Annotated in this window: 106 protein-coding genes, 1 pseudogene and 1 riboswitch (1 of these 108 only partly in view); of the genes and pseudogenes, 39 read left to right on the forward strand and 68 right to left on the reverse strand. The window is 73.1% G+C overall.

All coding sequences use genetic code 11. The features are described 5' to 3' along the window. On the forward strand, positions 1-810 hold the 3' portion of the coding sequence (locus EV374_RS20725; protein ID WP_132237851.1) for an LPXTG cell wall anchor domain-containing protein. The gene continues 54 nt to the left of window position 1, outside the view; the window shows 810 of its 864 coding nt (coding positions 55-864); its start codon lies beyond the left edge, outside the window; it ends in the stop codon at positions 808-810. A 55-nt stretch (positions 811-865) separates the two neighbouring features. Here EV374_RS20725 and EV374_RS20730 read toward each other — a convergent pair whose 3' ends face one another. From EV374_RS20730 to metH, 6 genes are all read right to left on the reverse strand, one after another. Beyond that, entirely contained in the window at positions 866-3,322 is a 2,457-nt protein-coding gene (locus EV374_RS20730) for a right-handed parallel beta-helix repeat-containing protein (RefSeq protein ID WP_165947852.1), read from the reverse strand. 158 nt (positions 3,323-3,480) lie between these two features. Then, positions 3,481-4,476: a ribonucleotide-diphosphate reductase subunit beta gene (locus EV374_RS20735; RefSeq protein WP_132237855.1), complete on the reverse strand. Its 996-nt coding sequence runs from the start codon at positions 4,474-4,476 to the stop codon at positions 3,481-3,483. Between the two features lie 35 nt (positions 4,477-4,511). Further along, positions 4,512-6,857, reverse strand: coding sequence for a ribonucleoside-diphosphate reductase subunit alpha (locus EV374_RS20740; protein ID WP_132238102.1), 2,346 nt, complete (start codon positions 6,855-6,857; stop codon positions 4,512-4,514). Between the two features lie 206 nt (positions 6,858-7,063). Next, positions 7,064-7,278: riboswitch (cobalamin riboswitch) on the reverse strand. A gap of 334 nt (positions 7,279-7,612) precedes the next feature. Next, positions 7,613-8,677, reverse strand: coding sequence for a golvesin C-terminal-like domain-containing protein (locus EV374_RS32990; protein WP_207914415.1), 1,065 nt, complete (start codon positions 8,675-8,677; stop codon positions 7,613-7,615). A gap of 455 nt (positions 8,678-9,132) precedes the next feature. Beyond that, positions 9,133-9,636, reverse strand: coding sequence for a hypothetical protein (locus EV374_RS20755; RefSeq protein WP_132237857.1), 504 nt, complete (start codon positions 9,634-9,636; stop codon positions 9,133-9,135). A gap of 674 nt (positions 9,637-10,310) precedes the next feature. Continuing rightward, complete coding sequence (gene metH / locus EV374_RS20760) at positions 10,311-13,826, reverse strand: methionine synthase (protein ID WP_207914417.1); 3,516 nt, start codon at positions 13,824-13,826, stop codon at positions 10,311-10,313. A gap of 261 nt (positions 13,827-14,087) precedes the next feature. On the opposite strand from metH, the gene EV374_RS20765 reads away from it, so the two are divergent. Both EV374_RS20765 and EV374_RS20770 read left to right on the forward strand, forming a co-directional pair. Continuing rightward, the gene (locus EV374_RS20765) at positions 14,088-14,957 is read left to right on the forward strand and encodes a PAC2 family protein (RefSeq protein WP_089000610.1); all 870 of its coding nucleotides are present in this window, start codon (positions 14,088-14,090) and stop codon (positions 14,955-14,957) included. A gap of 125 nt (positions 14,958-15,082) precedes the next feature. Further along, positions 15,083-15,874, forward strand: coding sequence for a GntR family transcriptional regulator (locus tag EV374_RS20770; protein ID WP_132237859.1), 792 nt, complete (start codon positions 15,083-15,085; stop codon positions 15,872-15,874). Positions 15,875-16,068: 194 nt separating this feature from the next. Here EV374_RS20770 and mshC read toward each other — a convergent pair whose 3' ends face one another. From mshC to EV374_RS20790, 4 genes are all read right to left on the reverse strand, one after another. Next, positions 16,069-17,307: a cysteine--1-D-myo-inosityl 2-amino-2-deoxy-alpha-D-glucopyranoside ligase gene (mshC, locus tag EV374_RS20775; RefSeq protein ID WP_132237861.1), complete on the reverse strand. Its 1,239-nt coding sequence runs from the start codon at positions 17,305-17,307 to the stop codon at positions 16,069-16,071. 88 nt (positions 17,308-17,395) lie between these two features. Then, on the reverse strand, positions 17,396-18,214 hold the full coding sequence (locus EV374_RS20780; protein WP_132237863.1) for an SCO1664 family protein: 819 nt from the start codon (positions 18,212-18,214) through the stop codon (positions 17,396-17,398). Continuing rightward, positions 18,211-18,795 (reverse strand): DUF3090 domain-containing protein, encoded by a 585-nt coding sequence (locus EV374_RS20785; RefSeq protein WP_132237865.1) that lies wholly within the window; start codon positions 18,793-18,795, stop codon positions 18,211-18,213. Before EV374_RS20785 ends, EV374_RS20780 begins: the two co-directional genes overlap by 4 nt. A gap of 298 nt (positions 18,796-19,093) precedes the next feature. Then, positions 19,094-19,807, reverse strand: a complete 714-nt coding sequence (locus EV374_RS20790; protein ID WP_132237867.1) for a histidine phosphatase family protein — start codon at positions 19,805-19,807, stop codon at positions 19,094-19,096. Between the two features lie 181 nt (positions 19,808-19,988). Between EV374_RS20790 and EV374_RS20795 the strand changes: the two genes are divergently transcribed. Continuing rightward, positions 19,989-20,726 (forward strand): YoaK family protein, encoded by a 738-nt coding sequence (locus EV374_RS20795; RefSeq protein ID WP_132237869.1) that lies wholly within the window; start codon positions 19,989-19,991, stop codon positions 20,724-20,726. 127 nt (positions 20,727-20,853) lie between these two features. Here the strand turns inward: EV374_RS20795 and amt are convergent, their stop codons facing one another. From amt to EV374_RS20855, 12 genes are all read right to left on the reverse strand, one after another. Then, on the reverse strand, positions 20,854-22,518 hold the full coding sequence (gene amt / locus EV374_RS20800) for an ammonium transporter (RefSeq protein ID WP_486485877.1): 1,665 nt from the start codon (positions 22,516-22,518) through the stop codon (positions 20,854-20,856). Between the two features lie 27 nt (positions 22,519-22,545). Next, positions 22,546-23,571, reverse strand: a complete 1,026-nt coding sequence (yut, locus tag EV374_RS20805; protein WP_132237871.1) for an urea transporter — start codon at positions 23,569-23,571, stop codon at positions 22,546-22,548. A 19-nt stretch (positions 23,572-23,590) separates the two neighbouring features. After that, a complete protein-coding gene (locus EV374_RS20810) occupies positions 23,591-24,508 on the reverse strand; it encodes an urease accessory protein UreD (RefSeq protein ID WP_132237873.1) in 918 nt (305 codons plus the stop codon). Then, positions 24,505-25,134, reverse strand: a complete 630-nt coding sequence (gene ureG / locus EV374_RS20815) for an urease accessory protein UreG (RefSeq protein WP_132237875.1) — start codon at positions 25,132-25,134, stop codon at positions 24,505-24,507. Before ureG ends, EV374_RS20810 begins: the two co-directional genes overlap by 4 nt. A gap of 76 nt (positions 25,135-25,210) precedes the next feature. Beyond that, positions 25,211-25,888: an urease accessory protein UreF gene (locus tag EV374_RS20820; protein WP_132237877.1), complete on the reverse strand. Its 678-nt coding sequence runs from the start codon at positions 25,886-25,888 to the stop codon at positions 25,211-25,213. Positions 25,889-25,908: 20 nt separating this feature from the next. Then, the gene (locus tag EV374_RS20825) at positions 25,909-26,472 is read right to left on the reverse strand and encodes an urease accessory protein UreE (RefSeq protein WP_132237879.1); all 564 of its coding nucleotides are present in this window, start codon (positions 26,470-26,472) and stop codon (positions 25,909-25,911) included. Between the two features lie 63 nt (positions 26,473-26,535). Then, positions 26,536-28,254 (reverse strand): urease subunit alpha, encoded by a 1,719-nt coding sequence (locus tag EV374_RS20830; RefSeq protein ID WP_132237881.1) that lies wholly within the window; start codon positions 28,252-28,254, stop codon positions 26,536-26,538. Between the two features lie 48 nt (positions 28,255-28,302). Beyond that, positions 28,303-28,800, reverse strand: a complete 498-nt coding sequence (locus EV374_RS20835) for an urease subunit beta (protein WP_132237883.1) — start codon at positions 28,798-28,800, stop codon at positions 28,303-28,305. Between the two features lie 37 nt (positions 28,801-28,837). Then, the gene (locus EV374_RS20840) at positions 28,838-29,140 is read right to left on the reverse strand and encodes an urease subunit gamma (protein WP_132237885.1); all 303 of its coding nucleotides are present in this window, start codon (positions 29,138-29,140) and stop codon (positions 28,838-28,840) included. 194 nt (positions 29,141-29,334) lie between these two features. Next, positions 29,335-29,652 (reverse strand): MFS transporter, encoded by a 318-nt coding sequence (locus EV374_RS20845; protein WP_486485878.1) that lies wholly within the window; start codon positions 29,650-29,652, stop codon positions 29,335-29,337. A 57-nt stretch (positions 29,653-29,709) separates the two neighbouring features. Next, a complete protein-coding gene (locus EV374_RS20850) occupies positions 29,710-30,546 on the reverse strand; it encodes an undecaprenyl-diphosphate phosphatase (RefSeq protein WP_132237887.1) in 837 nt (278 codons plus the stop codon). Next, positions 30,543-31,595 carry an LLM class F420-dependent oxidoreductase gene (locus EV374_RS20855; protein ID WP_132238108.1) on the reverse strand — a complete coding sequence of 351 codons (1,053 nt, stop codon included), beginning with the start codon at positions 31,593-31,595 and terminating at the stop codon, positions 30,543-30,545. The genes EV374_RS20850 and EV374_RS20855 overlap by 4 nt, the downstream gene beginning before the upstream one ends. A gap of 177 nt (positions 31,596-31,772) precedes the next feature. Between EV374_RS20855 and EV374_RS20860 the strand changes: the two genes are divergently transcribed. Beyond that, positions 31,773-32,744 (forward strand): aldo/keto reductase, encoded by a 972-nt coding sequence (locus EV374_RS20860; protein WP_132237889.1) that lies wholly within the window; start codon positions 31,773-31,775, stop codon positions 32,742-32,744. 23 nt (positions 32,745-32,767) lie between these two features. On the opposite strand, the gene EV374_RS20865 is transcribed toward EV374_RS20860, so the two are convergent. From EV374_RS20865 to EV374_RS20875, 3 genes are read right to left on the reverse strand one after another with little or no spacing between them, the layout of a single operon-like run. Further along, a complete protein-coding gene (locus tag EV374_RS20865) occupies positions 32,768-33,664 on the reverse strand; it encodes a hypothetical protein (RefSeq protein WP_132237891.1) in 897 nt (298 codons plus the stop codon). Positions 33,665-33,687: 23 nt separating this feature from the next. Beyond that, positions 33,688-34,749 carry a PPE domain-containing protein gene (locus EV374_RS20870; RefSeq protein WP_132237893.1) on the reverse strand — a complete coding sequence of 354 codons (1,062 nt, stop codon included), beginning with the start codon at positions 34,747-34,749 and terminating at the stop codon, positions 33,688-33,690. Then, positions 34,746-35,075, reverse strand: a complete 330-nt coding sequence (locus tag EV374_RS20875; RefSeq protein ID WP_132237895.1) for a hypothetical protein — start codon at positions 35,073-35,075, stop codon at positions 34,746-34,748. The genes EV374_RS20870 and EV374_RS20875 overlap by 4 nt, the downstream gene beginning before the upstream one ends. Before the next feature lie 92 nt (positions 35,076-35,167). Here EV374_RS20875 and EV374_RS20880 point away from each other — a divergent pair, with 92 nt between their 5' ends. Together EV374_RS20880 and EV374_RS20885 are read left to right on the forward strand one after the other, a co-directional pair. Further along, complete coding sequence (locus EV374_RS20880; protein ID WP_132237897.1) at positions 35,168-35,587, forward strand: YbaB/EbfC family nucleoid-associated protein; 420 nt, start codon at positions 35,168-35,170, stop codon at positions 35,585-35,587. Further along, a complete protein-coding gene (locus EV374_RS20885; protein ID WP_132237899.1) occupies positions 35,584-36,600 on the forward strand; it encodes an SseB family protein in 1,017 nt (338 codons plus the stop codon). The genes EV374_RS20880 and EV374_RS20885 overlap by 4 nt, the downstream gene beginning before the upstream one ends. A gap of 21 nt (positions 36,601-36,621) precedes the next feature. Here the strand turns inward: EV374_RS20885 and EV374_RS32680 are convergent, their stop codons facing one another. The 3 genes from EV374_RS32680 to EV374_RS20895 all read right to left on the reverse strand — a co-directional run bounded on the left by EV374_RS32680 (position 36,622) and on the right by EV374_RS20895 (position 37,548). Next, the gene (locus EV374_RS32680) at positions 36,622-36,777 is read right to left on the reverse strand and encodes a hypothetical protein (RefSeq protein ID WP_165947854.1); all 156 of its coding nucleotides are present in this window, start codon (positions 36,775-36,777) and stop codon (positions 36,622-36,624) included. Positions 36,778-36,862: 85 nt separating this feature from the next. Continuing rightward, a complete protein-coding gene (locus EV374_RS20890; protein ID WP_026874506.1) occupies positions 36,863-37,069 on the reverse strand; it encodes a helix-turn-helix domain-containing protein in 207 nt (68 codons plus the stop codon). Further along, entirely contained in the window at positions 37,069-37,548 is a 480-nt protein-coding gene (locus tag EV374_RS20895) for a DUF2975 domain-containing protein (protein ID WP_132237901.1), read from the reverse strand. The genes EV374_RS20890 and EV374_RS20895 overlap by 1 nt, the downstream gene beginning before the upstream one ends. Positions 37,549-37,687: 139 nt before the next feature. On the opposite strand from EV374_RS20895, the gene EV374_RS20900 reads away from it, so the two are divergent. Then, complete coding sequence (locus EV374_RS20900) at positions 37,688-37,879, forward strand: DUF5703 family protein (RefSeq protein ID WP_121399254.1); 192 nt, start codon at positions 37,688-37,690, stop codon at positions 37,877-37,879. 77 nt (positions 37,880-37,956) lie between these two features. Here EV374_RS20900 and EV374_RS20905 read toward each other — a convergent pair whose 3' ends face one another. Beyond that, positions 37,957-38,610, reverse strand: a complete 654-nt coding sequence (locus EV374_RS20905; protein ID WP_132237903.1) for a hypothetical protein — start codon at positions 38,608-38,610, stop codon at positions 37,957-37,959. A gap of 60 nt (positions 38,611-38,670) precedes the next feature. Further along, on the reverse strand, positions 38,671-39,993 hold the full coding sequence (locus EV374_RS20910) for a M20/M25/M40 family metallo-hydrolase (RefSeq protein ID WP_132237905.1): 1,323 nt from the start codon (positions 39,991-39,993) through the stop codon (positions 38,671-38,673). Between the two features lie 169 nt (positions 39,994-40,162). On the opposite strand from EV374_RS20910, the gene EV374_RS20915 reads away from it, so the two are divergent. From EV374_RS20915 to EV374_RS20930, 4 genes are all read left to right on the forward strand, one after another. Further along, complete coding sequence (locus EV374_RS20915; protein WP_207914419.1) at positions 40,163-41,359, forward strand: RNA-guided endonuclease InsQ/TnpB family protein; 1,197 nt, start codon at positions 40,163-40,165, stop codon at positions 41,357-41,359. A gap of 150 nt (positions 41,360-41,509) precedes the next feature. Further along, positions 41,510-42,118: a hemerythrin domain-containing protein gene (locus EV374_RS20920; RefSeq protein WP_132237909.1), complete on the forward strand. Its 609-nt coding sequence runs from the start codon at positions 41,510-41,512 to the stop codon at positions 42,116-42,118. A gap of 110 nt (positions 42,119-42,228) precedes the next feature. Continuing rightward, positions 42,229-43,224 (forward strand): LysR family transcriptional regulator, encoded by a 996-nt coding sequence (locus EV374_RS20925; RefSeq protein ID WP_132237911.1) that lies wholly within the window; start codon positions 42,229-42,231, stop codon positions 43,222-43,224. A gap of 19 nt (positions 43,225-43,243) precedes the next feature. Further along, positions 43,244-43,486 carry a hypothetical protein gene (locus EV374_RS20930; RefSeq protein ID WP_132237913.1) on the forward strand — a complete coding sequence of 81 codons (243 nt, stop codon included), beginning with the start codon at positions 43,244-43,246 and terminating at the stop codon, positions 43,484-43,486. A 47-nt stretch (positions 43,487-43,533) separates the two neighbouring features. Here the strand turns inward: EV374_RS20930 and EV374_RS20935 are convergent, their stop codons facing one another. The 3 genes from EV374_RS20935 to EV374_RS20940 are packed head-to-tail and all read right to left on the reverse strand — an operon-like array spanning position 43,534 to position 46,620. Further along, the gene (locus EV374_RS20935) at positions 43,534-43,884 is read right to left on the reverse strand and encodes a DUF3140 domain-containing protein (protein ID WP_132237915.1); all 351 of its coding nucleotides are present in this window, start codon (positions 43,882-43,884) and stop codon (positions 43,534-43,536) included. Continuing rightward, positions 43,884-44,051: a hypothetical protein gene (locus EV374_RS32685; RefSeq protein WP_165947855.1), complete on the reverse strand. Its 168-nt coding sequence runs from the start codon at positions 44,049-44,051 to the stop codon at positions 43,884-43,886. Before EV374_RS32685 ends, EV374_RS20935 begins: the two co-directional genes overlap by 1 nt. 13 nt (positions 44,052-44,064) lie before the next feature. After that, positions 44,065-46,620, reverse strand: coding sequence for an ATP-dependent Clp protease ATP-binding subunit (locus tag EV374_RS20940; protein WP_132237917.1), 2,556 nt, complete (start codon positions 46,618-46,620; stop codon positions 44,065-44,067). 192 nt (positions 46,621-46,812) lie between these two features. On the opposite strand from EV374_RS20940, the gene EV374_RS20945 reads away from it, so the two are divergent. The 6 genes and pseudogenes from EV374_RS20945 (at position 46,813) to EV374_RS20970 (ending at position 52,894) form a co-directional block, all read left to right on the forward strand. Further along, positions 46,813-47,211 carry a hypothetical protein gene (locus EV374_RS20945; protein ID WP_132237919.1) on the forward strand — a complete coding sequence of 133 codons (399 nt, stop codon included), beginning with the start codon at positions 46,813-46,815 and terminating at the stop codon, positions 47,209-47,211. A gap of 133 nt (positions 47,212-47,344) precedes the next feature. Next, on the forward strand, positions 47,345-47,605 hold the full coding sequence (locus EV374_RS20950; RefSeq protein ID WP_089000636.1) for a hypothetical protein: 261 nt from the start codon (positions 47,345-47,347) through the stop codon (positions 47,603-47,605). Positions 47,606-47,614: 9 nt separating this feature from the next. Next, positions 47,615-48,729 (forward strand): annotated as a pseudogene (locus tag EV374_RS20955) (hypothetical protein); the annotation flags it as partial. Between the two features lie 353 nt (positions 48,730-49,082). Then, the gene (locus tag EV374_RS20960; RefSeq protein WP_132237921.1) at positions 49,083-51,755 is read left to right on the forward strand and encodes an FtsK/SpoIIIE domain-containing protein; all 2,673 of its coding nucleotides are present in this window, start codon (positions 49,083-49,085) and stop codon (positions 51,753-51,755) included. Continuing rightward, the gene (locus EV374_RS20965; RefSeq protein ID WP_132237923.1) at positions 51,752-52,417 is read left to right on the forward strand and encodes a hypothetical protein; all 666 of its coding nucleotides are present in this window, start codon (positions 51,752-51,754) and stop codon (positions 52,415-52,417) included. Before EV374_RS20960 ends, EV374_RS20965 begins: the two co-directional genes overlap by 4 nt. A gap of 120 nt (positions 52,418-52,537) precedes the next feature. Next, entirely contained in the window at positions 52,538-52,894 is a 357-nt protein-coding gene (locus EV374_RS20970; protein ID WP_132237925.1) for a YciI family protein, read from the forward strand. 151 nt (positions 52,895-53,045) lie between these two features. Here the strand turns inward: EV374_RS20970 and EV374_RS20975 are convergent, their stop codons facing one another. Continuing rightward, positions 53,046-54,314: a JmjC domain-containing protein gene (locus tag EV374_RS20975; protein ID WP_132237927.1), complete on the reverse strand. Its 1,269-nt coding sequence runs from the start codon at positions 54,312-54,314 to the stop codon at positions 53,046-53,048. Positions 54,315-54,323: 9 nt separating this feature from the next. After that, a complete protein-coding gene (locus EV374_RS20980; RefSeq protein ID WP_132237929.1) occupies positions 54,324-54,611 on the reverse strand; it encodes a hypothetical protein in 288 nt (95 codons plus the stop codon). A 237-nt stretch (positions 54,612-54,848) separates the two neighbouring features. Here EV374_RS20980 and EV374_RS20985 point away from each other — a divergent pair, with 237 nt between their 5' ends. Both EV374_RS20985 and EV374_RS20990 read left to right on the forward strand, forming a co-directional pair. Further along, complete coding sequence (locus tag EV374_RS20985; RefSeq protein WP_486485879.1) at positions 54,849-55,628, forward strand: PIG-L deacetylase family protein; 780 nt, start codon at positions 54,849-54,851, stop codon at positions 55,626-55,628. 9 nt (positions 55,629-55,637) lie between these two features. Continuing rightward, positions 55,638-56,441 carry a DUF72 domain-containing protein gene (locus tag EV374_RS20990; RefSeq protein WP_132237931.1) on the forward strand — a complete coding sequence of 268 codons (804 nt, stop codon included), beginning with the start codon at positions 55,638-55,640 and terminating at the stop codon, positions 56,439-56,441. Positions 56,442-56,498: 57 nt separating this feature from the next. Here the strand turns inward: EV374_RS20990 and EV374_RS20995 are convergent, their stop codons facing one another. The 9 genes from EV374_RS20995 to EV374_RS21040 all read right to left on the reverse strand — a co-directional run bounded on the left by EV374_RS20995 (position 56,499) and on the right by EV374_RS21040 (position 62,617). Beyond that, the gene (locus tag EV374_RS20995; protein WP_132237933.1) at positions 56,499-56,927 is read right to left on the reverse strand and encodes a DUF2267 domain-containing protein; all 429 of its coding nucleotides are present in this window, start codon (positions 56,925-56,927) and stop codon (positions 56,499-56,501) included. 301 nt (positions 56,928-57,228) lie between these two features. Beyond that, complete coding sequence (locus EV374_RS21005) at positions 57,229-58,101, reverse strand: DUF72 domain-containing protein (RefSeq protein ID WP_132237937.1); 873 nt, start codon at positions 58,099-58,101, stop codon at positions 57,229-57,231. 47 nt (positions 58,102-58,148) lie between these two features. Beyond that, complete coding sequence (locus tag EV374_RS21010) at positions 58,149-58,547, reverse strand: TraR/DksA family transcriptional regulator (protein WP_089000644.1); 399 nt, start codon at positions 58,545-58,547, stop codon at positions 58,149-58,151. Between the two features lie 162 nt (positions 58,548-58,709). Further along, positions 58,710-59,348: a nucleoside/nucleotide kinase family protein gene (locus EV374_RS21015; RefSeq protein ID WP_132237939.1), complete on the reverse strand. Its 639-nt coding sequence runs from the start codon at positions 59,346-59,348 to the stop codon at positions 58,710-58,712. Between the two features lie 146 nt (positions 59,349-59,494). Further along, positions 59,495-60,097, reverse strand: coding sequence for a winged helix-turn-helix domain-containing protein (locus EV374_RS21020; RefSeq protein ID WP_132237941.1), 603 nt, complete (start codon positions 60,095-60,097; stop codon positions 59,495-59,497). A 388-nt stretch (positions 60,098-60,485) separates the two neighbouring features. After that, positions 60,486-61,040: a winged helix-turn-helix domain-containing protein gene (locus EV374_RS21025; RefSeq protein ID WP_132237943.1), complete on the reverse strand. Its 555-nt coding sequence runs from the start codon at positions 61,038-61,040 to the stop codon at positions 60,486-60,488. Between the two features lie 47 nt (positions 61,041-61,087). Continuing rightward, a complete protein-coding gene (locus tag EV374_RS21030) occupies positions 61,088-61,582 on the reverse strand; it encodes a rhodanese-like domain-containing protein (RefSeq protein WP_132237945.1) in 495 nt (164 codons plus the stop codon). A gap of 113 nt (positions 61,583-61,695) precedes the next feature. After that, complete coding sequence (locus EV374_RS21035) at positions 61,696-62,151, reverse strand: cysteine dioxygenase (RefSeq protein WP_132237947.1); 456 nt, start codon at positions 62,149-62,151, stop codon at positions 61,696-61,698. Between the two features lie 88 nt (positions 62,152-62,239). Further along, positions 62,240-62,617: a cupin domain-containing protein gene (locus EV374_RS21040; protein ID WP_132237948.1), complete on the reverse strand. Its 378-nt coding sequence runs from the start codon at positions 62,615-62,617 to the stop codon at positions 62,240-62,242. A 65-nt stretch (positions 62,618-62,682) separates the two neighbouring features. On the opposite strand from EV374_RS21040, the gene EV374_RS21045 reads away from it, so the two are divergent. Together EV374_RS21045 and EV374_RS21050 are read left to right on the forward strand one after the other, a co-directional pair. Beyond that, the gene (locus EV374_RS21045) at positions 62,683-63,081 is read left to right on the forward strand and encodes an ankyrin repeat domain-containing protein (protein ID WP_132237950.1); all 399 of its coding nucleotides are present in this window, start codon (positions 62,683-62,685) and stop codon (positions 63,079-63,081) included. Between the two features lie 45 nt (positions 63,082-63,126). Next, entirely contained in the window at positions 63,127-64,080 is a 954-nt protein-coding gene (locus EV374_RS21050; RefSeq protein WP_207914421.1) for a DUF3500 domain-containing protein, read from the forward strand. Positions 64,081-64,328: 248 nt separating this feature from the next. Here EV374_RS21050 and EV374_RS21055 read toward each other — a convergent pair whose 3' ends face one another. The 6 genes from EV374_RS21055 to EV374_RS21080 all read right to left on the reverse strand — a co-directional run bounded on the left by EV374_RS21055 (position 64,329) and on the right by EV374_RS21080 (position 72,280). Continuing rightward, complete coding sequence (locus tag EV374_RS21055; RefSeq protein WP_132237952.1) at positions 64,329-64,832, reverse strand: DUF2231 domain-containing protein; 504 nt, start codon at positions 64,830-64,832, stop codon at positions 64,329-64,331. 178 nt (positions 64,833-65,010) lie between these two features. Beyond that, on the reverse strand, positions 65,011-65,751 hold the full coding sequence (locus EV374_RS21060; RefSeq protein WP_132237954.1) for a GAF and ANTAR domain-containing protein: 741 nt from the start codon (positions 65,749-65,751) through the stop codon (positions 65,011-65,013). Between the two features lie 185 nt (positions 65,752-65,936). Continuing rightward, positions 65,937-68,228, reverse strand: a complete 2,292-nt coding sequence (gene secA2, locus EV374_RS21065; protein WP_132237956.1) for an accessory Sec system translocase SecA2 — start codon at positions 68,226-68,228, stop codon at positions 65,937-65,939. Positions 68,229-68,325: 97 nt separating this feature from the next. After that, a complete protein-coding gene (locus tag EV374_RS21070; protein ID WP_132237958.1) occupies positions 68,326-70,140 on the reverse strand; it encodes an ABC transporter ATP-binding protein in 1,815 nt (604 codons plus the stop codon). Between the two features lie 51 nt (positions 70,141-70,191). Further along, a complete protein-coding gene (locus tag EV374_RS21075; protein WP_132237960.1) occupies positions 70,192-71,280 on the reverse strand; it encodes a zinc-dependent alcohol dehydrogenase in 1,089 nt (362 codons plus the stop codon). Then, on the reverse strand, positions 71,273-72,280 hold the full coding sequence (locus EV374_RS21080; RefSeq protein WP_132237962.1) for a Gfo/Idh/MocA family protein: 1,008 nt from the start codon (positions 72,278-72,280) through the stop codon (positions 71,273-71,275). The genes EV374_RS21075 and EV374_RS21080 overlap by 8 nt, the downstream gene beginning before the upstream one ends. Positions 72,281-72,489: 209 nt before the next feature. Here EV374_RS21080 and EV374_RS21085 point away from each other — a divergent pair, with 209 nt between their 5' ends. The 5 genes from EV374_RS21085 to ctaD all read left to right on the forward strand — a co-directional run bounded on the left by EV374_RS21085 (position 72,490) and on the right by ctaD (position 78,282). Next, positions 72,490-73,488, forward strand: a complete 999-nt coding sequence (locus EV374_RS21085) for a glucosyl-3-phosphoglycerate synthase (protein WP_207914435.1) — start codon at positions 72,490-72,492, stop codon at positions 73,486-73,488. A 73-nt stretch (positions 73,489-73,561) separates the two neighbouring features. Next, entirely contained in the window at positions 73,562-74,719 is a 1,158-nt protein-coding gene (locus EV374_RS21090; protein WP_132237964.1) for a glycosyltransferase, read from the forward strand. A gap of 172 nt (positions 74,720-74,891) precedes the next feature. After that, positions 74,892-75,344: a DUF4383 domain-containing protein gene (locus EV374_RS21095; protein WP_132238116.1), complete on the forward strand. Its 453-nt coding sequence runs from the start codon at positions 74,892-74,894 to the stop codon at positions 75,342-75,344. Positions 75,345-75,447: 103 nt separating this feature from the next. After that, positions 75,448-76,176, forward strand: coding sequence for an ATP-binding protein (locus EV374_RS21100; protein WP_132237966.1), 729 nt, complete (start codon positions 75,448-75,450; stop codon positions 76,174-76,176). Between the two features lie 105 nt (positions 76,177-76,281). Beyond that, entirely contained in the window at positions 76,282-78,282 is a 2,001-nt protein-coding gene (gene ctaD, locus EV374_RS21105; RefSeq protein WP_132237968.1) for an aa3-type cytochrome oxidase subunit I, read from the forward strand. A gap of 61 nt (positions 78,283-78,343) precedes the next feature. On the opposite strand, the gene EV374_RS21110 is transcribed toward ctaD, so the two are convergent. Beyond that, positions 78,344-79,486 carry a SigB/SigF/SigG family RNA polymerase sigma factor gene (locus tag EV374_RS21110; RefSeq protein WP_132237970.1) on the reverse strand — a complete coding sequence of 381 codons (1,143 nt, stop codon included), beginning with the start codon at positions 79,484-79,486 and terminating at the stop codon, positions 78,344-78,346. 228 nt (positions 79,487-79,714) lie between these two features. Continuing rightward, entirely contained in the window at positions 79,715-81,127 is a 1,413-nt protein-coding gene (locus EV374_RS21115; protein ID WP_132238118.1) for a hypothetical protein, read from the reverse strand. 223 nt (positions 81,128-81,350) lie between these two features. Between EV374_RS21115 and EV374_RS21120 the strand changes: the two genes are divergently transcribed. Further along, positions 81,351-81,581 carry a CDGSH iron-sulfur domain-containing protein gene (locus EV374_RS21120; RefSeq protein WP_132237972.1) on the forward strand — a complete coding sequence of 77 codons (231 nt, stop codon included), beginning with the start codon at positions 81,351-81,353 and terminating at the stop codon, positions 81,579-81,581. Positions 81,582-81,799: 218 nt separating this feature from the next. Here the strand turns inward: EV374_RS21120 and EV374_RS21125 are convergent, their stop codons facing one another. The 3 genes from EV374_RS21125 to EV374_RS21135 are packed head-to-tail and all read right to left on the reverse strand — an operon-like array spanning position 81,800 to position 85,817. Continuing rightward, positions 81,800-82,888 carry an iron-containing redox enzyme family protein gene (locus EV374_RS21125; RefSeq protein WP_132237974.1) on the reverse strand — a complete coding sequence of 363 codons (1,089 nt, stop codon included), beginning with the start codon at positions 82,886-82,888 and terminating at the stop codon, positions 81,800-81,802. 51 nt (positions 82,889-82,939) lie between these two features. Continuing rightward, entirely contained in the window at positions 82,940-84,700 is a 1,761-nt protein-coding gene (locus tag EV374_RS21130; RefSeq protein ID WP_132237976.1) for a thiamine pyrophosphate-binding protein, read from the reverse strand. Next, positions 84,693-85,817: a baeRF2 domain-containing protein gene (locus EV374_RS21135; RefSeq protein WP_132237978.1), complete on the reverse strand. Its 1,125-nt coding sequence runs from the start codon at positions 85,815-85,817 to the stop codon at positions 84,693-84,695. The genes EV374_RS21130 and EV374_RS21135 overlap by 8 nt, the downstream gene beginning before the upstream one ends. Positions 85,818-85,959: 142 nt before the next feature. Between EV374_RS21135 and EV374_RS21140 the strand changes: the two genes are divergently transcribed. Together EV374_RS21140 and EV374_RS21145 are read left to right on the forward strand one after the other, a co-directional pair. Continuing rightward, on the forward strand, positions 85,960-86,508 hold the full coding sequence (locus tag EV374_RS21140; protein ID WP_132238120.1) for a hypothetical protein: 549 nt from the start codon (positions 85,960-85,962) through the stop codon (positions 86,506-86,508). A 47-nt stretch (positions 86,509-86,555) separates the two neighbouring features. Further along, complete coding sequence (locus EV374_RS21145) at positions 86,556-87,416, forward strand: alpha/beta fold hydrolase (RefSeq protein WP_132237980.1); 861 nt, start codon at positions 86,556-86,558, stop codon at positions 87,414-87,416. 43 nt (positions 87,417-87,459) lie between these two features. Here the strand turns inward: EV374_RS21145 and EV374_RS21150 are convergent, their stop codons facing one another. Beyond that, positions 87,460-87,798, reverse strand: coding sequence for a DUF3817 domain-containing protein (locus EV374_RS21150; protein ID WP_132237982.1), 339 nt, complete (start codon positions 87,796-87,798; stop codon positions 87,460-87,462). A 183-nt stretch (positions 87,799-87,981) separates the two neighbouring features. Between EV374_RS21150 and EV374_RS21155 the strand changes: the two genes are divergently transcribed. Further along, complete coding sequence (locus EV374_RS21155; RefSeq protein WP_132238122.1) at positions 87,982-89,460, forward strand: glutamate-cysteine ligase family protein; 1,479 nt, start codon at positions 87,982-87,984, stop codon at positions 89,458-89,460. Between the two features lie 81 nt (positions 89,461-89,541). Here EV374_RS21155 and EV374_RS21160 read toward each other — a convergent pair whose 3' ends face one another. Beyond that, positions 89,542-90,228 (reverse strand): GNAT family N-acetyltransferase, encoded by a 687-nt coding sequence (locus tag EV374_RS21160; RefSeq protein WP_132237984.1) that lies wholly within the window; start codon positions 90,226-90,228, stop codon positions 89,542-89,544. A gap of 360 nt (positions 90,229-90,588) precedes the next feature. On the opposite strand from EV374_RS21160, the gene EV374_RS21165 reads away from it, so the two are divergent. After that, a complete protein-coding gene (locus EV374_RS21165; protein WP_486485880.1) occupies positions 90,589-91,587 on the forward strand; it encodes a hypothetical protein in 999 nt (332 codons plus the stop codon). 72 nt (positions 91,588-91,659) lie between these two features. Here the strand turns inward: EV374_RS21165 and EV374_RS21170 are convergent, their stop codons facing one another. Both EV374_RS21170 and EV374_RS21175 read right to left on the reverse strand, forming a co-directional pair. Then, a complete protein-coding gene (locus EV374_RS21170) occupies positions 91,660-92,832 on the reverse strand; it encodes a zinc-dependent alcohol dehydrogenase (RefSeq protein ID WP_132237986.1) in 1,173 nt (390 codons plus the stop codon). Positions 92,833-92,858: 26 nt separating this feature from the next. Further along, positions 92,859-93,812: an SRPBCC family protein gene (locus EV374_RS21175; RefSeq protein WP_486485881.1), complete on the reverse strand. Its 954-nt coding sequence runs from the start codon at positions 93,810-93,812 to the stop codon at positions 92,859-92,861. 214 nt (positions 93,813-94,026) lie between these two features. Between EV374_RS21175 and EV374_RS32690 the strand changes: the two genes are divergently transcribed. Then, positions 94,027-94,872 carry a CHAP domain-containing protein gene (locus EV374_RS32690; RefSeq protein ID WP_165947856.1) on the forward strand — a complete coding sequence of 282 codons (846 nt, stop codon included), beginning with the start codon at positions 94,027-94,029 and terminating at the stop codon, positions 94,870-94,872. Positions 94,873-94,965: 93 nt separating this feature from the next. Here EV374_RS32690 and EV374_RS21185 read toward each other — a convergent pair whose 3' ends face one another. Beyond that, positions 94,966-95,940 (reverse strand): trypsin-like serine peptidase, encoded by a 975-nt coding sequence (locus EV374_RS21185; protein ID WP_486485883.1) that lies wholly within the window; start codon positions 95,938-95,940, stop codon positions 94,966-94,968. Between the two features lie 341 nt (positions 95,941-96,281). After that, entirely contained in the window at positions 96,282-97,037 is a 756-nt protein-coding gene (locus tag EV374_RS21190) for an AraC family transcriptional regulator (RefSeq protein WP_132237990.1), read from the reverse strand. A 54-nt stretch (positions 97,038-97,091) separates the two neighbouring features. On the opposite strand from EV374_RS21190, the gene EV374_RS21195 reads away from it, so the two are divergent. The 3 genes from EV374_RS21195 (at position 97,092) to EV374_RS21205 (ending at position 99,834) form a co-directional block, all read left to right on the forward strand. Continuing rightward, positions 97,092-98,291: an MFS transporter gene (locus EV374_RS21195; protein WP_132238126.1), complete on the forward strand. Its 1,200-nt coding sequence runs from the start codon at positions 97,092-97,094 to the stop codon at positions 98,289-98,291. 136 nt (positions 98,292-98,427) lie between these two features. Further along, positions 98,428-99,102, forward strand: coding sequence for a cytidylate kinase family protein (locus tag EV374_RS21200; RefSeq protein WP_132237992.1), 675 nt, complete (start codon positions 98,428-98,430; stop codon positions 99,100-99,102). A 249-nt stretch (positions 99,103-99,351) separates the two neighbouring features. Beyond that, a complete protein-coding gene (locus tag EV374_RS21205; protein WP_132237994.1) occupies positions 99,352-99,834 on the forward strand; it encodes a cation:proton antiporter regulatory subunit in 483 nt (160 codons plus the stop codon). 40 nt (positions 99,835-99,874) lie between these two features. Here EV374_RS21205 and EV374_RS21210 read toward each other — a convergent pair whose 3' ends face one another. The 3 genes from EV374_RS21210 to EV374_RS21215 all read right to left on the reverse strand — a co-directional run bounded on the left by EV374_RS21210 (position 99,875) and on the right by EV374_RS21215 (position 102,482). Next, on the reverse strand, positions 99,875-101,017 hold the full coding sequence (locus EV374_RS21210) for a helix-turn-helix domain-containing protein (RefSeq protein WP_132237996.1): 1,143 nt from the start codon (positions 101,015-101,017) through the stop codon (positions 99,875-99,877). Beyond that, positions 101,004-101,171 (reverse strand): hypothetical protein, encoded by a 168-nt coding sequence (locus tag EV374_RS32695; RefSeq protein WP_165947857.1) that lies wholly within the window; start codon positions 101,169-101,171, stop codon positions 101,004-101,006. Before EV374_RS32695 ends, EV374_RS21210 begins: the two co-directional genes overlap by 14 nt. A gap of 120 nt (positions 101,172-101,291) precedes the next feature. Continuing rightward, a complete protein-coding gene (locus tag EV374_RS21215; protein WP_132237998.1) occupies positions 101,292-102,482 on the reverse strand; it encodes a helix-turn-helix domain-containing protein in 1,191 nt (396 codons plus the stop codon). 351 nt (positions 102,483-102,833) lie between these two features. On the opposite strand from EV374_RS21215, the gene EV374_RS21220 reads away from it, so the two are divergent. Together EV374_RS21220 and EV374_RS21225 are read left to right on the forward strand one after the other, a co-directional pair. Continuing rightward, the gene (locus tag EV374_RS21220) at positions 102,834-103,193 is read left to right on the forward strand and encodes an effector-associated constant component EACC1 (RefSeq protein ID WP_132238000.1); all 360 of its coding nucleotides are present in this window, start codon (positions 102,834-102,836) and stop codon (positions 103,191-103,193) included. Position 103,194: 1 nt separating this feature from the next. Next, positions 103,195-104,991 carry a caspase, EACC1-associated type gene (locus tag EV374_RS21225; protein ID WP_132238002.1) on the forward strand — a complete coding sequence of 599 codons (1,797 nt, stop codon included), beginning with the start codon at positions 103,195-103,197 and terminating at the stop codon, positions 104,989-104,991. A gap of 82 nt (positions 104,992-105,073) precedes the next feature. Here EV374_RS21225 and EV374_RS21230 read toward each other — a convergent pair whose 3' ends face one another. Next, positions 105,074-105,625 (reverse strand): YciI family protein, encoded by a 552-nt coding sequence (locus tag EV374_RS21230; RefSeq protein ID WP_132238004.1) that lies wholly within the window; start codon positions 105,623-105,625, stop codon positions 105,074-105,076. A 100-nt stretch (positions 105,626-105,725) separates the two neighbouring features. Between EV374_RS21230 and EV374_RS21235 the strand changes: the two genes are divergently transcribed. Then, positions 105,726-106,601, forward strand: coding sequence for an alpha/beta fold hydrolase (locus EV374_RS21235; RefSeq protein ID WP_486485882.1), 876 nt, complete (start codon positions 105,726-105,728; stop codon positions 106,599-106,601). Positions 106,602-106,680: 79 nt separating this feature from the next. On the opposite strand, the gene treZ is transcribed toward EV374_RS21235, so the two are convergent. Genes treZ through glgX form a run of 3 tightly spaced genes read right to left on the reverse strand, consistent with a single transcriptional unit; the run spans position 106,681 to position 112,851 of the window. Further along, positions 106,681-108,414 carry a malto-oligosyltrehalose trehalohydrolase gene (gene treZ, locus EV374_RS21240; RefSeq protein WP_132238006.1) on the reverse strand — a complete coding sequence of 578 codons (1,734 nt, stop codon included), beginning with the start codon at positions 108,412-108,414 and terminating at the stop codon, positions 106,681-106,683. Next, positions 108,411-110,732, reverse strand: a complete 2,322-nt coding sequence (gene treY / locus EV374_RS21245) for a malto-oligosyltrehalose synthase (protein ID WP_132238008.1) — start codon at positions 110,730-110,732, stop codon at positions 108,411-108,413. The genes treZ and treY overlap by 4 nt, the downstream gene beginning before the upstream one ends. A gap of 1 nt (position 110,733) precedes the next feature. Next, on the reverse strand, positions 110,734-112,851 hold the full coding sequence (gene glgX / locus EV374_RS21250) for a glycogen debranching protein GlgX (protein ID WP_132238010.1): 2,118 nt from the start codon (positions 112,849-112,851) through the stop codon (positions 110,734-110,736). Between the last annotated feature and the right edge of the window lie 269 nt (positions 112,852-113,120).

The following is a 113,120-nucleotide window of genomic DNA, read 5'->3' on the forward strand; positions in this document are numbered from 1 at the left end:
GGCGTCGCCGTCGGGCCGGCCGCCGCCGTCGCCGCGCCTGCGCCCGAGACCGCGAAGCTCGCCGCGGTCACGGAGAAGGACCCGGAGACGGGCAAGAACAAGCGCTACCAGGTCGGCCCGGACGAGGTCGCGCCGGTCGCGCTCGGCGTCACCAACGTGGGCGACACCGCGACCAGGGGCCTCGTCGTCCAGCTGCGCGTCTACAACGACATCGACTTCGCCGCCAGGTACGACAACTGTTGGTACGCCGTCAACAGCAACCAGGACACGGCCTGGTGCGAGTTCGACGACCAGCTCGACGTCGAGGCCACCCTCGCGCTCACCGGCCCGGTCGTCAAGACCGCAGCCGGGGCCCAGGCGGATCGGCTCCCCGCCATCGTGTTCCGCTGGACGAGCAAGGAGTGGGCCGACGGGCACGGCGGCGTGCAGGCCCTGGCCCAGCAGGACGCGGGGCTGGGCACCACGGCGGTGCGGGGCACCGGCGGCACGCTGAGCCTGACGGCGAGGACGCTGCCGATCTCGGCCAACAAGTCTCCGCTCAACTTCGCCTACGTGGGGCTCACCACCGCGCCGTCTCCCGAGCCGACCCCCTCGGCCACCGCCTCGCCGAGTGCCACGCCCTCCGGCGTGCCGACAACTCCCGGCACCAGCCCGGCCGCCCCCGGTGACGGTGACGCTGGCGCGGGCGGCGGGCTGCCGGTGACCGGCGCGGGCACCACCACCCTGGCGGGCATCGGCGTCACGCTGCTGCTCCTGGGCGGCGGTGGCTACCTCGTCGCCCGCCGTCGCCGTACCCGCTTCTCCGCCTGACGCACGCGCGAAGCGCCCCCGATCCGCGCGGGTCGGGGGCGACCGGCGGGCACGCTCACTCGTCGGCGGCGGGGATGTCCTGCGGCAGCAGCGTACGCAGTTGCTCGGCGGTCGGCGCCGCCACGTCCGCGAGCCGTCCCGCCTGCCGTTCGATCATCGCGTTGAACAGCTTCCGCGCGCCCCGGCCGTTGCCGAACACCGGGTCGTGGACGGCCTCGACGAGCCGCTCCAGCAGGGCGTCGCACGTCGGCGCGGTCAGGTCGTAGCCGTGCTGCCCGGCCAGCGCGGAGATGATGGCGAGCAGCTCGTCGGGGGTGTAGTCGACGAACTCGATGGTCTTGGTGAACCGGGACGCGAGGCCGGGGTTGGTGGCCAGGAACTGCACCATCTCCTCGGAGTAGCCGGCGACGATGACGACCGTCTCGTCCCGGTGGTCCTCCATCAGCTTCACCAGCGTGTCGATCGCCTCCAGCCCGAAGTCCGAGTTGGTGCCGAACGTGCGGGCCAGCGCGTACGCCTCGTCGACGAAGAGGACCCCGCCGAGGGCCCGTTCGAAGGCCGCGGCGGTCTTCAGCGAGGTGCTGCCCAGGTACTCGCCCACCAGGTCGACCCGCGCCACCTCGACGACCTGCCCCTTGGTGAGGACGCCGAGCTGCGCGAGCAGCCGCCCGTAGATCCGCGCGACGGTCGTCTTCCCGCTGCCGGGTGACCCGGCGAAGACGAGGTGCCGGCTCACCGGCGGCACCGGCAGGTTTGCCCTGCGGCGCTGTTCGCCGACGCGGATGAGCTGGATCAGCGTCCGCACGTCCCGCTTGACCGCGGCCAGGCCGACCATGCCGTCCAACTCCGCCAGCACGGCGTCGACGTCGACGCCGCCCGACGCCGGACGGGCGGGCACGCCCGCCCCGCCGGCGGAGCCGGCCCGCTCCCCGGGAGCCGGCACGACCGGGGCGGCCGGCTGTTCCGGGGCGGTCACCGACACCCGCGCGAGGTCGGCGCCCCGGACGGACTCGCCGGCCACGTCGACGAACTCGCACCGGTCGACCAGCACCGGGGCGTCGGTCTCCACCTGCACGCCGTCCCCGCCGCAGGCGCGCAGCGTGCTGGCCCGCAGGGTCAGCCGGGACTGCTCCCGCAGCAACATCCCGGAACCGGTGGTCCCGGTGACCGTGCTGCCGGTGAGGTGCAGGGCGGCCTCGCCCGCCCCGGTCACACCGACGGTGCCGCCGGAGAACACCGCGTCGGTGAGGGTGACCGCGATCGCGTCGGTGCCGACCAGCCCCACCGGGGCGTTCTCCACCCGGACGTTCGTACCGGTGAGCCGGCCCGCTCCCCCGGCGGCGATCCCGCTGCCCGTCGCGCCCCGGATGGTGGCGCCGTCGAGGCGGACGTCAGCCTCGACGGTGCCGTCGAGCACCACTCCCGCCTCGCCGCCGTCGACCGTCAGGTCCGTCAGGGTGGGGTCGCCGCCCTGCACGATCACCCCGTAGCGGCCCGGAGCCTCGATCCGCACGCCGGTGTACCGGCCGGCGGCGGCCCGGACCAGCAGCGCGTCCTCCCGCGACCCGCGCAGGACGCCGCCGCGCACCAGCGGCGCCGCCCCGTCGACCACGGCGATCGCGGGCAGCCGGCTGGCCGTCACGTCGCAGTCGGTGAACGTGCCACGCGCACCGCTGACGTAGATGCCGTTGCGGCCGACGCCCTCGATCCGGCAGCGACGCACGTCGGGCTCGGCGCCACCGGAGACCTCGACGCCGCAGCCCTCCAGGTCCGACAGCTCGCACTCCTCGACCAGCCCGCCGGCGGAACCACTGAACACCAGCCCGCTGCCGCGTCCGCCGGAGACCCGGCACCGCCGCACCGTCGGCCGGGAACGGCCGCCCGCCGTGACGGCCCCGACGCGTACGCCCGTGAAGTGGCAGTCCTCGACGGTGCCGCCACCGCCCTCGAAGGCATCGAAGCCCCGGTCGGTGTCCCGCACGTGGCAGTGCCGCACGGTGGGCCGGCTGTCCCGTTTGGACAGCACGGCGTACTCGTCGAGGTCCCACAGCCGGCAGTTCTCGACGACCCCGCTGCCGTCGACGAACGCCACGCCCCGACGCATCCCGCTGACGTCGCACATCCGCACGTGCACGGTGCTCCGCTCGCAGAGCACGGCGTTGAAGGCCTGCCCGGTGACGACGCACGACTCGACCGTCAGGGCGGCGCGGAGCGCCGACACCGTCGCCGGCGCGTCCGCGCTCCACGTCCGCAGCGTCAGCCCCTGGAGCACGACCTGCGCGTCCTCGCCGTACACGACGGGCGCGGCGGCGCCGCTCTCCACCAGCACCGGCGGCCCGCCCGGCACCGCCGCCCGGATCGTGACGGCCTTCGACCGCACGACGATCTGCCCGTCGTAGCGGCCCGGCTCCACGACGACCACCGCGCCGTGCGGTGCCGCCGCCACCGCCGCCCCGATGTCCCGGTAGGCGTTCGCCCTGCCCAGCGAGACCAGCAGCGTCGGTACACCCACGTGACCCGTCCCCCCGCCCAGGCCGCGCCACCGACGGCGGCGAGGCACCAGGAGCATAGATCGGGCCCGCCCCCCGTTCGCGGCCCCGGGGCTCGACCTGAGCGTTCCCGTGCCCGCGCCTGTCCGGTCCCGGCGCGACGGCCGCACGGCCCCCGTGCTCAGAAGTCGTCGTCGAAGGCCACGGTGCCGCTCACCCCTACCTGGTACGCCGACACGCGCCGCTCGAAGAAGTTCGACAGCTCCTGGACGTCCTGCAACTCCATGAACGCGAACGGGTTGGTCGACCCGTAGTGGGCGGGGATGCCCAGCTGCGCGAGCCGCCGGTCGGCGACGTGTTGCAGGTACTCGCGCATGTCGGCCAGGGAGAGCCCGGGCACGCCCTGGCCGAGCAGGTCCTCGGCGAACTGGACCTCGCACTCGACGGCCTCGGCGAGCATCTGCCGCACCTGAGCGGCCAGCTCGTCGTCGAACAGGTCCGGCTCCTCCCCGCGTACCGTCTCCACCACGTCGAAGGCGAAGGCCATGTGCATGGACTCGTCGCGGAACACCCAGTTGGTGCCGGACGCCAGGCCGTGCAGCAGCCCCCGGGAGCGCAGGAAGTAGACGTAGGCGAAGGCGCCGTAGAAGAACAGCCCCTCGATGCAGGCGGCGAAGCAGATCAGGTTGAGCAGGAAGGCGCGCCGGTCCTGTCGGGTACGCAGCTGGCGCAGCTCGCCCAGCGAGTCGATCCAGCGGAAGCAGAACTCGGCCTTGCGCCGGATGGACGGAATGTTCTCGATGGCGGCGAACGCGGCGAAGCGTTCGGCCTCGTCGGGCACGTAGGTGTCGAGCAGGTTGAGGTAGAACTGGACGTGCACGGCCTCCTCGAACAGCTGCCGGGACAGGTAGAGCCGGCCCTCCGGGGAGTTGACGTGCTGGTACAGGTTGAGCACGAGGTTGTTGGCGACGATGGTGTCGCCGGTGGCGAAGAACGCGACGAGGCGGCTGACCAGGTGCCGCTCGGCCGGGGAGAGCCGGTCGAGGTCGGCGAGGTCGGCGTGCAGGTCGACCTCCTCCACCGTCCAGGTGTTGCGGATGGCATCGCGGAAGCGGTCGAAGAAGTGCGGGTAGCGCATCGGGCGCAGGGTGAGATCCATCCCCGGGTCGAGCAGCATGTGTGTGGTCCTCGGTTCGCTGGTGGTCGGGGTGGTCACTGGCAGGCCTCGCACGACTCGGGGTTCTCCAGGGAACAGGCCAACGCCTCGTCCACGGTCGTCACCGGCGCGACGACGCCGGTGGCACGGGCCGGCCCGACGGGCGCGACGGTGGCCTGCTGGATCCGGGTGGCCGGCCGCGAACGCAGGTAGTACGTCGTCTTCAACCCGGCCTTCCAGGCGTACAGGTACATCGAGGAGAGCTTGCCGATCGTCGGCGCGGCCAGAAACAGGTTCAGCGACTGCGACTGGTCGATGTACGGGGCGCGGGCCGCGGCCAGGTCGATCAACGCCCGCTGCGGCAGCTCCCACGCGGTACGGAACAGCTCCCGCACCTCGGCCGGCAGTTCCGCGACGTCCTGCACGGAGCCCTCGGCGCGCTTGATCGCCGAACGGATCCGCTCCGTCCACAGGCCCCGGGCCTTCAGCTCGCGTACGAGGGCGGTGTTGACCTGGAGGAACTCCCCCGACAGGGTCTCGCGCTTGAACAGGTTGGACACCTGCGGCTCGATGCACTCGTAACAGCCGGCGATCGAGGCGATGGTGGCGGTCGGCGCGATCGCCACGAGCAGCGAGTTGCGCAGCCCGTACGCGGCCACGCGCTCCCGCAGCGCGCTCCACCGCGCCGTCTGGGTGCCCGTGACGCCCCACAGGTCGGGTTGCAACTGCCCGCGCGCCGCCCGGGTCTGCCCGTACGCCGGGTGGGCGCCCGAGCGTCGCGCCAGGTCGGCGGAGGTCTCCAGGGCCGTCAGGTACAGCTCCTCGCTGATCCGGGTGGACAGCTCCCGGGCGGCCGGCGAGTCGAACGGCAGCCGCAGCGCGAAGAACACGTCCTGAAGGCCCATCAGGCCGAGCCCGACGGGCCGCCAGCGGGGGTTGCTCGCCGCCGCCTGCGCCGTCGGGTAGTAGTTGATGTCGATGACCCGGTCGAGGTACGTCACGGCGGTGCGGACGGTGGCGCGCAGCCGCTCCCAGTCGATGCCGTCCGCGCCCAGGTGGGCGGCGAGGTTGACCGAGCCGAGGTTGCACACGGCGGTCTCGGCGTCGCTGGAGACCTCGACGATCTCGGTGCACAGGTTGGACAGGTGCACCACGTTGCCCGCCTCGGCGGTCTGGTTGCACAGCCGGTTCGCGGCGTCCTTGAACGTCATCCACCCGTTGCCGGTCTGGGCGAGGGTACGCATCATCCGCCCGTACAGCTCCCGCGCCGGGACCTGCCGCACGTAGCGGCCCTGCTCCTCGGCGGCCCGGTAGGCCGCGTCGAACTCCTCGCCCCACAGGTCCGGCAGTTCCGGCACCACGTCGGGGTCGAACAGCGACCACACCCCGTCGGCCTCCACCCGGCGCATGAACTCGTCCGGGATCCAGTTGGCCAGGTTGAGGTTGTGGGTGCGCCGGGCGTCCTCGCCGGTGTTGTCGCGCAGTTGGAGGAACTCCTCGACGTCCGGGTGCCACGGCTCCAGGTAGACGCAGGCCGCGCCCTTGCGCCGGCCACCCTGGTTGACCGCCGCCACCGAGGCGTCCAGCGTCCGCAGCCACGGCACGATCCCGTTGGACTGCCCGTTGGTGCCCCTGATCAGCGCGCCCCGGGAGCGGACCCGGGAGAACGCGATGCCGATGCCCCCGGCGAACTTCGACAGGTTCGCCACCTGCGCGTACCGCTGGTAGATCGAGTCGAGCTCGTCGCGTGGGGAGTCGACCAGGTAGCAGGAGGACATCTGGGTGTGCCGGGTGCCGGAGTTGAACAGCGTCGGCGAACTCGGCAGGTACGCCAGGCTCGACATCAACCGGTAGAACTCGATCGCCTCGTCCGGTGCCTGCGACAGGCCGCAGGACACGCGCAGCAGCCAGTACTGCGGGGTCTCCAGCACCAGCCGGCTCGTCGGGTGGCGCAGCAGGTACCGGTCGTAGACCGTACGCAGCCCGAAGTACTCGAAGCGCAGGTCGCCGCGCGGGTCGACGGCGGCGTCGAGGACGCCGGCGTGGGCGGCGACGAAGGCCGCGGTGTCGTCGCCGATCAGGCCCTCGGCGTGGCCGTGCCGGATCGCCTCGCTGAAGGAGCCGATGCCCTGCCGGCGGACCTCCTTGTCGACGTAGCCGGCCAGCAGGCGGGCGGCCAGCCGCGAGTACTGCGGCTCCTCACCGATCATCTCCGCGGCGGTCTGGATGGACAGCCGGTCCAGTTCGGCGGTCGTCGCTCCGTCGTACAGGCCGCTGATCGTCCTGGTCGCCACCCGCAGCGGGTCGACGTCGGCGAGGTCGTCGGCCCACCGCTCGACCGCGCGGACGATCCGGTTGACGTCGACCGCCTCGGTGCCGCCGTCGCGCTTGCGGACCCGCATCTGCGGCCGCCGCTGGCCCACCACGGCCGCATCGTCGGCCGGAAAAACCTCGGTGACTGTCACCACGCACTCCTCGCGAGCCTTGATCCCAGACGGATTTCCTGGGCACGCGGGGAGCGGACACCGACGACGACGCGCCGCAGGGCAACGCGTCGGGATGGCGTCGGCCGTCCCACGCGGCCTCGGACCGCCACACACCCGGAAGCGGGCGTACGGCGCACTGGCAGGTCTTCGGACTCGCGGGCGCGACCGGGCTCGCCGGTCTCCTACTGGCCGTCGCTTCCCAGGCCGCTGGCGGCCCAGTGCTGATGACGGCGGTCGTTCCCACTCACCGCTGCGGGGCAGTCCCGGATTCCCACCGGGTTCCCTCTTGCCTCGACCACTCCGGATGAGCGGCCGAACCAGCTGCGCCGACACCATATATAGGGTTGGCTCCGTTGTCACACCCCACATGTCGGTCCCGGGCGTGTCGTCGGCGGCGCGGGGCACGCCCGTCGATCGCCGGCCAGAAGCCCGCGTCGATGCACCGACCCGCGCACCGGCACTCCGCGACGCAGTGCCGCTCTCTGGCTGCGGCGCCCCACAAACGACGATCAGAACGCCATGGACCCCGAAGTCGCCGGGTCACGTCCATGGCGTCCTGATCACGTTCGGGTGGGTCTGTCGGCGCGCTGGTGGCGGTGGAGGAGGGCCGCGAGGCGTGGCGACGCCTGCCGAACGCCCGGCCTCAGCCCGACCGCGGCTCGGCCGTGTTCCTAGACCCGGGTGACCCGGACGGCGTCGGCCACCAGGTAGCCGGTGGTGCTGGTCCAGCGGCTGACCGCGACCAGGTTCCGGTCGCCGGCGGCCAGGCCGAAGGTGCCCAGCGAGCGCCAGACGCCGCCGCTGGAGCGCTGGTCCACGTTGACCGTGCGGTTGCCCGAGGCGGTGACGACGACGTGCGGGGCCGAGCTGTTGTAGCCGGGGTCGGCCGGGTGCCGCACCTCGACGCGGTAGTTGCCGGCCGCCGGGATGTTCACCTTGAACCAGGCGGAGTCGCTGGCCAGCGTGGGGTTGGCGAAGCGGTAGTCGGCCCCGTAGCGCTGGGCGGAGTACGAGGAGGTGCCCCAGTTGGTGCTCGCCGTGAACCGCCCCGCCGTGGTGTTGTCCACGATGGTGCTGAACGTGGGCGGGTTGGGCGCGCTCAGGCCGAGGTAGGCGGCGATGCCCTCGGCGTGGCCACGGGCGGTGGCGGTGATGAAGTCGGCGCGCTTGAGCAGGTTCGAGTCGGCGACGGAGTCGATGAAGAGGTTCTCGGTCAGCACCGCGGGCATGGCCGACTCGCGCAGCATGTGGAAGTTCGCGGTCTTCAGCCCCCGATCGGTGACCCCACCGATCGTCCGCATGCCGCCGATCACCCTCGGGTGCAGGGCGTTGTGCAGGTTGACGGTGGCGGCGTCCGACGTCGGGTACCGGTAGCTCTCGAAGCCGGTGCCACCACCGGAGTTGATGTGCACGCTCACCAGCAGGTTCGCGCCCCACGCGTTGGCGTCGTCGGTGCGGTACGCCAGGCTGCGGGTGATGTCGGTCGTGCGCGACATCCGGACGTCGACGGCCCAGTTGGCCAGCAGGATGCTGCGCAGTTGCAGGGAGATGTCGAGTGTCAGGGCCTTCTCCTGCAGCCCGTTGCCGACCGCGCCGGGGTCGGTGCCGCCGTGGCCCGGGTCGATGTAGACCTTCGGCAGCGCCGCCCACGCGGGGCCGGCGACCATGGGGACGGCCGCGGCACCGGCGACGGCCGCAAGGAGGGTACGCCGCCGCAGCGTCCGGTTGTCGAACATGTGCACCTCGTCATCGGGAGAGATCGACAGTGCCCGCAATATAGCGGCAGGTCGATGCCTGATGAAAGATGTCTACATCCCTTGATCTGAGATTTGAAGGTTTCCTCCTCCGGGCCGCCGTGCCGGCCCCCGTGGCCCCGCCGGTGCGCCCGGGCCTGGCCTGTCGGTGGCACAGAAGTCACTGATCCCTGCGTGCCCACCGTGCAACCCACGCCGCCGCCGGTGCTGTTTCCCTCGTAGCGCCGATGCGCCCGCCTCGGCGCCGAGCTTGCCCACGACGCCCTGGCCGCCCTCGTCGTCCCGCCCATGCCGAGGTCGGTCAGCGCAATCCGTCGGTGGCGGCGAAATGAATGACGACTTCGTGGCGGACGGCGAGTTCGTCGGCAGCATGACGGCGGTTCCGCCTCACATTCCCGTGGCAGAGGCCTGGACACAACTCGTCCTGGCGACACCCGTCAGTCATCCGCCGCCCCCTCGATGGACACTCCCCCGCGCGCACCGCCGAAGCGACCCTGGCCGCGACGTACATCGACGCTCGCGTCACCTGGGCTGACCGCCCCCTCTTCCAGAGCAATCCCATGATCAGCGATCAGACGAGTAATCCCCGGATACCAGGACGCGGACCTCGCATAATGCTGCTGAAGTGCCGGACTGGAAGAGAACGTGTCTACGATGTACGCCCTCCACCCCTCCTCGCCGTTGGCGTTCAAGTCCTTCCGCCGGAACCAGATCCACTCGAAGGTGTCCAGGACCAGTTCTGCCGCAGCTCGGACCCTATGGCGATCCGGGTCATCGACACCAACAGGCTTCCCATCATAGAAGTACGGCCGAATATCGGGATATTCCATGAAGGTCTTGTCCAGCTCCCTGAAGAGACCGATGACGCCGTAGTAGGTGGAGACGTGATGAGCCCGCCGAGACAAACGGTGGCTGTAGATCGCAGAAAGCACCGCAGTCACTATCGCTACAATTGCCAAGATGTCTGATGGTTCCATCCAGAGTCCCGGGATATCCATTCTAGGGATGAGGCCTCAACGGAGAAAGACGACACGAGCCACAAGGCTGGAATCACGCTCGGAGCGAACCCGGCCGTCACCCACCGGGTCCCACCGCCGTCCACTGTCGTCCAGAAGCAGCGCACGTGACCGTCAAGAGCATGGTGACAGCAGGGGCGACTGAACTGCCCGACAACTCCGGCTACGCGTCTCGCGCATTGACTCATACCGACATTGTCCTGATAGCCGCAACCCGACACTCAATGAAGATCAAGTGGTCAGGGCGGCGAAGTCCGCGCGGCGGGCGGTGTAGACGCCCCGGACGGTATGACGCTTGGAGGCAGGCAAGATCTCCTGCTTGCTGAGCCTCGGGTGATGGCGCACCTGTCCGGAACCGGCGAGGATGGGCGCCTCGTTGACGGCGACCCCGATGAGGCCCAAGCCTACTTACCGATGGTCCCAACCCGGCAAGCACAGGGAGGTCCCGGCATTAGATCGACGGTGACGAGGGATGTGGCGCTCGGTGAGGAACCGGCTGCCGAGGATGGCCCGGAAGCCGCTCACGGCCTGGCGACGGCACGATCATGGTTCAGCGACCCTCCGGACGACTGAACCTCAGCTCCCGGCACCTACGCCCGTCATTTGGCGTTGAAGTAGCTCGCCTCCGGGTGGTGCACCACGATCGCGTCGGTCGCCTGCTCCGGCATCAGCTGGAACTCCTCCGACAACTGCACACCGATCCGCTCCGCGCCCAGCAGCTCCACGATCTTCGCCCGGTCCTCCAGGTCCGGGCAGGCCGGGTAGCCGAACGCGTACCGGCAGCCCCGGTAGTCGGTGCGCAGCAGACCCGCCAGGTCCGCCGGGTCGTCGTCGGCCACCGTACGGCCGCCCGGCAGGGTCAGCTCGGCGCGGATCCGCCGGTGCCAGTATTCCGCGAGGGCCTCGGTGAGCTGTACGGACAGCCCGTGCACCTCCAGGTAGTCGCGGTACTCGTTGCGGGCGAACATCTTCGCCGTGTACTCGCTGATCGGCTGCCCCACGGTGACCAGCTGCAACGCCACCACGTCCAGCTCGTCGCCGCGCGGGCGGAAGAAGTCGGCCAGGCAGAGCCGCCGCTCCTGCCGCTGCCGGGGAAAGGAGAACCGCGCCCGCTCGGAGTGCCCGTTCTCGTCCAGCACCACCAGGTCGTTGCCCTCGGCGTACGCCGGGAAGTAGCCGTACACCACGGCCGCCTCCAGCACCTGGTCGGCGATCAGCCGGTCCAGCCAGTAGCGCAGCCGGGGCCGGCCCTCGGTCTCCACCAGCTCCTCGTAGGACGGTCCCTGCCCGCTGCGGGCGCCCCGCAGGCCCCACTGCCCGAGGAAGGTGGCCCGTTCGTCGAGCAGCGCCGCGTAGTCGGCCAGCGGCACGCCCTTGACCACCCGGGTGCCCAGGAACGGCGGGGCGGGCACCTCCACGTCGGTGGCCACGTCGGAGCGGACCGACGCGTCGTCCAGCTCCGGCAACGACTCGCTGACGATCGCGCGCTGCCGCTCGCGGCGCGCCCGCCGGGCCGCCAGCGCCGCCTCCCGCTCCGCGTCGATCACGGGCGCCCCGCCGCGCTTGGCCGTCATCACCCGGTCCATCAGCGACAGTCCCTCGAAGGCGTCCCGGGCGTAGTGCACCTGGCCGGGGAACATCGCCCGCAGGTCGTCCTCGACGTACGCCCGGGTCAGCGCCGCGCCGCCCAACAGCACCGGCCAGCGCTCCGCGACCCCGCGCGACGCCATCTCGGCGAGGTTCTCCTTCATGATCACCGTGCTCTTGACCAGCAGCCCCGACATGCCGATCGCGTCGGCCCGGTGCTGCTCGGCGGCCTCCAGGATCGCGTTGATCGGCTGCTTGATGCCGATGTTGACGACCTCGTAGCCGTTGTTGGACAGGATGATGTCGACCAGGTTCTTGCCGATGTCGTGCACGTCCCCGCGCACGGTGGCGAGCACGATGCGGCCCTTGCCGCCGTCCTCGGCGGTCTCCATGTGCGGCTCCAGGTACGCCACGGCGGTCTTCATCACCTCGGCGGACTGGAGCACGAACGGCAGCTGCATCTGACCGGAGCCGAACAGCTCGCCGACGACCTTCATGCCGTCGAGCAGAATGTCGTTGATGATGGACAGCGGGCTGCGCCCCCGAGTCATCGCCGCGTCCAGGTCGGCCTCCAGGCCGTTGCGCTCGCCGTCGATGATCCGCCGCTTGAGCCGCTCCTCCAGCGGCAGGGCGGCCAACTCCTCCGCCCGCCCGGCCCGCGCCGACGCCGCGTCCACGCCCTCGAAGATCTCGATGAACCTCTGCACCGGGTCGTAGCCCTCGCGGCGGCGGTCGTAGACGAGGTCCAGCGCCGCCTCCCGCTGCTCGTCGGGGATCTTGTTGAACGGCAGGATCTTGCTGGCGTGCACGATGGCGCTGGTCAGCCCGGCCTCGCGGCACTCGTGCAGGAAGACCGAATTGAGCACCTGCCGGGCCGCCGGGTTGAGTCCGAACGAGACGTTGGAGATGCCGAGGGTGAAGTTGACGCCCGGCCAGCGGCGGGCGATCTCGCGGATCGCCTCGATGGTCTCGATGCCGTCGCGCCGGGTCTCCTCCTGGCCGGTGGCGATCGGGAAGGTCAGCGCGTCGATCAGGATGTCCGCGCGGTCCATCCCCCACCGCCCGGTGAGGTCGTCGATCAGCCGACCCGCGACCCGCACCTTCCAGTCGGCGGTACGCGCCTGCCCCTCCTCGTCGATGAGCAGCGCCACCACGGCGGCGCCGTGCTCCCTGACGATGGGCATCACCCGGGCGTAGCGGGACTCCGGCCCGTCGCCGTCCTCGAAGTTGACCGAGTTGACCACGCAACGGCCGCCGAGCATCTCCAGGCCCGCCTCGACCACTGCGGGCTCGGTCGAGTCCAGCATGATCGGCAGGGTGGAGGCGGTGGCGAAGCGGCCGGCGAGTTCCCGCATGTCCTGGGTGCCGTCGCGGCCGACGTAGTCGACGCACAGGTCCAGCAGGTGCGAGCCGTCGCGGGCCTGGCTGCGGGCGATCTCCACGCAGGCCCGCCAGTCGCCGGCGAGCATGGCCTCGCGGAACGCCTTGGAGCCGTTGGCGTTGGTGCGCTCGCCCACCATCAGCAGGGAGGCGTCCTGGGCGAACGGCACCGGGTGGTAGACCGACGAGACGCCGGCCTCGTGCCGCGGCTCGCGCGGTGCCGGGCGCGTGCCGTGCAGGCGCTCCGAGAGGACCCGGATGTGCTCGGGGGTGGTGCCGCAGCAGCCGCCCACCAGCGAGACGCCGTACTCCGTGACGAACCGCTCCAGCGCGTCGGCCAACTCGACGGGGGTCAACGGGAAGTACGCCCCGTCGGCGGTCAGCACCGGCAGGCCCGCGTTCGGCATCACCGACAGCGGGATCCGGGAGTGCCGGGACAGGTAGCGCAGGTGCTCGCCCATCTCGGCCGGCCCCGTCGAGCAGTTCAGCCCGATCAGGTCGACCCCCAACGGCTCGATGGCCGCCAGCGCCGCCCCGATCTCGCTACCCACCAGCATGGTGCCGGTGGTCTCCACGGCGACGTGACAGATGATCGGCACCGTCCGGCCGAGCCGGGCCATGGCCCGCTTCGAGCCGACGACGGCGGCCTTGACCTGGAGCAGGTCCTGGCAGGTCTCCACGATCAGCGCGTCCGACCCGCCCTCGATCAGGCCCTCGGCGTTCTCCTGGTACGCGTCGCGCAGGGTCGCGTAGGCCGCGTGCCCGAGGGTGGGCAGCTTGGTGCCCGGGCCGATCGAGCCCAGCACGAAGCGGGGCCGCTCGGGGGTGGCGTACGCGTCGGCGGCCTCCCGGGCGAGGCGGGCCCCGGCCTCGGAGAGCTCGCGGATGCGGTGCTGGATGTCGTACTCGGCCAGGTTGGCCAGGTTGGCCCCGAAGGTGTTGGTCTCGACGCAGTCCGCGCCGGCGGCCAGGTACGCCTCGTGCACCCCGCGCACGACGTCCGGTCGGGTGGCGTTGAGGACCTCGTTGCAGCCCTCGTAGCCCTCGAAGTCGTCCAGGGTGAGGTCGGCCGCCTGCAGCATCGTGCCCATCGCGCCGTCGGCGATGAGAATCCGGTCTGCCAGTACGTCGAGCAATGAGGTGCGCACAGGATCAGGTTAGTGCCGTCGCCCGCCGATGGATTCCCCCGCACGTGCCTTCCCACATTGTGTCAGCGGGATCACGCTGTCCGGTTCATCGTGGTATGGCCGGCCGGAGCCGGGCTCGACCGGCGCGGCCGACGGGCCGCATCCCGCCCCGACACGTAGGCTGACGGACGTGAAGGACAACAGCGACAGCACCACGCCCGGCGGGCGGACGACCGGGTCCGGTCCCGGCGCCGCCCCCGACGAGCAGGGTGAGGTGACGGCGTGACCGAGTTCGACGGACTGCCGGTGCTGCGGTCCCCCGTGGCGATCGCCGCGTTCGAGGGCTGGAACGACGCCGCCGACGCCTCCACCGCCGCCGTCGAGCACCTGGAGCAGGTGTGGCAGGCCCGGCAGGTCACGGAGCTGGACCCGGAGGACTTCTACGACTTCCAGGTCAGCCGCCCCACGATCACCATGGCCGAGGGCGAGACCCGCCGGGTGGAGTGGCCGACGACGCGCTTCATGGTGGCCAGCCCCGAGGGCACCGAACGGGACGTCGTACTGATCCGGGGCATCGAGCCGAGCATGCGGTGGCGCACCTTCTGCGAGCAGGTGCTGGAGATCTGCCACAGCCTGGAGGTCGAGCGGGTCGTCGTGCTCGGCGCGCTGCTGGCCGACGTGCCGTACACCCGGCCGCTGCCGATCAGCGGCAGCGCCTCCGACGCGGAGGCCGCCCAGCGCTACCAGCTCACCCCCACCCGCTACGACGGGCCGACCGGGATCGTCGGCGTGCTGCACGACGCCTGCAACAAGGCCGAGGTCGACGCCGTCTCGTTCTGGGTGCACGTGCCGCACTACGCCAACAACCCGCCCTGCCCGAAGGCCACCCTCGCCCTGCTGCACCGCGTCGAGGAGGTGCTCGACCTGCCGGTGCCCATGACCGACCTGGCCGAGGAGGCCGCCGAATGGGAGCAGCGGGTGCGCAGCGCCGCCGAGCAGGACGCCGAGCTCGGCGAGTACGTGCGTGAGCTGGAGGAACGCGTCGGCGACGCGGGCATCACCCCGCTGACGGGTGACGAGATCGCCCAGGAGTTCGAGAAGTACCTGCGCCGCCGCGGCGGCTCCGCTGGCCCCACGGCCGGCTCCTGGTAGCACTTTCCCCTGCCTCATCGGCCCCGGACGCGTGTCGTCCGGGGCCGATTTTTCGCGTGTCCGGGGTGGCACCGTCACCACCTCTAAGGCATCCTAGGAACCTAGCTGTCATCGAGGAGGCGGGCATGCAGATCAATCCGGGGGCTGCCGAGTTCCCGCACCGGCAGATCGCCGCGCAGCTCAAGACCCAGATCCGCCGCGGCGACTGGGCACCGGGCGAGCGACTGCCGTCCATCCCGGCCATCGCCGAGATGTTCGGCGTGGCGAAGCAGACCGTGCAGCGCGCCGTCGACCAGCTGCGGGTCGAGGGCATCCTGATCACCAAGCCCGGCTCCGGGACGTACGTCCGAGGCACCCGGCGGCGGCTCAACCGGCTCTCCCGGGGCCGCTATGGCGGGTTCCGCGGCTACCACACCGACCTGGCCGCGCGGTACCGGCAGCAGCTCGTCTCCGTCGGCAGGGCCCCCGCCCCGCCGGAGGTGGCCGACGCGTTCGGGGTCGCCGACGGCACCGACCTGCTCTGCCGCCGCCACCTCGTGCGCACCGAGGACTCCCCCGTCGAGGTGGGTGCCTCGTGGTTCCTGCCCGCCGACACCGCCGGCACCTCGCTCGAGCGCGCCGAGGCGTTCGGCCGGCCGCTCTACCAGGAGGCCGAGGAGGCCACCGGCCGACGGTACGTCTCCGCCACCGACACCATCAGCGCCCGTCAGCCCAGCCGCGAGGAGGCCGAGATCCTCCAGATCCGCCCCGACACCCCGGTGCTGCACCTGCTGCACGTGGCCTACGACGGCCACCGCAAGCCGATCGAGGTCGCCCAGGCCACCTGGCCCGGCCCGGTCACCACGCTGACCGAGGAGTACAAGATCCCCGCCCCGACCCCCGACCCCATCCCGGACCCGGGCCTGGTCCTCGGCTAACCCATCCCGCCCCGGCCCCCTGCCCGCCCCGGCCCGGCCCACCGCGCCCCGCCGATCATGCACTTCTGGTGGGCGACTACCGCCGTTATGCACCTTCTGCGGGGCACCACAACTGCATGATCGACGCCGCGAGGGGCGAGGCCACGGCGACGCCGCGAGGGGCGCGGCCACGGCGGGCCGGGGGCGGGAGCGGGTCAGAGGCGGAGGCCGAGGAGGGCGTCCAGGGTGGTGGCGAAGAGGGTGGGGGCGGCCGGGTCGTCGGCGGTGCCGGCGAGGGTCGCCTCGGCCCATTCGTCGGCCAGCGCCAGGGCGCCCGGCGAGTCCAGGTCGTCGGCGAGGCGGGCGCGTACGCCGGCCAGGAACTCCTCGCCCGACGGGCCAGCGGGCGCGGCGGCGGCCCGCCGCCAGCGGGCCAGCCGCTCCAGCGACGTCGCGAGCAACTCGTCGGTCCAGGCGCGGTCGGTGCGGTAGTGCCCCGAGAGCAGAGCCAGCCGGACCGCCATCGGGTCGACCTGGTCGGCGCGCAGCCGGGAGACGAAGACCAGGTTGCCCCGGGACTTCGACATCTTCTCGCCGTCGAGGCCGATCATGCCGGCGTGCACGTAGTGCTGCGCGAAGGGCGCGGCGCCGGTGAGCCGCTCGGCGTGCGCGGCGGAGCACTCGTGGTGGGGGAAGATCAGGTCGTTGCCGCCGCCCTGCACGTCGATCCGGTCGCCGAGCAGGTTGAGCGCGATGACCGTGCACTCGATGTGCCAGCCGGGGCGGCCGGCGCCCAGCTCGCCGCCCGGCCAGGACGGCTCACCCTCGCGGGCGCCCCGCCACAGCAGCGGGTCGAGCGGGTCGCGCTTGCCGGCCCGGTCCGGGTCGCCCCCGCGCTCGGGGAAGATCTCCAGCATCTGCTCCCGGGTCAGGTTGGACTCGTAGCCGAAGCGGGGGGTGGCGGCGATGTCGAAGTAGACGTCCCCGGTGCCGTCCTCCAGGCGGTAGGCGGCCCCGTCCTTGAGCAGCACGAGGACCTTGTCGGCGATGTCGGGGATCGACTCCACCGCGCCGACGTAGTGCGCTGGCGGGATGATCCGCAGCGCCTCCATGTCCTCGCGGAACAGCGCGGTCTCCCGCATCGCCAGGACCTTCCAGTCCTCGCCGTCCCGCTCGGCCCGCTCCAGCAGCGGATCGTCGATGTCGGTGACGTTCTGCACGTAGTGCACGTCCCGGCCGGCGTCCCGCCACACCCGCTGCACCAGGTCGAACGCGATCATGGTGGCGGCGTGGCCCAGGTGCGTGGCGTCGTACGGGGTGATGCCGCAGACGTACATGGTCGCGGTGCCGGCCGGATCGCTCGGGTGGGCGCCCTGCCGCGCCGAGTCGAACAACGACAGCGGCTGGCCCCTGCCCGGCAGCCGCGGCACCTCATGTCCCGCCCAAGAGTCCATGACCGTCAGCCTAACCAGCCGGCGCGGCGCGGCAGGCCCGGCCCACAGTGATCAACATGACAGCGCCGCGGGGACGGCCCGGGCGCGCTCACATGGGGGGCCAGGGCACCGCCGGCCAGTCCTGCGAGGGCTGCGGGAACAGGCCGGTGTGCCGCAGCCGGTCGACCCGGGCCGCCAGCTCGGCGACCTCCCGGATGGTCAGGTGCTCGGCCAGCTCGGCGCCCAGTGCCTTGGAAAGCTGGCCGGCGAGTGCGTCGAGCATCTCCACGGCGTCCGCCGGCAGTTGCCGCCCGGCCCAGCCCCAGAGCACCGTGCGCAGCTTCTCCTCGACGTGGAAGCTCACCCCGTGGTCGACGCCGTAGATCCGGTCGTCCGGGCCGACCAGCACGTGCCCGCCCTTGCGGTCCGCGTTGTTGATCACCGCGTCGAGCACCGCGAGCCGGGCCAGCCGCGGATCGTCGGCGTGCGCCAGCGCGTACGGTGTGCCGTCGTCGTCGCGGGCGGCCGCGATCGGGAACCACCGGGGCGGCAGCGCGTCGGCCGGCACGAACCCGACCAGGGGCTCGGCCTCCTCCGGCTCGTCGATCCAGAGCTGACACGATCCCGGTCCGAACGGGCCGTCGCGCAGCACGGTCGGCGGCACCAGGTCCCATCCGGTGGCCCGGGAGACCACGTACGCCGAGACCTCCCGGCCGGCCAGCGTGCCGTCCGGGAAGTCCCACAGCGGGCGCTCGCCCCGCACCGGCTTGTAGACGCAGCGGGCCGTCACCCCGTCGAGGGTCAGGATGCCGCGCAGGGTCGTGTTGGAGGCGTCGACGAGCCGCCCCTCCAGGTCGAGGTGGCCGTCACGCAGCAAGCGGAGCGCGGCCTCGCCGTCCTGTCGGGGCTGGAGATCCGACGAGGTCACCGGTGATAACCGTTGTGGCGCGGACAGAGATGACCGGCGGGATCGAGGGGCTGGCCGCAGAGCGGGCAGGGCGGACGACCGGCGTTGACCACCCGCCGGGCCCGCTCGATGAACTGTCGGGTCGCCTCGGGGGTCAGCCGCACCCGGAGCCGGTCGAGGTCCTCGTCCGGTTCCTCGTCCTCGTCCTCGGCGTCCTCGTCGTCGTCGGGCTCACCGAGCTCGACCTCGACCTCCGCCTCGCCCACGGCGATGGCCTCGATCACCACGGTCGCGGTGTCGACGTCGAACGCCAGCCCGAGCGTGCCGACCCGGAACTCCTCGTCGACGGGCGTGTCCAGCGGGTCGTTGTCGCCGACGGCGGCCACCGGCTCGGGCAGCTCCACCCCGAAGCGACGCTGTGCCTCGGAGAGCAGCTCCTCGAGCTTCTCGGCCAGCAATGACACCTGGACCTTCTCCAGCGCGACGCTGACCAGCCGGCCACCGCCGCGCGCCTGGAGGAAGAACGTGCGCTCCCCCGGCGGCCCGACCGTCCCGGCGACGAACCGCTCCGGCGGCTCGAAGGCGTGCACCTGGTGGGTCATACCCACGACCCTATCCGGCGCGCCACAACGCCGCGTACCCCACCGACGCGAATCGCCGTACCCCCGCCGCGCCCGGCACACCGTGCGCCGCACCCGGGCGTGGCGGCCGGCAAGACCCCGGGCCCGCGCCGCGGCGTGGTCGCGGACGGGAAGCTCGGCCCGCACCGGCGCGCGGACTCCTCGTCGGCCGGGGCGGGCGCAACGGGCGCCGCGGACGGGACGGCCGCCACGCCCCGGCACCGGCCCGCCGGACGCGCCGCCTTGCCGCGAGGCCGTGGGTCGGGGCGCCGCCGGCAGGTCACCGGCCCGCCCCCGCGCCGCCGCCGACCGGCGCGTCGGAGTCGGCCGCGCCGGTCGCCCGCGTCGCCCGGCGACGACGCTTGCGCGGCGGCGGCACCAGCCCGGCCAGGTCGCCGCCGGTGTCGTTGAGCCGCATAAGGAACGGCCGCAGCGGCGTGTAGCGGATCGCCGTCACCGACGCCGGGTCGGCCACGATCCGCTGGAACAGATCCAGATGTACGCCGAGCGCGTCGGCCACGATCGCCTTGATCACGTCGCCGTGGCTGCACGCCAGCCAGACCGCCTCCGGGCCGTGCTCGGCGGTGATCCGGGCGTCCCACGTACGCACCGCGGTGACCGCCCGCGCGGCCATCGCGGCCATCGCCTCCCCCTCCGGGAACACCGCGGCGCTCGGATGCTGCTGCACGACCGGCCAGAGCGGCTCCTTCGCCAGCTTCTTCAGCGGCTGCCCCTCCCAGGCGCCGTAGCCGCACTCGATGAGGCCCTCCTCGACGACCGGGGCGGCCCCGGGCAGCGCCAGCTCCAGGGTCTGCCGGCACCGGATCAGCGGACTGGTCACCACCGCCGCGAGCGGCACGGCCCGCAGCCGCTCGCCGACCGCCGTCGCCTGGGCGCGGCCCGTCTCGTCCAACTCGACGGGCTGGCGGCCGGCCAGCCCGCCGTCCGCGTTCGCGGTCGTCCGGCCGTGTCGCAAGAGCAGAAGGGTCGCCACGGGACCACCCTATGACCTGGCCGCGACGGCGGTCGCCCTCCGTGCCGCGACGCCGGTCACCGTACGCGCCGACCGTCCGAATTCGGAGCAATGACCGGATAGCATCCGGGGTGGCCGCTTCGTGTCGGCGGCCGGGCGGACAGGTGGTCCGAGACCTCACCCGGAGGGTGCGTGCGACGCGATGGGCGACTCGGTTTCCCCGCCATCCTCCACGGCCGGCGACCCGCCCGACCCCGACGACGCCCTGCGGGAGTTCCGTCACCCGCTGCTGGTGCTCGCCCTCACCACCGGCATCGCCGGCTTCGTGGACGCCTTCGCCTTCCTGCGCTACGGCGCGTTCGTGGCCAACCAGTCGGGCAACGCCATCTTCCTGGGCCTCAGCACGGCCGGGCGGCACCCCACCTGGCCCGAGTCGGCCGCCTCGCTGGTGGCGTTCGCCGTCGGCACGGGCGTGGTCTCGCAGGCGCGCGCCGCCCGCAGCCGCTGGTCGCCGGCCGCCCGAGGGCTCGCCGCCGCCGTGCTCGCGATGTCGCTGTGGGCGGTGCTCAACGTCCTGCTCCGCCACGGCCAGCAGGGCGGGCTGGCGCGCCTCGCCCTCGCCGCCGTCGGCGGCCTCGCCCTGGGCGCCCTGGCGACGCTGTTCGCCCGTACCGCCGGCATCACCACCGCCATCACCTACCAGTCGGGCACGGTGGCGAAGACCGGCGAACGTGTCGGCCGTTGGCTCGTCGGTCCGGACCCGGGCCGCGGGCGGGCCCGGCAGGGCGTACTCCTCGGACTGCTGGGGTTGACCTGCTACGCCGCCGGCGGCGGCGTCGGCACCCTGGCGCAGGAACGTCCCCTCTGGGTGCCGGCCTGGGCGGCACTGGCCCTGTCGTGCGTGGCGCTCCTGCTCCGCCGGGCCCGCAACCGACCGTGACCCGCCCGAGGGCCGCCCGATCCGCGTACGGCTGGCGAGGCATCCGCCGGCGGTCCCCGGGCTACGTGCCGCCGTCGCGTCCCGCCGGCCACGCCCTGCCCGTTGACCCGCGGCGGACGGAGGCGGGTCAGCGTACGTCCGTCGCGGGCTGGACGTCCTGGACGAAGCTCTCCGACCGGTCCGCGCCGTAGCGGCCCAGCACGTCGAGCACCGCGGGCACCGCCTCCTGCCGCACCACCACCTCGACCCGGGCCCGGTCCAGCAGGTCCTGGTCCTGCCAGTACCCCCGAGGCAGCGCGCGGGGGGCCGGCTCGCCGGTGGCGACGGTCGCATCGGAGACCACGATGGCGGTGGCGCCCGCCCCACGCAGGGCGTCGCGCAGTTCCCGGGTGCTCGGTAGCCGCGTCGGGTCCACCGTCGCGGTCACCAGCCGGGCGGGCCCGGCCGGCCGCGCGGGCCCGGCCGCGGCCCCGTCCCGCCCGGCGGGGTGCTGCCGGCGCCCCGGCGCGCCCGTGCCGCTGAGCCCCGCGACCCCACCGAGGTGGTACGCGGCGGTGCCCTGCTGGGCGTGGTCGAGGTCGTCCTGCGCCTCGGCCGGGGCACGCAGCCCGACGAGCGCCTGCACGGCGGCGGCGATCGCCCAACTGAGGACGAAGGCGAAGGCCACCACGGCCACCACGCCGACGAGTTGGTGCCAGAGCAGGGATCCGCCGCCGCCGAGAAAGAGCCCGTCCTTGCCGAGCGGATTCACGCCACTGTCGCCGAAGAGGCCGAGCAGCAGCGTGCCGAGCATGCCGCCGACGAAGTGCACCGCCAGGACGTCCAGCGCGTCGTCGAGCCGGAGCAGGTACTTCAACCGCAGCGCCGTGTGGCAGACGAGGCCGGCGATCGCGCCGATGACGATGGCGGAGATCGCGTTGACGTATCCGGCGGCCGGGGTGACCGTCGCGAGCCCCGCGACGGCACCGGAGACGCTGCCCACCACGGTGCTGTGGCCGTCCTTGAGCCGCTCGGCGACCAGCCAGACGAGCATGCCGGCCGCGGCGGCGAGGTGGGTGTTGATCAGCGCCTGGGCGGCCACCCCGTTGGCCTGGAGTCCGTCGCCGCCGTTGAAGCCGAACCAACCGAACCAGAGGATGCCCGCGCCCAGGATGGTAAGCGGGATGGAGTTGGGCGGAGCGGCGGTGCGCGGCCAGCCGCGTCGGCGCCCCACCACCAGCAGGGTGCCCAGGACGGCGGCTCCCGCCGAGGCGTGCACCACCAGCCCGCCGGCCCAGTCCTGGGTGCCGAACTTCGCCAACCAGCCGTCGGGGTGCCACAGCCAGTGCGCGATCGGCGCGTAGACCACGACGGACCAGACGGCCAGGAACAGCGCCCAGCCGAGGAACTTCAGCCGGCCGGCGGTCGCCCCGGTGACGAGCGCGGGGGTGATCACCGCGAACATCATCTGGTAGGCGACGAACGCCAGGGTCGGTACGGTCACCTGGCCGGCGACGACGTGCAGGTTGGGCGCGGGCGGGACGCCGAGGTCGGTCAGCCCGAGCAGTTCGAGGTTGCCGAAGAGGCCGGTGCCGGCGTCGTCGCCGAAGGCGATCGTGTAGCCGACCAGCACCCAGGTGAGGCTGACGACGCCCAGCGCGACGATGTTCTGCTGCAGCATCGCGAGCACGTTGCGGGTGCGGACCATCCCGCCGTAGAAGGCCGCCAGGCCGGGGGTCATGAACAGCACCAGGCCGGTGCAGACCAGCACCCAGGCGGTGTCGCCCGAGTCCACCGCTTGCTGAGCGAGCACGGGAGCTCACCTCTCCTCTCGGTACGGTCAGACGGTGCGCTTCACGGCGGAGACGACGGTCTCCTCGACGCGTTCGTGGTTGGGCAACGGCGCGAAGTGCCGCTTGGGCAGCAGCAGCAACCAGGTGGCGATGTTGAACGGCCCCGTCAGCACGGGGATGGCCAGCGGCGTGAGCACGGTCGCCAGGGCCAGTTGGACGACGAGCGTCAACGCGATGCCGAACAGGGTGTAGAGCGTCGCCAGCGCGCCGGGGCGGTGCATCACCGCGCCCACCGCGATGGCCGTCAGCACCGCGTTGAAGCCGTACAGGCCCTTGTCGAGCGAGGCCCCGTCGGCGCCGAACCAGAGCGCCAGCAGGGTCGCCCCGACGCTGCCGACCAGCGCGAAGAGCGCCGAGAAGCGGGAGTTGACCAGCAGCGCGACCACGATGATCAGCCCCGTGACCCAACTGTCGATCAGGAACACCTGGGACACGCCGCGAAGGAACGTCGGCACGAGGTCCCCGTCGAAGCTGCCGCCGGCCGACGGCCCCTGGCCGGGGAACTTCGGTGTCATGTCGGTCGACACGGTGAACCGGTCGAGCTGGTACGCGGCCAGCAGCAGCACCCACGTCGTCAGCACGAACGGGAACGTGAACGCGGTCAGGCCCCACTTCTTGAAGATCGCGTTCAGGGCCAGCGTCACCACGGTCGTGGCCGCCGCGCCGAGCACCAGGTAGAGCCACGTCAGCGGCCGGTCGTCGAGGAACGTCGGTACGGCGAGCCCCGTCAGCAGCGGGCTGAAGCCGAACATCCCCTGTCGCAGCGAGGACCGGTCCACCTGGAGGACGAGGGCCGTCACGGTGCCGACGACGAGACCGAGGACGCCGCCGCCGAAGACCCGCGGCTGCCCGTCCTCGAACGCGCCCCAGGCGAGCGCGACGAGGATCAGCAGGCCGCTGAGCGCGTTGTTCTGGAAGACGACCTGCGCGGGCCCGCGCAGGCAGGCATCGACGAACCCGACCACCGGGTTGCGGCTGCTCAGCCTGTGCCAGCCGTGCGTCACGGCGCTCACGGCGACCTCCTTGGTGGGCTCAACGCCAGCTGAACGCGGGTGGGAAGGTGTGGCCGGTCACCTCTTCGCGGGCGGCCACGCAGAAGGCGCGTACCGCGGCGCGTACCGGTTCCGTCTCCTGGCCCAGGACCTTGAAGACGAGACCCGCGTCGTTGGGCAGCCGGCTGACGGCGCTGGCCAGCGGCGTCCGCTCGTCCCAGACCGGCGTGGAGGTCCGCTCGTAGACCCGGGCGGCCCGCTCGGGGTCGGTGAGCAGCACGACGTTGGCGAAGACGTGGAAGCGGTCCATGACCCCGACCCGGGCCGCCTCGAACGTGGCGGGGGTCGCCACGAACTTCTCCACGAACAACTGCCGGCCGTCGGGCCGCTCGGCCCGCACCGAGCAGGAGTAGAGGTCGTACGCGAAGAGTTCGCCGTCGCGGTAGTGCTTGCGGCCGGGTTGCAGGACCTCGCCGTAGAGCAGTGTGGCGCTCTGCGGCAGCCGCACCCGGGTGTCGGTGACGAACCGGCTGCCCCGGTACGGGATGGTGGGCTCCGGGAGGTACTCCAGGTAGGCGTCCTCGGCGAGGGTGAAGCGCTGGACCTGCGTACCGTAGTTCGCGTCCATCTCCTGGATCTTGGTGGCGGACTGGGTCACGAGGTGCGCCTGGCTGCCGGGCGCCAGGTCCACGTCCACGTGCAGCCGGTCGCCCTGCAACACGCCGCCGGAGGTGGTGAGGATCATGACGCAGGGCAGCTGCGGCATCTCCTCGTCCCAGTAGAGCGCCCGCTGGACCAGCAGCGGCGACTGCCGGTAGAGGTCGTGCAGGATGGTGCGTTCCCCGCGCCGCTCGAACCCGAGGCGCAGCACCCCGACCTTGCCGTTGGCCCCGGCGGGCAGCTGGGCCGGTTGGTCCTGGTACGGCGCCAGCTCCCGCGCACCGTCCAGTGTGATCATGCGACCACTTCGGCGTCGAACAACGCGTTGCGGCGGATCAGCGAGACCAGTTCGTCGACGCCCTCGCCCGTCTTGCAGTTGGTGAACACGACGGGCTTGCCGTTGCGCATCGCGTCCGCGTCGCGCGCCATGACGTCGAGGTCGGCGTCCACGTAGGGCGCCAGGTCCGTCTTGTTGACGACGAGGATGTCGGACTTGGAGATGCCCGGGCCGTTCTTGCGCGGGATCTTGTCGCCGGCCGCCACGTCGATGACGTAGATGAAGTAGTCGACGAGCGCGGGACTGAACGTCAGGGTGAGGTTGTCCCCACCGCTCTCGATCAGCACCACATCGCTGTCCGGGAAGCGGGCCTCCATGTCCTCCACGGCGGCCAGGTTCATGCTCGGGTCCTCGCGTACCGCCGTGTGCGGGCACGCCCCGGTCTCCACCCCGAGGATCCGCTCCTCGACCAGCACCCCGGTCAGCGCGCGTCGGACGTGCTTGGCGTCTTCCGTGGTGACGACGTCGTTGGTGATCACCAGCACCCGCAGTCCGTTCTCCACGAACCGGGGCACCACCGCCTCGATGATCGCGGTCTTGCCGCTGCCCACCGGGCCGCCCACGCCGATACGACTTGCCGACTTCATCTCGTGACCTGTCCTTCTGGGGAGTTGTTCGGATTCGCGAGGGGTGGTTTTCGCGCGGTCGCCCTTCGGGGGCGTCTCAACTCATGAACATCCGCACGTGGGTGTGCTGGTGCGCGGCGGCCAGGACATCGAGGTGGGGGCCGAAGGTCTGCATGTCGTCGAGGTCCGCGGTGCGTACCTCGCGGTAGTCGTCGGCGACCTTCTCGTTGACCGCGAAGAGGATGGACTGCGCGTCGAGGTGGTCGACCCGCATCAACCGCACGGCCGCGCCGAGCACCGTGGAGGCCGTGCCGTACTGGTGGGCCGCGAAGGCGTCCTCCTCGCCGACCCCGAGGTCGGCGAAGACCACCCCGAGGGCGACCGGATAGGTGACCGGCACGCCGGTCGCCGACTCGCCGATCCGCTTCTTCAGCAGCGTCTCCCCGACGATCCGGGTCGCGGCCTCCGCGAGCTTGCGCCCCATGCGTACGGACATGACGCGCATCTCTTCGTTGATCTTGCGCAGGTGCACGGCCTCGTCGGCGCGCCGGATCCGGTCGAGGTCCCCGGCGGCGGCGCCCCGGTGGCCGGCGAGCAGGGCCACGCCGTCTCCGGTGGCGGCCAGCCGGGTGACCGACCGGACGAACTCCTGGAGGGTCGTCCGGTCGTGGACGACTCCGTGCTCGACGGCCATCTCCAGCCCGTTGGAGAAGGAGAACGCGCCCACCGGGAAGACCGAGTCGCCGAACTGCAGCAGCTTCAGGGTCCCGGCCATCGTGCGCACCGCCCGCCCCCTCAGTTCAGGTCGGCGGGCAGGTGCGAGTGCGGCGTCGAGTCGGCCCCGCCGAACAACCGCCGCGACTCGTGCGGCGCGAGGTACGCGATGACCTCGGTGCCGGGAACGAACTCGTGGGTGATCCCGGTGAAGGCGTGGGTACGCATCACCGAGTCCATGACCTTGCGGTCGACGGTGAGCGGGACGTACATCTTCGCGCCCTTGACCACGGCGGGCCAGTGCTGGTTGCCGATGGCGTGCCCGAGTTCGACGGCCGAACGGATCAGCAGATCGGCCGACTCGCCGCGCAGCTTCTCCAGGTCGACCACCATCACGTCGCCAAGCTGCACCCGGGCCACCACCGCCGTGGCGGTCAGGTCGTCCCAGGCCAGGACGTCGCCGTCGCGCAGCCGCACGCCGCGCTCCAGCGAGACCGACAGCTCGGCGCCGGAGGTCGTCATCTTGCGGATGCGGCTCTTCTGGGCGTCCCACTGGTCGAGCACCAGGTCGTCGATGCGCGCCTCCCTCAGCCGGGCCGTCCAGTCCGGCTCGTTCATGTTGCCCAGCACCGTCTCGACGAGCACGGGCCTCTCCTCTCGGTCGGGGGCCGGGGACCGCGCACGTCGGCGGACGGTCCCCGGCGGTGGTCAGCTGAAGAAGTAGAGCTGGCTGAGGGGGAGGTCGCGGGCCGGCGGCACCGTCGCGTGCACGCCGTCCATCTTCACGGCGAAGGTCTCCGGGTCGACCTCGAGCTTCGGCGTACGGTCGTTGCGCACCATGTCCCGCTTGGTCAGTCCCCGGGTCCGGTACACGGGCATGACCTGCCGTTGCAGGCCGAGCTGCTCGGCGATGCCGGCCTCGTACGCGGCCCGGGACACGAAGGTCACGCAGGTCCTGGCGAGCTGGCTGCCGTACGCGGCGAACGAGGGGCGGTAGTAGACCGGCTGCGGCGTCGGCAGCGAGGCGTTCGGGTCACCCATGATCGACCAGGCGATCATGCCGCCCTTGAGGACCAGCTTCGGCTTGGCGCCGAAGAACGCCGGTTCCCAGAGCACGAGGTCGGCCATCTTGCCCGGCGTGACCGATCCCAGCACGTGCGAGATCCCCTGGGTGATGGCCGGGTTGATGGTCATCTTGGCCACGTACCGCAACACCCGGAAGTTGTCGTTGGCGTCCGAGTCCTCGGCGAGCTTGCCGCGGGTGGCCTTCATCTGCCCGGCGAGCTGGATGGTGCGCAGCCAGGTCTCGCCGACGCGCCCCATGGCCTGCGAGTCGCTCTGCATCATCGAGATGACGCCCTCGTCGAGCAGGACGTCCTCGGCCGCGATCGTCTCGGTACGGATGCGGCTCTCGACGAAGGCCACGTCCGAGGGGACCTGTGGGTTGAAGTTGTGGCAGACCATGATCATGTCGTACAGCTCGGACTGGCTGTTGATGCCGTAGGGCACCGTCGGTGTGGTTGAGCTGGGCAGCACGTTCATCTGTCCGGCGATCTTGATGACGTCGGGGGCGTGCCCGCCGCCGGCGCCCTCGGTGTGGAAGGTGTGGATCGTGCGGCCCTCGAACGCGGCGATGGTGTCCTCGAGGTAGCCGCTCTCGTTGAGGGTGTCGGTGTGGATGCTGACCTGCACGTCGAACTCGTCGGCGACGTCCAGGCAGGCCCGGATCACCGCGGGCGGGGCGCCCCAGTCCTCGTGGATCTTGAAGCTCGGCGCGCCGGCCATGATCTGCTCCACCAGGGGCGCCCGGCCGGTGCTGTTGCCCTTCGCCATCAGCCCGATGTTGATGGGGATGGTCTCGAAGGCCCGCATCATCGCCTGGATGTTCCAGGGTCCGGGGGTGATGGTGACGCCGTTGGTGCTGTCGGTCGGTCCGGTGCCGCCGCCCCACAGGGTGGTCACGCCGTTGCTGAGGGCGGCCTGCGCCTGGAACGGCGTCACCAGGTGCACGTGCGTGTCGATGCCCCCCGCCGTGAGGATGAGGTGCTCACCGGAGATCGCCTCGGTGCCCGGCCCGGTGATCAACTCGGGCGTGACCCCGTCCATGACGTTCGGGTTGCCGGCCTTGCCGATGCCGGCGATCTTGCCGTCCTTGACCCCCACGTCGGCCTTGACCACGCCGAGGATCGCGTCGAGGACGGTCACGTTCGTGATGACCAGGTCCAGGCCGCCCTCTGCGTTGGTGTACTGGTTGTGCACCCCCATGCCGTCGCGCAGCGTCTTGCCGCCGCCGTACATCACCTCGTCGCCGAGGACCCGCAGATCCCTCTCGATCTCGATGTAGAGATCCGTGTCGCCAAGCCTGATCTGGTCGCCCGTCGTGGGGCCGTACATTCCGGAATACTCTTGCCGGGAAATCTGGCTCATCTGATCTTCTCTCCTGCCCGAGGCTGGCAGCCCTGCGGGATAGTGGACCTACTTCTTCCTGCCCTCGGGCTTGTCCTGCTGCGCGGGCTTCTTCTGCGGTTCGGGCTTGTCCTGCTGCTCCGGGCCGAACGTGAAGCCCCGGGTCCTGGCGTTGTGGATCGCCGCCGTCCGGTCCGGCCGATAGCTGGGCGTCGCCTCGCTACCGGTCCAGCCCTGCACCAGCCCGTTGAACCCGTAGACGCGCTGCTGCCCGCCGAACGGAATGAGCTGCACGGTCTTCCTGTCACCCGGCTCGAACCGGACGGACGTCGTCGCCGGGATGTTGAGCCGCTTGCCGAAGGCCGCCTCACGGTCGAAGGCGAGCATCCGGTTGACCTCGAAGAAGTGGAAGTGCGAGCCGACCTGGATGGGTCGGTCACCGGTGTTCTGCACGACGACTTCCGTGACCGGCCGGCCCGCGTTCAACTCCAGCGGCTGGTCGCTGAGCACGTAGCCACCGATGGGCCGCACGTGCTTGGAGTTGGGGCCGGGATGCTGCTTGGCCATTTCTGCTCCGCCTTCCTGGAGACGCCTCTGGGCTCGCCTATCGGATCGGTGAGTGCACGGTGACCAGCCGGGAGCCGTCGGTGAAGACCGCCTCGACCTGCACCATCGGCAGCATGTCCGGCACGCCCGGCATCACGTCGTCGGCGCTGAGCGTGCTGCGGGCCTCGTTCATGACCTCTTCGACCGTCTTGCCCTCCCGGGCCCCCTCCAGGGCGGCGGCGCAGATCACCGCGACAGCCTCGGGATGGTTGAGCTTGATCCCTCTGGCCTTGCGGGCGTTGGCGACGACGGCCATCGAGAGGATCGTGAGCTTGTCGAATTCCTTCGGTGTCAGATGCACTGTCCTGGTCCTTCGCGACTGTCGATCGGGAGCCGCCGGCCGGGCCGGACGGACGCGGCTCAGCCTCGACACCGGCAGCGGGCCGAACTTCGACATCGCCTGTCCGCTACGCCGGTTAAGTGCGGCTTCGGGTAGAACCGTACGCTTTGGCGTGACGTCGTGGATCCGAATGGGGCAACTACCCGCGCCACCGGTCAGCCGGACCGGCCGGCGGCGCCGCGGGAGCGCCCGGCGCGACCACCAGCGCTCCACAGCTGCTGGATCTCCTCGAGGGTCCTGCCCTTCTTCTCCGGCAGGTACCGCCAGACGAAGAGGAAGCCGATCACACAGGTGCCGGCGAAGAGCGCGAACACCCCGGACCGTCCCAGGGCGCTGAGGAAGCTCAGGAAGAACTGCGTGACGAGGTACTCCGTCCCCCAGTGCGTCGCGGAGGCGATCGCCACGCACCGGCCCCGGATGTGTCCCGGGAAGATCTCGTTGATCACGGTCCAGGCGGCCGGTCCGATCGACATGGCGCAAGCCGGCCCCCGTATCCGCTGCGGGTACGGGGGCCGACGGAGGCGGGCGGGTCAGGTGGCGCTGATGGTGCCCGTCATCAGCAGGGCGAGCACCAGGGTGCCCACCGCGACCCGGTACAGCACGAAGACGTACAGGGTGTGGTGGGCGACGTAGCGCAGCAGCCAGGCGATGGCCGCGTATCCGACGCCGAAGGCGATGATCGTGGCGACGACCATCTGGACCACGGTCGGCACCGACGTGCCGGGCGCCGCCGGCTCGAAGACGTCGCCGACGCTGAAGATCCCGGACATCACCACCGCCGGGATGGCCAGCAGGAACGAGTAGCGCGCCGCCGCCTCCCGGGTGAGGTTGAGGAACAGCCCGGCGGTGAGCGTGCCGCCCGAGCGCGACACCCCCGGGATGAGCGCCATCGCCTGGGCGAAGCCCATCACCACACCGTCGCGCATCTTGAAGTTCACCAGGGTGCGGGTCTGCCGCCCCCAGTACTCGGCGAACGCCAGCACGAACGCGAACACGATGAGCGTGGTCGCCACCAGCCACAGGTTCCGGCCGGCGGTGCGGATCTGGTCCTTGAACAGGAAACCGAACAGCCCGATCGGGATCGAGCCGACGATGACGTACCAGCCCATCCGGTAGTCGAGGCTGGCACGCACCGACTTGTCCCTGATGCCGACCAGCCACGTACGGGTGATGCGCCAGATGTCCTTGGCGAAGTAGATCAGCACCGCCGCCTCGGTGCCCAACTGGGTGACCGCGGTGAACGACGCCCCGGCGTCCCGGTCGAAGAAGATCGCCGAGGTGATCCGCAGGTGACCGGACGAGCTGACCGGAAGGAACTCGGTCAGTCCCTGGACGATGCCCAGGACGATGGCCTCGACCCAGGTCACTCGCCGACTCCCGAGAGGTCCAGCGCCTCGGCGACGGTACGCAGGGTCTGCACGCCGCTGTCCCGGTCGGCCGCGAACAGGGTCACCGACAGGGTGGTGACGCCGGCGGCGGCGTACTCCCGCATCCGCTCGGCGATGCGCTCCTTCGGGCCCAGCAGCGAGGTGCGGTCGATGAACTCCAGCGGCACCGCGGCGGCGGCGTCGCGCTGCCGCTTGGCCAGGTAGAGATCCTGCACCTCGCGGGCGGCGTCGCCGTAGCCCATCCGGGTGGCGAGCTGGTTGTAGAAGTTCTGCTGGCGGCTGCCCATGCCGCCGACGTAGAGGGCCGCATACCAGCGGACCAGCTCGGCGCAGGTGGCGATGTCGTCGCCGACCACCACGGGCACCGACGGGACCACGTCGAAGCCGGCGAGCTCCTTGCCGGCCTTCGCCCGGCCGGCGCGCACCGACGCGAGCTGCTCCTCGGCGAACTCGGGGGCGTAGAAGATCGCCAGCCAGCCGTCGGCGATCTCACCGGCCAGCTCCAGGTTCTTCGGGCCCACGGCGGCGAGGTAGATCGGGATGTGCTCGCGCGGCGGGTGGAAGCCCAGCTTCAACGCCTTGCCCGGGCCGTCGGGCAGCGGCAGCGTGTAGAACTCGCCGTCGTACGCGACGGACTTGCGGGCGACGGCCAGCTTGACGATGTCCACGAACTCGCGGGTCCGCGCCAGCGGCTTGGCGAACCGTACGCCGTGCCAGCCCTCGGAGACCTGCGGACCGGACACGCCGAGGCCCAGCCGGAACCGGCCGCCGGACAGCGCGTCGATGGTCGCCGCGGTCATCGCGGTCATCGCCGGGGTACGGGCGGGGATCTGCATCACCGCGCTGCCCAGGTCGATCCGCTCCGTCTGCCCGGCCATCCAGGCGAGCATGCTCGGCGAGTCGGAGCCGTAGGCCTCCGCCGCCCACACCACCGAGTAGCCGAGCCGGTCCGCCTCCTGGGCGAAAGCCAGGTGATCGGCCGGTGTGCTCCACGCCGTCTGGTATCCGAGGCTGAGCCCGAGTCGCACTAGGTCCTCCCCCATCCGCACCACAGGTCGCATCAGGTTACGCAATGCCCCAAGTCGACCCGTTCACCGGTCGCCACCACCGGGGGCGGTGCCCGGACGGTCGGAAACGCGACGCGCCCGGCACACTTGACGGGAGCGAGGATATCGGCGGGCCCTCGTTCGAAATAAGGTTCACCCATGCAACAGCGACCGCTCGGCCGAAGCGGGCTGGCGGTTTCGCGGCTCGCGCTCGGCACCATGACGTGGGGCCGGGACACCGACGCCGACGATGCGGCCGCCCAGCTGAAGAGTTTCCTCGACGCGGGCGGCAACCTGATCGACACCGCCGACGTCTACGGCGACGGCGACGCCGAGTCGGTGATCGGGTCGCTGCTGGGCTCCCTGGTGCCGCGCGAGGAGCTGCTGATCGCCACCAAGGCGGGGCTTAGACCGGGCAGCGGCCGGCGTCGGGACGGTTCCCGGGGGCACCTGTTGCGCACGCTGGACGCCTCGCTGCGCCGGCTGGGCACGGACCACGTCGACCTCTTCCAACTGCACGGCTACGACCCCGACACGCCGCTGGAGGAGACGCTCGCGGCGCTCGACCACGCGGTGGCCAGCGGCCGGGTCCGCTACGTCGGGGTGTCGAACTTCGCCGGCTGGCAGACCGCGCGGGCGGCGGCCTGGCAGACCGCCTGGCCGGGGCGCGCCCCGGTGGTGGCGGCGCAGGTGGAGTACTCGCTGCTGGAACGGGGCGTGGAGCGGGAGGTGCTGCCCGCGTGCGAGGCCCTCGGGCTGGGGGTGCTGCCGTGGTCGCCGCTGGGCCGCGGGGTGCTCACCGGCAAGTACCGGCACGGCCGGCCCGCCGACTCGCGGGCGGCCTCGCCGCACTTCGAGCGCTTCGTCGCCACCTACCTGGAGCCCCGCTGCTCCAGCATCGTGGAGGCGGTCGCCATCGCCGCGGGCGGGCTGGGCGTCTCCCCGACGGAGGTGGCGCTGGCCTGGATCCGCGACCGGCCCGGGGTGGTGGCCCCGATCCTCGGCGCGCGGACGGTCGGGCAGCTGCTCGGCGCGCTCCAGGTCGAGCGGGTGACCCTGCCGGAGGAGATTGTCACCGCGCTGGACGACGTGTCGGCGGTGCCGGTGGGCTACCCCGAGCGCGACGGCTGACCCCGCGCGGCACGAGCGCGCCGTCAGGCCGTGGGGCGCGGGCCGGGCAGGTCGCGTACGGCGGCGAGGAAGCGGGACTGGTCGTCGCGGGTGGCCGGGTTGACGATCCGGATCCAGGACCCGTCGTCGAACACGATGGTGGACGGGAACTGCATGAGGCGGGCCCCGTGCTCGGACTCGATGCGGGCGATACGCCGCCGCGGCACGCTCCACAGCACCTGGGGGCGCCGCCGGTCCTCGCGGTCGGGGTCGGGACGGCGGCCCATCCGCAGCAGGTGCAGGTGGGTGTCGGTGACCGCCAGCGGGGTGCCGGTGTAGCGCTCGAGGAAGAGCAGGAGGCTGCCGGCGAGGGTGGCCAGGTCGCCGCTGAAGACGTACCGCCGCCGGTAGGCGATCTCGGCGAGCTGGTCGGCCAGCGGGCGGTAGCGGCTGAGCCGGAACAGCGCCCGGAACGCCTCCTGCTCGTCGGTGAGCGGCAGCGGCTCCCGGGGCGCGCCGCCCGGCGCCGGCTCCGGCTCGGCCGCCTCCGGGGTGCCCGCGGCGAGCACGGCGGCCTTGCCGGGCAGCAGCAGGACGCCCGCGGCGATGCGTACGGGCGTCATCACCGCGTCCACCCAGGCGACCGGGTTGACGATGTTGAGCAGCCCGAACAGCGCGCGCGGATCGAGCGCCTCGGCCAGCTCGGCGTTGACCCGGTCGGCGAGCTGGCTGCCGGCCCGGTGGTTCTCCGGGGCCCGGACCGGTGCCAGGCCGACGTAGCGGATCTCCTCGTCGGGCAGCAGGGGCGCGACCAGGGCGCGCTCGGGCTCGTCGGTGGTGCGGAACTCGTCGCGCAGCTCACGGGCCTTGTCCCGGGCGGCCCGCGCACCGCCCAGCACCGCGTCGGTCAGCCGGCCCAGCCGACTGCGCCCCTCGGACACGCCCCCACCCCCTCGATCGGCCGTCACCTGCCGGCCGGCTGCTGCGCCGGCGGCTGCCCGAAGACATTCTGGTCGATCCACTCGGCGCCGCCCTGCACCGCCGCGTCGACCTTGTCGCCGACCTGGTCCATGCCGGGCACCGACAGGCCGGAGACCATCGCGACGGTGCCCCAGGTGGCGCCGTGCACGACGGAGTTCGGGATGTTCCACGGCAGGTTGGTGGCCCAGTCCCGGCCGATCATCCGCGCCCCGTCGGCCATGCCGTGCGCCCGCAGCGCCCCGAGGCGCTCGAACGTGCTCATGTCGAACGGCGAACCGGACTTGCCGAGCTTCCAGGTGCCCTTCGCCGGGTCCATGAACTTGTGGTGCCACTTGTCGGCGGCGCCGGCGGCGCGGCGCTTGTCGGCGTACTTCTGGCCGGCGCGCAGCGCCTTCTGCTTGTCGACCAGCTTGTCCAGGTGGTTGCGCAGTTTGCGCAGGTGGAGCAGGACCCGTTGCAACAGCCGGATGACCTTCTGCAGGTGCGTCGCCAGCGGCCGGATGATCTTCAACATCCGGGTCAGCGCGATCATGCCCCGGGTGACCCCCAGCGCCACGCCGGCCGCCCAGGACGCCCCGGCGGTGAACGGGGCCATCAGCAGCGCGGTGACCAGCGTCACCAGCAGGAAGTTGACGAACTCGACGCAGATGTCGACCAGGACGTCGTGCACCGTCTGGAGCGCGTCGGCCACCCCGCGCAGGTACTCGGCCGTGGCGGCGAACTGCTCGGCGACGTCCAGCAGCTGCTGCTCGACCTCGGCCAACCGCCGCCCGTACGCCTGACCGGACGGGGAGCGCCAGCCGGCCTGTTCGGCCTCGCGCACGCTGCGGTGGCCCATCGCCAGCTCCCGCACCTGCGCGGCCAGCGCGTCCCACTCCGTGGCCTTGGCGCGCAGCGCGGCCGGCTCGCCGTCGACGAGGTCGACGAGCTGGATCAGCGGCCAGGCGAGGGTGCGGCAGACGCTGTCGACCACCTTGTCCACGCCGGACAGGGCGTTGTCGATGCCGTTCCAGAGCTCGACGGCGGTGCCCGCGGGCCCACTCACCGGGGCATCCCGGCGCCGATGGCGCGGAAGGAGGAGTCGATGTCCTGCTCGTTGCGCTCGTAGGCCTCGGCCGTCCCGCCCAGCGCGCCGCCGACCCGCTCGAACGCGTCGTGGCCGGACCGGAACAGCTCCATCCCCCCGGTGACCTGCTCGGCGTACTTCTCGCGGAGCATGTCGCTGACGAACGGCAGGTGCCCGAAGGCCCCGTCCGGTATGTCGCCCGCTGACGTGATCCGGCTCTCCAGCGCGGTCAGCGAGGTGGCCACCCGCTTCGCCGCCGCCTCCAGCCGACGCACCGCCTGCACGTCGACGTCGATGTCAGGCACGCCGTTCCTCCCCCACTCGCCCGGCGGGACGACGATACGATCATGCCGCCGCCGGGCGCCACCCCGGACGGCACCGCGCACGGGAGGTTCTCATGTCTGACCCGCTGTCCGCGTTCGACGCACTCGCCGGACGGCTCGCCGACATCGAACGCCGCTTCGCCGGGCTCACCGACGACCTGGACGAGCTGAGCGCCACCGCCACCGACGACAGCGGCCTGGTCACCGCGACCGTCGACGCCACCGGCGAGCTGTCCGACCTGAGCCTCGCCCCGACCGCGCTGCGGGTGGGCACCGAGGACCTCGCGGCCATGGTGCTGCAGGCGTACCGGCAGGCCCGCGCGGCGGCGACCGCGCAGCTCGAAGAGCGCACCGGGGGTCTCGACGCGACGCTCGGCGCGGGTCTGAACGGGATCTTCGGCACCCCCGGCGACTTCGCCTCGCTGGGCCGCCTGGAGGAGGCGATGGGCCGGCTCGGCCGGCTTGACGGCCGCCTGCCGGGGCCGCCGGCATGACGTCGCCGGGCTGGCCAGACATCGTCGCCCGGCTCCACGACACGCTGTCGGGCTGCGACCGCGACACCGACCTGGAGCTCGTCGCCGGCCCCCGCCGGCTGCACCTGATGGTGCGCCGGGACACCGTCCGCGGGGTCTGCCCGCCCTACGACGAGCGACGCCTGGCCGAACTCGGCTGGCAGGCGCCGCGCGGAGTCGGCGGTTGGTGGTACGAGACGCCGCGCACCGCCGAGGGCCTGCGCTGGTGGAGCGGGTTCGCGGCGCAGACCGCCGCCACGGTGCTCACCACGGAGCCCGCAGCGCTGTCCTGCCAGATCCTCCCGCCCACCGGTCCCCGGGTGCGCCCGGAGCCGACCGTGCCCCGCGTCCGGGCCGCCGAACCCGTCGCCGGGGCCGGGCACCCCGCTGCCGAAGCCGAACACCCCGCCGCCGGAGCCGAGAGGCCCGTCGCCGGAGCCGGGCAGCCCGCTGCGGGGGCCGAACACGCCGCTGCCCAAGTCGAGAGGCCCGTCGCCGGAGCCGGGCAGCCCGCTGCGGGGGCCGGGGACGCGCGCGTGCCCGACCCGCCGCCCGCGGAACGGTCCGCGGATTCGCCCGCGGGCCCCGCCGCGGACGAGGCGCGGAGCGGGGCGGACCCGGGCGGGCCGTCCGTGCTCGACCTGCTCGGCGAGGCCGGCGCGCGGCGGGACCTGCCCGGCTACCTCGGCGTCCTCGCCGCCGCCGCGGTCTGCGTACCGCTGGCGGCGGAGCCGGGGCCGGACCGCGAGGTGCCGTGGACGATCGTCACCGACCCGACCGGTGCGCCGCTGCTGCCCGTCTTCACCTCCCCGGAGGCGCTGACCGCGTTCGCCGGGGAGGGCGTGCCGTTCGTCGCCGTGCCCTGCGCGGACCTGCTCGCGGACTGGCCCGACCCGGCGTGGGGGTTGGTGGTGGACGCGGGCACCCCGCGCGCCCTGGCCCTGGGGGCGGCGTCGCTGGCCGCGCTGCTGGCGGCGAACCCGCCCACCGGCTGACCGCCGGTCGGCGGCCCACCGCTACCGGCCGCGCCGCGCGTGCCGCACGGCGAACACGACCGCGCCGACGACGAGCACGACGCCCAGGAGCTGGAGGCCGGGCGAGTCGTCGGCCTCCCCGTGCACGACGCCGGCGACGCCGAGCGCGGCGGCGAGGAGTGCGAGCAGGTACGTCATGGCGTCTCCCTGGTGGCGGCCGGGGTCGCGGACCTGCCGGCGGGCGGTTCGTGGTCGGTGGTCCGGGGCGGCGCGTCGTGGGGGTTCACTCGTCGACCCACTCGAGCAGGTCACCGGGCTGGCAGTCGAGCACCCGGCACATGGCCTCCAGGGTGCTGAACCGCACGGCCTTGGCCCGGCCGTTCTTCAGCACCGCCACGTTCGCCGGCGTGAGTCCGACGCGCTCGGCGAACTCGCCGACGCTCATCTTGCGTTTCGCCAGTTCGACGTCGATGCGTACGACGATGGGCATCAGATCACCGCCTCCATGTCGGTACGCAGGGTCGTGGCCTGCCGCAGCAGCGCGCGCATCACCACCATCAGCAGGCCCAGCACGGCGACGCCCACCAGCAGCAGGAACAGCAGGAGCGGCAGCCCGGGGTCCGTGGCGTTGAAGCCGACGTAGAGGAAGACGCCCAGCAGCACGACCCAGGCGGCGGCGATCGCCCAGACGATCGCGTCCACCCACGCCAGCGAGGCGTCGCTGAAGATGCGGTCGTGCTTGACCAGGGTGAGCAGCTTCCAGGTGGACACGACCACCACCTGGACGCACAGCACCCAGAACACCGCCACGGCGGTCATCGGCCACCTGAGGTAGGCCTGCTCCGGAGACTCCTCGGCCATGTGGGCGAACTGCCCGGGCAGCGAGAAGGTCTGGAGCATGACCAGGATCCCGAACAGCACGACGAGAAAGACTCTGAGCGGGGCTACCGCTCGATGCTCGTTGAACATGCATCGACTATCGCTCTTAACCTATCGAAAGTCAATCGGTTCGGCGACGGTCGGGAATCCGGGCGGCCACGCCTCGCAGCGGCGCGGGTCACCGGTGAGGGGGTGGCGAAGGCCTCCCGGGCTGGGCAGCATGGAGGTCATGGACTACGAGTACGCGCCGCTGCGGCTGCCGCCGGACGTCGACCGGTTGACCGCCGCGGCGCAGTTGGCGATCCAGGCGGAGTTCTCCGGGTGGGAGTTGGCGCGGGTACGGCTGTACCGCGACGGCACGCGGCAGGTGGTGCTGCGCCGCCGCCGGGTCAACCAGCCGCAGCCGGGACTGTCGTACTGACCACGAAGGCAAGGCCCGGGGCCGACCTTCCGGTCGGGCCCCGGGCCTGCGCCGCCTGACCGGCGGGCCGTCACCGCCTAGTGGGCGTGGTCGTGCTCCTCGTCGAGCTCCATGAAGGGGTGCTCGTCGAGCCGGCCGACCAGCCGGTCGTCGGCCGCCGGCTGGAACGGACCCACCGGGTCGTCGTCGTCGAACGACTCCAGGTCGACCGGGGTGCCGACCTCGCTGACCATCACCACGCCGTCGAGCGGCTCCAGCTCCGGCACGTCCAGCGCGCCGAGCGAGCCGTCACCGCTCTGGAGCAGCTCCAGCACCGCCTCGCCGACCCCCTCGACGGGCTCCGGCTCGTCCTCGGCCGGGGTGCCCTCCCGCCGGGCGGCCTCGGCGACCCGGATCAACGCCGACACGCTCGGCACCCGGTAGTCGCGACGCTGCCGTACCGAGATCACCCGCGGGTGCGGGTCGGTGGGCTCCACGCCCTCCGCGGCCCCGAGGCGCTGGTCGGCCTCCTCCGGGTCGATCGACTCGACGTCCCACGGGGTGACCTCGCCGAAGGCGTCCAGGAGTTGCTCGTCGTACGCGAAGGACGCGTTGTTGAGCGCGACGTACGCCTGCCAGACGTCGTCGTCGTCGACGCGGCCCTGTGCGGCGCGGACGGCGGCCAGGTGGTGGCGGGCCGCATCGATCACGCGCTCGAGGGCGGCGTCCAGCTCACCGTGCTGGTCGGTCATGTGGGTCAGTCCCTTCACGATCAGTGGTTCCCGCCGGGACACGGGGGTTCCTGGCGGGGGCTAGCAGGTGCGGAGGAACCGGTCGAGAACCCGCACGCCGAACTGTAGTCCGTCCACCGGAACCCGCTCGTCGATGCCGTGGAACAGCGCGGAGAAGTTCAGGTCGGCGGGCAGCCGCAGCGGCGCGAAGCCGAAGCAGCGGATGCCGAGCTGCGAGAACGCCTTCGCGTCGGTGCCGCCGGAGAGCATGTACGGCACCGGCCGCGCCCCCGGGTCCTCCGCGCGCAGCGCGGCGGACATCGCGTCGACCAGGTCGCCGTCGAACGTCGTCTCCAGCGCCGGCTGGCGCTGGAGGTACTCGATGACGATGTCCGGACCGACCAGCTCGCGCAGCTGCCGTTCCAGCAGCTCCGACTGCCCCGGCAGGCTGCGGCAGTCGATGGTGGCGGTGGCCCGGCCCGGGATGACGTTGTCCTTGTACCCGGCGGCGAGCCGGGTCGGGTTGGCGGTGTTGCGGATCGTCGCGCCGATGATGTTGGCGATCGGCCCGAGCTTGGCGATGGCGGTCTCCGGGTCCTCCGGGTCCAGCTCGACGCCGAGCAGGTCGGAGACCTCCTCCAGGAACGCCCGCACGGTGTCGGTGACCACCACGGGGAAGCGGTGCCGGCCGACCCGGGCCACCGCCTCGGCGAGCGCCGTGACCGCGTTGTCGTCGTGGATCATCGAGCCGTGCCCGGGGCGGCCCCTGGCGTGCAGGCGCAGCCAGTCGATGCCCTTCTCGGCGGTCTCGATCAGATAGAGCCGCTGGCTGTCGTTGACCGAGTACGAGAAGCCGCCGACCTCGCCGATGGCCTCGGTGCAGCCGTCGAGCAGACCACGGTGCCGCTCGACGAGGAAGTGCGCGCCGTAGTCGCTGCCCGCCTCCTCGTCGGCGGTGTACGCGAGCACGATGTCCCGGGGCGGGCGGACCCCGGTGCGCTGCCAGTGCCGCACCACGGCCAGCACCATCGCGTCGAAGTCCTTCATGTCGATGGCGCCCCGGCCCCACAGGTAGCCGTCGCGCAGCTCACCGGAGAACGGGTGCACCGACCACTCGTCGGCGTCGGCGGGGACGACGTCGAGGTGGCCGTGCACCAGCAGCGCACCGCGGCTCGGGTCGGTGCCGGGGATGCGGGCGACCAGGTTGGCCCGGCCGGGCGCCGACTCGTGGATGACGGACTCGACGCCCACCTCGGCCAGCTTCTCCGCCACGTACTCGGCGGCGAGGCGTTCCCCGGCGCTGGTGTCGTTGTCCCCGGTGTTGGTGGTGTCGATCCGCAGCAGGTCACGGCAGAGGTCGACGACCTCGTCGGTGGGGTCGGGTCGGGCGAAGTCGCTCGTCATCAGACTCCTTCTGTGAGTGTCCCGGGCCTTCGGGCCGGGGAGGGAACGGGACCTCCTGCGAGACAGGTCAGGGATGGCAGGGCCGCCGTCAAGGCCGACAGAAGTACCGCACGGATACCGCAGGTCCGGTTCCAAACTATCGTGTTAGCTTGTGAAAGTGACCTCAAGGGTGAAGCGGGCCTACAAGTTCCGCTTCTACCCGACGGCCCAGCAGGCAGAGCTGTTGAGCCGAACGTTCGGGTGCGTGCGCAAGGTCTACAACCTGGCCCTGCATGCCCGGACCGAGGCGTGGTACCAGCGGCAGGAACGGGTCAACTACAACGCGACCAGCGCGATGCTGACCGCTTGGAAGAAGACTGAGGAGTTGGCTTTCCTCAACGAGGTCTCCTCCGTGCCGCTGCAGCAGACGCTGCGGCATCTGCAAAGCGCCTTCGCGAATTTCTGGGACAAGCGCGCCCGCTACCCGCGCTTCAAGTCCAAGCGCAGGTCGCGAGCTTCGGCCGAGTTCACCCCCAGCGCGTTCCGCTGGAGAGACGGCCAGCTCACTCTGGCCAAGATGACCGACCCGCTGGCCATCGTCTGGTCGAGGTCGCTGCCCGAAGGGCAGTCCCCGTCCACCGTGACCGTGTCCCGCGATTCGGCCGGCCGCTGGTTCGTGTCCCTGCTCTGTGAGGACCAGATCGAGACCCTCCCGGCCGCCGAGAGCGCAGTAGGCATCGATGCCGGCCTCGAGCACCTGCTGACCCTGTCCACCGGGGAGAAGATCGCCAACCCCCGGCACGAACGGGCCGACCGCACTCGGCTGGCCCGCGCCCAGCGAGAGCTGGCACGCAAGGAGAAGGGCTCCCACAACCGGGCCAAGGCCCGGCTCAAGGTGGCCCGCGTCCACGCCCGCATCGGCGATCGCAGGCGTGATCACCTGCACAAGCTCACCACTCGACTCGTGCGCGAAAACCAAACGCTCGTGATCGAGGACCTGACCGTGCGCAACATGGTCCGCAACCACCGCCTGGCCCGCGCCATCAACGATGCGGCCTGGCACCAGTTCCGCGAGCTGCTCACCTACAAGTGCGCCTGGTACGGCCGGAACCTCACCGTGATCGACCGCTGGTACCCCTCCTCCAAGGTGTGCTCGACCTGCGCAGCCGTCGCGCGGAACATGCCGCTGAAAGTGCGGGCCTGGACGTGCCGGTGCGGCACCACCCACGACCGCGACGTCAACGCGGCACGCAACATCCTGGCCGCCGGGCTGGCGGCTGCTGCCTGTGGAGCCGGTGTAAGACCTCAACGGGAACCCTCCCGGACGAGGCGGTCGGCGATGAAGCAGGAAACCCCTGGGGCGACCCAGGGAACCCGCGCCCTCTAGGGCGGGGAGGATGTCAACGGTTCTTCATACCAGCCGGATCGACCGGCACTCGGCGGCCGATCCAGGCGGTTTCGCCGCCGACGCCGCCGGGTACCGCCGCTCGCGACCCGCTCCCCACCACCTGCACCGCCCGCCACAGAGGAGGGCACCATGACCGTTCCCCTGCCACCGCTGCCGCCGACCGGAGAGGACGAGGGCTTCCGGCCGGGCGGCCGCAGCATCGCCGACATCCTCGACGCCGAGCACCGGCAACTGCGGGAGCTGCTGCGGCGGCTCACCGACCCGGGCCCGGAGCCCGCCCCCGAGCGCGGCCTGGAGGTGCTCACGGCGGCGCTGTCGCGGCACCTGTCCGCCGAGGAGCAATACCTGCTGCCCGCCGTCCGGGCCGCGCTGCCCGACGCGGCGGAGCGGATCGACCGGGCCATCGCGGACGACCGGGCCCTGCTGACCGCCCTGAAGGCGCTCGCCGACGAGGGGCTCGCCGACGTCGCCGCGCGGGTCCACCGCCACGTCGAGGAAGCGGGCGCGCTCGTCGCGGCGCTGCGCGAGGTGGCCAGCGCCGAGGAGCTGATCCGCCTGGGCAACCGGCTGGAGATCGCCGAGGAGGCGGCCCCGACCCGCCCGCACCCCGGCACCCCGGCGACCCCGCCGTGGAACCGGGTCGTCGAGCCCGCGGTGGGCGCCGTCGACAAGGTCCGCGACGCCGTCACCGGCCGACCCACCTACCTGGCCGACCTCACCGAGCGGCCGCCGGGCTGAGCCGGCGGCGGGCGCGGGCGCGGCGCGCCGGGGCAGATCGGGGACACATTGGGATGCGTTGATCCGTTCAGGGCCTTCCGTCGGCCGCTACGGGGTCATACCGTCACGGTATGAATCTGGAGCTGCGACACCTGAGGGTGGTCTGCGCGATCGCGGAGACGGGGAGCGTGACCAAGGCGGCATCGACGCTCGGCCTGGCCCAGCCAGCACTCACCGCCCAGCTCCAGCGCATCGAGCGGACCCTGGGCGGGCCCTTGTTCGAGCGGGACCGCCGCGGCGCCCGCCCGACCGCCCTCGGCGAGCTGGTGCTCGCCCGGGCGCGGGTGCTGCTGCCGGCGATGAAGGGCCTGCAGGACGAAGCGGCGCGGCTGGCGGGGGCCGGGGACGTGCCCCGCCGCTACCGGTTCGGCGGGGTGAACAGCCCCATCCTCGGCCGGCTCGTGCACCGGCTCGCCGCGGAGCCCCCACCGGCCCAGATCACCACCCACGCCTCCTGGTCGGCCGACGAGCTGGCCCAGCTCGTCGCGGGCGGCCGGCTGGACTTCGCGCTGATCGGGGTGTGCGGCGACGCGGCCCCGCCCGCCGAGCTCGGATTGAGCTGGCGGGAGGTGGCCGTCGACCCGGTGCTGGTGCTGCTGCCGGAGCAGCACCCGCTGGCCGGGCACGCCGAGGTGAGCCTGGTGGACCTGAGCCACGAGCAGTGGGTCGCCGCGCCCGGCGACGGCTGCTTCGGCGACTGCTTCGCCGCCGCCTGCGCCCGCGCCGGCTTCACCCCGCGCAAGGTGTACGAGACCGACGTGCGCTGCTGCATCGACATGGTGGACTCCGGCGAGGCGATCGCGCTCTGCCAGGCCACCTTCCGCCCGGTCGCCGGGTTGGTCACCCGGATGCTGGCCGGGACGCCGCTGCGCTGGCGGCTGATGCTGGGCTGGCATCCCGACTCCCCCGCCGCCCGCGACGCCGAACTGGTGCTGGAGTTCGCGCTGGCCGCGTACACCGACTCGCTGGCGGCGCACCCGGAATACCTGGCCTGGCTGCTGCGTAACCCCACCTACGGGGCGCGGAGGCTGACGGCCGCCGGGGCCGACGGGGTGCGAACGGCGTAGCGCCGGGTATCAGGCGGACATGACCGATGCCTACCCCGCCGCCGACGACCGGGAGATCCTCCGGCAGGCCGCCGCCACGCACACCGCCGCCGCCCGCGACGTGGAGGCGTTCCTGCGTCGCCTGCCCGAGGTGCCCGACCCGGCGGACGTCACGGAGTACGCCAACCTGCTGACCCGCGAGGAGCGGGCGCGCGCCGACCGCGAGGCGGCGGCCGACGCCGCGGGCCTGACGATCGGCAGCCTGGAGAGCGACCACGGTTGACCACGGCGGGCGGCGCCCGGTCCTCCCGGGCGCCGCCCGCCGCCGGCTCAGCGTTCGACGAGGACGTCGTGGCCCAGGTCGAGCAGGGCGTGCCGCCACTCGTCGTCGGCGTTGCCGCGGGGCGGCTTCTCGTCCAGCAGGGACTGGATCTCGTCGATCGCGTCCCGCATCACCCGGATGTCCTCCGGCGTGAGGTCGACCTTGCGTTTGGCCAGCACCCGCAGGATCCGTCGGCCCATCCCGGGCAGGTCGAGGTCCGGGTCGGGCCCGAACGACTCCTCCCCGGAGCCGCGGGTGAGCAACCACTGCCGCAACTGCTCCGACGGGACGTTCACCTGGGCGTGGAAGTCGTCCCAGAGCACCTCCACCTCGGGTTCGAGCCGCTGCTCGCGTACCATCAGCCCTCCTCTCGACGGCGGCGGTCGGACTCCGCCGGCTCCGGATCGTCGCCCTGCTGGCCCACGCCCTCCGGCGGCATCCGCACCCGGGCGGGGTTGGCGGTCGGCGGGGCCACGATCGGATCGGTGCGCTCGCTCTCGTCCCGGGTCTCCTCGGGTTCGCTCATGTCCGCCCTCCGGTCATCGGGGATGGGACGTCGTGGCCGGGGTGTAGCCGCGCTCGCCGGCCGTCACGTCGAAGGCGAGCCGCCCGTCGCGGGCGTCCACGGTGATCTTCTGGCCGGGTGAGACCGCCGACTCCAGCAGCATCCGGGACAGCTGGTTGTCCACCTCCCGCTGGATGACCCGGCGCAACGGCCGGGCGCCGAACTCCGGCTGGTAGCCGTGCTCGGCGATCCAGTCGACGCCGGCGGTGGTGAAGTGGACCTGGATGTCCTGCGCGTGCAGGCGGCGACGGGTCTCCTCCAGCAGCAGGCCGGTGATCTGGCGCAGCTGCTCGGCCTCCAGCCGGCGGAAGATGATCACCTCGTCGATGCGGTTGAGGAACTCCGGCCGGAAGTTCTCCTGGAGCCGGCGCATCAGCCGCTCGCGCAGCTCGTCGCGCTCCTGCTCGCCGCCCTCCGCGCCGGTGCCGAACCCGACCGCGCGCTGGGCGCCGGTGATCAGCTCCGAGCCGAGGTTGCTCGTCATGATCAGTACGGTGTTCTTGAAGTTGACCGTCCGGCCCTGGCTGTCGGTGAGCCGCCCGTCGTCGAGCACCTGGAGCAGGATGTTGAACACGTCCGCGTGGGCCTTCTCGATCTCGTCGAGCAGCACCACCGCGTACGGGCGGCGGCGGACCGCCTCGGTGAGCTGGCCGGCCTCCTCGTAGCCGACGTACCCGGGCGGGGCGCCGACGAGCCGGCTGACCGTGTGCCGCTCCTGGAACTCGCTCATGTCCACCCGGACCATCCGGTCGGCCTCGCCGAACAACGCCTCCGCGAGGGCCCGGGCCAGCTCGGTCTTGCCGACGCCGGTGGGCCCGAGGAAGAGGAAGCTGCCCATCGGGCGGTCCGGGTCGGCCAGCCCGGCACGCGAGCGGCGGACCGCCTCGGCGACCGCGGTGACCGCGTCCTCCTGGCCGACCACCTTCTCGTGCAGGTGGCCCTCCAGGCGCAGCAGCCGGTCGCGTTCCTCCTCGGTGAGCTGGCTGATCGGGATGCCGGTGGCGCGGGAGACCACCTCGGCGATCTCCTGCGGCCCAACGGCCGGCACCTGCGACGGGCCGCCCTCGTCGCCCCGGGCCCGGCGGATCTGCTCCTCCAGCTCGGCGAGCTGGTCGCGCAGCGTGGACGCCTTCTCGTACTGCTCGTCGGCGACGGCCTGTTCCTTGTCCCGGCGTACCTCCTCGAGCTGTGTCTCCAGCTCCCGCACGTCGGACGCCGGGGTGCGGGTGCGCAGCCGGACCCGGGCGCCGGCCTGGTCGATCAGGTCGATCGCCTTGTCCGGCAGGAACCGGTCGGTCACGTACCGGTCGGACAGCTCGGTCGCGGCGACCAGCGCCTCGTCGGTGAACCGCACCTGGTGGTGGGCCTCGTAGCGGTCGCGCAGACCGCGCAGGATCGCCACGGTGTCGTCGACGGTGGGTTCCGGCACGAACACCGGCTGGAAGCGGCGGGCCAGCGCCGCGTCCTTCTCGATGCTCTTGCGGTACTCGTCCAGCGTGGTCGCGCCGATCACCCGCAGTTCGCCCCGGGCCAGCGCCGGCTTGAGCATGTTCGAGGCGTCCATGCCGCCCTCGCTGCCCGCCCCGCCCGCACCGACCAGGGTGTGGATCTCGTCGAGGAAGACGATCAGCTCGTCGCGGTGCGCCCGGATCTCGTCGATCACCTTCTTCAGCCGCTCCTCGAAGTCGCCCCGGTAGCGGGTTCCCGCCACCAGGCCGGCCAGGTCGAGCTGGATCACCCGCTTGCCGAGCAACGTCTGCGGCACGTCGCCGTCGCAGATCCGCTCCGCCAGCCCCTCCACGATCGCGGTCTTGCCGACGCCGGCCTCGCCGATGAGCACCGGGTTGTTCTTCGTCCGCCGGGACAGGATCTCGACGGCCTGCTCGATCTCGTCGGCCCGGCCGATCACCGGGTCGATCTGGTCGTTGCGGGCCAGGTCGGTGAGGTCCTGGCCGTACTGGTCGAGGGTGGGCGTGCCCCGGTCGGGCTTCGGCCCGGTCATCGGCCCGCGCTCGGCGCTGGCCGCCTGCAACGACTCCGGCTGGATCCGGCCGGCGGCGAGCATCCGGCCCGCCGGGGACTCCGGGTTCAGCGGCAGCGCCATCAGGATGTGCTCGGGGCCGATGTAGTTGGCGCCCATCGCCCGGGACAGCTGGTGGGCGTCGAGCAGCGCCCGCTTGGCCGCGGGAGTGAGCGACAGGTTGGGCGGCACCTCGCCCTTGGGCGCGCCGTCGCCGCGCCCACCGAGCGCGTTGAGCAGCGTGTCCGGGTCGGCGCCGGCACGCCGGACGAGGTCGCGCAGCGGTTCGCGTTGCAGCGCGGCCCAGAGCAGGTGGTCGGTGTCGAGGTCGGTGCTCTTGCGTTGGGCGGCCCGGCGGGCCGCGTCGGCCAGCATCTCCCTGGCGTCGGCGGTCATCAGCCGGGTGATGTCGACCCGGTGCGCGGGTCGGCGCCCACCCTCGCCCCGGCCGAAGTACCGGGCCAGGAACTCGTCCCAGGGGTCGGAGCCGAAGTCACCGGGTCCCATCATGTCTGTCCTCCGCAGTCGGGCGCGACGGTCGCCAGGGGCTACCCGGCGGTCCGCCCGACAAACGCCACCACCCACGCCGCGACCCGCCACGAGGGCCCCCGGGCGAGGTGCAAGGAAGGGCCCCTGTTAACGCCTGCGGTAGAGGAAGGGTCCCTTCCTTGCACCTCAGGCGTGGGGTGGGAGGCTGGTGGGATGGAGCCGACGATGCCGCTGCTGATCGTGGACGCCGCCAACGTGGTGGGGTCCCGCCCGGACGGTTGGTGGCGCGACCGCGCGGGCGCGACCGCCCGGCTGCGCGACTCGCTGGCCCCGGTGGCCGCCGCCGGGCTGCCCCCGCAACTGCCTCCCCCGGTCGAGGTGGTGCTGGTGGTGGAGGGCCGGGCGCGCAACGTGCCGGGCACGGCCGGGGTCCGGGTCGTGGCCGCGCCCGGGTCCGGCGACGACGCCGTCGTCGACCTGGTCGCCGCCGCGCCGCGGCGCCGGCGGCTGGTCGTCACCGCCGACCGTGAGCTGCGGGAACGCGTCGTCACGCAGGGCGCGGAGGTGTACGGGCCGCGCTGGCTGCGGGACCGGCCGACTCCGCCCGGGTAGTCCCGTCAATCGGACTAGCGGCGCTTCCGGTCGACAACCGGTCAGCGGGGCAGGAACACTGACAGGGCGGATGTTCTCTCACCGTGAGGGATAGGCTCTAATGGAGGCCTCCCCGCCCCCAGGAGGTTTCGCCGTGGCGAGCGTCGCCGAGCTCAAGGCAGCCATCGATGTCGCGCTCCAACAGATCGGCGACGGCCAGAGCGCCGTGCAGGCGGCCGGGGAGAAGCTGGCCGAGGCGCAGCAGACCCTGGCCGGCGCGCTGGAGGGCAGCGGGCACGAGACCGTCGAGGCGGCCCAGTCCTCGCTGACCCAGGCCAGCCAGGAGCTGGAGGAGTGCCTCGCCGCGACACTCGTCGCCGTCGAGCAGGCGCAACTCTACGTCGCGACGCTCTGAGGCTCGGCCGTGTCCATCGTCGAGGACATCGGCGCGCAGGTCCGCGCCGCCGCCGATGAGCTGCCGCTCGCGCAGCTGGCCCTGGCGCTCGAGAAGTTCGGGCTGGCCGCCGAGCGGCTGCGCTGGGTCCGCCAGGAGTCGGCCGACCCGATGGGGGTGCCGGAGCTCTCCGCCGCCACCGAGCACGCCGAGACCGCCGGCTACGCGCTGCGCGTCGCGCAGGAGCAGCTCTCGGCGTACCTCGCCGCGATCGGGCTGGCCGCCGACGGCTCCCCCGCTCCGGGGCCGCAGGAGCAGCGGCGCCGGCCCGCGCACGACGCGCCGCGGGAGGCGGCCCCCGGGGAGCCGGCGCCGGAGCCGGCCGCCGACGTGACGCCCCGCCGCTGGTGGGCGGTACGGGTGGCCGAGCTGACGGGCGGCCGGGAGGGCACGCCCGAGCAGCCCGACGAGAAGGTCGACGACGCCCGGGAGCTGCTGCGCCGGGTCGTCGGCGGGGTTCGTGCCGGCGACCGCGACCGGCTGCACACCGAGCTGCGTCGCGCGCACGCCGACGTCGGCCTCGGCCTGGCGGCGGTCGCCCCGCCGCTGCTGCGCGAGCTGGCCGGTGAGCTGCTCGGGCACCCACCGCGCGCCGAGGACCTCGGACGGCTGCACCGCGAGCTGGACGGCCGGGTGCGGGACCTGCTGCCCGGCCTGCCCCCCGCGGTGCTGGACACGCTGCTGACCCGGATCTGCCGGATGCCCCCGCCCCGGCGCGGCGAGGCGGAGCAGCCGCACGCCGCCGACCCGGCCGTCACCGCGGGGGTGCTCACCGGGGTGTTGCTGGCCCGGCTCGGCCGGGACCTGCCGACCGACGACGAGCGGGCCCAGCAGGCCGAGACGGCCCGGGAGCGACGCGCCGCCGCCGAGCGGGACCGTCAGGCGGAGACGGCCCGCGACCGGGCCGACGACGCCGAGTGGCAGCGACGCGCCGCCGCCGCGAAGGGCCGGGTGGCCGCCGCGCGGGAGCGGGTCGCGGCGGCACGGGACCGGGCGGAGGCGGCACACGACCAGGCGACCGCGGCCCGGGAGCGGGCGGCGACCGCCGCCCAGGCCGCCCCGAAGCCGGACCGGACGGCGACACCCGGCCAGCCCGACCCGACGCCCGACCGGGCAGCGACGCACGGCCGTCCCGGCGGGTCGACAGGCGGGGGCGGGTCGACAGGCACCGGCGGGTCGACGGGCGGGGGCGGGTCGACGGGCACCGGCGGGTCGACGGGCACCGGCGGGTCGACGGGCGGGGGCGGCGCGCGGACCAATGGCGGCGCACCGGGTAGCGGCGGGTCGACGGGCGATGGTGGTGCGCCGGCGCGTCGCGGTGGACCGGCCGCCGATGGTGCCGCAGGACGGCCCGGATCGGCCGGCGGCGTCTGGTCGAGCCCGCCCGCGGGCCGGCCGGCGTCGGGCGGCACCCCGGGACCGCGCGGGCGGGGCGTCGATGGCTGACCGGCGGAGCCAGCTGGTCACCCGGGTCAGGAGCATGCTGGGCGAGGCCCTCGGCGCCACCCGAACCCGGCTGTCCAGCGCGCAGGCCGAGCTGACCACGGCCCGGGAGCGGCTGGCGAAGGTCCGGCGAGCCGCGTCGGTCGTACCGGAGCGGGTGGGCGCGCAGCGCGACCGGCGGCTGGCCGAGATCGACGATCGGCACGCCGCGCGGATCGCGGAGCTGGCCCGGCGGGCGGCGGACGCGGCGCAGCGGGAGGCCCCCGGGGCGGCCTCCACGGACTGGACGCGGTGGCGACCGACCCCGACCCGGCGGGCCGAGCCGCCGGGCGCGCTGCGCATCGGCACGGTACGCATCCCCGGTGCCGAACCGGTGCCGGCGCTGGTGCCGCTGCTCGACGCCGGCCACGTCGAGCTGACCGGGGACGACCGGGAGGGCTGCGACGCGGTGGTGTCGGCGCTGCTGCTGCGCGGCGTCGGGCGCGCCGATCCGGGTGCCGTACGGCTGGTCGGCTACGACCCCGAGCACCTGGGCGGCGGCCTGGCCGGTTTCGCCCCCCTCGGCACGGCCGGGCTGCTCACCTTCGTCGGCCCGGGCGGGCTGGCCCGGCTCCTCGACGACCTGGTGGAGCAGATCCGCCGGATCAACGAGACGGTGCTGGCCGGGGAGTACGTCTCGCTGCGCGAGCTGGCCGCCGCCACCGGTCGCCGGCCCGAGCCGTGGCGGGTGGCGGTGCTGCTGGGCGGGGACGAGCTGTCGCGGCACGAGCGCGGGCAGCTCGACCGGGTGGTCCGCACCGGGGCGGCCTGCGGCGTGCACCTGGTGGTGCGGGGCGTGTCGCTGCCCGAGGATCCCACCGTGACCCGGGTGGGCGCGTACGCCGACGGCGCCCGGATCGGCGGGCCGAACGGCCTGCCCGTACGCCTCGATCCGCCGCCCCCGCCGGTCCTGGTCACCGAGACCTGCCGGGAGGTGGCGGCGCGGGTCAACGCCGGCCCCGCCCCGACCCCGTTCACCGACCTGCTGCCGCCGGTGGAGCAGATGTGGCGGGAGGATTCGGCGACCGGGCTGACCGCCCCGATCGGCGAGGGCCCGCACGGCCGGCCGGTGCTGCTCACCCTGGGCGACTACCCGCCGCACGCGTTGATCGGCGGCCCGTCCGGCACCGGCAAGACGAACCTGATCTTCGCCTGGATCGGCGCGCTGGCGGCCCGCTACTCCCCCGCCGAGCTGGAGTTCTATCTGCTGGACTTCAAGGAGGGGGTGTCCTTCGCGCGGTTCGCCAAGGGCCGGCGGGACCCGAGCTGGCTGCCGCACATGCGGCTCGTCGGGATCAACGTCAACACCGACCGGGAGTTCGGCCTGGCGTTGCTGCGCTTCCTCGCCGAGGAGCTGCGGCGGCGGGCCGACGCCGCGAAGAAGCACGAGGTCACCAAGCTCGCGGAGCTGCGCGCGGTCGATCCCACGGGGCACTGGCCGCGGATCGTCGCGGTGGTCGACGAATTCCAGATGCTGCTGGCCGGGCGGGACGTGGTCGCCCGGGAGGCCGCCGACCTGCTGGAGGACCTGGCCCGGCGCGGCCGGTCCCAGGGCATCCACCTGGTGCTGGCCTCGCAGGACGTACGCGGCATCGAGGCGCTGTGGGGCCGGCCGGCCCTGGTCGCGCAGTTCACGTTGCGCATCGCGCTGCCGAAGGCGCTGCGGATCCTCGCCGAGCGCAACGACGCCGCCCAGTCCCTGCCGCGCCACCACGCGGTGGTCAACGCGGAGTCCGGCATGGCGGAGGGCAACCAGGTGGCCCGGATCCCGTCGGCCAGCGACTGGGAGACGTGGAGCGAGTTGCAGCACCGGCTGTGGCGGATGCGCCCGCAGGATGCCGCGCCGGCCCGGCTCTTCGACGGCGACGCGATCCCCCGCCTCGCCGACGCGCCGGACTTCCGGGCGCTGGCCGCGCCGGAGACGGGGCACCCGCGTACGCCGGTCGCGCTGCTCGGCGAGATCATCGACGTGCAGTCCCGCTCGGCGGCGTTGCGGCTGCCCCGGGCTCCCGGCCGCAACCTGGCGGTGCTCGGCACCCGGGTGGACGAGGCGTGCGCGGTGCTCGACGCGGCGGCCCGCTCCCTGGCCCGCCAGCACCGCCCCGGCACGGCCCGGTTCTCGATCGCCTGCCTCGACCCGGACGCCGACCCGGCCGCCCGGTCCCTCTACGAGGATCTCGCCGACGACGCCGCCTGGTACGACGAGGAGACGGTAGGCGAGCTGATGGCCGAGACCGCCGAGGGGCTCGGTGCGCCGGGCATGCCGCACTACCTGCTGCTGTTCGCCGTCGACGCGGCGTCCGGGGCGTTGGCCACGCGGATCGGCCGGCGTACCGGGCTGGAGGAGCTGCGCCGGATCCTGTACGACGGGCCGGAGCGGCGCACCCACGTGCTGGCCTGGTGGCGCGGCGTCGCCCGAATGCGGGCCGACCTGGGCGGGCCGGCGGCCCGGACGGACCAGATCGGCGCCTGGGTGGCGCTGGACGCGCACGGCGGCGAGCTGGGTTCGTCGCTGTATCCGGGCACCGGTGGCCCGGACTGGTATCCCCGGCCATGGCGGGGGCTGTTCTTCGACCGGGCGGTGCACCGCACCGGCCAGGTGATCATTCCCTACGGGCCGGCGCGATGAACGAACCGGTGACCAGTGAGTCGTACGCGGCCCAGATCCGTCGGCTGGCCGAGCTGAGCGCGCGGGTGCGGGTCCAGCGGGCCGAGGCGCACACCTGGCACGCCCAGCAGTGCGCGGCGGCCGAGCGGGCCGTCGCCGAGGCGGAGGCCGAGCTGCGGCGCGCGGAGCGGGAGCTGGTGGACGCGCGCGAGGAGCAGGAACGGGTGGACGCCGAGGTCGCCGACCTGTGGCAACTGCTGCGCGGCCGGCTCGGCGGCGCGGGTCGCCGGGCGGGCGGGCCACCGGCGCCGGTGCCCGGCGCGACGGGCGACCCGGCTCCGCTGCTGGCCGGCGTGCGGGACCTGCTCAACCGCACCCGCCAGCCGGGTGACCTGCCCGGCTCGGTCAACCCGCTGCTGGCGTTGTGCGGGGTGGCGGGTGCGGTGCTCGCGTACGCCCTCGGTGGCGCGGCCCGGGCGGCGGGCGAGCGGTACGGCGGCGAGCTCGGCGTCGGGCTGCCGGTGCTGGCCCTGGTGGTGACGCTGCTGGGTCCGCTGGTCGGTCTGGTGCCGGCGAAGGTCCTCGCCGACCGTCGGCACGCCGTGCTCGGCCCCCGGCCGATGACCGTCGTGCTCGTCGCCGGGCTGGTGACCACGGTCGCGCTGCTCGTCGCCGGCCGCTGACCCACCGTTGCCCGATCAGCCGGAAGGTTGCCGCAGCGCGTCGTCGATCCGGCCGCCCGCCGTTCGTGTAGGTGGAGGAAGGCCGGGTCTCGCCGGCCATTCGACGAGAGGGAGTGTGCGATGCGGAACTTCGTGCTCAACGTGATCCAGCCCGACGGGGACACCCCGCCCCCGCCGGAGTTCCTCGAGCCGATCATGCGGGACGTCGAGGCCGTCAACCAGGAGATGCGCCGCAACGGCGTCTGGGTCTTCGGCGCCGGGCTGGAGCTGGCGCACACCGCCCGGGTGGTCCGGGTCCGCGACGACGAGACGCTCCTGACGGACGGCCCGTTCGCCGAGGGCAAGGAGCACGTCGGCGGGTTCACCGTGATCGCGGTGCCGGATCTCGACGCGGCGTTGGGCTGGGCGGAGAAGCTGTCCCGGGCGACCACCCTGCCGATCGAGGTCCGTCCGGCGGCCGCCATCGACCCTGCCTGAGCCGGACCTCTCCACGGCACGTGCCGGAGCCGTGCGGGGCGACCTCGCGGTGGCGACCGCGCCGCCGGACGGCCCGCGCCGCAGGACGGGCCGTGCCGCACGTGGCACGGCCCGGCCGCTCGTACGGGCACCACGCACCGCCCCGGCCGGGTCAGGCGGGGACCAGCACCGCCTCGCGCAGCAGGCGGCGGGCCAGGGTGATCCGGTCGGCGTCGTCGTCCAGGCCCGGCAGGTCGCCGACCCGGACGGACCCGCCGCCGAGCAGGGCTTCGACGGCCGGCGCGCAGGACGCGGGCAGGGTGATCGTGCGGTCGAACAGCACCAGCGCGATCTTCTCGCCCCGTGGGGTGAGCCGCCAGCGCAGGCCGGGTCGCGGGGCGAGCCGGGTGTCGGCGTCCAGCGCCGCCAGCGCGGCGGCCTGGGCCAGGGGTCGGATGGGCGCGGGCCGGGCGGCCGGCCAGGCGCGCTGCCGCAGCCGGGCGGCGACGGCTGCGGGGTCGGCCCGCAGCAGCCAGTCCCGCAGCGCCTCCACGGTCTCGGTCAGCTCCGGCTCGATCGCGTCCGGGTCGGCGACGTCGGTGCCGAACGGCAGCGTGGCGCGCAGCCGCGGGTCCTCGGCGGCGAGGGCGAGCAGCTCCTCGACCAGGGCGTAGCGGGTCAGCGCCCGCACGCCGACGGTCAGGTGCAGCGAGCTGGACTCCTGGGCCTGCGCGCTGTGCAGCCAGCCGCGCGGCAGGTAGAGCGCGTCGCCGGGGGCGAGCACGACGTCCAGCGCGGCGGGCCCGTCGGCGGTGGCGGCGACCTCGTCGGCCCGGCCGCCCCACGGCTGCTTCTCCAGCGGGTCCGGCAGCACCGGCGGGTGGATCCGCCAGTGCTTGCGGCCGTCGACCTGAAGGACGAAGACGTCGTGGGTGTCGTAGTGGGTGGCGAAACCCTGGCTGCCGGCGGGGGTCAGGTAGGCGTTGACCTGCAACGGCTGCCCGACGGCGGTGCCGAGTTCGCGGGTGAAGTCGGTCAGGGCCGGCCAGGTGCGGTGCAGACCCTGCAGGACGAGGGTGGCGCCGCCGGCGTACAGCTCCAGCACCCGCTCGTCGAGGACCTGGTCGGCGATCTCGGCGCCGGCGCCGCCGCCGCCGGTGAAGCGGGCCGCCGGCACGAGCTGGCCGTCCTTGGCGATGCGCAGGAACGGCGTACGCAGGCCGCGGCGGCTGAGCAGCTCGTCGGCGTCGGCGGGACTGAGCAGGTCGGTGAAGCCGGCCCGGTTGGGCAGTTCGTCGGCGCGGGAGAGCAGCGGGGTGCGTCCCCAGTGGGCGGCGGCGAACTTCGCCGGCTCGACCGACACGCAGCGGGCGAGCGCGGCCGAGGCCTCGGACGGGACCGCCGGGCGGCCGTCGCCGCCCGGCGGGTCGATGTCGGTCACGGCGGTCCGTCAGGCGCTGCCGTCGGCGCCACCGTCGTGCTGGCCCGGCGTGGCACCGCCGTCGGCGGGACCCTCCGCGCTGCCGTCGGCGCCGCCGTCGTGCTGGCCCGGGGTCGCACCGCCGTCGGCGGGACCCTCCGCGCCCTGGTCGGCGCCCTGGTCGGCGCCACGCTCGGCACCGCGGTCGGCGCCGCCGTCGGCGCCACCGTCCTGCTGGCCCGGGGTCGCGCCGCCGTCGGCCGGGCCCTCGGGGCCGCCACCGGCGCTGGTCTGCATGTCGTCGTCGTTGAGTGCCATCGGTGCTCCCTAGGGATGTGCCGCCCCGCCGTTGCGCCGGGGTCCGTCGTGCAGCGGGTGGTACCCCACACGCGATCTTCTCTAACCACACCGTAGACGGCCTTTCCGGTTCACACCGGCGGTTCGCCGCGCCCGGTCAGGGCCGCCAGCAGGCACGTCGCGGCGCGCGGTGCGGGTCGGACGCCGACGGCGCCGGGGGTTCGCGCCGCCCGGCGCGGCGGCGCCGACGGTGACAGGATGGTGCTGCCCGAGCAGGAGGTGGCGATGACCGAGCCGACCGGGCCGCGCCCGCTGGAACCGGTGACCGAGCAGTGGCAGCGCGCGCTGGCGATCGTGGCGCACCCCGACGACCTGGAGTTCGGCGCCGCCGCCGCGGTCGCCCGCTGGACGGCGCAGGGCAGACAGGTCGTCTACTGCCTCGTCACCAGCGGCGAGGCCGGCATCGACGCGATGCCCCCGCCGCGGGCGAGGGAGGTCCGGGAGCGGGAGCAACGCGAGTCCGCCGCCCTGGTCGGGGTGGAGACCGTGGAGTTCCTCGGCCTGCCCGACGGCGTCCTGGAGTACGACGTGCCGCTGCGTCGCGCCCTGGCCGGGGTCGTCCGCCGGCACCGCCCCGAGATCGTGATCACCAACAACTTCCGGGACACCTGGGACGGTGCGTACGCCCTCAACCAGGCCGACCACATCGCCACCGGCCGGGCGGTGCTGGACGCCGTCCGCGACGCCGGCAACCGGTGGGTGTTCCCGGAGCAGCTCGCCGACGGGATCGAGCCGTGGAACGGGGTGCGCCAGGTCTGGGCCGCCGCCTCGCCGCTGGCCGCGCACGGGGTGGACGTCACCGGCACCTTCGCGCGGGGCGTGGCCTCGCTGCGGGCGCACGACGCGTACCTGAGCGGGCTGGGCGACGGCAGCTTCGACCCCGAGGAGTTCCTCGAAGGGCTCTGCCGCCCCGTCGGCGCCCGGCTGGGCGTCCGCCACGGCACCGCCTTCGAGGTCTTCCACTTCGATCTCTGGTAGGGACGGCGGATGATCCTGCTCGGCACCTCGGGATGGCAGTACCGCGACTGGCGGGGCCGCTTCTATCCGGCCGGGCTGCCGCAGCGGCTCTGGCTGGAGCACTTCGCCGCCCGGTTCGCCACGGTGGAGGTCAACAACGCCTTCTACCGGCTGCCCGAGCGCGACACCTTCGCGGCCTGGCGGGCCCGTACCCCCGACGACTTCTGCGTGGCGGTGAAGATGAGCCGCTACCTCACCCACGTCAAGCGCCTGCGCGACCCCGCCGAGCCGGTGGCCCGCTTCCTGGGCCGGGCCACCGCGCTCGGCGACCGGCTCGGCCCCGTGCTGGTGCAACTGCCGCCGAACCTGCCCGCCGACCCGGCGGCGCTGGACGCCACGCTGCGGCTCTTCCCCGCCGAGGTGCGGGTCGCGGTCGAGCCGCGGCATCCGTCGTGGTGGACGGACGCCACCCGTACCGTCCTGGAGCGGCGGCGGGCGGCGCTGGTCTGGGCGGACCGGCTCGGCCGGCCCGTCGCGCCCCGCTGGCGCACCGCCGACTTCGGCTACCTGCGGCTGCACGAGGGACGGGCAGACCCGTGGCCCCGCTACGGCCGCACGTCGCTCGCCTCCTGGGTGCACCGGCTGGCCGACGCGTTCGGCGACGACGAGCCCGCGTACGTCTACTTCAACAACGACCCGGGCGGCGCCGCCATCGTCGACGCGACCGCCTTCGCCGCGCTCGCCCGCCGGGCCGGCCGGTCGGTCAGCCGTGTGCCCGGGACGCCGGCGGCCCCCGACGACCGGGGCGAAGTGACGCCGAGCGGGCCGGCGTGAACGGCGCGCGGCCCGCTCCGCCGGGGGCGGAGCGGACCGTCGCGGACGTGCGGTGCGTCAGGGAAGGATGTTGGCCATGTCCCGGGGCATCGTGGCCTTCACGTCCTCCCACTCGCCCTGGGTCACGTGGCGGCGCAGGGTGTCCAGCACCACCTGCACCACGCGCTCCGGGCCGCCCTCGACGTCGTACGGGAAGCCCTGCCGGACCTCCAGCAGGAAGTCGTCCCGGTTGAGCTTGATCGGCACGTCCGACGGCTTCCAGCCGTCGAAGTAGATCCCGCGCACCAGCACCGGCAACTGCGCGGCGAACTGCACGCTCTCCTGCACCGGCATCCGGTCGCGCAGCAGGTGCAGCACCGTGCGTAGCGCGCAGTAGGACTGGTTGCGTTGCTCCTTGGGCCAGCCGTAGGCCTGCTCGATGTCCTTGAGGATGATGTTGGTCTTGTCCATCGAGGACTCGAACGCGGAATGCAGCTGCTCAGCCATCTGTCCACCCCCGTACGTCGGTCTCCCACCGTCGGTCGTCGTCACGTCGCGGCGGCCCCACCGGGCCGCGCGGCTGCCGGGTCGGACCGACCCGGGCGGGGCGCGGCGCCCACCGGGCGTCGGGGGACGACCCGACGACGTGCAGCACGGGGCCGCGTCGTCGACCCGGGACCACCCGAACCGTCATCTCCACCCACCTCCGTGGTGTCGCCTGCCGCGGCCACGGTCGGCCGCACACGTCACCCATGCTGCGCGGCGTCGGGGTGAGCGGCCCTCACCCCGACGGGGTGAACCGCCCGGCTCACTCCGCGTCGAGCAGCCCGGCGAGGGTCGCGGCGTTGGTCTGCGCGTAGTCCCGGTAGCAATTGTTGAGGAGGACGTGGGTCTGCCCGGCGGAGTCGGCCAGCTCGCGCAGCTTCGGCGCCCACTCGCGCAGCTCCCGGTCGGCGTAGCGGTAGCCGAACTTCTCGTGGATGTCCTTGCTGGTCCACTTGTCGCTGTGCCCGTGGAAGCGGACCACCGCGAGGTCCGCGGTGGCGGCCAGCACCGGGGGCACCGACGAGCGGTGCCCCTGCGGCATGTCCACGCAGACGTACGCCAGCCGGTGCTCGCGCAGGAAGGCGAGGGTCTCGTCGGCGTTGTCGCCGTCGAACCAGGAGGCGTGCCGGAACTCGTAGACCGGGCGCAGCGGGGCGCAGCGCTTCGCCACCTCGAGGAGGTACTGCTTGTTGTCCCGCTTGATGGTGAACCAGGGTGGGAACTGGAACAGCAGCGCGCCGAGCTTGCCCGCCTCGACCAGCGGGTCCAGCGCGGCGAGGAAGCGCGTCCACACCTCCTCGTACGCCTGCGGCGGCAGGTCGTCCGGATAGAGGTTCTTCTTCCCCGTGTCCGGCCGGAGATCCTTGTAGAGCGCGCCGACCCGGGTCGGATGCCCGGTCAGCAGGCTGAACGCCTTGACGTTGAAGGTGAAGCTGGCCGGGGTGCGCTCGGCCCACAGCCTCGCCGTCCGCTCGGCGGGCGGCGAGTAGTAGGTGGCGTCGACCTCGACCAGCGGGAACTGGCGGGCGTAGTACGCCAGCCGCTTCTCCGGGGTGTCAGCGGTCTGCGGGTACCAGCCGGACTCCAACAGGGTCCGGTCGGTCCAGGAGGCGGTGCCGACCTTGATCTCACCCATCAGTCGACCTCGCCGCGGTCCGGACCGACCGGCTACCGCTGGCGGGATCAGGCCGCCCGACGTTCCCGGTTCTGCTTGCACTGCACGCAGGTGGTGGCGGAGGGGAAGATCTCCAGCCGCTCCACGGGGATCGCCGAGGTGCAGCCCTCACAGAAGCCGTAGGTTCCCTCCTCCAGCCGGGTGAGGGCGTGCTCGTACTGGGCGCGGCGGTCGAGGATGGTCCGCAGCAGGGACTGCGCGGTGTCCCGTTCCGCCGTCTTGGTGCCGCTGTCGGCCTGGTCGTCACCGGCGGTGTCACCCACCTCCACCAGTCGCAGCACCTGGCTCTGCAGCACCGCCTGCTCGTACTCCGCGGACAACTCGTCGTAGCGGGCCTGCAGGGAGCGCCGGATCTGGTCGATCTCCGCCTGGGATCGGCCCGTACCGATCGTGTCGTGGACGAGCATCGCTGCCTGCCTTTCTGGCCTGGAAGATCCGCCGGGGCACCGGGTAGGTGCGCCCGGCGCCGTGGTGGTCTGCGCGCGGGCGGATCACCCGCGCTCTGTGAGCCGGGCGAATACCCCGGCACGTCGACCGTCAAACCGACGACTTTTCGCCGTGTCACGGCGTCAGGGCGACACCGGGGACTCCACCAGCGCCGGGTGCCGGGGATCGTCGGCGCGGACCACGACGTCGGCGAAGGAGGCCGGTGCGACCTCGTCGGCGTACCGGGCGAAGGCGGGCAGCGTCCACCGCTGCGCGGGGTCGGTACGCCGGTCCAGGGCGGCCGGGGAGAGCACCAGGTGGACCGTGACGTCGAAGGGCAGGCCCCCGCCGAGCAGCAGTGCCCCGCTGACCAGCACGACTCCCCCGGGCGGCAGATCGACGTACGCGGCGCGGCTGGCCCGGTCGGTGGTGGCGTCCCACAGCGAGGGCAGCACCCGCCCCGAGCCGCCGGGCCCGGCGGGGTCGAGCACCTCCCGGCGCAGCCCCGGCTCGTCGACCCAGCCCTCGTAGAACGCGTCGGGGTTGGTCCGGCCGAACTCCAGGCGCACCGACGCGGGGCGGAGGAAGTCGGCGGCGCGTACGTGCAGCACGGGCCGGCCGAGCGCGCGCAGCGGGTCGACCAGCGCGGCGGCGAGTTCGTCCGGGCCGGCCGCCGGGGCGCCGTCGACGGCCACCCGCAGCCGGCCGGGGGCGTCGGTGCCGGCGAGGCGCTCAGTCAGCTCGGCGACGAGCAACTCCGGGGAGATGGGTCGGATCCGCATCCGACCATGGTGCCCCGCCGGCCGCCCCGTACGGGACGCCGAGGCCGCCGCCCGCGCGGCCGGAACGCGCGCGGCCGGAACGCGCGGTGGACGGTGCCCCCGCGGACGGTGCTCGCGCGGTGTGGTGCTCGCGCGGTGGGGCGGTGTCAGCCGTTGCGGTCGATGGTGACGCGGGCGTCGTCGGCGAGCCGGTAGCCGACGCCGTAGACGGTGGTGACCAGCGGGACGTCGACGCCGACCTTGCCGCGCAGCCGGCGGACGTGCACGTCCACGGTGCGCACGCCGGCGTGCTCGTAGCCCCAGACCGCGTTGAGCAGCTGCAACCGGGTGAAGACCCGGCGGGGGTGGGCGACGAGGTGCAGCAGCAGGTCGAACTCCAGCCGGGTCAGGGGCAACGGCTCGCCGTCGCGCAGCACCGACCGGGACGAGGCGAGGATGTGCAGGGTCGGGATGGTGGCGGCGACCGGGCGCGACGGCGTGCGGCCGGCGGGCACCGGGTCGGGGCGGCGTTCGACGGTGGCGGTGATGATGGTGCCCTCGCCGCGCTCCAGCATCTCCCGGGCGGCCTCCAGCAGCCGTCGGGCGGGCGCGGTCAGCGACTCCTCGGATGCCAACGGGATGTTCAGGGTCACCGTGAGCATCGGTGCGGCGGTGTTGGCGGGACGACGCTGGCCCCCCGGCGGTCGTCCGGGAACAGCGGGCTGGGACGTATGCCATCCGGCGCGCGACGAGGCGGGGCTGACCGACATGGTCCTCCTTGGCTGGTCCGGGTATCTCCCCACGGCCCGGGACGCCGCTCCATCGATGCTTCCCGGCGCCCGGGCGAGGGTCAAGGGGCGGCTGCGTTGCATGAATGTGACAATTGACGAACGCATCGGAGCCGGATGCTCGCTCTGCGTACGAAGCCTGATGATTACAGCAGAGCCGCCGGGTTGACCCGATAGGGGGGTGCCCGCCCGGTTCAGGGTGGTCGGCGGGGGTGCGCCGGGAATGGATGAGCGTGGATCGAGTCGGCCGCCCGGAAGGCCGTGGGCACGCGACCGGGGCGCCGCGCGGCGTACCGGCGACGGGACACCGCGGCCCCGGACGCGGCGGCGCGGCGCGCCCGGGATCGGGCACGCCGCGCGGATGGCGCCGTCAGCGACTGCGCTCGATCTCGATCCGGGCCTCGTCGGCGAGGCGGTAGCCCACGCCGTAGACGGTGGTCACCACGGGCATGTCCGGGTCGAGCTTCGCGCGCAGCCGGCGGACGTGCACGTCGACCGTGCGTGCCACGGCGTGCTCGTACCCCCACACCCGGCTGAGCAACTGGAGCCGCGTGAACACCCGGCGGGGCTGCTCCGCCAGGAACAGCAGCAGGTCGTACTCGATGCGGGTCAGCGGGATCACGCGGGAGCCCTGGTGGACCACCCGCGAGCCGGTGGCGATCCGGATCGCCTGGGGGTCCACGACGGCCGGCACCGGTCGGGGCGCCGCCGGCCGGTCCTCCGCGACGCCGGGACCCAGCCGCCCCTCCCCCGACTCGGCGAGTTCGCCGATCAGCTCCAGCAGCCGGGCCAGGCGGGGGCTCACCGGCCCCGGGACGAGGTCGAGGGTGATGGTGACGGTCGGGGCGGAGCGCGGTCGGACCGCTCCGATCCGCTCGGGGCGTGCGGACGAGTGGTGTCGGGTGGGGATGGCGACGACGGACATGGAGCCTCCTGGGCGGCGGTGCCGCCACGCCCGGTGGAGCGTGACGGTCAGGACGGCGCCCGACCGGCGGTCACCGGGGGCGCGGGGGTGGGCGTGGGCTGCGGCGGGGTGGGGCCGAGCACGGGCAGGCCGGCGAGCCGCCAGGCGACGAAGCCGCCGACGACGTCCGTGGCGTGGCGCAGCCCGAGATCCTGGAGGGCGGCGGCGGCCAGCGAGGAGGTGTAGCCCTCCTGGCAGATCACCATCACCCGCAGGTCGTAGCCGACGGCCTGCGGCAGCCGGGCCGGACAGCGGGGGTCGAACCGCCACTCCAGCACGTTGCGCTCGATCACCAGCGAGCCGGGCACGGTGCCGTGGGCGGCCCGCTGGGCGGCCGGGCGGATGTCCACCAGCAGTGCCCCGCCCCGGTGCGCCAGGTGTGCGCGCTCCGGGTCCAGCCGGTCCAGCCGCACCCGGGCGGCGGCCAGGATCTCGTCGATGCCCCGGGAACCCGGCGGCGCCACCGGGGCCGGACACGCGTGCGGGTCGTCGGTCTGCGGCATGGTCGTTCCCTCCACTGGTTGCTGACGGTGCACGTACGACGGGGGGCCGCCGGCGGCGCGGGGCGGGCGGCGCGCAGGGGGTCGCGGGCGACCCGGGCGCGACGGCGCCGCGCTCACCAGGCCACCCCGGCCTCGGCCACCTCGGCGACGCGCAGCCGGCCGTCGGTGAGCCGGTAGCTGGTCATCCGGCGCAGCGCGGGCCGGTAGACGTGGACGCTCACCGCCGGCTCGTCGTCCCGGTTGGACACCAGGTGCACGTGCCGCGGGCCGAAGCGACGCCCGGACCCGGCCGGCAGCCGGTGCGAGCGGAGCTCGCCCCCGCCGACCGTCTCCTCGGTCAGGACCCCGGAGACGACCAGGAACGCGCCGCCGCGGCCACCGTGGTCGTGCAGGTCGGTGCCCTGGCCGGGCAGCCAGCTCAACGCCCACACCTCGTGGTCGGCCTCGTGGGCGAGCCGGGCGTACCAGCGGGAGACCGGGTCGAAGCGCAGCGGCACCGGCCAACGGGCGGGGTCGGCGGCCCACCGCCGGGCGGTGGCGAGCAGTTCGGGTGGGCGTCGGTCGGGCATGGCGGTCCTCGCGGTTCGGCGGTGCGTCGACCAAGCATAGGCTGCAAACCCTATTGGTTTAGTAGGCATTCCCAGGGGCTGGGACGCGTCAGCGGCGGACCGGCGGATCCACCCGGTAGCCGGGGATCGACGGCCAGCGCACCGTCAACACGACCGACTCGCGCTCGGCGTACCAGGAGTGGTCCACGCCCCGCCCCCACACCACGTAGTCGCCGGGCTCGCCGAGCACCACCGTGCGGTCCGGCAACTCGACCCGGAACCGGCCGCTGACCAGCACGAGCAGGGCCGTACGCCGCTCCTGCGTGGCCCATCGGGAGCGCGCCTCCCCCGCCGGATGGACTCCCCACTTCACCTCGACGTCGACGCTGTGCCGGGCGTCGCCCGGCGGCATGAAGTGGCCGAGCAGCCAGCCGGCGTTCGTCGCCCCGTCCACGCCCGCGTTGCCCACGTACACCCTGTCGTCCATCGGCCCCTCCCTCCGTAAAGCCGGCCGAGCAACGTACCAGGGGGGCGTCCGACTAACCTGGACCGGTGAGTGAGGAACTCGACGCGGAGACGCTGGCGTTCGCGCACCGGATGTTCGACCTGGCCCGCGACGGGGCCACCGCCGAACTGGCCGACTACGTCGACGCGGGGCTGCCAGTCGACCTGACCAACGACAAGGGCGACACCCTGCTGATCCTCGCGGCGTACCACGCCCATGCCGAGACCGTCGCCGCGCTGCTCGCCCGAGGCGCCGACCACTCCCGGACCAACGACCGGGGCCAGACGGCGCTGGCCGCCGCCACCTTCCGCAGCAGCGCCGAGGCCGTCCGGGCGCTGCTCGCCGCCGGGGCCGACCCGCACCACGGCAACCCGTCGGCGGTGGAGACCGCCCGCTTCTTCGACCTGCCGGAGATGCTCGCGCTGCTGGCCGCGCCGACCGGCTGACGGCGACGCCCGGCGCATCCGGTCCGCGCCCGGTATACAGGGTCGGTGGAGGATCCGCTGCCCGAACAGATGCGCACCGCCGCCACGGCGCTGCTGGCCACGCTGGACGAACCCGCCCGCGCCCAGGCCGCTCACCGGTTCGACGACGAGGCGGCCCGCCGCTGGCTCGAGTACCGGCCGCGACCCCGGCCCGGGGTCTGCCTGGCCGACCTGGACCGCGCCGGGCGCAAGGCCGCGCACCGGCTGCTGGCCACCGCGCTGAGCCCACCGGCGTACGCCCAGGCGATGGCCATCGTCGCGCTGGAGGAGGTGCTGGACCGGGCGGAGGGATGGCGTCGGGGCCGGCACAGCGGCGACTACTGGGTGGCCGTCTTCGGCGACCCGGCCCGCGACGACGCCTGGGCGTGGCGCCTGGAGGGGCACCACCTCTCGGTGAGCATGACCGTGGTGGCCGACCAGGTCTCCCCCGCGCCGATCTTCCTCGGCGCCAACCCGGCCACCGTCCGGTACGCCGGCCGCCCGGTCTCCCGGCCGCTGGGCGTGGAGGAGGACCTGGCCCGCGCCCTGCTCGACGCGATGGGTCCGGCGGGCCGGTCGGCGGCGATCGTCGCCGACGAGGCACCCGGAGACATCATCAGCGCCACCCGCGCCCGGGTGGACGGGCCACTGGAGCCCCTCGGGGTGCCCGCCGACCGGCTCGGGCCCACCGGGCGGGCCCTGCTGGACCAGCTCGTGGCGCTCTACCTGGACCGGCTCCCACCCGAGCTGGCGGTCCGGGAGGCCCGCCGGCTCGACTCCGGGCAGCTGCACTTCGCCTGGGCCGGCCCGACGGTGCCCGGCCGGCGCCACTACTACCGCGTCCAGGGCGACGACCTGCTCATCGAGTACGACAACACCACCGACGACGGCAACCACGCGCACACCGTCCTGCGCCGCCCGGCCAGCGACTTCGGCGCGGACGTCCTCGCCGCCCACCACGCCGAATCCCACCCCCAATAACCGCCCCCACCCCCGCCAACCACCCACAACCCCGCCCCGCCCCGCCCCGCCTCGTCGATCATGCAGTAGTGGCGCCGCGCAAAAAGGGGCGAAAATTCCTCAACCGGCCACCACAACTGCATGATCGGCGCCGCTGGGGCGGGCGGCTCCGCCGGGGCAGGCGGGGTCGCCGGGGCGGGGCGGCTCCGCCGGGCGGGGCGGGTAGGCGGGGGTCGCCGGGGTGGGGCGGGTGGGCAGGGGTGTGGGGGTCAGGGGCGGTGGTGGGCCAGGTCTACGGTGGAGTCGGAGGCGCTGGAGAGCGCGTCGAAGGTGGTGGGCTCGGCCCGGCGGCCGGCGTCGAAGCGGCGGACCAGCCGGGCGCCCAGCGCGACGCCGACCGCGCCGATGCCCAGGGCCACCAGCTCGGTGAGCAGCAGCACGACGGACGCGCCCCGCTGCGGCGCGTCCGCGCGGACGAGGCAGGAAATCAGGAACAGCGCGGCCATCGCCACGTTCACCAGGTTGAAGGTGACCGCCGTGCGCCGGGTCCGGTCGACCGGCACGTCCCACAGGTCGATCATGCCGGCCACGGCGGTCAGCGCGGCGGCGACCAGGGCGGCCACGGACGTCCAGTAGCCCACCTCACCGAGGAAGGCCGGCCCGCCGAGCACGTCGGTCAGGTCGAACACGGTCGCGCTCACGAAGAGCCCGAACGGGAACGTCACCAGCATCGGTTGGATCGGGTGCCCCTGCACCCGCAGCCGGCTCTGCATGGTTCCTCCCCAGGTAGGCACACGTCACCAGTCCAGGGTGCTACCCGGGCGCCCGTACGCCGAAACGACACGCGGCCCACCGGCCACCCCCGTCACGCAGGTCCCGGTCGTCACGCCGGCCACGAAGGGCCCACGGCGCCACCGCAGCGCCGGGCGGCCGGCGGGGCGGCGGAGGGGTTCAGTTGTCCCGGGGGCGCGACACGGTGGCGACCAGCCGATCGGCCACCTCCCGCAGCGGGATGTCCAGCGACGACGCCGCGCTGCGCAGCACGTCGAGCGCCTCGCCGGCCGCGCAGCCGCGCTGGGTCATGATCACGCCGATCGCCTGCCCGATCACCCCGTCGCCGAGCACCGAGGGCTCCAGCTCCCCCGCCTTGGCCGCCTTGCGCGCCCGGTCGCGGACCGCCGCGAGGAGCAGCCCGGCGTGCTCGGCGAGCAGCATCGCGGTGAGCTGGTGCCCCGGGGTGAGCAGGTCGTCCGCGCCGGCGTACAGGTTGATCGCCCCGATCACCTGTTCGTCGACGTCGACCGGCGCGGAGATCACCCCGTGCACGCCCAACTCCCGGGCCCGCGGCGTCCAGGACGGCCAGCGCTCCTCGCGGTCCAGCCGGTCGGAGAGGATCATCTCCCGCCGCCGGATCGCGTCCATCGCCGGCGAGTCGGGGCCGTGCCGCAGGTCGTCCAGCCCCGCCAGGCGCGCGTCGGAGGCCGCGACCCCGGCCGGTTCGCCGGCGCGCAGCGCCGTGAAGCCGCACCAGCTCACGCCGGCCACCGCCCCGCAGGCGGTACGCACCAGCGCGTCCAGCGCCTCGTCGAAGTCCTCGACCGCGATCAGCGCGGCCGTCAGCTCGCGCAGCAGAGCGGCGGTCTCCAGGACACCGAGCCGCTCCACCGCCGGGTCCCACATCTCCAGGTTCACCGCTCCACAGCCCCCACCGTCCCGGCGCGTGCTCCCGCACGGCCGACCGGCGCCTTCACGTGTTCCATCGTCTGGTCTCTCCCGACTCCTCGGACCCGGCCTACTACCCTCGCAAACCGGGATCGAAACGGCGCAAAAGGGGGCCCCTTCCGGCACCCGAAGGCGTCGGAAGGGGCCCCGGAGCGTCAGCGCGACGCGCCGCTGAGCCGCCGCCCCACCGAGGCGATCAACCGGTCCAGCTCCGAGCCGAACGGGTTGTCGTGCACGAGGTACGTCCACGTCGCGCTCGGCCGCACCAGCTTCGCCGCGTCCGGCTCCCAGTCGTCGGTGAACTCGGTCTCCTCGAAGGTCTCGATCGTCCGCCGCTCGATCTCCGGGATCAGGTTGTTGAACGCCGGCACCGCCGCCCGGTGGAACTCGTCCAGCGGGTCGAGCCGACCCAGCGCGCGCAGGTGCACGCCCTCGCGTACCTCGGAGAGCTCCGCGAGGTGGTCCGTCCAGAGCCGGTCGAGGTGGTAGAGGGCGATCGAGCGGGCGACCCGGGCGAGCAGGTCCTCGTCCATCTCGCCGGCCTTCTCCGGCACCCGGTCCAGCAGCATCAGCGCCGCCACGTCGCTGGTCAGCAGCCGTTCCCGGCGCTCCGCGAGGGCCTTGCGCTGCTGCTCGATGACGACGCTGTAGCGCCAGGTGTTGCGGTGGATCTCGTGGTTGACGCCCTCGGCGACCCGCTGGGCGTGCTCGACGGCGTACTCGACCTGGTCGTCGGTGACCAGGCCGTCGGCGTTCATCCGGGGCGAGGCGGGGACGGCGTCGCCGGCGTGCCGGACGACCAGGTCGTCCTCCAGGCTGACGAAGAAGACCGAACCGCCCGGGTCGCCCTGCCGCCCGGCCCGGCCGCGCAACTGGTCGTCGACGCGCCGGCTGTCGTGCCGGCCGCTGCCGATCACGTAGAGGCCGGCCAGCTCGGCGACCCGGTCCCGGTCGGCCTGGTCGCTGCCGCCGAGGCGGATGTCGACGCCCCGGCCGGCCATCTGGGTGGAGACGGTCACCGCGCCGTACGCGCCGGCCTCGGCGATGATCGTCGCCTCCTCGTCGTCGTTCTTCGCGTTGAGCACCACGCAGGGCACCCCGATGGCGTTCAGGCCGGCCGCCAGCCCCTCGGACTCCTTCACGTCCAGGGTGCCGACCAGCACCGGCCGCCCGCGCTCGTGGTGGCGCTTGATCTCGTCGACCAGCGCCTCCTCCTTCTCGGCCCGGGTGGCGTAGATGCGGTCCGGCTCGTCCTCGCGCACGCACGGGGTGTTCGGCGGGATCACCGCCACCTCGAGGCCGAAGAACTCGCGGAGCTGGTCGCCGACCAGCACCGCGGTCGCCGTCATGCCGCACACCTTGGGGTAGAGCGCGATGTACGCCTGCACGGCGATGGTGCCGAGCACCTCGCCCTCGGCGGTGGCGTCGAGGCCCTCCTTGGCCTCCACGGCCGCCTGGAGCCCGTCCGGCCAGCGGCGACGCTGGGCGACCCGGCCCCGCATCTCGTCGATCAGCTCCACGGAGCCGTCGCGGACGATGTAGTCGACGTCGCGGTGCAGCAGGGCGTGCGCGTGCAGCGCCACGTTCACGGCGGAGAGCTGCGCGACGTGCTCCTCGTCGTACAGGTCGATGCCGAGCTTGGCCTCGACGGCGGCCAGGCCGGCGGCAGTGAAGGCGACGCTGCGGCCGTCCTCGGCCACCGTGTAGTGCTTGCCCTTGCGCAGGCCCCGCACCTGCGCGGCGGCGGCGTGCACCGGGTCCTGCTCGCCGGCGACCGAGCCGGCGAGGACCATCGGCACCCGGGCCTCGTCGATGAGGATCGAATCGGCCTCGTCGACGATCGCCGTGCGCAGCGGCGGCTGCACCCGGTCCTCCACGTCCGTGACGAGCTGGTCGCGCAGGTAGTCGAAGCCGGCCTCGCTGACCGAGACGTAGGTGACGTCGCAGGCGTACGCGTCGCGCCGCTCCTGCGGGGTGGACGCCTCGTTGACCCAGCCGACGCTCAGGCCGAGCAGCTTGTAGACCGGCTCCATCCAGAGGGCGTCGCGCCGGGCCAGGTAGTCGTTGACGGTGAGCACGTGCACCGGGCCGTTGCCCAGCCGGACGTGCCCGTAGGCGGCGATGGTCGCGGTGAGCGTCTTGCCCTCACCGGTGGCCATCTCGGCGACCTTGCCCGAGAGCAGCGCCATCGCGCCCAGCAACTGCACGTCGTACGGCCGCTGGTCGAGGCCGCGGCGGGCGGCCTCGCGGCCGATCGCGCAGATCTCCTCGTAGCCCGTGGCCTTGCCTGCGGCCTCGGTCAACTCGGCGTCGTCGAGCGCCGACAGCTCGTCCTCGCGCGCCTCGACGGCCGGCAGCAGCTTCTCCAGCGGCCCCAGGTCGACCGTCGTCCCCGGGCGCTGGAGGAACCGACGGAACCTGGTCTTCAAGCGTTGCGACACACCCATGAGCGGCAACGGTACGCGACCGGAGCCGGTGTTGGCGGCCCGCCCGGCGCGCCGCCGCGCCGGTGTCGTCGCCGGGCGGGTCGCGGGCGCGGACCGCTCAGCTCACCAGGAGCTGGTGCGTGGCCAGCTCACGGTAGAGCGGGCTGGTCACGGTCAGCTCGTCGTGGGTGCCGGTGGCCGCCACCCGGCCGCCGTCGAGCACCACGATCTGGTCGGCGTCGACGACCGTGGAGAGGCGGTGCGCCACGATCAGCAGGGTGCGCCGGGCGGCCACCGCGTCGATGGCCCGGCGCAGCGCGGCCTCGTTGCGGGCGTCGAGGTTGCTGGTCGGCTCGTCGAGCAGCAGCACCGGCGGGCCGGCCAGCAGGGCGCGGGCGATCGCCAGCCGCTGCCGCTCGCCGCCGGAGAGCAGCACCCCGCCCTCGCCCACCTGCACGTCCAGCCCCTCGGGGGCGCGCTCGGCGAGGTGGCCGAGGTTGACCTCGTCGAGCACCGCGCGCAGCCGGGCCTCGGTGGCCTCCGGCGCGCTGATCAGGAGGTTCTCCCGCAGCGTGCCGGCCAGCACGGGCGCGGACTGCTCGACGTAGCCGATCCGGGCGCGCAGGGCGTCGCGGGGCAGGTCCCGCACGTCGACCCCGTCGATGCGCAGCGCGCCCCCGGTGACCTCGTAGAAGCGCTCGACCAGCGCCAGCAGCGTCGACTTCCCGGCGCCCGACGGGCCGACCAGGGCGGTGCGGGTGCCGGCCGGCACGGTGAAGCTCACCTCGTGCAGCACCGGCGGGCCGCCGGGGTAGCCGAAGCCCACCCGGTCGAACTCGACGGACGCCGGGGCCCCGCCGGTCAGCACCCCGGCCGGCACGGACGCGGGCCGGTCGGCGGCCCCCTCGACCGGCACGGCGAGCATCTCCTCGATGCGTTGGAGCGCGCCCAGCCCGGTCTGCAACTGGGTGTAGGCGTGCACCGCCTGCCCGAGCGGAAGGACCAGGAAGAACAGGAACATGATGAAGGCGACCAGGTCGCCGACGGTGATCGCGCCCGCCGCCACCCGCGCCCCGCCCACCCCGAGGACCAGCAGGAACGCCCCCTGGATGGTGACGCTGCTGGCCGGGCCGACGAACGCCTGCACCCGGGCCACCCGCAGGCCCGCCGCGTACGCCCGCGCGGCGCTGACGCCGATCGCGTCGGCCTCGCGCCGCTCCGCCCGCGCCGCGCGGATCGTCCGGGCGGCGGAGATGGCGCGTTCCACCGCCGAGGTCATCTCGCCGACGCGTTCCTGGGCGGCGCGGGCCAGGCCCCGCACCCGGTGGGCGAAGGCGACGGCGATGGCGATGCCGGCGGCCACCCCGAGCAGGGTCACCCCGAACAGCACCGGGTCGAGCAGGACCATCGCGCCCGCCGCGCCGAGCACCATCACGGCGCCGGTGACGACCTCGAACAGCCCGGAGGTGACCACCGCGCGCAGCAGGGTGGTGTCGGCGCCGACGCGGGAGAGCAGGTCGCCGGTGCGGCGGCGGTCGTACTCGGCGATCGGCAGCCGCAGCAGGTGGCCGGTCAGCCGCCGACGGGTGCCCAGCACGACCCCCTCCGCGGTGCGTTGCAGCAGGTAGTCCCGCACCCCGCCGATCGCCGCGGCCACCAGCACCAGGGCGACCAGCGCCGCGACCAGGCCGGCCACTGATCGGCTGCCGGAGAGCCCGTCCAGCACCGCGCGGGTGAGCAGCGGTTGTGCCAGTGACGCCGCCGCGCCGGCCAGGGACAGCACGCCCACCACGGCGAGGGTGCCGCGGTGGGCGCGCAGGTACGGCAGCAGTGCGGCCAGGCCGACCCGCCGGTCGTCCACGGGGGCGCCCGGAGCTCCGGCGGCGGTCGGCACGGGGTCGTCGGCGGTCGTCACGGGAGCGGCGGCGGTCATGGCTGGCACGGTATCGGGCCGCGCCACCCGCCCGGGGGGCGACGCGGGACCTCAGACGGTCAGCACCACCTGGAGCTCCTGGCGGCGCCGCTCGGCGAGATCGGTCAGCAGGGCCGGGGCCTGCTCGAACGGCACCACCGCCGAGACGAGGTGCTTGCGGATCACGTCCCCGTACGCGCGCAGCAGGTCGATCGTCTCGGCGGAGAGGCGCTCCCGGTCCCAGGTGGGGGCGAGCCCGCGCGGCACCCGGCCGATCTGCGCGCACCGCAGCGACAGTCCGTTGTGGTGGAACTCCTCGCCGAACCGGACCGCGTCCGCGCCGGCCTGGTAGAAGGCCAGGTCGACGACAGTGCCCTGGGGGCGCAGCAGGCGCAGCGCGAGCTGCAACGCCCACGCCTGTCCCCGGCACTGGAACACCACGTCGGCGCCCCGGTCGCCGGGGCCGTGCGCCCAGCGGGTCTTGAGCACCACCGCCGGGTCGTCGGCCTCCGGGTCGAGGGTCTCCAGGCCGAGCGCCTCGGCGACGGCCCGCCGCTGCGGGGTCGGGTCGAGCACCACCACCGAGGCGGCGCCGTGCCGCTTGGCGAACAGGGCGGTGAGCAGGGCCACCACCCCGCTGCCGACGACCGCGGCCCGCCGGCCCCGCACCCCGTCGCCCAGCGACCGCACGTCGGCGCCGTGCAGGTCGGCGGCGGCGTGCAGCACCCCGTTGGCGCAGATCGGCCCCATGTGCGCGACGTAGACGCCGAGCAGCGGGTCGAGGTCCTCGGGCAGCGGCACGAACCGCTCGGCGACCGGGTCGGCGACCCAGCCGGTGCGGTGGCCGTACGTCATCGCGCCGACGGTGCCCACGGCGACGGCGGGCGTACGGCTCTCCACCACGCGGCCGACCTGCATGTAGCCCAGCCGGGTCACCGGGTACGGGGTGCTGGCCGCGCCCGGCTGGAAGAGCCCGAGGTCGGCGTTCCAGGTGACGTTGAGGTAGGGGTTGGTGCCCTTGACGTAGCTGAGTTCGGTGCCCGCGGAGACGCCGCTGAACAGCGTCTCGACGCGGAACGTGCCGTCGGTCAGCTCGGCGGCGTCCTGCTCGACCAGCTCCACCCGGCCCGGGCCGCTGACCACCACGACGTGGTCACGCATCGACGGTCACCCCCGTGGCGAGCGGCGCGGCGACGGGCGTGTCGAGCCGTACGGGCCGGCCGGTGCGGGCGGAGTCGGCGACCGCGAGGGCGAGCCGCTGGGTGCGCAGCGCCTCGGCGTACGGGACGCGGACGTCGTCGCCGACGCCCCGGACCGCGTCGACGAAGGCCCGGTCCACGGCCACCCGGGCGGCCTCGGGGTCGGCGTCGAAGCGGCGTTCCCCGTCGGCGTCGCGCACGACCAGACCGTCCTCGCTGAGCGAGAGGGCCAGCCCGTCGGCGAGGATCTCCAGCCCGGCGCGGTGCTTCCAGCCGAGCACGCAGGCGGCGGTGAGCGTGCCGACCGCGCCGCCGGCGAAGCGCAGCGTCGCGGTGGTCACCGAGTCGATGTCGGCGCCGTCGACGGGCGGCGGGGTGCCGTTGCCGTACGCGGTGACCTCGGTGGCCTCGCCGACCAGGCACCGGACGAGGTCCAGCACGTGGGCGGCCTGCTCGACCACGGGGCCGCCGGAGCGGTCCCGCCGCGACCACCAGGCCACCGGGGGCACCTTGTCCCACCACGCGCCGCTGACCATCCGCACCGGACGGTCGCCGAGCAGTTCCCGGGCCTGCTGCACCACCGGCAGGTACCGCCAGTGGTGCCCGACGCCGGTGAGCAGCCCCCGCCCGGCCACCAGGTCGGCGATCCGCTCGGCGGTCACCAGGTCGACGGCGACCGGCTTCTCGACGAACATCGGCACCCCGGCCGCGACGACCGCCTCCTCGGCCGGCCCGTGGGCGAACGGCGGCACGCAGACGTAGACCGCGTCCGGGCCGGCGGCCAGCAGTTCCCCGACGTCGCCGAAGGTCCGGGCGCCGTGCGCGTCCGCCAGTTCCGCCGCCGCCTCCGGCACCACGTCGGTCACCCCGAGCAGTTCCACGTCCGCGAAGTCGCCCAACACCCGGGCGTGGCGTTGCGCCACCCCACCGGCCCCAACCAGTCCCACCCGGCACGTGCGCATGTAAGAGCCCCTTCGCCACAGTTTCGCGTTCGGCGACTGCACTCCCCCCGCGTGCGCGCAACCAAACGTTCACCAGGGCGGAACCCGGTCACGTCACTGACGTGATCAAGCTGTTAGGCATGCTGCGGTTAGCGCGAGTGCGGTAGTGGGAAAAACAGGGAAGGTTTTTCCGCCACGATCTGGGGGTGCCTGTGCGGAACACGGAAACGATGGTGTCACCGGTGGTGGAGGCGTGGGCCACCTATCGCACCACGTCGGCGGGTGACTGGCCGGCGCGGCGGTTGATCCGCGCCAAGGGGGACAGCAGGGTCAGCGTGGTCCTGCCGGCCCACAACGAGGAGGCCACGGTCGGCGCGATCGTGTCGACGATCCGCGAGCACCTGATGGAGCGGGTGGCCCTGGTCGACGAGCTCATCGTGGTGGACTCCCGGTCCACCGACCGCACCGCCAGCGTGGCCCGCGCCGCGGGCGCGGAGGTGGTCAGCCAGGACGCGATGACCCGGGGCCTGCCCCGGCTGACCGGCAAGGGCGACGCGCTCTGGGCGGGGCTGGCCGCGGCCGAGGGCGACGTGGTGGCGTTCGTCGACGCCGACCTGCGCGAGTTCCGCCCGCACTTCGTGACCGGGCTGATCGGTCCCCTGCTGACCGATCCCTCGGTGGACTTCGTGAAGGGCTTCTACCACCGCCCGCTGGTCGGTGCGTCGAGCGTGGAGGCCGACGGCGGCGGGCGGGTGACGGAGCTGATGGCCCGGCCGATGCTGAACCTGTTCTGGCCCGAACTGGCGGGCTTCGTGCAGCCCCTCGCCGGTGAGTACGCCGGCCGCCGGGAGGTGCTGGAGCGGGTGCCGTTCGTCTCCGGCTACGGGGTCGAGACGGCGATGCTCATCGACCTGCTGGAGCTGGTCGGGTTGGACGCGCTGGCCCAGGTGGACCTGGGCGAGCGCAAGCACCGCCACCAGGACACCGCCGCCCTGGGCCGGATGTCGGCCCAGATCATGCTCACCGCCTGGTCGCGGTTGCAGCGGCGCGGCTGGGCGGCACCGGGCGCGCTGCCCGCCGCCCTGCTGACCCAGTTCCGGCGCGGCGGCTCCGACGCCCTGCCGAACCTGGACCGGGAGATCGTCGTCAGCGACGTCTCCGTCGAGGAGCGGCCGCCCCTGGCCGAGCTGCGGCACCGGATCCCCCGCCGACGGGTCGCCGCGGCGTGACCACGCGACCCCCCGTGACCGTGAACGACCGGGCGCGGACGGCCCAGGCCCCCGCCGAGGGAAGGAATCCCGCATGAGCCTCACCGTCCTGATGAACGCCGGTCCGTGGCTGTCCGTGCCGCCGCCCGGCTACGGCGGCATCGAGAACGTGATCGCGACGCTGGTGCCGGAGCTGCGCCGTCTCGGCGTACGGGTGGTGCTCGCGTCGGTCGACAGCAGCACCCTGCCGGTCGACGAGAAGTTCTCCGTCTTCCCCGACGGGCAGTTCCACGCCCTGCAACGGCCGTACAACCAGGTCTGCGGCATCTCCCAGGCGCACCTGAACGGGGTGGTGCGCGCGTTGCACTCGCGCGACGACATCGACCTGGTGCACGACCACGTGGAGGCGGTCGGCCTGGCGACGCTCGCCGCGATGGGCCCGGACGCCCCGCCCGCCCTGCACACGCTGCACTGGGACCTGGCCAAGCATCCGGCGCTCTACGGCAACCTCGACGGCGGCGACCGGGTCCGGGTCAACGGGGTCTCCGCCTCGCAGCTGGCCCGCGCACCCCGGGCGTTGCGGGAGCACTCGGTGGGCCATGTGCACCTGTCCACCCCGCTCGCCGTCGACGCGGACCGGCGGCCCCGGGCGGAGAAGGGCGACTACCTGATCATCCTGGGCCGGATCAACCCGGGCAAGGGCCAGGACGTGGGCGCGCGCCTCGCCCAGCGGGTGGGGGTGCCGCTGGTGCTCGCCGGGCCCGTCGGCCCGTACCACCGGCCGGAGGACCTGGCCGCCGCCGGGGACGAGGCCCGGCAGAACCCGGACGTCCGGTTCTTCTACGACGAGGTGGCGCCGCACGTCGACGGTGACCTGGTCCGCTGGGTGGGCACCGTGGCCGGGCAGGAACGCGACGACCTGCTGGCCGGCGCCCGGGCCTCGCTGTTCCCGCTGCGCTGGGAGGAGCCGGGCGGCACGGCGGTGGTCGAGTCGCTGGCCCTGGGCACGCCGGTGGTGGCCACCGCCCGGGGCTGCCTGCCCGAGCTGATCGAGCACGGCCGTACCGGCCTGCTCACCACCGACGAGGAGGAGCTGGGCGACCTGCTGCTGGCCGCGAGCCTGCTGGATCCGGACGAGTGCCGGCGCGAGGCCGCCGTCCGCTTCACCCCCACGGTGATGGCCGAGAAGTACGTGGGCCTCTACGAGCGGGTCCGCCAGCTCGCCGCCGCCCCGCGCCTGCAACCGGCCTGACCGGCGATCCGCACCCCGGGGCCGGCCCGCCGTCACGGTGGGCCGGCCCCGGTCGCGTGCCGGCGCCCGGTTGGGGCGATCCCCCGGTGGTGGGGTTTGCCGGTGGGAGCAGCGGGAAGGCGCGATCCACTCAGCGTTCTCGCACAGTGAGGAGACGGCGGTGACCGGTCCCATGGCGCGCTCCCGCGCCCGGCACAACCCGGCCGACGGCAGGGCTCCCGTCCGGCGGGCCGCCACCGCCGTGGCGGTGGTCTTCCTCCTGGTCGGCGTGCTCGGCTTCGTGCCGGGCATCACCAGCAACTTCGGCGACCTGCGGTTCGCCGGGCACGACTCCGAATCCAAGCTGCTCGGCCTGTTCCAGGTCTCGGTGCTGCACAACATCGTTCACCTGCTCTTCGGGGTGGCCGGGCTGCTGCTGGCCCGCACCGTCACGGGCGCGCGGACGTACCTGGTCGGCGGCGGCGCGATCTACCTGGTGCTCTGGCTCTACGGCCTGGTGATCGACCACGACAGCGCGGCCAACTTCATCCCGGTCAACAACGCCGACAACTGGCTGCACCTGTTCCTGGGCCTGGGCATGATCGCGCTCGGCATCCTGACCACGCGGGACCGGACCCGCCGGTGACGCATCGTGACCGGCCGGGGCGGCGCCGCCCCGGCCGGTCCGGTTTGACCCTCCGCGCGGCCGGGTAGTTCGCAGATCCCCGACAACGCGAAACGAGGGCCCGATGCCGAGCCGGATCACCTGCGAGGTGCACGACGAGTCGCCAGTGACCGTCGTACGCCTCCATGGCGACCTCGGCGTCGACACCATGCGCACGGTGCGGGGCGTGCTGGACGACTGCCTCGCCAGCCAGCCCGACGCCCTCGTGGTCGACCTCACCGACGTCACCGTCCGTGACCGGCTCGCCCTCTCGGTCTTCGCCGCCACCGCCCGTCGGGCGGCCGACTGGCCGGCGGTGCCCGTCGTGCTGTGCGCCCCGCCGCCCGAGGCGGCGACCTGGCTGGCCCAGTCGACCGCCTGCCGGGTGGTGCCCGTGCGGCGCGACTGCGACGAGGCGACCCGGGTGGCGAACGCGGCGGCGGCACCCCGGCTGCGCGCCCGGCTCGAGCCGGTGGCCGAGGCCTGCCGGCGGGCACGGGAGCTGGTCACCGACGCGTGCGCCCGCTGGAACCTGCCGGAGGCCGCCGGGCCGGCGTCGCTGGTGCTCAGCGAGCTGGTCGGCAACGTGGTCCGGCACGCCGGCACGCCGATGCAGGTGACGCTGACCCTGCGCCGGCCGTACCTGCACCTGGCCGTCGCGGACGGCAGCCGGGCCTCGGTCCGGGCCGGCGGCGCCGACCTGCGGGCCGAGGGCGGCCGGGGGCTGATGCTCGTGCGCGAGACGGCCCAGCGGTGGGGCAGCTCCCCGGCCGGCGACGGAAAGGTCGTCTGGGCCATACTGCCCGCGAATTGACAGAATTTACCACTCTCGCCTGAATAACCCCTGTCGCCTGGTTTCATGGCATGAGGGGCGGGTAGCCGCGCCGTCCTATCTGTCGTCTGGCGGGGTGAGAGTCACATGCCCAAGCGGGTAACCACGGAACCACGCGACCGGGGACCGGCGATCCTGGCACCGGCACGCTTCGGTGGCTACCCGGGGCCGCTGCGCAAGGCGCTGCCCGGCGGCAAACTGACCCGGTTCCTGGCCACCACCGACCACAAGCAGATCGGCCTGCTCTACCTGCTGACCTCGTTCGGCTTCTTCCTGGTCGCCGGGATCCAGGCGATGCTGATGCGCGCCGAGCTGGCCCGGCCCGGCATGCAGATCCTCTCCGCCGAGCAGTACAACCAGCTCTTCACCTCGCACGGCGCGGTCATGCTGCTGCTGTTCGCCACCCCCGCGGCGTTCGGGTTCGCCAACTACATCGTGCCGATCCAGATCGGCGCCCCCGACGTGTCGTTCCCCCGGCTCAACGCCCTCGCGTACTGGCTCTACCTGTTCGGCGGCCTGATGGTGCTCGGAGGCTTCCTCACCCCGGGCGGCTCCGCCGACTTCGGCTGGACCGCGTACTCGCCGCTGAGCAGCCAGGAGCACTCCCCCGGCGTCGGCGCCAACATGTGGGTGATCGGCCTGGTGATCTCGGGGCTGGGCACCATCCTCGGCGCCGTCAACCTGATCACCACGATCCTCACCCTGCGCGCGCCCGGCATGACCATGTTCCGGATGCCGATCTTCACCTGGAACATGCTCTTCACCAGCGTGCTGGTGATCCTGGTGTTCCCGCTGCTCGCCGCCGCGCTGATGGCGCTCGCGGCGGACCGGCTGCTCAACGCCCACGTGTACGACCCGGGAACCGCCGGCCCGATGCTCTACCAGCACCTGTTCTGGTTCTTCGGCCATCCCGAGGTCTACATCATCGCGATCCCGTTCTTCGGCATCATCACCGAGATCATCCCGGTCTTCTCCCGCAAGCCGATCTTCGGATACACCGGCCTCGTGCTGGCCACCATCGCGATCACCGTGCTGTCGATGACGGTGTGGGCCCACCACATGTTCGCCACCGGCCAGGTGCTGCTGCCGTTCTTCAGCATCCTGAGCTACCTGATCGCGGTGCCCACCGGGGTGAAGTTCTTCAACTGGATCGGCACCATGTGGAAGGGGCAGATCACCTTCGAGACGCCGATGCTCTTCGCGATCGGCTTCCTGGTCACCTTCCTCTTCGGCGGCCTCACCGGGGTGCTGCTGGCCAGCCCGCCGGCGGACTGGCACACCCACGACACGTACTTCGTCGTCGGGCACTTCCACTACGTGCTGTTCGGCACCGTGGTCTTCGCGCTCTTCGGCGGCTTCTACTTCTGGTGGCCGAAGATGACCGGGCGGCTGCTCGACGAGCGGCTCGGCAAGGCCCACTTCTGGACCATGTTCCTCGGCTTCCACGGCACCTTCCTCGTCCAGCACTGGCTGGGCAACGAGGGCATGCCCCGCCGGTACGCCGACTACCTGCCCAGCGACGGGTTCACCGCCCTGAACACGTTCTCCAGCATCTCCGCCTTCGTGCTCGGCGCGTCCACGCTCTTCTTCATCTGGAACGCCTGGAAGTCCTGGCGCTACGGGGCGATGGTGAACGTCGACGACCCGTGGGGCTTCGGCAACTCCCTGGAGTGGGCCACCACCTGCCCGCCGCCCTTGCGCAACTTCGACCGGATGCCGCGCATCCGCTCGGAGCGGCCCGCCTTCGACCTCAAGTACGGCCCGCTCGTCGCCGACCTCGGTCGGGACCTGCCCCAGCGCGCCACCAAGCCGCCGCAGGAACTCCGCGACGAGCTGCACCGCGAGAAGCACGTGCCCGAGGCGCCGGCCGCCGAGGGGGCGCACGGCGCGCGGGAGGCCGCCGCGTTCCAGCCCGCGGCGCAGTCCGGGGCCCGTCCCGTGGACGTACCCGAGCCGGACGACATCCGTCGGCCCAGCTTCGAGCAGACCGAGGAGCCGGAGGAGACCCGCCCCGGCGCCGACCGGGAGCAGCCGGCCAAGGAGCGCTGGCGGCATCCGCGCGGGCCCGGCGACACGCCCGAGCGCTGAGCGGGCGTACGCGAGAGAGAGGGCCGGCACCCCGGGGGTGCCGGCCCTCTGCGGTACGTGGTCAGCCCTCGCGGGCCGCCGCCAGGCCCGCCGCCGTGAGTGAGCGGCGCACGGCCGGCTGGACGCGGGTCAGCCGCAGCGGTACCCCGGTGCGGGCGGCGGCCTCGCGGCCCGCCATCAGCGCGGCGATCCCGCCGGCGTCGAAGCCACCGGCGCCCACCAGGTCGACCACCACCTCGGCGGGCTGCCCGGTCACCGCCTCCAGCATCGCCCGGCGCAGCTGGTCCGCGCCGTCCCGGTCGACCTCCCCGCCGACCTCCACGACCACCCGGTCGCCGTTGTGCCGCACCGAGATCCTGGTCTTCGCCGGCTCGGCCGACTCGGCGGTCCCGTTCTGCCATGGCGGCGGGGCGTCGGCCAGCATCGCCTGACGCAGCCAGGTCAGCGCCCGCGACAGCAGCCGGGAGACGTGCATCTGGGAGATGCCGAAGCGGGCGGCGATCTCCGCCTGGGTCTGGTTGCCGTAGAAGCGCATGGCCAGGATGCGCCGCTCCCGCCAGGGCAGCCGGTGCAGCAGCCCGCTGACCGTCACCCGGTCGTCGACGGACTCCAGCGCGTTGTCGGACTCGCCGACCAGGTCGCCGAACTCCGCCGAGCTCTCCCCGCCGACGGGGGCGTTCAGCGAGGCCGGGCTGTAGCCGGCGGCCGACTCCAGCGCGGCGAGGATCTCCTCCTGCGGGGTCTCCAGCCGTTCCGCCAGCTCGGCGACCGTCGGGGCCCGGGACAGCTCGCTGGTCAGCGCGGAGGTGGCCTGCCCGACCTCCAGGATCAGGTCGCGCAACCGGCGCGGCACGTGCACGCCCCAGGTGCGGTCGCGGAAGTGCCGCTTGATCTCGCCGACGATGGTGATGGCCGCGTACGCGGTGAAGGAGCCCCGCTCGGGGTCGTACCTGTCGACGGCGTTGACCAGGCCGAGCCGGGCGACCTGCTCCAGGTCCTCCAGCGGCTCGCCCCGCCCCCGGTAGCGGCGGGCCAGCCGGCCGGCGAACGGCAGGGCGAACCGGACGAGGTCGTCACGTGCCTCCTGGCGTCGTTCGGGCGGTAGGCCCTCGATCCGCGCCGCGTACGCCAGTGCGGCCGCGTCGAGGTCCTCCAGGCCCCGATCGGTCGGAGGTGGTGTGGTCGTGGTGGTCTGTCCGAACATCCGCGCCTCCCTCAGGAAGGTCCCCCGCCCGGATTCAGGAAACCGGTCGTGCGCGCGCGTGGTCGCACCACGCCCGGGCCGGAAAATGGGTCACATGACTGGGATGTCAGCGGGCGACGGCGCCACGCCGGACGGCGTGATCAGGCCGTCGCAGCCAGCGGTGTTCCCGCTCCGTAGGTACTCAATCACGGGACCCGGGGTTCGCGAGGATGTTTCGAAAGGGCCGACTCAACAGACGAGTAACCCCTGGTGGGAGCCGCCGTCGCGCAGCGCCGCGAGGGCCTCGGGGACCGTCATCGGCGGCGGCGTCGGCAGGTCGTACGGCTGCGCCCGCAGCACCTCCGTCGCCCGCCGGGTGGGCACCGAGGTGACCGGGTAGCCGCGCGCCGAGGTGCGGTCCAGCGCCCGCCGGCGGCGCCCGAAGCCGGCGACGGCCAGCCACTGGGGCAGCCCGGCCAGCGCCGGCGAGCGCAGGCCGGGCGGCTCGGGCAGCACGTCCACCGAGCTGAACGGCTCGCTCCCGGCGAGCCACCACTCCGCCGCCTCCACGCTGCGCCGGGTGGCGTTCTCGCACCAGTACGGCACCATCCCGGCCCGCACCACCTGCCACGGGTCGAGCAGCCGGCCGCACTCCACCACCAGCCGGTCGCCGGTCTTGCCGGCCGCGCGCAGCCAGCGCCGGTACAGGTCGGCGGTCGCGGCGCTGAGCGCCTCCGGTCGCGGCACGAGGACCCGGTGCAGCGGGTGCCCGTGCCCGCCGGTCCACTCCTGGACGCCGGCCTCGAAACCGGACTCCACGCCGTGTTCCGCCGGCTCGGGCGGCGAGGCGACCTCCGGCGGCTCCCAGTGCGCGCCGTCCCCGCCGGCCGAGCGGAGCACCTGGCGCAGGGCGTGGCTGTCCGGGTGGAAGTCGACCGGATCGAGGCCGCTGCCCGGGCAGCCGACCTGGAAGCTGTGCCCCGGGGCGGAGTCGAACACCGGCCAGGTGCGGGCGTCGCGCAGCAGCAGCACCGGGGCGCCGGGCTCCAGCCGGTCGGCCAGGAACCGCGCGTACGCGGCCGGCAGGGACCGCCACCGGGCCGCCAGCGACACCGTGGCGCCGGCCAACGCGCCCCGGCTCGCGGGGCAGTGCACCTGGCGGACGTGCAGGTCGGCGTTGCCGCCGAGGAGACGGGCGGTGAGGGCGGCACCGTGGTCCAGGGCGGCCTGCGGCCGGTCGACGGCGCCCTGCGCCCAGTGCACGGTCATCTCGAACCCGGCCGGCAGCCAGGGCACACCGAGCGCCATCGCCAGGTGCGCGGCCGCGCCGTGCGGGGACCCGACCAGGACACCCGGGTATTGGCGGCGCGGGTACTGCTCGGCGAACCAGCGGGCGACCCGACCCGCGTCGACCTCGGCGGTCTGGCCGGGGGTGAGCGCCACCCGGCCGGCCGCTCGGATCACCGCCGCCCGGCGCACCGGTTCGGGCGCGCCGACGAAGCGCGACAGCGGCCCCGGGTGTCCCGGGTGTCCGAGGTCGGCGCAGTCGGTGCCGCGCAGCGCCCGCGCGGTGGCGGCCACCAGGACCCGCGCGGCGCTGCCGGCGGCCACCACCCGGTCGCCCGCCAGCCCGGCACCGTCGGCCGTGAGCCCCTTGCGCACCTTGTGCCCCGGCTCCACCTTGCCTCGTTCGCTCACCACGCGGCCCGGCTTCCCGTCCCGATGGGGTTCAAACGGGGCATCCCCCACCGGGCGGGAGCAATCAGAAGATCCCGGGCGGGTGACCGCCGAACCGCCGAACCGGGTGACGCTGGCGGTCACGCACCGCGACGGCACGCCGGTGAGCAGGGGTTTCAGTGCCGGAGCAAGGGGCACTTCAGCGCCCATGCGTACCGACGACGACACACCCGCGGCGGCCACCATCACCCCCTACCAGGACGGGCCGCTGCTGGTCCGGGGCGACTTCGCCCTGGTCACCCCCGACGGGGAGACCATCGACGCGCGACGGGGCACGGTGGCCCTGTGCCGCTGCGGGAAGTCGGCGCTCAAGCCGTTCTGCGACGGCACCCACAAGGCCGTCAACTTCCGCGCCGCCCCCACCCGCGAAGCCCCCTGACCCCGCCTCACCCCGCCCTCCCCGCGCCCCCGCCCCCGGACGCGTCGACCGGCCGCGTCGATCATGCACTTCTGGTGGGCGGAAACTGGCGTTTCAGGGCTTTTGCGGGGCGCCACAACTGCATGATCGGCGGCCCGCACGGCGGGCGGGGCGCAACGGCCGGTGGGGCAGGCACAACGGCGGGCGGGGCGGGGGTGGGGTGGGGTAAGGCCGGTGGGTCAGGCTACGGCGGCGGGTCGGCCGTCGGGGCGCGGGCGGTCGCGCAGGTCGATGCGGATCGGGGCGGCGGTGGTGCGCAGGGAGGTGCGGCCGGCGGTCCAGGCGTCCAGCAGGTGCGCGGCGAAGAGCCGGTCCACCGCCAGCGCGGCGGCGGCGCCGAAGAGGACGTCCGGGGCGAGCGCCGGCTCCACCCGGACCAGCCCGCCGCACAGGTCGTACGCGGCGATCTGCTCGTGCACCGCGTCGGCCTCGACGTGCTCGTCGTAGAAGCGCGTGGCCGCCTCGCCCATGCCGAGGCGGCGCAGCCCGTTGCCGTACCGGCGGTTCGGCAGCGAGGAGGTCATCTCGTACGCGGCGAGGTGCCCCAGCAGCGCCCCGCGCAGCCGCCGGTGCAGCCCGAACAGCGACATGAGGTTGTTGGTGGCCAGGGTGACCGCCGGCACGGCGTCCAGGTGGGCGGCGTAGCCGGTGTCCAGCCCCAGCTCTGCCAGGGTGACCCGGAACAGCTCGGCGTGCATCCGGTCGAGACGCCCGTTGCCGTACTCGTCCATCTGGATCTCCACCAGGGCGGCTTTCGCCGGCCCGCCGAGGCGGGGCAGGGCCCAGCTGTGCGGGTCGGCCTCGCGCAGGTGGTAGATCGAGCGGTGCGTGACGAACTCCCGGAACTGGGCCAGCGACGCCCGGCGTTGCAGGTGTCCGGCGAGCGACGGCCCGTCGTCGGCGGCGACCACGTCGGCCAGGGCCGCCGGCACCCCGCCGGGCAGCGCCGCCGGCAGGGGTCCCACCAGCGCGCGCACCGCCGCCCCGAAGTGCCGTTCGGCGTACGCGCGCAGCGCGAGCAGGGACGGCTGCCACTCCCAGTCCTCGTCGACGCCCTGCCAGCCCCGGTAGTGCAGCTCGTAGCAGCAGAAGAGGGTGAGCTGGAGGTCCTCGTCGGTGAGGGCGTCGGCGGGGGCGAGCCCGGCGCCGAGCCCCGCCGGAAGGTCGTGCGGCGCCCGCCGCAGCGCGTCCAGCAGCGCCGCCGACACCGGCCCACGGGGCTGCGGCAGGGGAGCGGGGCCGTACCGGCGGTCCGGGGACTCTGACAAGGTGACCTCCAGCGTCGTACTGCCCGTCCTCAGTGCCCCTCGACCGGAGCGTTAAACGAGGTCGTCGACCTCCACGGCCACCCCGGCGGCGAGCATCCGGTCGCGTACCCGCCGGGCGGCGTCGCCCTCGGCGAACACCTCGCGCAGGTCCGCGAACGCGGGCTCGGGCGGCGCCAGCCGCACCGCCGGGTCGACCACCGCCTCCAGTACGCAGGGCCGGTCGGCCGCCAGCGCCTCGTCCCAGGCCGCCCCCACCAGCTCGGGCCGGTCGACCCGCACCCCGTGCAGGCCGAGCAGGCGCGCCCAGCCGGCGTACGGCACGTCGGGCCGGCGGCGCGTCGGATCGGTCGGCGTACGACCGCCGCCCATGCCGGACAGGTCCCGGTTGTTGAGCACCAGCACCACCAGGCGGGGATCGCGCCACTCCTGCCAGTGGTGTGCCACGGTGATCAGCTCGGCAAGCCCGTTGAGCTGCATCGCGCCGTCGCCGAGCAGGGCGACCACCGGCTGGTCCGGGGCGGCGAGCTTGGCCGCCACGGCGTACGGCAGGGCGCAGCCCATCGTGCCGAGCGTGCCGCAGAGCTGCGCGTTGACGCCCGGCGGCAGCTCCAGGTGCCGGGCGTACCAGTACAAGACCGATCCGACGTCCACCGCCACCGCCCCACGCGGCGGGACCCGGGTGGAGAGTTCGTGCAGCACGAGCTGCGGGTTCACCGGCTCGGCGGGGGCGGCGGCCCGGTCGGCCCGCTCGGCCCGCCACCGGTCGACCGAGCCCTCGACGGTCTCCCGCCACCGGGCGTTCGGCCGGTCGGGCACCCGGGCCAGCAACGCCCGCAGCGTCTCCTGGGCGTCGCCCACGAGCGGCACGTCCACCGGGTAGCGGGTGCCGATCCGGCGGCCGTCGATGTCGATCTGCACCGTGCGGGCCTGCCCCGGCATCGGGAAGTAGTCCGTCCACGGATCGTTCGTGCCGACGAGCAGCAGCGTGTCGCAGCCGCCCATCAGCTCGGCGGCGGCCGGGGTGCCGACCTCGCCGAGCACGCCGGCGTGGAAGGGCAGCCGTTCGTCGAGCACCGGCTTGCCCAGCAGCGAGGCCGCCACCCCGGCGCCGAGCCGGTCGGCGAGGGCGACGATCTCTCCGGCCGCGCCCCGGCCGCCCTGCCCGACCAGGATCGCGCTGCGCTGGCCGTTGGCGAGCAGTTGGGCGGCCGCGTCCAGGTCGGCGTCGTGCGGCAGGACCCGGGCCAGCGGCTCCCCCGGCGTCGCCGAGAGCACCCCGGCCGCGTGGGACTGCAGGTCGGGCACGGTGGCCTCCTGCAACTGCCGCGGCAGCACCACGCAGACCGGGCTGCGGGTGGCGGCGGCGGTGCGGAACGCCTGGTCGAGCAGGGCCGGCACCCCGTCGGGGACCCGGCCGTAGCGGACGAACTGGTTGCACACGTCGGCGAACAGCCGGCTCAGCCCGATCTCCTGGTGGGCCCCGCCGAGCGGGCCGGAGACGTCCTCGCCGACGATCGCCACCACCGGCTTGCTGTCCAGCTTGGCGTCGTAGAGGCCGTTGAGCAGTTGCACGGCGCTGGGCCCCTGGGTGGCCAGGCAGACCCCGATCCCGCCGGTGAACTTGGCGTGCCCGGTGGCCATGTAGGAGGCGGTCTCCTCGTGCCGGGCCGGCACGAACGCCGGGTCCCCGCCCGAGGCGTCCAACGCCTCGACCACCGGGGCGATGGCCTCCCCGGGGTAGCCGAAGACCCGCGGCACCCGCCAGGCCCGCAGTCGCTCGACCACCAGGTCGGCCACCGTACGCTCAGCCATCGCCACGCCCCGGCGTGCCGGTGTCGACGTAGCGCAGCACCGCGCCGACGCCGTCGGTCAGCTCCGGCGCCTCGTCCGGGCCCAGCACGGTGAGCTCGGCGTCGGTGCCGACCAGCGCGCGCACGAGGGCGGCGTCGGCGCGGACCTTCTCCGGGTCGCGTACGGACATGGCGGCGAGCTGCCCCGGGTCGGTCGCGATCTCGGTCGGGTCCGGCCCGATCCAGAGTTCCCCGGTGGCGGACGGGTCGTCGACGATGAGCATCGTCTCGACCTGGTTGCGTTGCAGGGCGGACACCACGGCATCCAGCCCGGCGCCGACGTCCTCCTGCATGCCGAACCGGTCCAGCACGGCGGTGATCCGCTGGTCGGCCACCTCGGCGATGGTCTGCACGGTGAGGTCGTCGAGCAGGCTCTGGTCGGCGCCGCCGCCCCGGGACCCGGCGTCGGTGCGCACCATCAGGTCCTGCCAGCGTTCGGGCATCTGGGCGGCGATCACGCCGGTGGCGCGCACGTCGCCGGCGACCACCACCACCTCCGCGCCGACCTTCTCGGCCAGCTCCACCGTGGCGGCGGTGACGTCGCCCGCGTTGTGGTGCCAGGCCTCCATGGCGGCCCGCTGGTGGTGCGACTGCGACCAGCCGCCGGGCTGCACCCGGCGCAGCTGGAAGTCCTCCCGGCCGCTCACGTGGGCCCGGCGCGGCACGCCGCCGGCGCTGATGGCCATGGCGTCGGCGCCGGTCCGGTCGGCCAGCACCCGCACCCAGGCCACCTGCTCGCCGCGTTGCGCCAGCATGGGCATCACGTGCGGCAACGAGGTGTACGCGGCGAGGTCCCGCAGCGGCGGCGCGGAGAGGTACTCCGACAGCACCACCCGGCCCCGGGCGCCGAAGACCGCCAGCCCGTAGGCGCCGGGCATCGGATCGTGGCCCCGCACGACCCGTTCGACGGCGTCGACGGTGTCCACGTCGGCGCGTTGCTGCTGAAGTTGGTCACGCAGGCCCCGCCAGCGCAGATCGAGCGCCGCGTGGGCGTCCTCGACGTTGGCGGAGGCGTCCAGGTACACCGAGACCCACGGTCCCGGCCGGTCGTAGAGCGGGCGCAGGAAGGACAGCTGCATGCTCGACCCCTTTCCAGCTCGGCCCCCCGCTTACCCGTGCCGCTGCGGTTGTCACCTGGCCGCCGCGAGCGCGTGACCGCATTTCATTCATGTCGTTCAACCCGGACGACCGATACCATGAGTGAACGCAACCGGACTCTGGGTGGTGGAAATGGACAGCGACCTGCACATCCGGCGGATCGTCCATCCGACCGGCCGGATCGTCACGGGGCGGATCGTCCGGCTGATGGACGGCTACCCGCGCGAGGTGCGCATCGGCCAGCCGGTGCTGGTCGCGGTGCTCGCGGCGGCCGGGATCGCCGGCCTGCTGATGGCGCTGGCCCGCTCCCTGTTCTCCGCCGGCTCCGGCGCCGCCCGACGACGCTTCAAGGACCTGAAGAAGGGCCCGGAATACCTGGTGACCCCGGTGCGGCTGCGCGACGCCGCCGGGCGGCTCTGCGAGGTCGAGCTGCACGGGCACCTGCCGCAGAGCGCCCTGCACCCGGCCGACCACGTGCAGCTCACGTTGCGCCCGCAGGGTGACCCGGACCTGCCGCCGAAGATCGAGCGGATCGTCAACCTGACGACGGGCCAGTTGCTCACCCCGCGTACCGCCACCCTGTGGTCGCACCTCGGGCCGCCGCTGCTGCTCCAGGCGGTGCTGGGCGCGCTGCTGGTCGCGGCCGTGCTGGCCTGGTCCGCGCTGACCTGACGGCCGGCGCGGTTTCCGGCGGCGGGCCCGCGGGCACCGTGGCGGACATGTTCGAGGGATTCACGCTGGAGCGGATCGACGTCGGCGAGGTCCAACTGCGGGTACGCCACGGCGGCTCGGGGCCACCCGTGGTGCTGCTGCACGGCCACCCGCGCACCCACGCGACCTGGCACCGGGTCGCGCCGCTGCTCGCCCGCGAGCACACCGTCATCTGCCCGGACCTGCGCGGTTACGGCGGCTCGTCGAAGCCGCCGAGCGACCCGGGGCACACCACGTACGCCAAGCGGGCGATGGCCCGCGACGTGGTCGGCCTGCTCGACGCGCTCGGCCACGACCGCGCGGCGGTGATCGGGCACGACCGGGGCTGCTACGTGGCGATGCGCACGGCGCTGGACCACCCGGAGCGGGTCAGCCGGCTGGGCGTGCTCGACGGGGTGCCGATCGGCGAGGCCCTGGCGCGCGCCGACGCCCGGTTCGCGGCCCGCTGGTGGCACTGGTTCTTCCTCGGCCAGTCGGACAAGCCGGCGGAGCGGGTGATCACCGCCGACCCGGACGCCTGGTACGGCGGGTCGCCGGCGGCCATGGGCGAGGAGGCGTACGCCGACTACCGCCGGGCCATCCACGACCCGGCGACGGTGCACGCCATGTGCGAGGACTACCGGGCCGGGCTCGGCCCGGACCGGGCGGCCGACGACGCCGACCGGGCCGCCGGGCGGCGGATCGCCTGCCCGGTGCTGTTCTGCTTCTCGGAGCGGGACGACATGGTCGACCTGTACGGCGACCCGGCGGCGATCTGGCGGGACTGGGCCGACGACGTGCGGGTGGCCGCGATCGACTCGGGCCACCACATGGCCGAGGAGGCCCCGGAGCAGCTCGCCGCCGCGCTGGCCGACTTCCTCGCCGGCTGACCGCTCGGCTGCCGACCGGTCGCCTCTCGGCGGAGGCGGCGGGTCAGCCGACGGGGGTCAGCGGCCGGTCCGGCTCGCCCGCGGTGCGCAGCATCCCGCGCCGGGCGGCCCAGCGCTCGAAGATCAGGGTGGCGAACGGCGGCACCGCGCAGGCCAGCGCCACGAGGGTGGGCCAGGGCCGCCACCGGTGCAGCCGGGCCATCGCGAGGACCAGCAGGCCGTACGCGACGAAGAGCGCGCCGTGGATCGGGCCGAAGATCTGCACGCCGATCTCGTTGCCCGGGGGGCCGTACTTGACGGCCATGCCGATCAACAGGGCCAGCCAGGAGCAGGCCTCGGCGATCGCCGCCGCCACGAAGAGCCTGGTGATCTTCTCGCGCATCGTCACTCCCCCACCGGTTGCCGCACATGCTAACCACCCCGCCGGCCGCGCCGACGGCACGCCGGGCGGAGGCGACAGGGATCACGCGGGCCCGAGCTGGGTACGTACAGGAAGCTTCGGGTCTTCCCCGGCCCGCCCTGGGCGTGCGAGGTTAGGGGAACCAACGGTGACAGGGCGGTGACCATGGGCGAGGACGTCGGCGTGCGGACCTTCAGTCGCGAGGACCGGGCCCGCTATCGCGAGAAGGTACGGCGGTGCCTGGACGTCTTCGCCGAGATGCTCCGGGAGTCCCGGTTCGACGTCGAACGGCCGATGACCGGGCTGGAGATCGAGCTGAACCTGGTCGACGACGACTCGATGCCGACCATGCGCAACGCCGACGTGCTGGCCGCCATCGCCGACCCGGACTTCCAGACGGAGCTGGGCCAGTTCAACGTCGAGATCAACGTGGCGCCGCGCCGGCTGGCCGGCACCGGCACCCGCGAGTTCGAGGAGAGCGTGCGGGCCAGCCTCAACGCCGCCGAGACCAAGGCGCGGGAGGTGGGCGCGCACATGGTGATGATCGGCGTCCTGCCGACGTTGCGGCCGGAGCACCTGACCGCCGAGACGCTGTCGGCCAACCCGCGCTACGCGCTGCTCAACGAGCAGATCTTCGCCGCCCGCGGCGAGGACCTGCGGATCGCGATCAACGGCGTGGAACGGCTTGCGGTCACCGCCGACACCATCACCCCGGAGGCGGCCTGCACGAGCACCCAGTTCCACCTCCAGGTCAGCCCGGCCCAGTTCGCCGACTACTGGAACGCCGCGCAGGTGGTCGCCGGCATCCAGGTGGCCCTCGGGGCGAACTCGCCGCTGCTCTTCGGTCGGGAGCTGTGGCGGGAGACCCGCATCCCGCTGTTTCAGCAGGCCACCGACACCCGGCCGGAGGAGATCAAGGCCCAGGGCGTGCGCCCCCGGGTGTGGTTCGGCGAGCGCTGGATCACCACGGTGTTCGACCTGTTCGAGGAGAACGTGCGCTACTTCCCGGCGCTGCTGCCCGTCTGCGACGCGGAGGACCCGGCCGAGGCCCTGGCCCGGGGGGACGTGCCGAGGCTCGCCGAGCTGCGGCTGCACAACGGCACCGTCTACCGCTGGAACCGCCCGGTGTACGACGTGCTGAAGGGCCGCCCGCACCTGCGGGTGGAGAACCGGGTACTGCCGGCCGGGCCGACGGTGCTCGACACCGTGGCCAACGGCGCCTTCTACTTCGGCCTCGTCCGGGCGCTCGCCGAGGCCGACCGGCCGCTGTGGTCGCAGATGTCGTTCAGCGCGGCCGAGGAGAACTTCAACGCCTGCGCCCGCTACGGCATCGACGCCCAGGTCTTCTGGCCCGGCCTCGGCTATCTCCCGGTCACCGAGCTGGTGCTGCGCCGGCTGCTGCCGCTGGCCCACCACGGGCTGGACCGGTGGGGCCTCGACCCGGCCGAGCGGGACCGGCTGCTCGGCGTCATCGAGCAACGGTGCCTGACCGGCCGCAACGGGGCGAGCTGGCAGGTGGAGACCCTGCACCGCCTGGAGTCCGCCGACCATCTCGACCGGCCGGAGGCGCTGCGGGAGGTGGTGCGGCACTACGTGACGCTGATGCACACCAACCGGCCGGTCCACGAGTGGCCCATCCCCTGACCGGGCCGCCACGAGCCGCCGTCCACCGGTCGGCTCCGCCCGCCGTCCGGCCCGACCGGCACGTCAGGCCCGGCCGGCACGTCAGGCCGGGCTCCGGTCCTCGCTGAGGTACGCCCCCGACAGGTCCGAGCGCACCGTCCAGCCGAGCGCGCGGTACAGGGCGCGTCCCTCGTCGGTGGCGACGAGGATCCCGGTGCGCATCCCGAGCCTCGCCGCGTGGTCGCAGAGCGCCCGCATGACGACGCTGCCCAGCCCGCGTCGCCGATGGGCGGGCTCCGTCTCGACCTGGTCGACGATGCCGAACTCCCCGGCGCCGGCCAGCCGCCCGACGGCTGCCCTGTGCCCGTACGCGTCGAGGACCGTCGCGACGACGACCCCGCCCTCGGCGACGACCCGCGCCTCGTACGGTGCGGGCGGCTCGACCGCGCCCGGGGTCAGCGGCGCGCTCATGAGGTGTCCGGCGCTGTCCAGCGTCCAGACGTCGGGCAGGGCGGCGCGGAGGGCGGCGCGCTCCCCGCTGATCTTGATCCAGGTGCCCGGCTCCGTCAGCTCCCGGCCGAGCCGCCCGAGCGAGTCGGCGTCGTAGGTGTGCAGCACGTGGCGTACGCGGTGCCCCGGCCGGCCCACGTCGATCCGGAAGCCGCCGGGGACCGCGACGGGGGCGGGCGTGTCCCTGGCGACCGCCCAGCCGCGCCCCCAGGCCAGCACCAGCTCGGACACGGTGTGCGGCGGATCGTCCACGGCGGTCCGGGCGGGCGCGTCGGGCATGGGTGGTCCTCTCGCGGCAGTCGTCGTTCGCCCGCCAACTTATTGCAAAGTGTTGGCAACAAGGGTCGCACGGTCGCCTTCCCGATCACCCGACCGACGACAGGCCCGACGGGCGGACGACACCCACGCCCTTCGCGGCGCCACCCCCCGACGGTCTCCAAGGCGCTTCATCCACGCGTTCCCGGCCGAGGCGGGCAGCCGGCCCGTTCCGGAGTTGACCGGCACCCGGAGCGGGCGAAACGGCCCGGCAGATTGCGCACGATGGAAGAACCGGGCCGGCGGCGGCCATCCCATGATGAAACGCGGACATCGACCCGCGTTCCCCTCCCACCGGCCCCTCCCCCACCCCGAGGAGCGCATGTGACGCAGACCCAGCGGTCCCCCCGGCGACCCGACGCGCCCGTCCGACTCAGCCCCGACACCACGCGAAGCGGGACGTCCGCGTTCGTCAACGGGCACTTTCCCCGGCGGCGAGGGCTGATCATCCTCCTCAGCGTCCTCGGCGGGTTCCTGCTGACCGTCATCTGGTCGGCGGAGTTCGTGGACCGGACCATCGGCGACAACGTCGCCAACACACTGCTCGGCCACGACGCCAAGGAGACGCCCATCCAGGGCATCGCGGCGGGCATCCTGTTCGCCTTCGTCTCCGGCATCGCGGGCACGTTCACCGCCTGCAACATCGCCGCGTTCGGCGCCCTGGCCCCGCTGACCGGCACCACGGGCAGCAGGTTCAGCCGGATCGTCGCACCGCTGAAGCCGCTGGGCTGGATGTCGGTGGGCATGGTCGCGGTGTCGGCCGCCTACGGCGCGGTCGTCGGCCTCGTCGGCACATCGATGCCGCAGTTCTCCACCGCGCCCAACGCGCCCGGCGGGCTGTCGCCGAGGAGCATCCAGTCCATGGTCGTCTTCGGCGCGATCGGGCTCATCATGATCTATCTCGGTCTGGCCGCGCTGGGCGTCGTGCCGGACCCGTTCGCCCGGATCGCCCGCCGGTTTCCCAACGCCCCGATGGTGTTCATGGGCGCGCTGATCGCCGGCTTCCTGATCGGCCGGCCCTTCGCGCTGTTCCGGCAGATGTTCCGCGATGCCGCCGAGAGCGGCAACCCGCTCTACGGCGCGGCGGCGTTCACGCTCCAGTCCCTGGGCAACATCGTCATCATGGCGGTGCTGTTCCTGCTGCTGGCCTGGCTCGCCGGTTCCCGCCTGCAACGCTGGTTCAGCGCCCGGCCGAGCCGCCTGGCGGTCCTGACCGCGGTCGCGTTCATCGTCGCCGGCGCCTTCACGTTCCTCTACTGGGACGTACGGCTGCTCGCCCGCCGCGAGATCATCCCCTGGTACCCGACCGCCCCCTGGGCCTGACCCGCCGACGACGAGGCCCGGGGACGGCCGGTTTCCGCCGCCCCGGGCCTCGTCGTCGGCGCTCGCCCGGGCTCAGACCTTGAGGACGACCTTGGTGCACTCGTCCTGCTTCTTCTGGAAGATCTTGTAGCCCTTGGCGGCGTCCTTGAGCCGCATCCGGTGGCTGATGATGAAGCTGGGGTCGATGTCGCCGCGCTGGATGCGGTTGAGCAGCGGACGGGTGTAGCGCTGGACGTGACACTGACCGGTACGCATGATCAACGACCGGTTCATGAACGCGCCCATCGGGAACTTGTCGACGAAGCCCCCGTACGCGCCGATCACCGAGACGACGCCGCCGCTACGGCAGGCGAGAATGGCCTGGCGCAGCGCGAACGGGCGTTCCGTCTCGACCCGGGCGGCCTGCTTGGCCCGGTCGTACGCGTAGACGGCGGTGTTGCCGTGGTGCCCCTCCAGGCCCACGGCGTCGATGCAGGCGTCGGGCCCCCGCCCGGCGGTCATCGCGTTGAGCGCGTCGAGCACGTCGGTGTCGTCGTAGTTGATGGTCTCCGCGCCGGTGTGCTCCTCGGCGAGCCGCAGCCGGTACGGGTACCGGTCGATGACGATCACCCGTTCCGCGCCGAGCATCCGGGCGCTGGCGGCGGCGAGCAGGCCCACCGGGCCAGCCCCCCACACGGCGATCACGTCGCCCGGCTTGATGTCGCACATCTCCGCGCCCATGAAGCCGGTGGGCAGCACGTCGGCGAGCATCACCGCCTGGTCGTCGGGGACCTCGTCGGGCACCTTGATCGGGCCGACGTCGGCGAACGGCACCCGGGCGTACTCGGCCTGGCCGCCGGCGTAGCCGCCGAGCAGGTGGGAGTAGCCGAAGATGCCGGCCGGCGAGTGCCCCATGATCTTCTCGGCCACCCCGGCGTTGGGGTTGGAGTTCTCGCAGACCGAGAAGAGCCCGCGCTGACAGGAGGAACAGTGCCCGCAGGCGATCGGGAACGGCACCACCACCCGGTCGCCGGGGCGCAGGTTGCGTACCTGCGGGCCGACCTCCACGACCTCGCCCATGAACTCGTGGCCGAGGATGTCGCCCTTGCGCATGGCGGGGATGTAGCCGTGGTAGAGGTGCAGGTCCGAGCCGCAGATGGCGGTCGAGGTGATCCGTACGATCGCGTCGCGCGCGTTCATGATGGTCGGGTCGGGCACGTCGACGACCTTGACGCTGTCCTTGCCCATCCAGGCGGTGGCCTTCATCGTTCGTCCTCTCGGGTGGCGGGCGGTCAGCGGCGGGCGATGGGCAGCGGCTGGGCGGGGCGTTGCATGACCTGCTGGCGTACGGAGATGCCGTCGGGGCTGCCCTCGGAGCGGACCACCTCGCCGGTCTCCACCACCTGCTTGAACCGGCGGAGGTCGTCGCGTACCTGCTGCTCGGGTTCCTCGCCGAAGAGCTTCGCCACGGCCCGGCCCAGCGCGCCGGCCGGCGGGGCGTAGCGCAGCCGCACCCGGACCTCGGTGCCGCGATCGCCCGGCGCGGGCACGAACCGGACCCGGCCCGCGTTGGGCACACGTGTGCCGGGCAGCGACCGCCAGGCGAGCGACCGGTTCGGCTGGTCGTCGACGATCTCGGCGTCCCACTCGATCCGGCGGCCGGCCGGGCCGTGCGCGGTCCAGTGCGAGCGGCGCAGGTCGTCGGCGCGTACCGACTCCAGGTGGGACATGAACCGGGGCAGGTTCTCCAGGTCCCGCCAGAAGCGGTACGCCTCGGCCGGGGAACGGTTGACGGTGACCGCGACCTCCATGTCGATCACCCGCCGGTGCGCGGCCCGGGCCCGTCCGGCGCGTACGGCGGCGATCAGGTCGACGGCGGCGATGCCGGCGACGGCGGCGGTGGTGAGGCCGACCCGCCGACGCCGCTCGCCGCACCGGTCCGCCCAGGCCCGTCCGAGCAGGGTGAGGTCCAGCGCGTCGCCGGCCACCCGGGTCCACGCCCAACCGGCCGGGCTGCGGCCGGCGAGCAGGCCGGCCGCGTGGGCCAGCTCGCGGGCGCCCACGGCGGTGACGACCGCGCGGGCGGCGGGCGAGTCGTCCACCCCGGTCAGCCGGGCCACCGCGCGCGGGGCGAGCAGGCTGCCGGCACCGAGGGCGAGGCTGACCGCGCCCAGCAACCGGGGCAGCCCGGCGCCCTGGCCGCGTCGTCCCCGCTGGTCCAGCATCATCGGATCGGTCTCGTCCACGTCGCACCACCGTCAGATCGTCCTGACCCGCCCCCGGGGTGGGCCGGCGGCGGGAAGCCGCCACGCCTGACGCTATGCCCGCGAATCGCCCGATGAACCCCGAATCTCGACAGACCCCCGGGCCATCCACGCGCCCGCGATTGAGGGGTATGGCGGATGATCTATGCCTTGTAGCGTGGGTCCTCCATCACCCACCCCCAGGAGGGAAGTGATCATGCCCACGGTCACCGTTCGCGTCCTCGGTGCCCTCAGCGCGAGCGTGCTCAGCGCGACTCTCGGCGTCCTGGCGGTCGCCGCGCCCGCGCAGGCCGCGTCCCGCGACGGAGCATGCAACACCGGCGAGTTCTGTTACTACTACAACAGCAACCACGCGGGCTCGATCTCCGATCACACCGGCTCGCTGGCCGACTACGGCACCGCCCAGCCGGGCTGCTACGAGTTCAAGGGCGCCGGCAGCGGCAAGGGCCAGTGCATCAAGAACAACGCCGCCTCGGCGTGGAACCGCACCGGCAAGACGGTGCGCGTCTACTACAACACCGGCTACAACGGTTCCCACGCGTACCAGGACTTCGCGCCCGGGGCGAAGAAGAACCTCAGCACCACGCTGAAGAACAACAACGCCTCCCACCAGTTGATCTCGGCCGGCGCCAGCTACCCGGCCAAGGACGACTACCCCTACAAGGGTCAGACCTCGGGCATCGATCCCTGGAACTTCTACAAGGGGCAGTGCACCAGCTTCGCGGCCTGGGCGGTGCGCAGCCGGGTCGGCGTCGCCTTCCACAACCAGTACAAGGGCCAGGCGCGGTGGGGCAACGCCAAGGAGTGGGTCGCCGCCGCCGGACGCGCCGGCGTGCCGGTGTACAACAGCCCGAAGGCCGGTGACGTCGCGGTACGCCTGGGCGGCACCTACGGTCACGTAGCGTTCGTGACCAGGGTGAACGCCAACGGCACCTTCGAGATCGACGAATACAACTACGTGTCCGCCGACCGGTACAGCCACCGGACGGTGTCGGTGGGCACCGCCAACAACCAGTTCTCGAAGTTCATCCGCTTCAAGTGACCCCGGGCCTCGGACGGGAACTTCTCCGCCGTTGACGGAGCACCGCGCGCAGAGCCCCGGCCACCCGGCCGGGGCTCTGCTCACCACGTGCCCTTACGCCGGGGAGAGACCCTCCGCGAAGTCGTAGAGGCTCTTGATGTCGTCGTCGAAGTACGGACCGTCGAACTGACCGTTGCCCGGGTTGTCGCCGTGACTCACGACGCTGTTGATGAACCCGAGACCATTCTGGTCGTTGTATTCCTGGAGCCAGGGACCGCCGCTGGAGCCGTAGGTCATGTTGCACCACATCCGGATCTGCTGGCTGCCGGCGTGCCAGGTGCCGCTCTGGCAGAAGTACTGGCTCTCGCCGCCGCCGAGGTTGGACGGGTAGCCCAGCGCGGTCATCAGGGAGATGTTGTAGCCCCAGTTCCAGCGCATGCCATGGCCGCCGACCGTCTCGACGACCTTCAGGCCCCAGTTACCACCGTTGTGCATGATGGCGATGGCCATGTCCTCGTCGTAGCTGCTGCTGTTGATCCACGCGGTGCGGGCCGCCAGCTGGTACGCCACGAACGTGCCGAACGGCCGCGCGCCGTCGCGGTAGCGCGGCACGAACTGCCAGTTGCTGTACCACTGCCCGCCGGCGCCCTGGTGCACGCAGTGCCCGGCGGTCATGACCAGTCGCGCCTTGCCGCTGGCCACCGCGCTCGCCGAGCACGAGGCGCCGCCGCCGTTGGGGGTGGTGAAGTAGACCTTGCCGACGACCGCCGACTCGTTGAGCTGGATGCCGACGTCGGCACCGGTGGCGGCGCTCGGTCGCACCGGCGCGACCGAGCCCGCCGGCCCGTCGGGCTTCGGCGCCCGGCTCGTCGACTCGGTGGCCTTCGGCGACCTCGCGATGTCGAGGTCGACGGCACTCGCCATCCGCTCCGGCGTCCAGAAGCTGGTGACCTCCTCGGCGATCTTCTCGTTGGTGATCGCGCGACCGTCACTGGTGCGGGCGACGGTGGTGGTGTTGCCGTTGCTCCCGACCGGGGTCGGCTTCGCCTGGGCCACCGCCGGAGCGGTCAGCACCAGCGCGAGCGCCATGCTGGCCGATGCGGACCAGCGTAGGGTTGATCTCAACAGTTGCCCCCTTTTTGGGTGCTCCAATTCGGACCAGCGAAACGTATCGATCGAAGAGCTTTGATCGCAACGTAATGGAATGACAGGTAGTTGACATTGACTTTTCGGTGACCGAAAAGGACCGCAGCCAGCGGCCGACAAATGTCGCACCTGGAGCAGAATCCTCGACGTGGACGCGCAAATCCCATCGCCGCGAATCCGTACTCTCGATTTGAGCACGTCCGCCGCTGTCGACATACGGGAATTGCGATTGAATCCCGTCAGTGCGTCAGCCACCGTTCGGGATCACGACTGGAGTTCAAGGTTCAGTCGGCAGCACATCTGGCCGGGTGGGTGCCCGGGGTATGACCGAAGGCGCGGCGGAACACGTCGATGAAGGCGCTGGTCGACGACCAGCCGCACCGATGTGCCACCGCCGTCACCGGCGAGCCGTTGGCCAACAGGACCAGGGCGTGATGCAGGCGCAGCTGGGTGCGCCACTGCGGAAAGGTCATGCCGAGGTCCCGGCGGAAAAGCCGGGACAGGGTGCGGTCGCTGGCACCGACCGCACGGCCGAGGTCGGCGAGCGTGCGCTTGTCGCCCGGGTCGGCATGCAGGAAGGCACATACGGTGCGCAGCAGGGGCTCGGTGGGTGCGGGAACGTGCAGCGGCTGCTGAGGAGCGGCGCGTAGCTGATCGAGCAACACAGCGCGCAGTCGGTCGCGCTCCGACCCATGTTCGCCGGGCGTGCGGGTGTAGGCGATGATCAGCTCGCGCAGCAGCGGGCCCACGGCGAGCACGGTCGGGGTTTCCAGATCGAGCGGGTTGTCCGTGGCGGGCAGCCCCACCAGGTGAAGCTCGAGTTCGCCGTAGGCGCGGTGGGCGTGCACGGTGCCGGCCGGCACCCAGATGGCCCGGGTGCCCGGGGTGATCCACGAACCCTTGTCGGTCGTGACGGCCAGAACGCCGCGGGCGGCATAGACGATCTGGTGGTCGTCGTGGCGGTGCGCGTCGATCTCGCCCCCGGGCGCGAGCCACTGGGCGCGAGTGGGAGCCACGGGATTGTGGCGGATTTCCGTCATTGTCTGTCAGGTTATCGGAAGCCAGACAGGGGGGTGTATTGCCACCCTCGCATGGTGCGAAGGAAAACCTCGATCACGTTGCTCGCCGTCAGTCACGCCTGTGTCGACATCTACCAGGGGGCCGTCGCGGCGCTGGTGCCGCTGTTCGTCGCGGAACGCGCCTACACCTACGCGGCAGTATCCGGCATCGTCCTTGCCGCGTCGCTGCTGTCCTCGGTCGTCCAACCGCTCTTCGGCGCGCTCACCGACCGCTGGGCCATACCGTGGCTGCTACCCGCCAGCACCCTGCTGGGTGGGGCTGGCATCGCGGTGAGCGGACTGAGCGGCGAGTACACCCTCACCCTGCTGTTCGTGGCGCTCTCCGGTATCGGGGTTGCCGCTTACCATCCCGAGTCCGCACGCATCGCTCGGGAAGCCAGCGAGGGCAGCCACGCCGCCATGGCGTACTTCTCCACCGGCGGCAGCGTCGGTTTCGCCCTGGCCCCGCTGATGGTCGCAGGCGTCGCGGCCCTCGGCGGGCTGAGCTGGACGCCGTTGATGGTCGTGCCAGCCCTCGCCGGAACCGCGATGGCGATGCCCGTGCTGCGTGCCCTGGCCCGGCGCAACAGCGCCGTGGGCGGGAAACCGGCACCCGTCGGGCGCGATGACACCGCCTCGTTCCTGCGGCTGACCCTCGCGGTGGTGTTCCGCTCGATCGCCTTCGTGGGCCTGAGCACATTCATCTCCCTGTACGCCCAGCAGCGCATGAACGGCAGCGCGGTGGCGGGCACGGCCGCTCTGTTCGTGCTCTACCTCGGCGGCGTGGTCGGCTCGGTGCTGGGTGGCAACGCCGCACATCGGTGGGGCCGGGTGGCGGTGGCCCGCTGGTCCTACGCGGTTACCGCCATCGCGATCACTGGTGTGGTGTGGGTGCCGGGACCGGCGATCTACCTGTTCGTGGCGCTGGCCTCCGTCGGCCTCTATGTGCCCTTCTCGTTGCAGATCACCCTCGGGCAGGACTACCTGCCCACCCGGGTCGGCACCGCCAGCGGGATCACGCTGGGCCTGACGGTGAGCATCGGCGGGCTAGCCAGCTTCCCCGTCGGGGCCTTGGCGGATGCGACGTCACTACGGACCGCCCTGACACCGTTGATCGTCATGCCGGTCCTGAGCTGGCTGATGTTCCGCACCCTGCGAGACCCTGGGGCTCCCACGTTCGATCGCGACGGGCGGCCCGCAGAGCCCGCAGGTCTCTCCCCGGCCTCCGTCGACTGACCGAGCCCGAGCCCGAGCCCGAAGCACTTTCGTACGCGGCAATCTCGCTCGCCCGGGAAGGGGCGGGCGCGAAAGGTCTGACGCGCATAAGGTCGGCTCGACCGGCGACCTTCGCGAGGGCAGGACGGGACAACACATGGACCAAGGCACCCGCAACGAGGTGCTCGGCCGCCTGGCTGAGGCAGTCGGGTCCGTCACCGTCGCACACCCGACGCGGGTCGCCATCGACGGGCCTCCCGCCGCCGGCAAGACCACCCTCGCCGACGAGCTGGCCACCATCCTGCGCGACCAGGGCCGCGACGTCATCCGCGCGACGATCGACGATTTCCTCTTCCCCCGGGCACAGCGCTATCCACGCGGCGAGTACTCGGCCGAAGGCTGCTACTTCGACGCTCACGACTACGACGCGCTGAACCGGGTCCTGCTCGATCCGCTCGGCCCGGGCGGGGATCGACGCTTCCGACACGCGGTCTACGACCGCACCGCGGATACCGCGCTGTCCCCGCCGGTCACCACTGCTGCCGCCGACGCCGTGCTGGTCTTCGACGGCGTCTTCCTCATGCGGCCGGAGCTGATCGACAGGTGGGACCTGCGCGTCCTCCTGTCGACCGCGCTTGAGAAGACCGTGGATCGTGCCCTGATCCGAGAGCACCGATTGTCATCCCGAGCTGAGATCGAACGGCGCTGGCGCGAGCGTTACATTCCCGCCCAACAGCTCTACTTCGCCACGGTCCGCCCGACCGATCGCGCCGACATCGTCGTGCACAACGACGAGCCCCGGGAGCCGCTCTGGGAGACTCGAACACGTTGACCGCACTCGATTGGACGAAGCAGGCGAGGACGCCGGCGGGGCGACCGTGCACCCACGCGCGCCTGATCGCCCGCCGCCCGGGCAACACCTGACGCCCCCGGGTGGCCGAGCACGTCGCCGGCTCCGGTGCCGGCACCGGAGGCGGGCCCTGCACAGGCCCCCACCGAGCCGTCGTCATGATCCCGACGGGGGTACTAGTCTGGGCGGCAGGGTGCTCGACCGCGGCGGTCGGCCTCGGAAGGCGGAAACGTGGACCTGGAGAGGACCCGGCTGTTCGGCGTCGGAGAGTCGTACGCGTTCGTCACGGGGACGGGCCAGCGGGGCGCGGTGATCGTGCACTTCGACGGCCGGCGCGACATCGTGCTCTACGACCCCGCCGACCCCGAGACCGCCCAGCACACGTTGACGCTGGAGAGCACGGAGTCGCGGACGATCGCCGACCTGCTCGGCCTTCCGCTGGTCATGGACAACCTGACGGAGCTGGTCCCGCCCCTGGAGGGCGTCGAGACCGTACGCATGCCGATCCCCGCCCGGTCGCCGTACCTCGGGCGCGAGCTCGGCGACACGCGCGCGCGGACCCGCACCGGCGCGTCGATCGTCGCGGTGGTCCGCGACGGTCACGTGATCCCGTCGCCGGGTCCCGACTTCACCCTCCAGGCCGGTGACTCGCTGGTGGCCGTCGGCGACGGCGCCAGCCTCGTCGCGATCCGCGAACTCCTCACCAACGGCTGACCCACCGGTCGCCCGCCGCGCACCCCGGCGCGGCACCGGATCAGCGGGTCAGGCCCACCAGCGTCGCCAGGCGCGCCACGCCGGCCGGCGCCGGGTGGGCCCGGGCGACCTCGGCGACGACCGTACGCGCCAGCGGCCGGCACCGGACCTCGGCGGGCGCGACACCGTCCGCGTCGACGAGCGCCCGCCCCGCCCCGGGCAGGTCGCCGACCTGGAGGTACGCCCGCGCGGCGTCCACCAGGTAGGCGGCCCGATACTCGGCCGGCAGCCGCCGCCACGCCTCCTGCCGTACCGCCTGCTCGTGCCGGCGCACCGCCTCCCCGGCGTCCCCCCGCTCCAGAGCCGCGACCACCCGGGCCGCCTCGACGACGCCCGGCCCGAAGCCGGTCCGGTGCGGGTCGTCACCGGCGACCCGCGCCGCCAGCTCGGCGGCCCGTCCGATCAGTTCCTCGCTGCGGTGCGCGTCGCCGCAGCCGGCGGCGGCCAGCGCGGCCTGGATCAGCAGGGTCCCGTGCACCGCCTCCGACGCGGACGCGACGCGACGCGCGGCGGCCAGCGTCGCCACCAGCGCCAGCCGGTCCCGGCCCAACGCGCGCAGCGCCTGTCCGACCGCCACGGTCGCCGCCCCCGCCAGCGTCGCATCGCCACCCGCCACGGCCACCGCCCGGTCGGCAGCCAGCCACCCCAGGTCGGCCTCGCCAAGCTTCACGAGCACCGCCGAGGTGATCCGGTACGCCTGCACCAGCAGCCCCGGCTCCCGCCCCCGTACGCCCTGGGCGGCGGGCAGCAGCCTCGGCAGCAGCCGCACCACCTGGGCGTAGTGCGCGTGCTGGTAGGTCAGCCAGGCGTGCGCGACGTGCCGGCCCGTCTCCACCACGGACGCCGTCGTCCGGTGCTCGTCGTAGCGGGCGAGGGCGGCCCGGATGCCGTCCACCCCGTCCCCCGGGCCGGCTGCGACCGGCGGCGGGCGATGCTCGCCGAGCAGCACCAGCGGGTCGACCCGCAGCACGCGGGCGATCTCCTGGATAACCGGGTAGCGGTCCAGCGGCCGTACGCCACGCTCGGTCTTGTCGACCCAGCTCTTCGACCTGCCGAGCCGGTCGGCGAACATCTGCTGCGTCATCCGCCGCCGCGCCCGCCAGCGGGCGACGCGGCGACCGATCGGCTCGTCAGCGCTGGTCACGCCGCCACCGCCGGTCCGGTACCGCCCGGGTGGTCTCCTCCACCGGTACGCGCTCCGCCTCGGCCTGATCCAGGAGGCGCTGCTTGGCCGCCTCCCGCTCGGCGGCCTCGACCTGCTCGCCCCGGCTCGCCGAACCGATTCCCTGATCGTCCACTCTGCCTCCGCTGGCGCAGGGCACAGCGGCGACACCTCAACGCCGTGCCCGAACCCAGAGAGGCGGTCGCCCCTCAGAACGGACACTAGGGCGGGTCAGTGATGGGGCAATTACCGCCAGTTATGCGGCCAGGTTGATGCCCATGCGGCTGGCAAGTGACCGCAGTTCGTCAGGCACAGCCCGACGCTTCGCCCGCTGCGACAGCGCGACCACTGCGTCCCGAGCGAGGGGGTTCAGCACGAACGGCACCGGCGCAGCCCGCTCTGCCTGCACAAACGCCGCAAGCGCCTCCGCATCCCGGCGACCGCTGTCCGCATACGCTCGGCCGAGGTCGAGCCAGTAGGACAGTTGGCGAGTCGACGCCACCAGAATTCGTGGCCGCACTCGCCGGGAAAGCTCGATCACGCGGCCGGCCTCACCCTGCTCCGCCGCGATGGACATCTCCCAGAGCCCCACGTTTGTCGGTCCGAAACAGCAGCCGTTGAAGCCGGCCCCGTCGGACGGATCCCCGAGGCTCCCAGCCTCCCGCCCCGCCTCGGTCAGGTGATCGCGGGCGACATCCGGACGACCACTCACCGTGGAGGTCAACGCGGCCGAGAGATGAAGCTGACCCAGCATCTGCCGGACGCGGACGTCGGCGGCGTGGACTTGGAGTTCCGTCAGTGAACGATCCGCCGCTCTCGCGGCAAGCGGTGCGGACTCGATCGGCAGACTCTGCACGTAGGCGAACCGGGCTGCCCCGGTCCATGCTGGGTCTCCTACGTCCTCCGCGGCCGACACGGCGACCCGGGCTGCGTTGAGGGCTAGATGCCGGTATCCGAGATGCCGGAGGCAGGTCGATGCCTGGTAGGCCACTTGGGCAAGCACGACACCTCCGGCAGCCGCGGCCTCCAACAGCAGGCCGGGGAGCAGACGGGCCATAGCCGGATAGTTGCAGCTGTTGCGGAGTTGATCGCTGCGGGCTATCTCAGCGGCAAGCTGCTCCCTCGTGCAGGTCGGCGGTCGGCGCTCGCCGTCCTCGATCTCGATCAGGGCGGACCAGATCGCCGGTACACATTCGGCGGCACCGTCGCGGGCAGGATCGCCAGGCTCGGTGCCCTGCCCGAGCAGATCGGCCACCGTAATTTGAAGAGCGGCGGCGAACGCAACCAGCGTGGAGCGCCGGTCAATGGTCTTTCGACCCGACTCGACCTGGGATACGTAGGACTGGCTGACGCCGGCAAGGCCGGCGAGGACTGCTTGGGTCATTCCGCCTCGGCGCATCCGCCAGTACCGGATCCTCGCACCGACGGTATCAGCCTTTTGGGTCATTGCTTCGCCACTCCCCAGGTAGAGGGTTGAGACAACGGCCGCTGACCTGGCGAAGGAGGCCGCAGTTGGACGGTACACCTGCTTCAGCCGCAGAGCTGCTATTGACCTGAGCAACTGTGGCCACATCCGCCTTGCCGATCGGCGACACTGTCAGCTCTGCCGGGCGATTGATAGGCGGCAGGCGGTCGGCTCGTACCGGAACGACAGTTGCTGGCCGGCGGAGCAAGTGTTGCAAGACGTGTACTGCCGGGAGGGGTGCGCTTCGCCGCATTCGTCAAATAACCGACTCCCGTGAAGACTGGTCCTGTGGCACGGTGAGGGTCCCCGAGTGATGCAGGGAGGCGAGCGCAGATGCGCGTGATGACCCAGGGGGCGCCGCCGGGTTCGCTCCTGGATCTTCTGCGCCGGCATGACGAGATACGCCGGTTTGGGCGCCCTACGTTGGGTAGCGCGCCTGCCCAACCCGGTCAAATGGGCTCCGCACAGCAGTGGATCGAGCTCTCACTGAACGCCGGCTTCACCTTGGCGGCGTTGGTCGTGTCGATCGGTGCATGGCTCCGCCCCCGCAAAGCCCGCGAGGTGGACGGGAAAGAAGTTGTCGTTGTGATCGAGTTGAACGGGACCAGGGTCACCATGCGATCGGTCGACCCCGAGGAGACGGCACGCGTGCTCAAGGAACTCACTGCGTCAGCTCCGCACGTCGAGCCGTGACATGAGGCGCGCTGATCCTGCCAGATCACGTGCTGTACTCATAGGCACCAGCACCTACGAGGCCGACACCACACTGCCCGACCTGCCAGCGGTTGCGAGCAATCTGACGGATCTCGCCGCAGCGCTAACGGATCCGGACACCCTCGGTCTCCCGGCCGCACACCTGACTTTGATACCAGAGCCGGTCCATGCCACGGAGTTGGCCCGGAAAGTGGCAGAGGTCGCGCGATCCGCCGAGGATCTACTGCTGGTCTACTATGCCGGCCACGGTTTGCTGGACGAACGGAACGAGCTGTACCTGGGTTTGAGACGTTCCACCCAACGTGAAGCGCACTTTGACAGCCTGTCCTTCGCCTGGTTGCGCCGGGCTATCGCGGATAGTCCGGCTGGCACGATTGTCGTCCTCATCGACAGCTGTTTCAGCGGCCGGGCGCTAGGCGGGGAGATGATGGCGGACGCCGCGACCGTGGCTGCGGGCCAGATCGAGACGACAGGGATGTACACGCTGACCGCCGCCGCTGCGGACCGTCCCGCCCAGGCGCCGGAAGGTGCGGTCCACACCGCATTTACCGGCGAGCTGATCAACGTACTGCGGCAGGGCACTCCGTTGGCCGGGCCGATGCTGACACTCGACGCAATTTACCGGACGCTACGCGAGCGCCTGCCCGAGCGCCCCCGCGCCGCCGGAACCGATGTGGTCAGCGACTTCGGCCTCTGCCCCAATCACGCGTACCGCCCCGGCGAGACAGTCCTGGAGATGCCGGACGACGACGAACTGCGCCAGCGTTACCAGCATCTGGTGGACCGGACGCTGAGTTCGGGGGCACGGCGAACGACTGCCGAGCGGCTCATCCAGTTGGGCGTGCCGTACGTCGCCGAAGCCGCGCACTACATCCTCACCGATTACCAACTCGGGGAGGAGGACCGCCGGGCGGCCACCGACGCATTGGTCGGCATGGAAAGCCGCTTCGCGGAGGAGGCTGCCGACTATTGGCGTCGACAACTAGGCAACGGCGCAATCACCGGCCGGACGGGCCGGATCTCCATCGCCGTCAGGCTCGGAACGCTTGGTCCCGCCTACCTGCGGGAGGCCGCAACCATCCTCCGTCCCATCGCAAAGGGGTTGCCCGACCCGGACGAACCGACGCTGCAGGAGCGTGCACTGGCCGCTCAGGCGATGATCCAGCTCGGACCGGACTACCGACGCGAGGGCTGGGTGTATGCAGGAGTCGTGGGGCCGAAGGCTAGCGGTCAGTGGGCTCGCGAACGGTGGGCGACCATGCGGGCGGGGGGCGGCTTCACCACCTTTCGCCCCTCCCCTGTCGACGTGACGACCTACCCTCCTGGGCATCCCATGGCCGAGTGGTGGGAGGGCGTCAGTATTCCCACCAGCACCGCTGCGGAGGAGGCGTCGTGGTGGGAACGAGCGCGGGCCGCAGGTGGCTATGGCGTCCTGACGATGGGCGACTACTGGCAACGCGTATACAAATTCTCCAATATCGGCCTGAATCAGGTTCTTAAAGGCGTGCAGGCGTCGGGCAGCGGCCACCACTACGCGATGTGGCTTGCCAGGCTGGCGCGCCAAGACCATCGAATGGCCGTCCTTTACCTGGCCTCTCACACCACACTGGGCATGAAGCGGCTCCGGCCAGCCCTGCGGTGCCTCGTCGACGAGGAACCGGAACTGACGGCATCTCTGCTGCGGAACGTTCTGGCCGAATTCCCCCGGCAGGCCATCAAGCTGTGCCGGGTCAGCGGCCTGCCGCATCCGCAGCTCCCCAGCGGGGAGCACGATTAGCTCGGCTACCGGCACGCGCCGCTGGCGCGGTATCGGTCAACTCCAGCTGGTACTGCCGTCGAGCAGGGCTGCCCCGATGGATTCATGACGGGCGTCCGCCGAACGCCCAGTTGTGGACCTCGATCTCGGCGTACCGGTCCGGGCTCAGCACGGCACATGCCCCATCCGGGTCCTCCGCCCTGACCAGCGCCGCCGTGCCCAGCCACCTGACACCGTCGTCCGACAGCAGCGGCCCGTACGCGATCAGCTCGTCGCGGTCCGCGCTCACGTCCAGGTCGGCGGCCTCCCCCGCCCCGAGGCCGAGCACCAGGTACCGGTCACCACCCGTCCGGCCGCCCGGGAAGTCCCACATGGTGCGCCCCAGCGTGTTGTGCCACCGGCGCAGCAGCACGTCCCGGTACGCGCCGGCCTGGTAGTTGGGCTCGTCGAAGGCGAACGCCCGGGCGGCGGCGGGATCGGGCAGGTCGACGATGTGCACGCTGCCGATCGGCGTCTTCCCGTCGGCGGCGAACGTCGGCCCACGGGCGATCATCCGCTCCGCGTACCGGTCCATGTAGGACCAGTGCTCCTCGCGCAGCTCCTTGCGTAGAGCCAGGGAGTCGCGCCGGTCGCGGTGGTAGCAGAAGTACTCCATACCGCAGATCCTGACGCCGGTGCCGGAAACCGGGGCGGGCAGGTGCCGCTTCCCGCGTGTGGCGCCCGTTCTGTCACCCGTCGGTCGTACGCTCCCCGTCATGACGACGATGGAGACCCACACCCTCGCCGCGCCCGGCGTCGACCTGGTCTACGACGTGCGCAGTCCACTGTCGGCCTCCGACGGGCACCGCACCCTGCTCATGATCGGTCAACCGATGACGGCGGAGGGCTTCAACGCGCTCGCGCCCCACTTCACCGACCGGACGGTCGTCACCTACGACCCGCGCGGGCTCGGCCGCAGCGTCCGCAGCGACGGCCGGTCGGACCACACGCCGCAGCAGCAGGCGGCCGACCTGCACCTGCTGATCGGGACGCTCGGCTCCGGCCCGGTCGACATGTTCGCCAGCAGCGGCGGGGCGGTGACCGCGCTGGAGCTGGTCGCGTCCCACCCCGGGGACGTGGCGACGCTGGTGGCGCACGAGCCGCCGATCACCACCGTGCTGCCCGACGCCGCGGCGGCCGAGCGCGCCCAGGCCGCCGTCCACGAGGCGTACCAGGCGAAGGGCATGGGTGCGGGCATGGCCGCCTTCATGGCGTTGGTCTCCTGGCAGGGCGAGTTCACCGACGCCTACTTCGCCCAGCCCGCGCCCGACCCGGCGGCGTTCGGCCTGCCGACCGAGGACGACGGCTCCCGCGACGACCCGCTGCTGTCGAGGGCCTCGGGGACGGTCACCGACTACCGGCCCGACGTGGCGGTGCTCACGGCGGCGCCGACCCGGATCGTGATCGCGGTCGGCGAGGAGACGGCGGGGACCTACACGGCGCGGACGGCCGTCGCCACCGCGGCGCTGCTCGGCCAGGAGGCCGTGGTGTTCCCGAGTCACCACGGCGGCTTCATGGACGGCGAGTTCGGCTACGCGGGCAAGCCCGCCGAGTTCGCGGCCAGGCTGCGCGAGGTGCTGGACGCCGGCTGACCGCCGACGGCGGGGGCGGGCCGCTCGCCGCCGGCAGCCGCCACCGCGCTGCCGGCGGCGAAGCGACGACGGGCGCCGCTCAGAGCGCCACGATCGCCGCCGTCTCCGCCGGCAGCTCGATGCGGTCACGCATCACCGTGACCCCCTCCCCCGTCGCGAGCAGCACCCGGCGCGCCACCCCCGGCAGCGTGATCCGTTGCGGCTTGGCGGCCAGGTTCGCCGCCACGAGGGTCCCGCCCCGGCGCATCACCAGGAACTGGTCGCCGGGGCGTACGTCCACGGCGTGCAGCCTCGGGTCGGACAGGTCGGGGCGGCTCTTGCGCAGCGCGATGAGCCGCTTGTGGAACTCGTACATCTCGCGGTGTTCGGGTTTGTCCAGCTCGGCCCAGTCGAGCCGGGAGCGGACGAAGGTCTGCGGGTCCTGCGGGTCCGGCACGTCGCCCTCCGGCCAGCCGTGCGCGGCGAACTCCCGCTTGCGCCCGGTGGCGACGGCGGTCGCCAGCTCCGGCTCGGGGTGGCTGGTGAAGAACTGCCACGGGGTGCTGGCGGCCCACTCCTCGCCCATGAAGAGCATCGGGGTGAACGGGGCCGTGAACAGCAGCGTCGCGCCGACGCGCAGCAGCCCCGGGGAGAGGGTGGCGGAGATCCGGTCGCCGGTGGCCCGGTTGCCGATCTGGTCGTGGTTCTGCAGGTACGCGACGAAGCGGTGGCCGGGGGTGCGCTGCCGGTCCACCGGCCGGCCGTGGTGGCGGTTGCGGAAGCTGGACCAGGTGCCGGCGTGGAAGAACCCGCCGGTGAGCACGTCGGTGAGGCACTCCAGCGAGCCGAAGTCGCCGTAGTAGCCCTGCCGCTCGCCGGTGAGCAGGGTGTGCAGGGCGTGATGGGCGTCGTCGTTCCACTGGGCGTGCAGGCCGAAGCCGCCGGCCTCCCGGGGCGTGATCAGCCGGGGGTCGTTGAGGTCGGACTCGGCGATCAGCGACAGTGGCCGGCCGAGGTGGGTGGCGAGCGTCTCGACCTCAATCGCCACCTCCTCCAGCCAGGGCGTGGCGCGGGAGTCGGGCATGGCGTGCACGGCGTCGAGCCGTAGGCCGTCGACGTGGTAGTCGCGCAGCCACATCAGGATGCTGTCGACGATGTAGCGGCGCACGCCGTCGGAGTGCGGTCCGTCGAGGTTGACGGTGCGGCCCCAGGTGTTGCTCTGCTCGGTGAGGTACGGCGCGAACATCGGCGCGTAGGCCCCGGAGGGCCCGAAATGGTTGTAGACGACGTCGAGGATCACCCCCAGGCCCTTGGCGTGGGCGGCGTCGACCAGCCGTTTCAGGCCGTCCGGCCCGCCGTAGGGCTGGTGCGGGGCATACCAGCAGACCCCGTCGTAGCCCCAGTTGTGCTCGCCGTTGAAGGCGTTGACGGGCAGCAGCTCGATCATGTCGACGCCGAGGTCGACGAGGTGGTCGAGGCGGCCGATGGCGGCGTCGAAGGTGCCCTCGGGGGTGAAGGTGCCGACGTGCAGCTCGTAGAGGACGGCGCCGGGCAGCTGCCGGCCGGTCCAGGCCTGGTCGGTCCACTCGAACGCCGCGTGGTCGTAGCGCCGGCTCGGCCCGTGCACGCCCTCCGGCTGCCAGGGCGAGCGGGGGTCGGGCAGCGCCCGCTCGTCGTCGTCGAGCAGGAAGGCGTAGTCGGTGCCGGGCCCGGCGGCGGGCACTTCGACCCGCCACCAGCCGTCCGGGCCGGAACGCATGTCGTGGTCGGCGACGCCCGGCAGGCGCAGCCGGACGCGGGCGGCCTGCGGCGCCCACACCGTGAACTCGGTCATGAAGCCTCCACGGACTCGGTGGTGGGAGCCAGCAGCGCGACGGGGTAGGTGGCCAGCAGGTCGGCCAGCGGGGTCTGCCCGCCACTGTAGGACCGGCCCGTGAACAGGTCGGTCATCTCGTGAACGGGAAGTGACAGGGTCGTGTCGCCCCAGCCGCCGGCACGTGCCAGCCCGAGCGGCAGGCGGGTGGCGACGGCGACGGCGCCGCCCCGGTCGAAGGCGAGCGCGTGCCGCCCGGCGCGCCCGTGGGCCGGCACCGGCCGGTAGCCGGTGAACAGCTCCGGGCGGTCGCGGCGCAGCCGCAGGGTCCGCGACACCACGAGCAGTTTCGCGGCGCCGCCGGCGTCCACCGGCGGGGGCGGGCCGGCGTCGAGGCGGGCCAGCAGCTCCCGGCGTACGGCGAAGTCGACCGGGCGGCGGTTGTCGGGGTCGACCAGCGAGTTGTCCCACAGCTCGGTGCCCTGGTAGGTGTCGGGCACCCCGGGCATGGCGAGCTGCACCAGCTTCTGCCCGAGCGAGTTGGACCAGCCGACGGGGGCGATCTCGTCGGCGAAGGCGGTCAGCTCGGCGTGCAGCTGCGCGTCGTCGTACATCGCGTCGACCACGTCGTGCATGGCCCGCTCGAAGACCGGGTCGGGGTCGGCCCAGCTCGTCGACGCCGACGCCTCCCGGGCGGCCTTCTCGACGTACGCGTGCAGCCGCTCCCGTTCGATCGGCCAGGCGCCGACGGCGGTCTGCCACAGCAGGTGCGCGAAGGCCAGGTCGGGCAGCGGCGCGCGGGCCGTCCACCGGGCGACCAGGTCGGCCCAGCGCCCCGGCAGCTCGCTGAGCACGGCGAGGCGGGCCCGGACGTCCTCGGAGCGCTTGGTGTCGTGGGTGGAGAGGGTGGTCATGCTCGCCGGCCAGCGCACCTGCCGGGCGGCGGCGAAGCGGTGGAACTCGGCCGGCGGCACGCCGAAGTGCGCGGGGCTGCCGCCGACCTCGTTGAGCGCGACGAAGCGGCTCCACCGGTAGAAGGCGGTGTCCTCCACGCCCTTGGCCATGACCGCGCCGGTGAGCTGCGGGAAGCGCTTCGCCAGCTCGTCGTCGGGGTCGCGCAGCCGGCGGGTGAGCGCGTCCAGCACGGCGGTCAGGTCGGGGCGGCGGCGGCCGGCCTCGGCGCGGGCGGCGGCCAGGTGCCGGGCGCCGTGCGGCGGGTAGCCCCGGTAGACCGGGAACGCGGCGGCCAGCTCGGCCAGCGCCGCGCGGGCGGCGTCGGGCTCGACGTCGTCGGCGAGCGCGGCGAGGCGGGTCAGCTCGGCCGACAGCAGGCGGGTGGCCGCGGCGAGCTTGGTGTCGTGGGTGAGGTCCTGCCAGGAGGTGTGCCGGCCGACGAGGTGGGTGTCCAGGGCGGTGAAGTCACCCTCCGCGTCGGGGTCGACGAAGAGCCCGCAGACGGCGGCGAGGGCGTCGTAGCCGGTGGTGCCCTCCACCGGCCAGTCCGGCAGCTCCTCGCCGTACTCCAAGATCTTCTCCACTACCAGCCACGCGTCGGGCGCGGCGGCGCGCAGCCGGGCCAGGTAGACCGAGGGGTCGCGCAGCCCGTCCGGGTGGTCGACGCGGATGCCGTCGACCTCGCCGGCCGCCGCCCACCGCAGCACCAGCTCGTGGGTGGCGGCGAAGACCTCCGGGTCCTCCACCCGCAGCCCGGCCAGGTCCGAGACGGCGAAGAACCGGCGGTACGTCAGCTCGGTGTCGCCGCGCCGCCAGGAGACCAGCTCGTAGTGCTGCCGGTCGTGCACCTCGCGGGGGCTGCCGTCTGCGGTGCCGTCGGCGATCGGGAAGCGGTGCTCGTGGTAGCGCAGCTCCCCGTCGGCGAGCTTGAGGTCGTCGAGGGCGTCCGGGGAGTCGGCGAGCACCGGCAGCAGCAGCCGCCCCCGGTCCCAGTCGACGTCGAACCAACCGGCGTACGCCGAGTCGCGGCCCCGGCGCAGCACGTCCCACCAGGCGGGGTTCGCGGCGGGCACGGCCACCCCGGCGTGGTTGGGCACGATGTCGACGACCATCCCGAGCCCGGCGGCGCGCAGTGCCCGCAGCAGCCGCTGCCGGGCCGCCTCGCCGCCCAGCTCGGGGTTGACGGCGCGGTGGTCGACCACGTCGTAGCCGTGCGCGGAGCCGGGGGTGGCGGTGAGCAGGGGCGCGCTGTAGAGGTGCGTGACGCCGAGGGCGGCCAGGTAGCCGGCCAGCTCGGCGGTGGCGTCCAGGTCGAAGCCGGGGCGGACCTGCACCCGGTAGGTGGCGCCCACCCGGGGCGCGTCGGGTCGAGGGGTGCTCGACATGTCAGGCCTTCCTCTCCAGCACCACCACGCACCGGTCGGGCACGCAGAGGGTGCCGCCCGCCTCGACGACCGTGGTCTTCTCCGGTTCCGGTTCCGCGGTGCTGATCACCACCTCCCAGCGCGGCCCGAACTCGGGGCCGGGCACGGTGAAGTCCAGCGAGGCGTCGTGGGCGTTGAAGCAGAGCAGGAAGGAGGCGTCCACGTGGCGCTGGCCGTACGGGCCGCGTTCGCGGATGCCCTCGCCGTTGACGAAGAGCGCCACCGAGCGGCCGAAGTCGTTACCCCAGTCCTCGCCGGTCATCTCCCGCCCGTCGGGGGTGTACCAGGCCAGGTCGGGCAGGGGCTCGTCGACCAGCCGGGAACGCACCGGCAGGCCGGTGAAGAAGCGCCGCCGGCGGAACACCTGGTGGCGGCGGCGGAAGTCGACCAGCTTGCGGGTGAACTCCAGCAGGTCGGTGTCGGCGGCGTCCCAGTCGACCCAGGCCAGCTCGCTGTCCTGGCAGTAGGCGTTGTTGTTGCCGCGCTGGGTGCGGCCCAGCTCGTCGCCGTGGCCGATCATCGGCACGCCCTGGGAGAGCACGAGGGTGGCCAGGAAGTTGCGCCGCTGCCGGGCCCGCAGGGCGCGTACCGTCTCGTCGTCGGTGTCGCCCTCGACGCCGCAGTTCCAGGACCGGTTGTGGCTCTCGCCGTCACGGTTGGACTCGCCGTTGGCCTCGTTGTGCTTGTCGTTGTACGACACCAGGTCGCGCAGCGTGAACCCGTCATGGCAGGTGACGAAGTTGATGCTGTGGAACGGGCGGCGCCCGTCGTCCTGGTAGAGGTCGGCGGAGCCGGAGATGCGGGAGGCGAACTCGGCGAGGGTGGCCGGCTCGCCGCGCCAGAAGTCGCGCACGGTGTCGCGGTACTTGCCGTTCCACTCGGTCCACACCGGCGGGAAGTTGCCCACCTGGTAGCCGCCCGGCCCGACGTCCCAGGGCTCGGCGATGAGCTTGACCTGGCTGACCACGGGGTCCTGCTGCACCACCTCGAAGAAGGTGGAGAGGCGATCGACCTCGTAGAACTCGCGGGCGAGGGTGGCGGCGAGGTCGAAGCGGAACCCGTCGACGTGCATCTCGGTCACCCAGTACCGCAGCGAGTCCATGATCAGCTGGAGCGAGTGGGGGCTGCGTACGTTGAGGCTGTTGCCGGTGCCGGTGTAGTCGACGTAGTAGCGGCGGTCCTCCTCGCTCAGCCGGTAGTAGCTGGCGTTGTCGACGCCCTTGAAGCTCAGCGTCGGGCCGAGGTGGTTGCCCTCGGCGGTGTGGTTGTAGACCACGTCGAGGATGACCTCGATGCCGGCGGCGTGCAGCGCCTTGACCATGCCCCGGAACTCCTGCACCTGCTGACCGAGGTGCCCGAGCGCCGAGTAGCCGTGGTGCGGGGCGAAGAAGCCGATGGTGTTGTAGCCCCAGTAGTTGCGCAGCCCCAGGTCGGTCAGCCGGTGGTCGTGCACGAACTGGTGCACCGGCATCAGCTCGACGGCGGTCACGCCGAGCTTCGTCAGGTACTCGATCATCGGCGGGGAGGCCAGGCCGGCGTACGTGCCGCGCAGCTCGTCGGGGATGTCCGGGTGGCGCATCGTCAGGCCGCGCACGTGCGCCTCGTAGATCACCGAGTGGTGGTACGGGATGCGGGGCGGGGAGTCGTTGCCCCAGTCGAAGTACGGGTTCACCACCACCGACTTGGGCATGAACGGCGCCGAGTCGGTGGTGTTCATCCGCTCCGGGTCGCCGTGCTCGTAGTCGTAGACGGCCGGGTCCCACCGCACGTCGCCGTCGATCGCCTTGGCGTACGGGTCGAGCAGCAGCTTGGCCGGGTTGCAGCGCAGCCCGTTCGCCGGGTCGTACGGGCCGTGCACGCGGTAGCCGTAGCGCTGCCCCGGCTCGATGCCGGGGATGTACGCGTGCCAGACGTACGCGTCGACCTCCCGCAGCTCGACCCGCCGCTCGGCCCCGGTGTCCCACTCGTCGAACAGGCACAGCTCGACCCGCTCGGCCACCTCGGAGAAGATGGCGAAGTTGGTGCCCATCCCGTCGTAGGTGGCCCCCAGGGGGTACCGCTCGCCCGGCCAGACCTGCATGTCGCTCCCTTTGCGCAAGATCATGAGCGCGCACCGCACCATGAGCGCACCACACGACGGGGCCGGGTGGCGCGCGTGCGGGTATTGCCCCACGCGCTCCGCCGCCAATCCACCCGATTGGAGGATGACCGGAATGCACCCGACTGGTAGCGGGTGGACGTTTCGACGCCCCCGGTCACCGTGGCCCCGCTGTCGGTCCGGAACGGATCATGCTTGCGGTCACCATCTTGTGTCCGCACTGGTCAAGTCGATGATCATCGGACAGACTC

It is taken from the genome of Micromonospora sp. CNZ303, from assembly GCF_004345505.1.

Bases quoted from the DNA above. Each gene is read 5' to 3' on its own strand.
- EV374_RS21215 (WP_132237998.1), bottom strand. From the start codon at position 102,482: ATGACCCAAAAGGCTGATACCGTCGGTGCGAGGATCCGGTACTGGCGG.
- EV374_RS21070 (WP_132237958.1), bottom strand. From the start codon at position 70,140: ATGACCGCCGCCGCTCCCGTGACGACCGCCGACGACCCCGTGCCGACC.
- EV374_RS20890 (WP_026874506.1), bottom strand. From the start codon at position 37,069: ATGCCCATCGTCGTACGCATCGACGTCGAACTGGCGAAACGCAAGATG.
- EV374_RS21080 (WP_132237962.1), bottom strand. From the start codon at position 72,280: ATGCGCACGTGCCGGGTGGGACTGGTTGGGGCCGGTGGGGTGGCGCAA.
- EV374_RS21135 (WP_132237978.1), bottom strand. From the start codon at position 85,817: ATGCAGCTGTCCTTCCTGCGCCCGCTCTACGACCGGCCGGGACCGTGG.
- mshC (WP_132237861.1), bottom strand. From the start codon at position 17,307: ATGGACTCTTGGGCGGGACATGAGGTGCCGCGGCTGCCGGGCAGGGGC.
- EV374_RS20845 (WP_486485878.1), bottom strand. From the start codon at position 29,652: ATGTCGATCGGACCGGCCGCCTGGACCGTGATCAACGAGATCTTCCCG.
- EV374_RS21220 (WP_132238000.1), top strand. From the start codon at position 102,834: ATGCGCGTGATGACCCAGGGGGCGCCGCCGGGTTCGCTCCTGGATCTT.
- EV374_RS20830 (WP_132237881.1), bottom strand. From the start codon at position 28,254: ATGAGCCAGATTTCCCGGCAAGAGTATTCCGGAATGTACGGCCCCACG.
- EV374_RS21095 (WP_132238116.1), top strand. From the start codon at position 74,892: ATGGCGCGCTCCCGCGCCCGGCACAACCCGGCCGACGGCAGGGCTCCC.
- EV374_RS21055 (WP_132237952.1), bottom strand. From the start codon at position 64,832: ATGCAGAGCCGGCTGCGGGTGCAGGGGCACCCGATCCAACCGATGCTG.
- EV374_RS21160 (WP_132237984.1), bottom strand. From the start codon at position 90,228: ATGCCCGACGCGCCCGCCCGGACCGCCGTGGACGATCCGCCGCACACC.
- EV374_RS21235 (WP_486485882.1), top strand. From the start codon at position 105,726: ATGACGACGATGGAGACCCACACCCTCGCCGCGCCCGGCGTCGACCTG.
- EV374_RS20985 (WP_486485879.1), top strand. From the start codon at position 54,849: ATGGTGCTGCCCGAGCAGGAGGTGGCGATGACCGAGCCGACCGGGCCG.
- EV374_RS21170 (WP_132237986.1), bottom strand. From the start codon at position 92,832: ATGAAGGCCACCGCCTGGATGGGCAAGGACAGCGTCAAGGTCGTCGAC.
- EV374_RS21230 (WP_132238004.1), bottom strand. From the start codon at position 105,625: ATGGAGTACTTCTGCTACCACCGCGACCGGCGCGACTCCCTGGCTCTA.
- EV374_RS21015 (WP_132237939.1), bottom strand. From the start codon at position 59,348: ATGCGGATCCGACCCATCTCCCCGGAGTTGCTCGTCGCCGAGCTGACT.
- EV374_RS20785 (WP_132237865.1), bottom strand. From the start codon at position 18,795: ATGACCCACCAGGTGCACGCCTTCGAGCCGCCGGAGCGGTTCGTCGCC.
- secA2 (WP_132237956.1), bottom strand. From the start codon at position 68,228: ATGGGTGTGTCGCAACGCTTGAAGACCAGGTTCCGTCGGTTCCTCCAG.
- treY (WP_132238008.1), bottom strand. From the start codon at position 110,732: ATGTCGAGCACCCCTCGACCCGACGCGCCCCGGGTGGGCGCCACCTAC.
- EV374_RS21020 (WP_132237941.1), bottom strand. From the start codon at position 60,097: ATGTCGGTCAGCCCCGCCTCGTCGCGCGCCGGATGGCATACGTCCCAG.
- EV374_RS21225 (WP_132238002.1), top strand. From the start codon at position 103,195: ATGAGGCGCGCTGATCCTGCCAGATCACGTGCTGTACTCATAGGCACC.
- EV374_RS21185 (WP_486485883.1), bottom strand. From the start codon at position 95,940: ATGGCGCTCGCGCTGGTGCTGACCGCTCCGGCGGTGGCCCAGGCGAAG.
- ctaD (WP_132237968.1), top strand. From the start codon at position 76,282: ATGCCCAAGCGGGTAACCACGGAACCACGCGACCGGGGACCGGCGATC.
- EV374_RS20820 (WP_132237877.1), bottom strand. From the start codon at position 25,888: ATGGCCGGGACCCTGAAGCTGCTGCAGTTCGGCGACTCGGTCTTCCCG.
- EV374_RS21030 (WP_132237945.1), bottom strand. From the start codon at position 61,582: ATGCCGCAGACCGACGACCCGCACGCGTGTCCGGCCCCGGTGGCGCCG.
- EV374_RS21090 (WP_132237964.1), top strand. From the start codon at position 73,562: ATGAGCCTCACCGTCCTGATGAACGCCGGTCCGTGGCTGTCCGTGCCG.
- EV374_RS32680 (WP_165947854.1), bottom strand. From the start codon at position 36,777: ATGACGTACCTGCTCGCACTCCTCGCCGCCGCGCTCGGCGTCGCCGGC.
- EV374_RS20795 (WP_132237869.1), top strand. From the start codon at position 19,989: ATGGGCGACTCGGTTTCCCCGCCATCCTCCACGGCCGGCGACCCGCCC.
- EV374_RS21190 (WP_132237990.1), bottom strand. From the start codon at position 97,037: ATGACGGAAATCCGCCACAATCCCGTGGCTCCCACTCGCGCCCAGTGG.
- EV374_RS21150 (WP_132237982.1), bottom strand. From the start codon at position 87,798: ATGCGCGAGAAGATCACCAGGCTCTTCGTGGCGGCGGCGATCGCCGAG.
- EV374_RS20945 (WP_132237919.1), top strand. From the start codon at position 46,813: ATGGAGCCGACGATGCCGCTGCTGATCGTGGACGCCGCCAACGTGGTG.
- EV374_RS20940 (WP_132237917.1), bottom strand. From the start codon at position 46,620: ATGATGGGACCCGGTGACTTCGGCTCCGACCCCTGGGACGAGTTCCTG.
- EV374_RS21200 (WP_132237992.1), top strand. From the start codon at position 98,428: ATGGACCAAGGCACCCGCAACGAGGTGCTCGGCCGCCTGGCTGAGGCA.
- EV374_RS20900 (WP_121399254.1), top strand. From the start codon at position 37,688: ATGGACTACGAGTACGCGCCGCTGCGGCTGCCGCCGGACGTCGACCGG.
- EV374_RS20960 (WP_132237921.1), top strand. From the start codon at position 49,083: ATGGCTGACCGGCGGAGCCAGCTGGTCACCCGGGTCAGGAGCATGCTG.
- treZ (WP_132238006.1), bottom strand. From the start codon at position 108,414: ATGACCGAGTTCACGGTGTGGGCGCCGCAGGCCGCCCGCGTCCGGCTG.
- EV374_RS21110 (WP_132237970.1), bottom strand. From the start codon at position 79,486: ATGTTCGGACAGACCACCACGACCACACCACCTCCGACCGATCGGGGC.
- EV374_RS20740 (WP_132238102.1), bottom strand. From the start codon at position 6,857: ATGCGGGTCCGCAAGCGCGACGGCGGCACCGAGGCGGTCGACGTCAAC.
- EV374_RS32685 (WP_165947855.1), bottom strand. From the start codon at position 44,051: ATGAGCGAACCCGAGGAGACCCGGGACGAGAGCGAGCGCACCGATCCG.
- EV374_RS32990 (WP_207914415.1), bottom strand. From the start codon at position 8,677: ATGTTCGACAACCGGACGCTGCGGCGGCGTACCCTCCTTGCGGCCGTC.
- EV374_RS20920 (WP_132237909.1), top strand. From the start codon at position 41,510: ATGACCGTTCCCCTGCCACCGCTGCCGCCGACCGGAGAGGACGAGGGC.
- EV374_RS20935 (WP_132237915.1), bottom strand. From the start codon at position 43,884: ATGGTACGCGAGCAGCGGCTCGAACCCGAGGTGGAGGTGCTCTGGGAC.
- EV374_RS21010 (WP_089000644.1), bottom strand. From the start codon at position 58,547: ATGCTCGTCCACGACACGATCGGTACGGGCCGATCCCAGGCGGAGATC.
- EV374_RS20910 (WP_132237905.1), bottom strand. From the start codon at position 39,993: ATGACGAGCGACTTCGCCCGACCCGACCCCACCGACGAGGTCGTCGAC.
- EV374_RS21005 (WP_132237937.1), bottom strand. From the start codon at position 58,101: ATGGGTGAGATCAAGGTCGGCACCGCCTCCTGGACCGACCGGACCCTG.
- EV374_RS21130 (WP_132237976.1), bottom strand. From the start codon at position 84,700: ATGGCTGAGCGTACGGTGGCCGACCTGGTGGTCGAGCGACTGCGGGCC.
- EV374_RS20990 (WP_132237931.1), top strand. From the start codon at position 55,638: ATGATCCTGCTCGGCACCTCGGGATGGCAGTACCGCGACTGGCGGGGC.
- EV374_RS20835 (WP_132237883.1), bottom strand. From the start codon at position 28,800: ATGGCCAAGCAGCATCCCGGCCCCAACTCCAAGCACGTGCGGCCCATC.
- EV374_RS20980 (WP_132237929.1), bottom strand. From the start codon at position 54,611: ATGGCACTCAACGACGACGACATGCAGACCAGCGCCGGTGGCGGCCCC.
- EV374_RS21100 (WP_132237966.1), top strand. From the start codon at position 75,448: ATGCCGAGCCGGATCACCTGCGAGGTGCACGACGAGTCGCCAGTGACC.
- EV374_RS20770 (WP_132237859.1), top strand. From the start codon at position 15,083: ATGCAGATCAATCCGGGGGCTGCCGAGTTCCCGCACCGGCAGATCGCC.
- EV374_RS21075 (WP_132237960.1), bottom strand. From the start codon at position 71,280: ATGCGTGACCACGTCGTGGTGGTCAGCGGCCCGGGCCGGGTGGAGCTG.
- EV374_RS21025 (WP_132237943.1), bottom strand. From the start codon at position 61,040: ATGTCCGTCGTCGCCATCCCCACCCGACACCACTCGTCCGCACGCCCC.
- EV374_RS21145 (WP_132237980.1), top strand. From the start codon at position 86,556: ATGTTCGAGGGATTCACGCTGGAGCGGATCGACGTCGGCGAGGTCCAA.
- EV374_RS20965 (WP_132237923.1), top strand. From the start codon at position 51,752: ATGAACGAACCGGTGACCAGTGAGTCGTACGCGGCCCAGATCCGTCGG.
- ureG (WP_132237875.1), bottom strand. From the start codon at position 25,134: ATGAAGTCGGCAAGTCGTATCGGCGTGGGCGGCCCGGTGGGCAGCGGC.
- EV374_RS20995 (WP_132237933.1), bottom strand. From the start codon at position 56,927: ATGGCTGAGCAGCTGCATTCCGCGTTCGAGTCCTCGATGGACAAGACC.
- EV374_RS21035 (WP_132237947.1), bottom strand. From the start codon at position 62,151: ATGCCCGACCGACGCCCACCCGAACTGCTCGCCACCGCCCGGCGGTGG.
- EV374_RS20970 (WP_132237925.1), top strand. From the start codon at position 52,538: ATGCGGAACTTCGTGCTCAACGTGATCCAGCCCGACGGGGACACCCCG.
- EV374_RS20860 (WP_132237889.1), top strand. From the start codon at position 31,773: ATGCAACAGCGACCGCTCGGCCGAAGCGGGCTGGCGGTTTCGCGGCTC.
- EV374_RS21040 (WP_132237948.1), bottom strand. From the start codon at position 62,617: ATGGACGACAGGGTGTACGTGGGCAACGCGGGCGTGGACGGGGCGACG.
- EV374_RS20735 (WP_132237855.1), bottom strand. From the start codon at position 4,476: ATGCTGCTCGACCCGGGGATGGATCTCACCCTGCGCCCGATGCGCTAC.
- EV374_RS20810 (WP_132237873.1), bottom strand. From the start codon at position 24,508: ATGATCACACTGGACGGTGCGCGGGAGCTGGCGCCGTACCAGGACCAA.
- EV374_RS21155 (WP_132238122.1), top strand. From the start codon at position 87,982: ATGGGCGAGGACGTCGGCGTGCGGACCTTCAGTCGCGAGGACCGGGCC.
- EV374_RS32690 (WP_165947856.1), top strand. From the start codon at position 94,027: ATGCCCACGGTCACCGTTCGCGTCCTCGGTGCCCTCAGCGCGAGCGTG.
- EV374_RS20930 (WP_132237913.1), top strand. From the start codon at position 43,244: ATGACCGATGCCTACCCCGCCGCCGACGACCGGGAGATCCTCCGGCAG.
- EV374_RS20895 (WP_132237901.1), bottom strand. From the start codon at position 37,548: ATGTTCAACGAGCATCGAGCGGTAGCCCCGCTCAGAGTCTTTCTCGTC.
- glgX (WP_132238010.1), bottom strand. From the start codon at position 112,851: ATGCAGGTCTGGCCGGGCGAGCGGTACCCCCTGGGGGCCACCTACGAC.
- EV374_RS20880 (WP_132237897.1), top strand. From the start codon at position 35,168: ATGTCTGACCCGCTGTCCGCGTTCGACGCACTCGCCGGACGGCTCGCC.
- EV374_RS20885 (WP_132237899.1), top strand. From the start codon at position 35,584: ATGACGTCGCCGGGCTGGCCAGACATCGTCGCCCGGCTCCACGACACG.
- EV374_RS21085 (WP_207914435.1), top strand. From the start codon at position 72,490: ATGGTGTCACCGGTGGTGGAGGCGTGGGCCACCTATCGCACCACGTCG.
- EV374_RS20925 (WP_132237911.1), top strand. From the start codon at position 42,229: ATGAATCTGGAGCTGCGACACCTGAGGGTGGTCTGCGCGATCGCGGAG.
- EV374_RS21120 (WP_132237972.1), top strand. From the start codon at position 81,351: ATGCGTACCGACGACGACACACCCGCGGCGGCCACCATCACCCCCTAC.
- EV374_RS20905 (WP_132237903.1), bottom strand. From the start codon at position 38,610: ATGACCGACCAGCACGGTGAGCTGGACGCCGCCCTCGAGCGCGTGATC.